This is a genomic window from Streptococcus sp. A11 (genome assembly GCF_043674225.1).
Lineage (GTDB): Bacteria > Bacillota > Bacilli > Lactobacillales > Streptococcaceae > Streptococcus > Streptococcus suis_V.
The window spans coordinates 57672-160655 of the sequence record NZ_JBIMJS010000004.1; the positions used below are offsets into that span (position 1 = coordinate 57672).

General features: G+C 44.9%; 91 protein-coding genes, 1 tRNA gene and 3 pseudogenes (1 of these 95 cut by a window edge). 70 read left to right on the forward strand and 25 right to left on the reverse strand.

Features of this window, described 5'->3' with window-relative positions:
* A protein-coding gene (gene gshAB, locus ACHBIF_RS03515) for a bifunctional glutamate--cysteine ligase GshA/glutathione synthetase GshB (protein WP_394718674.1) crosses the window boundary here: on the reverse strand, positions 1-1858 show its 5' portion. The gene continues 380 nt to the left of window position 1, outside the view; 1858 of the gene's 2238 nt are visible here — the first part of the coding sequence; it begins with the start codon at positions 1856-1858; its stop codon lies off the left edge, out of view.
* 363 nt (positions 1859-2221) lie between these two features.
* On the opposite strand from gshAB, the gene ACHBIF_RS03520 reads away from it, so the two are divergent.
* A complete protein-coding gene (locus ACHBIF_RS03520) occupies positions 2222-3514 on the forward strand; it encodes an adenylosuccinate synthase (protein WP_029187714.1) in 1293 nt (430 codons plus the stop codon).
* A gap of 473 nt (positions 3515-3987) precedes the next feature.
* Positions 3988-4311: a preprotein translocase subunit YajC gene (yajC, locus tag ACHBIF_RS03525; protein WP_172009551.1), complete on the forward strand. Its 324-nt coding sequence runs from the start codon at positions 3988-3990 to the stop codon at positions 4309-4311.
* A 356-nt stretch (positions 4312-4667) separates the two neighbouring features.
* Here the strand turns inward: yajC and ACHBIF_RS03530 are convergent, their stop codons facing one another.
* Positions 4668-5786 (reverse strand): hypothetical protein, encoded by a 1119-nt coding sequence (locus ACHBIF_RS03530; RefSeq protein WP_394718677.1) that lies wholly within the window; start codon positions 5784-5786, stop codon positions 4668-4670.
* Positions 5787-5798: 12 nt separating this feature from the next.
* On the reverse strand, positions 5799-6563 hold the full coding sequence (locus tag ACHBIF_RS03535) for a YiiX/YebB-like N1pC/P60 family cysteine hydrolase (RefSeq protein WP_394718679.1): 765 nt from the start codon (positions 6561-6563) through the stop codon (positions 5799-5801).
* A 308-nt stretch (positions 6564-6871) separates the two neighbouring features.
* Between ACHBIF_RS03535 and ACHBIF_RS03540 the strand changes: the two genes are divergently transcribed.
* The 5 genes from ACHBIF_RS03540 to ACHBIF_RS03560 all read left to right on the forward strand — a co-directional run bounded on the left by ACHBIF_RS03540 (position 6872) and on the right by ACHBIF_RS03560 (position 12775).
* On the forward strand, positions 6872-7729 hold the full coding sequence (locus ACHBIF_RS03540) for a helix-turn-helix domain-containing protein (protein WP_172009548.1): 858 nt from the start codon (positions 6872-6874) through the stop codon (positions 7727-7729).
* Between the two features lie 157 nt (positions 7730-7886).
* Positions 7887-8642, forward strand: a complete 756-nt coding sequence (locus ACHBIF_RS03545) for an isoprenyl transferase (protein ID WP_105111706.1) — start codon at positions 7887-7889, stop codon at positions 8640-8642.
* A 9-nt stretch (positions 8643-8651) separates the two neighbouring features.
* Positions 8652-9458 carry a phosphatidate cytidylyltransferase gene (locus ACHBIF_RS03550; RefSeq protein ID WP_394718682.1) on the forward strand — a complete coding sequence of 269 codons (807 nt, stop codon included), beginning with the start codon at positions 8652-8654 and terminating at the stop codon, positions 9456-9458.
* A gap of 9 nt (positions 9459-9467) precedes the next feature.
* Positions 9468-10727, forward strand: coding sequence for an RIP metalloprotease RseP (gene rseP / locus ACHBIF_RS03555; protein ID WP_394718684.1), 1260 nt, complete (start codon positions 9468-9470; stop codon positions 10725-10727).
* A 194-nt stretch (positions 10728-10921) separates the two neighbouring features.
* Entirely contained in the window at positions 10922-12775 is a 1854-nt protein-coding gene (locus tag ACHBIF_RS03560) for a proline--tRNA ligase (protein ID WP_394718686.1), read from the forward strand.
* Between the two features lie 359 nt (positions 12776-13134).
* Here the strand turns inward: ACHBIF_RS03560 and dhaM are convergent, their stop codons facing one another.
* The 3 genes from dhaM to dhaK are packed head-to-tail and all read right to left on the reverse strand — an operon-like array spanning position 13135 to position 15084.
* Positions 13135-13509 (reverse strand): dihydroxyacetone kinase phosphoryl donor subunit DhaM, encoded by a 375-nt coding sequence (gene dhaM / locus ACHBIF_RS03565; protein ID WP_105111702.1) that lies wholly within the window; start codon positions 13507-13509, stop codon positions 13135-13137.
* Positions 13506-14084 carry a dihydroxyacetone kinase subunit DhaL gene (gene dhaL, locus ACHBIF_RS03570; RefSeq protein ID WP_172059185.1) on the reverse strand — a complete coding sequence of 193 codons (579 nt, stop codon included), beginning with the start codon at positions 14082-14084 and terminating at the stop codon, positions 13506-13508. Before dhaL ends, dhaM begins: the two co-directional genes overlap by 4 nt.
* Positions 14085-14094: 10 nt before the next feature.
* Positions 14095-15084 (reverse strand): dihydroxyacetone kinase subunit DhaK, encoded by a 990-nt coding sequence (dhaK, locus tag ACHBIF_RS03575; protein WP_394718689.1) that lies wholly within the window; start codon positions 15082-15084, stop codon positions 14095-14097.
* Positions 15085-15231: 147 nt separating this feature from the next.
* On the opposite strand from dhaK, the gene dhaS reads away from it, so the two are divergent.
* From dhaS to ACHBIF_RS03605, 6 genes are all read left to right on the forward strand, one after another.
* Entirely contained in the window at positions 15232-15786 is a 555-nt protein-coding gene (gene dhaS / locus ACHBIF_RS03580; protein WP_105122619.1) for a dihydroxyacetone kinase transcriptional activator DhaS, read from the forward strand.
* Complete coding sequence (dhaQ, locus tag ACHBIF_RS03585) at positions 15783-16778, forward strand: DhaKLM operon coactivator DhaQ (RefSeq protein ID WP_394718691.1); 996 nt, start codon at positions 15783-15785, stop codon at positions 16776-16778. The genes dhaS and dhaQ overlap by 4 nt, the downstream gene beginning before the upstream one ends.
* A gap of 96 nt (positions 16779-16874) precedes the next feature.
* Positions 16875-21269, forward strand: coding sequence for a PolC-type DNA polymerase III (locus tag ACHBIF_RS03590; RefSeq protein ID WP_394718693.1), 4395 nt, complete (start codon positions 16875-16877; stop codon positions 21267-21269).
* A gap of 145 nt (positions 21270-21414) precedes the next feature.
* The gene (locus ACHBIF_RS03595; RefSeq protein ID WP_394718695.1) at positions 21415-22017 is read left to right on the forward strand and encodes a nitroreductase family protein; all 603 of its coding nucleotides are present in this window, start codon (positions 21415-21417) and stop codon (positions 22015-22017) included.
* A 163-nt stretch (positions 22018-22180) separates the two neighbouring features.
* Positions 22181-23422: an aminopeptidase gene (locus tag ACHBIF_RS03600; RefSeq protein ID WP_394718697.1), complete on the forward strand. Its 1242-nt coding sequence runs from the start codon at positions 22181-22183 to the stop codon at positions 23420-23422.
* Between the two features lie 58 nt (positions 23423-23480).
* Positions 23481-23714 carry a GlsB/YeaQ/YmgE family stress response membrane protein gene (locus ACHBIF_RS03605; protein ID WP_105111300.1) on the forward strand — a complete coding sequence of 78 codons (234 nt, stop codon included), beginning with the start codon at positions 23481-23483 and terminating at the stop codon, positions 23712-23714.
* Positions 23715-23934: 220 nt separating this feature from the next.
* Here the strand turns inward: ACHBIF_RS03605 and ACHBIF_RS03610 are convergent, their stop codons facing one another.
* Positions 23935-24075 (reverse strand): putative holin-like toxin, encoded by a 141-nt coding sequence (locus ACHBIF_RS03610; RefSeq protein ID WP_105111299.1) that lies wholly within the window; start codon positions 24073-24075, stop codon positions 23935-23937.
* A gap of 129 nt (positions 24076-24204) precedes the next feature.
* Here ACHBIF_RS03610 and ACHBIF_RS03615 point away from each other — a divergent pair, with 129 nt between their 5' ends.
* The 12 genes from ACHBIF_RS03615 (at position 24205) to ACHBIF_RS03670 (ending at position 37296) form a co-directional block, all read left to right on the forward strand.
* Complete coding sequence (locus tag ACHBIF_RS03615; RefSeq protein WP_105111298.1) at positions 24205-24438, forward strand: GlsB/YeaQ/YmgE family stress response membrane protein; 234 nt, start codon at positions 24205-24207, stop codon at positions 24436-24438.
* A gap of 152 nt (positions 24439-24590) precedes the next feature.
* Positions 24591-25517, forward strand: a complete 927-nt coding sequence (locus ACHBIF_RS03620; protein ID WP_105111297.1) for a helix-turn-helix transcriptional regulator — start codon at positions 24591-24593, stop codon at positions 25515-25517.
* 348 nt (positions 25518-25865) lie between these two features.
* On the forward strand, positions 25866-26690 hold the full coding sequence (locus ACHBIF_RS03625; RefSeq protein WP_394718700.1) for a hypothetical protein: 825 nt from the start codon (positions 25866-25868) through the stop codon (positions 26688-26690).
* A gap of 30 nt (positions 26691-26720) precedes the next feature.
* Positions 26721-28415: an SEC10/PgrA surface exclusion domain-containing protein gene (locus tag ACHBIF_RS03630; protein WP_394718814.1), complete on the forward strand. Its 1695-nt coding sequence runs from the start codon at positions 26721-26723 to the stop codon at positions 28413-28415.
* A gap of 125 nt (positions 28416-28540) precedes the next feature.
* The gene (locus ACHBIF_RS03635; RefSeq protein WP_105206516.1) at positions 28541-28870 is read left to right on the forward strand and encodes a hypothetical protein; all 330 of its coding nucleotides are present in this window, start codon (positions 28541-28543) and stop codon (positions 28868-28870) included.
* Positions 28871-28894: 24 nt separating this feature from the next.
* A complete protein-coding gene (locus tag ACHBIF_RS03640) occupies positions 28895-29614 on the forward strand; it encodes a hypothetical protein (protein ID WP_394718703.1) in 720 nt (239 codons plus the stop codon).
* A gap of 148 nt (positions 29615-29762) precedes the next feature.
* Complete coding sequence (locus ACHBIF_RS03645; protein WP_394718705.1) at positions 29763-31511, forward strand: hypothetical protein; 1749 nt, start codon at positions 29763-29765, stop codon at positions 31509-31511.
* Positions 31512-31855: 344 nt separating this feature from the next.
* Positions 31856-33418 (forward strand): 2-isopropylmalate synthase, encoded by a 1563-nt coding sequence (locus ACHBIF_RS03650; protein WP_394718707.1) that lies wholly within the window; start codon positions 31856-31858, stop codon positions 33416-33418.
* Positions 33419-33426: 8 nt separating this feature from the next.
* Positions 33427-34479, forward strand: coding sequence for a 3-isopropylmalate dehydrogenase (leuB, locus tag ACHBIF_RS03655; protein WP_394718709.1), 1053 nt, complete (start codon positions 33427-33429; stop codon positions 34477-34479).
* Positions 34476-35855 carry a 3-isopropylmalate dehydratase large subunit gene (gene leuC, locus ACHBIF_RS03660; RefSeq protein ID WP_172099782.1) on the forward strand — a complete coding sequence of 460 codons (1380 nt, stop codon included), beginning with the start codon at positions 34476-34478 and terminating at the stop codon, positions 35853-35855. The genes leuB and leuC overlap by 4 nt, the downstream gene beginning before the upstream one ends.
* Entirely contained in the window at positions 35855-36448 is a 594-nt protein-coding gene (leuD, locus tag ACHBIF_RS03665; protein ID WP_394718711.1) for a 3-isopropylmalate dehydratase small subunit, read from the forward strand. Before leuC ends, leuD begins: the two co-directional genes overlap by 1 nt.
* Before the next feature lie 62 nt (positions 36449-36510).
* Positions 36511-37296: an L-threonylcarbamoyladenylate synthase gene (locus ACHBIF_RS03670; RefSeq protein ID WP_014638675.1), complete on the forward strand. Its 786-nt coding sequence runs from the start codon at positions 36511-36513 to the stop codon at positions 37294-37296.
* 60 nt (positions 37297-37356) lie between these two features.
* On the opposite strand, the gene ACHBIF_RS03675 is transcribed toward ACHBIF_RS03670, so the two are convergent.
* Positions 37357-38217, reverse strand: coding sequence for a helix-turn-helix domain-containing protein (locus ACHBIF_RS03675; RefSeq protein ID WP_394718714.1), 861 nt, complete (start codon positions 38215-38217; stop codon positions 37357-37359).
* Between the two features lie 161 nt (positions 38218-38378).
* Between ACHBIF_RS03675 and ACHBIF_RS03680 the strand changes: the two genes are divergently transcribed.
* On the forward strand, positions 38379-39263 hold the full coding sequence (locus tag ACHBIF_RS03680; RefSeq protein WP_394718716.1) for an ABC transporter ATP-binding protein: 885 nt from the start codon (positions 38379-38381) through the stop codon (positions 39261-39263).
* Positions 39260-41602, forward strand: coding sequence for a hypothetical protein (locus ACHBIF_RS03685; RefSeq protein WP_394718718.1), 2343 nt, complete (start codon positions 39260-39262; stop codon positions 41600-41602). The genes ACHBIF_RS03680 and ACHBIF_RS03685 overlap by 4 nt, the downstream gene beginning before the upstream one ends.
* A 43-nt stretch (positions 41603-41645) precedes the next feature.
* Here the strand turns inward: ACHBIF_RS03685 and def are convergent, their stop codons facing one another.
* The gene (gene def, locus ACHBIF_RS03690; RefSeq protein WP_172059196.1) at positions 41646-42260 is read right to left on the reverse strand and encodes a peptide deformylase; all 615 of its coding nucleotides are present in this window, start codon (positions 42258-42260) and stop codon (positions 41646-41648) included.
* 129 nt (positions 42261-42389) lie between these two features.
* Between def and ACHBIF_RS03695 the strand changes: the two genes are divergently transcribed.
* A complete protein-coding gene (locus ACHBIF_RS03695) occupies positions 42390-43553 on the forward strand; it encodes an MFS transporter (protein ID WP_394718721.1) in 1164 nt (387 codons plus the stop codon).
* Between the two features lie 14 nt (positions 43554-43567).
* Positions 43568-44296 carry a pseudouridine synthase gene (locus ACHBIF_RS03700; RefSeq protein WP_394718723.1) on the forward strand — a complete coding sequence of 243 codons (729 nt, stop codon included), beginning with the start codon at positions 43568-43570 and terminating at the stop codon, positions 44294-44296.
* A gap of 65 nt (positions 44297-44361) precedes the next feature.
* Here the strand turns inward: ACHBIF_RS03700 and ACHBIF_RS03705 are convergent, their stop codons facing one another.
* From ACHBIF_RS03705 to ACHBIF_RS03720, 4 genes are all read right to left on the reverse strand, one after another.
* Complete coding sequence (locus tag ACHBIF_RS03705; protein ID WP_394718725.1) at positions 44362-45735, reverse strand: DUF4153 domain-containing protein; 1374 nt, start codon at positions 45733-45735, stop codon at positions 44362-44364.
* Positions 45725-45949 (reverse strand): helix-turn-helix transcriptional regulator, encoded by a 225-nt coding sequence (locus tag ACHBIF_RS03710; protein ID WP_105111283.1) that lies wholly within the window; start codon positions 45947-45949, stop codon positions 45725-45727. The genes ACHBIF_RS03705 and ACHBIF_RS03710 overlap by 11 nt, the downstream gene beginning before the upstream one ends.
* Positions 45950-45958: 9 nt before the next feature.
* Positions 45959-46432 (reverse strand): DUF2975 domain-containing protein, encoded by a 474-nt coding sequence (locus tag ACHBIF_RS03715; protein ID WP_105111282.1) that lies wholly within the window; start codon positions 46430-46432, stop codon positions 45959-45961.
* A gap of 184 nt (positions 46433-46616) precedes the next feature.
* Positions 46617-47198, reverse strand: a complete 582-nt coding sequence (locus tag ACHBIF_RS03720) for a xanthine phosphoribosyltransferase (protein WP_394718728.1) — start codon at positions 47196-47198, stop codon at positions 46617-46619.
* A gap of 210 nt (positions 47199-47408) precedes the next feature.
* Between ACHBIF_RS03720 and ACHBIF_RS03725 the strand changes: the two genes are divergently transcribed.
* The 18 genes from ACHBIF_RS03725 to ACHBIF_RS03810 all read left to right on the forward strand — a co-directional run bounded on the left by ACHBIF_RS03725 (position 47409) and on the right by ACHBIF_RS03810 (position 64673).
* The gene (locus ACHBIF_RS03725; protein ID WP_394718731.1) at positions 47409-48716 is read left to right on the forward strand and encodes a nucleobase:cation symporter-2 family protein; all 1308 of its coding nucleotides are present in this window, start codon (positions 47409-47411) and stop codon (positions 48714-48716) included.
* A gap of 116 nt (positions 48717-48832) precedes the next feature.
* On the forward strand, positions 48833-50062 hold the full coding sequence (locus ACHBIF_RS03730) for an NAD/NADP-dependent octopine/nopaline dehydrogenase family protein (RefSeq protein WP_257117120.1): 1230 nt from the start codon (positions 48833-48835) through the stop codon (positions 50060-50062).
* Positions 50063-50827: an aspartate/glutamate racemase family protein gene (locus ACHBIF_RS03735; RefSeq protein ID WP_105160300.1), complete on the forward strand. Its 765-nt coding sequence runs from the start codon at positions 50063-50065 to the stop codon at positions 50825-50827. It abuts the gene before it with no gap.
* A gap of 87 nt (positions 50828-50914) precedes the next feature.
* Positions 50915-51364, forward strand: coding sequence for a MarR family winged helix-turn-helix transcriptional regulator (locus tag ACHBIF_RS03740; protein ID WP_394718734.1), 450 nt, complete (start codon positions 50915-50917; stop codon positions 51362-51364).
* Positions 51357-52088: an ABC transporter ATP-binding protein gene (locus ACHBIF_RS03745; protein ID WP_394718736.1), complete on the forward strand. Its 732-nt coding sequence runs from the start codon at positions 51357-51359 to the stop codon at positions 52086-52088. Before ACHBIF_RS03740 ends, ACHBIF_RS03745 begins: the two co-directional genes overlap by 8 nt.
* Positions 52088-53602: an ABC transporter permease/substrate-binding protein gene (locus ACHBIF_RS03750; protein WP_394718738.1), complete on the forward strand. Its 1515-nt coding sequence runs from the start codon at positions 52088-52090 to the stop codon at positions 53600-53602. Before ACHBIF_RS03745 ends, ACHBIF_RS03750 begins: the two co-directional genes overlap by 1 nt.
* Before the next feature lie 9 nt (positions 53603-53611).
* A complete protein-coding gene (locus tag ACHBIF_RS03755) occupies positions 53612-54373 on the forward strand; it encodes a nuclear transport factor 2 family protein (protein ID WP_394718740.1) in 762 nt (253 codons plus the stop codon).
* 82 nt (positions 54374-54455) lie between these two features.
* Positions 54456-54965 (forward strand): hypothetical protein, encoded by a 510-nt coding sequence (locus tag ACHBIF_RS03760; RefSeq protein ID WP_394718742.1) that lies wholly within the window; start codon positions 54456-54458, stop codon positions 54963-54965.
* A 141-nt stretch (positions 54966-55106) separates the two neighbouring features.
* Positions 55107-55325, forward strand: a complete 219-nt coding sequence (locus ACHBIF_RS03765; RefSeq protein ID WP_024378860.1) for a helix-turn-helix transcriptional regulator — start codon at positions 55107-55109, stop codon at positions 55323-55325.
* Complete coding sequence (locus tag ACHBIF_RS03770) at positions 55306-55779, forward strand: DUF6773 family protein (protein WP_394718744.1); 474 nt, start codon at positions 55306-55308, stop codon at positions 55777-55779. The genes ACHBIF_RS03765 and ACHBIF_RS03770 overlap by 20 nt, the downstream gene beginning before the upstream one ends.
* A 219-nt stretch (positions 55780-55998) precedes the next feature.
* Complete coding sequence (locus ACHBIF_RS03775) at positions 55999-57267, forward strand: uracil-xanthine permease family protein (RefSeq protein WP_394718746.1); 1269 nt, start codon at positions 55999-56001, stop codon at positions 57265-57267.
* Between the two features lie 195 nt (positions 57268-57462).
* Positions 57463-57732 carry a 30S ribosomal protein S15 gene (rpsO, locus tag ACHBIF_RS03780; protein ID WP_002938849.1) on the forward strand — a complete coding sequence of 90 codons (270 nt, stop codon included), beginning with the start codon at positions 57463-57465 and terminating at the stop codon, positions 57730-57732.
* Positions 57733-58187: 455 nt separating this feature from the next.
* On the forward strand, positions 58188-60407 hold the full coding sequence (gene pnp / locus ACHBIF_RS03785; protein ID WP_394718752.1) for a polyribonucleotide nucleotidyltransferase: 2220 nt from the start codon (positions 58188-58190) through the stop codon (positions 60405-60407).
* A gap of 53 nt (positions 60408-60460) precedes the next feature.
* Complete coding sequence (gene cysE / locus ACHBIF_RS03790; protein WP_394718754.1) at positions 60461-61078, forward strand: serine O-acetyltransferase; 618 nt, start codon at positions 60461-60463, stop codon at positions 61076-61078.
* 14 nt (positions 61079-61092) lie between these two features.
* A complete protein-coding gene (locus ACHBIF_RS03795) occupies positions 61093-61866 on the forward strand; it encodes a nucleoside phosphorylase (protein ID WP_394718756.1) in 774 nt (257 codons plus the stop codon).
* Positions 61867-62055: 189 nt separating this feature from the next.
* Positions 62056-63399 (forward strand): cysteine--tRNA ligase, encoded by a 1344-nt coding sequence (cysS, locus tag ACHBIF_RS03800; protein ID WP_394718758.1) that lies wholly within the window; start codon positions 62056-62058, stop codon positions 63397-63399.
* Positions 63392-63790 carry a Mini-ribonuclease 3 gene (locus tag ACHBIF_RS03805; protein WP_105111383.1) on the forward strand — a complete coding sequence of 133 codons (399 nt, stop codon included), beginning with the start codon at positions 63392-63394 and terminating at the stop codon, positions 63788-63790. The genes cysS and ACHBIF_RS03805 overlap by 8 nt, the downstream gene beginning before the upstream one ends.
* A 22-nt stretch (positions 63791-63812) precedes the next feature.
* Entirely contained in the window at positions 63813-64673 is an 861-nt protein-coding gene (locus tag ACHBIF_RS03810; RefSeq protein ID WP_172021123.1) for a helix-turn-helix domain-containing protein, read from the forward strand.
* 307 nt (positions 64674-64980) lie between these two features.
* On the opposite strand, the gene ACHBIF_RS03815 is transcribed toward ACHBIF_RS03810, so the two are convergent.
* Positions 64981-65051: transfer RNA gene (locus ACHBIF_RS03815), tRNA-Cys, on the reverse strand.
* Positions 65052-65224: 173 nt separating this feature from the next.
* On the opposite strand from ACHBIF_RS03815, the gene ACHBIF_RS03820 reads away from it, so the two are divergent.
* The 4 genes from ACHBIF_RS03820 to tsf all read left to right on the forward strand — a co-directional run bounded on the left by ACHBIF_RS03820 (position 65225) and on the right by tsf (position 69434).
* Positions 65225-66346 carry a DUF6287 domain-containing protein gene (locus ACHBIF_RS03820; RefSeq protein ID WP_394718761.1) on the forward strand — a complete coding sequence of 374 codons (1122 nt, stop codon included), beginning with the start codon at positions 65225-65227 and terminating at the stop codon, positions 66344-66346.
* A gap of 10 nt (positions 66347-66356) precedes the next feature.
* Entirely contained in the window at positions 66357-67361 is a 1005-nt protein-coding gene (locus tag ACHBIF_RS03825; RefSeq protein ID WP_394718763.1) for a DUF4767 domain-containing protein, read from the forward strand.
* 187 nt (positions 67362-67548) lie between these two features.
* A complete protein-coding gene (gene rpsB / locus ACHBIF_RS03830) occupies positions 67549-68325 on the forward strand; it encodes a 30S ribosomal protein S2 (protein ID WP_012775356.1) in 777 nt (258 codons plus the stop codon).
* A 68-nt stretch (positions 68326-68393) separates the two neighbouring features.
* Entirely contained in the window at positions 68394-69434 is a 1041-nt protein-coding gene (tsf, locus tag ACHBIF_RS03835) for a translation elongation factor Ts (protein WP_394718767.1), read from the forward strand.
* A 377-nt stretch (positions 69435-69811) separates the two neighbouring features.
* Here tsf and gdhA read toward each other — a convergent pair whose 3' ends face one another.
* Positions 69812-71158: an NADP-specific glutamate dehydrogenase gene (gene gdhA / locus ACHBIF_RS03840; RefSeq protein ID WP_394718769.1), complete on the reverse strand. Its 1347-nt coding sequence runs from the start codon at positions 71156-71158 to the stop codon at positions 69812-69814.
* Between the two features lie 222 nt (positions 71159-71380).
* Here gdhA and ACHBIF_RS03845 point away from each other — a divergent pair, with 222 nt between their 5' ends.
* Positions 71381-72325 (forward strand): dihydroorotate oxidase, encoded by a 945-nt coding sequence (locus ACHBIF_RS03845; protein ID WP_394718771.1) that lies wholly within the window; start codon positions 71381-71383, stop codon positions 72323-72325.
* A 39-nt stretch (positions 72326-72364) separates the two neighbouring features.
* Here the strand turns inward: ACHBIF_RS03845 and ACHBIF_RS03850 are convergent, their stop codons facing one another.
* Both ACHBIF_RS03850 and ACHBIF_RS03855 read right to left on the reverse strand, forming a co-directional pair.
* Positions 72365-72577 carry a hypothetical protein gene (locus tag ACHBIF_RS03850; protein WP_172079308.1) on the reverse strand — a complete coding sequence of 71 codons (213 nt, stop codon included), beginning with the start codon at positions 72575-72577 and terminating at the stop codon, positions 72365-72367.
* A gap of 97 nt (positions 72578-72674) precedes the next feature.
* On the reverse strand, positions 72675-73862 hold the full coding sequence (locus ACHBIF_RS03855) for a chromate transporter (RefSeq protein ID WP_394718773.1): 1188 nt from the start codon (positions 73860-73862) through the stop codon (positions 72675-72677).
* A 239-nt stretch (positions 73863-74101) separates the two neighbouring features.
* Between ACHBIF_RS03855 and ACHBIF_RS03860 the strand changes: the two genes are divergently transcribed.
* Both ACHBIF_RS03860 and ACHBIF_RS03865 read left to right on the forward strand, forming a co-directional pair.
* Positions 74102-75328 carry a CapA family protein gene (locus tag ACHBIF_RS03860; RefSeq protein ID WP_394718816.1) on the forward strand — a complete coding sequence of 409 codons (1227 nt, stop codon included), beginning with the start codon at positions 74102-74104 and terminating at the stop codon, positions 75326-75328.
* A gap of 129 nt (positions 75329-75457) precedes the next feature.
* Positions 75458-75832 (forward strand): hypothetical protein, encoded by a 375-nt coding sequence (locus tag ACHBIF_RS03865; RefSeq protein WP_394718775.1) that lies wholly within the window; start codon positions 75458-75460, stop codon positions 75830-75832.
* A 51-nt stretch (positions 75833-75883) separates the two neighbouring features.
* Here ACHBIF_RS03865 and ACHBIF_RS03870 read toward each other — a convergent pair.
* Positions 75884-76154, reverse strand: a pseudogene (locus ACHBIF_RS03870) (type II toxin-antitoxin system YafQ family toxin).
* Positions 76154-76429 (reverse strand): type II toxin-antitoxin system RelB/DinJ family antitoxin, encoded by a 276-nt coding sequence (locus ACHBIF_RS03875; RefSeq protein WP_394718777.1) that lies wholly within the window; start codon positions 76427-76429, stop codon positions 76154-76156. The pseudogene ACHBIF_RS03870 and the gene ACHBIF_RS03875 overlap by 1 nt, the downstream one beginning before the upstream one ends.
* Before the next feature lie 178 nt (positions 76430-76607).
* On the opposite strand from ACHBIF_RS03875, the gene ACHBIF_RS03880 reads away from it, so the two are divergent.
* A complete protein-coding gene (locus ACHBIF_RS03880; RefSeq protein WP_394718779.1) occupies positions 76608-77438 on the forward strand; it encodes a Cof-type HAD-IIB family hydrolase in 831 nt (276 codons plus the stop codon).
* Between the two features lie 27 nt (positions 77439-77465).
* On the opposite strand, the gene ACHBIF_RS03885 is transcribed toward ACHBIF_RS03880, so the two are convergent.
* Positions 77466-78005: a TetR/AcrR family transcriptional regulator gene (locus ACHBIF_RS03885; protein ID WP_394718781.1), complete on the reverse strand. Its 540-nt coding sequence runs from the start codon at positions 78003-78005 to the stop codon at positions 77466-77468.
* A 126-nt stretch (positions 78006-78131) separates the two neighbouring features.
* Here ACHBIF_RS03885 and ACHBIF_RS03890 point away from each other — a divergent pair, with 126 nt between their 5' ends.
* Positions 78132-80591, forward strand: coding sequence for a YhgE/Pip family protein (locus ACHBIF_RS03890; protein WP_394718783.1), 2460 nt, complete (start codon positions 78132-78134; stop codon positions 80589-80591).
* A 43-nt stretch (positions 80592-80634) separates the two neighbouring features.
* On the opposite strand, the gene ACHBIF_RS03895 is transcribed toward ACHBIF_RS03890, so the two are convergent.
* Positions 80635-81126: a phosphatidylglycerophosphatase A gene (locus ACHBIF_RS03895; protein ID WP_394718785.1), complete on the reverse strand. Its 492-nt coding sequence runs from the start codon at positions 81124-81126 to the stop codon at positions 80635-80637.
* Between the two features lie 286 nt (positions 81127-81412).
* Between ACHBIF_RS03895 and ACHBIF_RS03900 the strand changes: the two are divergent.
* The 9 genes and pseudogenes from ACHBIF_RS03900 to fni all read left to right on the forward strand — a co-directional run.
* Positions 81413-81838 (forward strand): annotated as a pseudogene (locus ACHBIF_RS03900) (thiamine pyrophosphate-dependent enzyme); the annotation flags it as partial.
* 284 nt (positions 81839-82122) lie between these two features.
* Positions 82123-84774 (forward strand): bifunctional acetaldehyde-CoA/alcohol dehydrogenase, encoded by a 2652-nt coding sequence (gene adhE, locus ACHBIF_RS03905; protein ID WP_394718787.1) that lies wholly within the window; start codon positions 82123-82125, stop codon positions 84772-84774.
* 336 nt (positions 84775-85110) lie between these two features.
* Positions 85111-85679 (forward strand): annotated as a pseudogene (locus ACHBIF_RS03910) (type I restriction endonuclease subunit R); the annotation flags it as partial.
* Positions 85680-85779: 100 nt separating this feature from the next.
* On the forward strand, positions 85780-87264 hold the full coding sequence (gene thrC, locus ACHBIF_RS03915) for a threonine synthase (RefSeq protein WP_394718789.1): 1485 nt from the start codon (positions 85780-85782) through the stop codon (positions 87262-87264).
* Between the two features lie 308 nt (positions 87265-87572).
* The gene (locus ACHBIF_RS03920; protein ID WP_394718791.1) at positions 87573-88832 is read left to right on the forward strand and encodes an MATE family efflux transporter; all 1260 of its coding nucleotides are present in this window, start codon (positions 87573-87575) and stop codon (positions 88830-88832) included.
* A gap of 160 nt (positions 88833-88992) precedes the next feature.
* Complete coding sequence (gene mvk, locus ACHBIF_RS03925) at positions 88993-89919, forward strand: mevalonate kinase (RefSeq protein WP_394718793.1); 927 nt, start codon at positions 88993-88995, stop codon at positions 89917-89919.
* A 1-nt stretch (position 89920) separates the two neighbouring features.
* On the forward strand, positions 89921-90946 hold the full coding sequence (gene mvaD / locus ACHBIF_RS03930) for a diphosphomevalonate decarboxylase (RefSeq protein WP_394718795.1): 1026 nt from the start codon (positions 89921-89923) through the stop codon (positions 90944-90946).
* 1 nt (position 90947) lies between these two features.
* Positions 90948-92027, forward strand: a complete 1080-nt coding sequence (locus ACHBIF_RS03935; RefSeq protein ID WP_394718797.1) for a phosphomevalonate kinase — start codon at positions 90948-90950, stop codon at positions 92025-92027.
* Positions 92028-92036: 9 nt separating this feature from the next.
* Positions 92037-93131, forward strand: a complete 1095-nt coding sequence (gene fni, locus ACHBIF_RS03940; RefSeq protein WP_125265955.1) for a type 2 isopentenyl-diphosphate Delta-isomerase — start codon at positions 92037-92039, stop codon at positions 93129-93131.
* Positions 93132-93267: 136 nt separating this feature from the next.
* Here fni and ACHBIF_RS03945 read toward each other — a convergent pair whose 3' ends face one another.
* A complete protein-coding gene (locus ACHBIF_RS03945) occupies positions 93268-95013 on the reverse strand; it encodes an ABC transporter ATP-binding protein (RefSeq protein WP_394718799.1) in 1746 nt (581 codons plus the stop codon).
* Positions 95003-96754, reverse strand: coding sequence for an ABC transporter ATP-binding protein (locus tag ACHBIF_RS03950; RefSeq protein WP_394718801.1), 1752 nt, complete (start codon positions 96752-96754; stop codon positions 95003-95005). Before ACHBIF_RS03950 ends, ACHBIF_RS03945 begins: the two co-directional genes overlap by 11 nt.
* Before the next feature lie 419 nt (positions 96755-97173).
* On the opposite strand from ACHBIF_RS03950, the gene ACHBIF_RS03955 reads away from it, so the two are divergent.
* From ACHBIF_RS03955 to ACHBIF_RS03965, 3 genes are all read left to right on the forward strand, one after another.
* The gene (locus ACHBIF_RS03955) at positions 97174-97440 is read left to right on the forward strand and encodes an ACT domain-containing protein (RefSeq protein WP_172095314.1); all 267 of its coding nucleotides are present in this window, start codon (positions 97174-97176) and stop codon (positions 97438-97440) included.
* 10 nt (positions 97441-97450) lie between these two features.
* Positions 97451-98788 carry a PFL family protein gene (locus tag ACHBIF_RS03960; RefSeq protein ID WP_394718804.1) on the forward strand — a complete coding sequence of 446 codons (1338 nt, stop codon included), beginning with the start codon at positions 97451-97453 and terminating at the stop codon, positions 98786-98788.
* 175 nt (positions 98789-98963) lie between these two features.
* Positions 98964-99659: a histidine phosphatase family protein gene (locus ACHBIF_RS03965; RefSeq protein WP_170239822.1), complete on the forward strand. Its 696-nt coding sequence runs from the start codon at positions 98964-98966 to the stop codon at positions 99657-99659.
* Positions 99660-99740: 81 nt separating this feature from the next.
* Here the strand turns inward: ACHBIF_RS03965 and ACHBIF_RS03970 are convergent, their stop codons facing one another.
* Together ACHBIF_RS03970 and ACHBIF_RS03975 are read right to left on the reverse strand one after the other, a co-directional pair.
* Positions 99741-100433: an ABC transporter permease gene (locus ACHBIF_RS03970; RefSeq protein WP_394718806.1), complete on the reverse strand. Its 693-nt coding sequence runs from the start codon at positions 100431-100433 to the stop codon at positions 99741-99743.
* Entirely contained in the window at positions 100417-101313 is an 897-nt protein-coding gene (locus ACHBIF_RS03975) for an ATP-binding cassette domain-containing protein (protein ID WP_394718808.1), read from the reverse strand. The genes ACHBIF_RS03970 and ACHBIF_RS03975 overlap by 17 nt, the downstream gene beginning before the upstream one ends.
* Positions 101314-101411: 98 nt before the next feature.
* Here ACHBIF_RS03975 and ACHBIF_RS03980 point away from each other — a divergent pair, with 98 nt between their 5' ends.
* A complete protein-coding gene (locus tag ACHBIF_RS03980) occupies positions 101412-102272 on the forward strand; it encodes an Rgg/GadR/MutR family transcriptional regulator (RefSeq protein WP_029187634.1) in 861 nt (286 codons plus the stop codon).
* A 254-nt stretch (positions 102273-102526) separates the two neighbouring features.
* Entirely contained in the window at positions 102527-102790 is a 264-nt protein-coding gene (locus ACHBIF_RS03985; RefSeq protein WP_105097124.1) for a hypothetical protein, read from the forward strand.
* The last annotated feature ends 194 nt before the right edge of the window (positions 102791-102984 follow it).

Here is a 102984-nt window from a genome sequence, read left to right on the forward strand (position 1 = left end):
GATTGATAATTTCCAGTGGTGATCGGTGGTCACGACCACGCAGAGGATCTTGGTTTTTTTGGTCCACTAATTCACGGATGGTTGACTGCCCATCCCCAACGACATTGGCTGCGACGCGGAGCAGGACAGCCTCGCATTTGCCGTCCAGGACGAAGAAGCGGTACTCGGTCCCCGCCACGAATTCCTCCACCAGCACATGGCTGTCTTCCGAAAAGGCGATGTCCAGGGCTTTTTCATAGTCCACAAGGCTTGCAGGCTCTTGGAAGATAGAGATGCCGAGGCCGAAGTTGGTGGATTTTGGTTTGACAACAATAGCAGAGCTAGCTACCTGTCCGTAATACCGCAGGGCCTCTTCCTTGTTTGCAAATTCAGCTCCCGCAGGTACTGGAAAACCAGCCTGGTCCAAAATCTTTTTGGTTACGACCTTGTTGGCCATGGCGAGAGGAATGACGTAGTTGTCCTTGGAGGTCATATTGCCATTTTTGATGTACTCGACATGGTCACCATGCCAGAGTTTGAGAAACTGGTCTTCCTCGTCTAAAATCTCCACATTCAAGCCCAGCTGAATGGCGTCAAAGAGAATCATCTGGGTGGAGAGTTCCATGTTTTCATAGCCCTTAAGGGCGTAAGGGGCTGTCCAAGCATAGTCATGGAAGGCACGGCCTTGCTGCTGGCCAAATCTTTCCAAAGATCCATCTTCAACCTGCTCTGCTATTTTTCCAGAGAGGGTCAAACGTGGGTCTTGAAGGGCAGCCTTCACTTGAGCGATGAGCTGGCTGTAGTAGTCGTCCAGTCCAAAGTGGGCGACAATCGCTGTCATGGCGGTCAGGATAGGGCTGGCGTCTGCCTCTGCTGGTAGGGGAGTGTGAGGGTGGCTGAGGGCGATGCGGTTGTTGAGGTCTGCCGCTTGAGCCAGCTCTTCGTCGACCTGCTCCATATCATCAAGCCAGAGCAGTGCCAAGGCAAAGAGGTGGGTGGTGTCCAGCGTTTCTTGGCTAATAGCCAGTGGCTCGAAGGGGTTGAGGTCGAAGTTGCGGAACTCCAGATAGGTGATACCCTTGGTCAAAAAGTCCCGACTGGTCTTAGCACCACGGAGGCGGACAGCGGAGTAAAATTCCTTTTCGGCAGACAGTTGACCGCTAGCAACCGCCTGCTCGATGTCGGTCACATATTGCTCCAAAGAAGAGAAGGAGATGTGGACATCGGGGGCGTTGACATAGCCGTAGTTGGAGTTGCGGATGGACCGCACGCAGCCAATTTCCTCTGTCAAAAATCCTTTTTCCGCCAGACTACTTGCTCCGTAGAGGTAGGTCAAGAGCCAACGGTAGCGTAAGAAATTCTGCGCCAGCTTGAGATAGAGGGTGTTTTTAAAGCAGATAAGGTCGTCATACCCACTGACTGCAAAGAGTTGTTGGGTCAGGTCTTTACCTAGCTCAAAATTGTAGTGAATGCCTGACATAGATTGAAGTAGCTTGCCGTAGCGTTCCGCCAATCCGACACGGTATTGGTACTCGAAGTCGCTCTCCAGCTGAGCAATCTGAATCTCATCTTCTGAGATCACAGGTGGCATAGACAGGGGCCAAAGGTACTCGCTCTTGTTCATGGACCGCACTGCTACATCGGTAATCGCTCCGAGGAAACGGCGGGCTTCCTTGGTCGAATGAGCCACAGGGGTAATCAGCTCCAGTTGTGGCTCGCTGTAATCCGTCTGGATATAAGGATGAAAACTGCGTGAGCCCAAGCTCTCAGGGTGGGGCGTTTGAGCTACGCGGTTGTCAGTGTTGATGCGTAAGGATTCCCGTTCCAAACCAAAGGTGGCTTGGAGGATGGGGCTATTTGGGGATAATTTCTGTAACATATGCAATCCGTCCAATTTCTGATAGTGTCTTACACCAATTTTATCTAGTTTATAAAACAAATACAAATTTCTGCTACGTTTTGAAAGAAAAAATGAAGTTGGTAAAAGGACAGGATGAGGAGGCTTCGGAAATTCCTTTCAAAAACAACTTTAAAAATGCGAGAGATGAGTGTTTGTTCGTATTTTGAGATTGAAAACAATGCGACAGGAAATAACATCCGATATAAACGAAAATATTGGAAATTCTTGAAAAAATGTTCGTTTTTTGATAGAATAGTGTGTAAAACGAAACTTGCAGGTGAGATTCCTGCCAGAAGTAGAAGAAAGGCTGGACTGGTCAGCCAGTTCAGAGAAAGAGTGAATATGACATCAGTAGTTGTTGTAGGAACCCAATGGGGCGACGAAGGTAAGGGTAAAATTACAGACTTCTTGTCTGCTAATGCTGAAGTAATCGCGCGCTATCAAGGTGGAGATAATGCAGGACATACTATCGTTATCGACGGCACCAAGTATAAGTTGCACTTGATTCCGTCTGGAATTTTCTTCCCAGAAAAGATTTCGGTTATCGGAAATGGTGTGGTTGTCAATCCAAAATCCTTGGTGAAGGAAATCAACTACCTCCATGATTCAGGTGTGACGACAGATAATTTGCGGATTTCAGACCGCGCACACGTCATCTTGCCTTATCACATCAAATTGGACCAGTTGCAGGAAGAATCCAAAGGTGAGAACAAGATTGGTACAACCAACAAGGGTATCGGTCCAGCTTACATGGACAAGGCTGCGCGTGTTGGTATCCGTATCGCAGACCTCTTGGACAAGGAGATTTTTGCGGAGCGTTTGAAAACAAACTTGGCTGAGAAAAACCGTTTGTTTGAGAAAATGTATGAGTCAACTCCGATTGAGTTTGACGAAATCTTTGAAGAATACTATGCTTACGGTCAAGAAATCAAAAAGTATGTAACAGATACCTCTGTTATCTTGAACGATGCCCTCGACCAAGGCAAACGTGTCTTGTTTGAAGGTGCCCAAGGGGTTATGTTGGATATTGACCAAGGTACCTATCCATTCGTTACTTCTTCAAACCCAGTTGCTGGTGGTGTGACCATCGGTAGCGGTGTCGGCCCAAGCAAGATTGACAAGGTTGTTGGTGTATGTAAGGCCTACACTAGCCGTGTTGGTGACGGACCATTCCCAACTGAATTGCACGATGAAATCGGAGACCGTATCCGCGAAATCGGTAAGGAATACGGTACGACAACTGGGCGTCCACGCCGTGTCGGTTGGTTTGACTCAGTGGTGATGCGCCATAGTCGCCGTGTGTCAGGTATTACCAACTTGTCCCTCAACTCGATTGACGTCTTGTCAGGTCTTGAGACCTTGAAAATCTGCGTGGCTTATGACTTGGATGGTGAGCGTATTGACCACTACCCAGCAAGTTTGGAGCAACTCAAACGTTGCAAACCAATCTACGAAGAAATGCCAGGTTGGTCTGAAGACATCACAGGTGTACGTAGCCTGGATGAATTGCCAGAAGCGGCTCGCAACTATGTTCGTCGTATCAGCGAATTGGTAGGCGTTCGTATCTCAACTTTCTCGGTAGGACCAGGTCGTGAACAGACCAACATCCTTGAGAGTGTATGGAGTTCTAAATAGGATATTGAGCGGGAAATCAGTGGAGTTAGGAGGAGAAAAATAGTATGTTCCTCATATTGGGTGTTACTGGAGTCCTGTTCTTATTCAGCATATTGGTGGGCTACCTGGTTTTCGTGGTTGCTTGGAGTTTGCCACGTATGGAGGATAAACAGCAACATCGTTACTATTTGATAGGCTCCTTTCTAAGTCTGCTCCTATTTCCCTTTATTGGACCCTTGGTTTTTCCTATATTTGGCTTTAGCCTTGGTTATGGAATTTCTGCTCCACTGTCAAAGGGATGGAGAACCTTCTTGATAATAGTAGGGGTGGTATTGCTGTTTTGTTCAGGTCTAGCTCTTTTTTGGATTGCCGAAACTGTGTTGGATCTATATTCAAATTAAAGATTGAAGGGCAAGTTCTATCTGAACTTGTTCTTTTTTGATATTCTGCTATAATAGATTTTACTAGATTCTATAAAATAAAGAGGTTTACAAATGGAAGGTTTATTTTTACCCCTAATCATGGTGGCTATGGTTGGTTTCATGTTTTATTCACAGCGTAAGCAACAGAAACAGCGTCAAGACGCCCTTAGTCAAATCAAAAAAGGTGACGAAATCGTGACCATCGGAGGCTTGTTTGGTATCGTTGATGAAATCGACGACAAGAAGGTCGTTCTGGATGTGGACGGTGTCTATTTGACTTTTGAACGCGGAGCCATTCGCAATCGTGTGACGCCGGCTGCAACGACAACAGTAGTGGCAGAAGAACCAGCTGTAGAAGTCGCTGCACCTGTTCAAGAATCAGTCATTGAAGAGTGAAGAAAAGAGAGTTATTGACTGCCCAGCTAATTTTGGGAGTCAATAACTCTTTTTGTGTATAGGTAGGTATAGAGATAGATGATGGGTTGCATGAGAGTGTTACGTTCTGTAAGTGAGAAATTTCACTCTTGGAGAATCATCTTATCCACTCTCAACTCTTATCAATGAACCTAAGTTCTATCGTCAACTTCGTTTCCTAGGCTCAGCTACTTTTGATTTTCTTTGAGTATTAGCAGGAATTTACTAAGATTCGTTATTGCTAATTGTTTAGTTTTTCAACTGCTTCCTGTGGTAGCGGTACCTCTCCGCAGCGGTAAATATTGTATATTTTTGAAAAGTATACTTACAAACAAACTTTATCTAAATTTTGACCAAATGTGAAACGAGTTTTCTTCGATAGAGTCCATAGAAGTAACAGCTTCGTTTGCGTCTGTATTGTATGCAATTAATTGATTTCCAGCTAGTATGAGAATTGTGTCAGAATTAATTCTTTTTACATCTTTTATGTAAGCTTGATTACTAGAAAGACCATATTGAGAAAGGTCTACGAATTGAGTAGAATAATCACGGGTATTGAAAAGGCTAAAGCAGACCTTGCCAGAGTCATTTCGTTCGTGTTCTATTGCCAATATATCTTGACCAAGGTCGTAGATGTTGGTTGGTGAAATTTCAGGTAAATCAATAAATTCACTTTGCTTAGAGTCTAAGTCATAGTGGAGAATTTTACCAATGGGTACCCATGACGCATAGGGAGAATCTCGGCGCCCATTCACAACAGCAAATAGACTGTTGTTTTTTATAATAGTGTCTTCAAAAGAATAGGTGGTATCTGAGTTTTCAAAAAGAGTCTCCTTGCTTTCCAAACGTATTTCACCATTATTGATAGACAATTTATATAGATCTGTAGGAAAAGTTCCTTGTCCATGTACCTTTGTGCCCAGAAAGTAGATATAGTCTCCATCTGCTTTAAAATCATTTCCTAGTAGGGGTTCTTCAAAAATATATTTGTTTTTTTTGTTTAGATTCGAATCAAATGAGGCGATGAAGGTTTCTACTGTATTGGCTTCAGATGTGAAGTAAAGATTTTGATATTGACCCGAGGAGGTGTAGGCATACTCAGGTGTTTTGTTATATCGAATTTTCCCATCTTCAAAATCAATGGAAATAATCCGTCCGACAACCCCTAACGGAGGACCTTCTTCTGAAAAAACCAAATAACGATTTTCCAATTCTGCACGATGGACAGTAGGGTTTATTTGCCCTTTTACAAGCTCAATTGAGTTTGTAGAGACGGGAATAAATTCCTTGTTTTCAAAGCGGTATCCAGTGATATTGTTATTGCTGATGATATAGAAATCTGCCTCAGAGTTAATATCTATTGTCGGATTGGATAGAATTTTGGTTGCAATTAAATAAATACTTATGGCTATCATCAATCCGACAATTAATAAAAGTATTTTCTTTAACCTTTTCATAAACCACCTCCATTATCGGTTCCTATAGACAATGGTTGTTTTGGGGTTGTTTACAAACTCACCAGGATGGATAGCAATAGCTGCTCCAGCATCGTTATCGCTTTTATTTAAGTCAACACCAGCAGTATAATAGTAAGCTGCCCAAACTAATTGAGAGCAGTAAAAACTTCCTGTTTGTCTGGCATTCCAGAAGTTGATGTTATAAGGTTTCCCAACTTGCTGTCCTGCCCAATGTCCGGCGTTCCAATCCTGTTGCACACTAGTTGCATTCACACCTACTTGCCAGATTGTGTGGGAACTGCTAGTCCATTCTCCGCTTTTAAGTCTAATATTTTCGCCTTTTCTAGGAGCTTCAGCTACAACATGAACATCTTGAGGGGCAACAATAGCGGCATGCCATGTATTAATACTTTTGGTTCCGAAGCCTTGGGTGGTAACACAGATTAGTCCATCACGCCAACTCCAAGTTCCGATGCGGGCACGGGTGCGATCTTTGACATCGGCCTGTACAGGTGCTGTTAAACCATATTCTAAATATTCCTGCTCTAAATTAGGCATATTTTCCAGAATAGACTCTTGCTCAGGAGTTAGTTGTACATCATTTCCGACAGAAGTATTAGCATCACGATATAAGTCAGTGCTATCTTCAGCATTTATTGTAGCTACAGGTAAAGCCAAGGATAGACAGAGGACAGAGAAAGCTGTCAATAATTTTTTATTTTTTATTTTGAATTCCTCCTTATTGGAAGCAAAGAAAATTGAAATAGCTAGCGTCATCTTTTGAATTTGCTCAGATAAAGATGACGGTCTTTTCTGGGGGAAATTAGAGATGTGGTTGAAACTTTAGTACATGGGAATCACCTAGACTTTCTAAAGTATAAATATCTATAGCCACCAAAACCAAGGGAAATCGCTAGCTGAAAGCGTAGTGATAACCATTGATAAGGCTAGTATAAAGTAATGAAATTGAAACTTTTTCATAACATACCTCCGGTATTGTTGTATTTTATGTTATAATTTTAACATAAATAAAAAGAGCTTATATAAAATGTAAACTTTAGTTACAAAGTATAGAGAGGATTACTATGAGATGGGATGTTGGCAAAGTTTATAGAGATATTAGAAAGTCTAAGGGTTTGAGTCAGGAGGATGTTTGTGGTAATGAGATTTCACGTGTCTCCTTATCTAAGTTCGAAAATTGTAAATCAATTCCTAGCTTTGAACACATGCTATACTTACTGGACCAAATAGATATGACTGTCGAAGAGTTTGTATATATTTGTAATCTTTATCATCCATCGGAACGCCAAAAAATTTTGGACAAAATGCAAGATATTCCAGCGTTGCTTGGAACTAATGGAATCCGTGATATACTGGAGGACTGTGAGCGGTATTTGAAAAGGAGTCATGATATTACCATCCAAAATATTTTTTTACGCTTGCGACTTGTTAATCATATTCGAGAAAATGGTTTGACTGAGAAGGTGGAGGAGCGCCAAGAATTTGTTGATCAAATTCTTACTTATTTGGAAAAACATGATACTTGGTATTTGAGTGATTTGAAATTTTTGACAGCAGTGTTATTTTCTTTATCATTTGAGTCGTTGGAGTATTTGACAGATAAAATTTTACTAACACTTGATAAGTATGACGGCTTTATAGAGGTGATTGATAAAAAGTTTGGTATTTATGCTAACCTATCGACGGTTTATCTAGCTAACGGACGAATAAAACAGGCAACTGAGTTTGCTGATAGAATGTTGGATGTTGCTCAAAAAACGAAACGTTACGATTTTTTAGGATTTGCATGGGTTCGACTAGGCATTTGCCAATCAAACCAATCTCTGATTGAAAAAGGTGTCGATTTACTTGAACTATGCGGTGATAATCTTGCCTTGCAGCAAATTAAAATGGAGATTGACCGTAGCTTTATGCAACATTAGTTTCTAATCCTGTCTCAAACTCAAAATATTCGGTTAGAACAATATGGACAGAAAAACCAGGGGAATCCTTGGTTTTTATCTTATCCTCATGATGTGCTTTTTGCTTAAAAACTAGAGACTGTGGTATAATAGACTGATTATAGCTTGAGGAAAAGTCATGTTTAAGTGGAATTTTAAGAAAAAAGAGAAGTTTGAGACGCCTGTGGAGGTGCCCAAACATATTGCCATCATTATGGATGGGAATGGGCGCTGGGCCAAAAAACGGATGCAGCCTCGGATTATGGGTCATAAGGCCGGTATGGATGCCCTGCAAAAGGTAACAAAAACAGCGTCTAAACTAGGGGTCAAGGTCCTGACAGTCTATGCCTTCTCAACGGAAAATTGGTCCCGCCCTGAGAAGGAAGTCAAATTTATCATGAATTTGCCGGTTGAATTTTACGATAAATACGTGCCGGAGCTTCATGCCAACAATGTGAAAATTCAGATGATTGGTGACCATTCTCGCCTGCCAGAAGCGACCTTGAAGGCACTGCGGATGGCAGAAGAAAAGACCAGGAGAAATACCGGCCTCATCCTCAATTTTGCCTTGAATTATGGCGGTCGTGATGAGCTGTCTCGTGCGATTAAGGCGATCTCGCAGGATATTTTGGATGCTAAGTTCAATCCAGGGGATATTGATGACAAGCTGATTGCTGATTATCTGTATACAGGTAGTTTGCCGGTTTCCCTGCGAGACCCTGATTTGGTCATTCGGACCAGTGGTGAACTCCGTCTCAGTAATTTTTTGCCCTGGCAGATAGCCTACAGTGAGCTCTACTTCACTGACGTGGCCTGGCCGGACTTTGATGGAGAAGCTCTGCTATTAGCCATAAAAGAATACAATCGTCGCCACAGAAGATTTGGTGGTGTGTAAGGAGAAATGATGACAAAGGAACTAAGAACACGGGTGATATCGGCGGTCGTTGCACTGACCCTCTTTATCCCTGTTATATATATTGGTGGGGTGACCTTCCAGTTGGTGCTGGGGCTCTTGGCCATGCTGGCTACTGCGGAATTGATGCGGATGTACAAGCTGGCGCCTAATTCCATTGAGGGTATCCTGTCCATGCTGGGAAGTTTTGTCTTGACCCTTCCGCTTGAGAACTATCTGCCATTTTTGCCGACGGATGGGAACTATGTGGCCTTTACGGTCATTGTCTTTATTCTGATGGGTTCGATCGTTTTCCATACAGGCACCTATACTTACTCAGAAGTGGTCTATCCTATTGCCAGCAGTTTTTATATCGGGGTTGGTTTCCACAATCTGGCCCTGGCGCGTATGGATAGTCTCAACAAGCTATTCTTTGCCCTGCTGCTTGTCTGGGCGACGGATATTGGTGCCTATATGCTTGGTCGTCAGTTTGGCAAACGCAAGCTGGCTCCTCTGGTATCACCCAATAAATCTATTGAAGGTTTTCTCGGTGGGATTGCTTCGGCAGTTGTAGTGGCAGCCATCTATCTCATCTTCTCCAAGGAAATTCGTGACGTCTATTCAATTCCCTTGATGCTGGTCTTGGCGGCTGTATTTTCTGTCGTGGCCCAGTTTGGAGATCTGGTTGAGAGTGCTATCAAGCGCCGTTTTGGTGTCAAGGATTCTGGTAATTTGATTCCAGGGCATGGCGGTATCTTGGATCGTTTTGACAGTGTCATTTTTGTCTTTCCAATCATGCACTTCTTCGGCTTATTTTAAGGAGGTTCCATGAAGGGAATTTTAGCATTTATTTTTATCTTTGGCGTGATTGTGGTTATCCATGAATTTGGTCACTTCTATTTCGCCAAAAAAGCAGGCATCCTGGTTCGGGAATTTGCCATTGGTATGGGTCCGAAAATTTTCGCTCATACGGGCAAGGACGGGACGACCTATACGATTCGTATTCTTCCGCTTGGCGGCTATGTTCGTATGGCTGGCTGGGGCGAGGACAAGACGGAGATTAAGACCGGGACACCGGCCAGTTTGACCCTCAATTCAGACGGCATTGTGACTCGAATCAACCTATCGGGTAAGGGCTTTGATGTCAACAGTCTGCCCATGAATGTGACCGGCTTTGACTTTGAAGATAGGCTGGAAATCACTGGTCTGGTCCTGGATGAGACCAAGACCTATAAGGTGGACCACGACGCGACCATTGTCGAGGAAGATGGGACGGAAGTCCGCATTGCACCGCTGGATGTCCAGTATCAAAATGCGACGATCTGGGGTCGGCTCATGACTAACTTTGCGGGTCCCATGAACAACTTTATCCTCGGTGTTTTGGCCTTCATCCTGCTTATGTTCATGCAGGGCGGTGTGGCCGACACGTCTAGCAATCAGGTGACAGTTGTAGAGGGTAGTGCCCTTGCAGCTGCTGGATTAGAGACTGGAGATAAGATTCTCTCGGTCAATGGTCAGGTAACAGATTCTTACGCCGATATTTCTAAGGTGATTGGACAGGCAGTGCAGGATGCTAGCAGTGCTCCTAAGTTTGACTTGCTTGTGGAGCAGGATGGGACTGAGAAGAATGTGTCTGTGACTGCCAAGCAGGAAGATGGCGCCTACAGACTAGGTGTTTCCCCTATTTTGAAGACGGGTGTCTTGGACAAGATTATTGGTGGTATCCAGCAGGCCGGAGCGACAGCTCTCATGATTGTCACAGCCCTGAAAAACCTGATTGCTAATTTTGATGTTAAACAGTTGGGTGGACCTGTTGCGATATACAGCGTTAGTGCCCAGGCTGCCGAAAGTGGGTGGGCAAACGTCCTGCAATTGATGGCTGCCCTGTCCATTAACCTCGGAATCTTTAACCTTATTCCTATTCCAGCCCTAGATGGCGGTAAGATTGTGATGAATATCCTAGAAGCCATTCGCAAAAAACCGCTCAAACAAGAGACAGAATCTTACATCACTCTAGCAGGAGTTGCCATTATGGTTGTTCTTATGCTAGTTGTGACCTGGAATGATATTATGCGTGTCTTCTTCTAAAATCTAGCTAAGAAAGGAATTGAATGTGTGCGATATGCAGGAAGTTCTGAAAACTACGAAAAAGAAAGGAACAGAGGAGGTTCGTAATTGAACTCGGTCTAAAAACTCGAAAAATAGATAAACTGACTGATGTGCAAGCACATTGCGCCAGTTTCCTAATTTTCAGTCGTTTTTTACGACCTCCGTATCTTAATATGAAACAGTCTAAAATGATTATCCCTACTTTGCGGGAGATGCCTTCGGATGCGTCGGTGATTAGCCACGCTTTGATGTTGCGTGCGGGTTATGTCCGTCAGATTTCTGCTGGTATTTACAGCTACTTGCCATTGGCTAACCGTGTGATTGAAAAAGCAAAAAATATCATGCGTGAGGAGTTTGACAAGATTGATGCCATTGAATTTTTGGCACCAGCCCTCTTGTCAGCGGACATTTGGCGCGAGTCTGGCCGTTATGAAACCTACGGTGATGACCTCTACAAGCTCAAAAACCGTGAGGGTTCTGACTTTATCTTGGGTCCAACTCACGAAGAAACGGTGACACTATTGGCGCGTGATGCGGTGCAATCTTACAAGCAGTTGCCACTCAACATTTACCAAATCCAGCCAAAATACCGTGATGAAAAACGTCCTCGTAACGGGCTTCTCCGTGGTCGTGAGTTTATCATGAAAGACGGTTACAGCTTCCACGCTAGCTATGATAGTTTAGACCAGACCTACGATGACTATAAGGCAGCTTACGAGGCTATTTTCACTCGTGCAGGATTGGAGTTCAAGGCTATCATCGGTGACGGTGGTGCCATGGGTGGTAAGGATAGCCAGGAGTTTATGGCTATTACCCCAGACCGTACTGATCTGGACCGTTGGGTTGTCTTGGATAAGTCGGTTGCTTCTTTTGAGGAAATACCAGAGGATGTTCTTGAAGCGATCAAGGCAGAACTCTTGGCTTGGTCTGTGTCTGGTGAAGATACCATCGCCTACTCTAGCGAGTCAGGCTATGCTGCCAACCTGGAAATGGCAACCAGCGAGTACAAACCAAGTACAGCAGTTGTCGTCGAAGAAGACTTGGTTAAAGTTGCTACACCAGATGCTAAAACCATCGACGAAGTGGCAGCCTTCTTGAATGTCGCTGAAGAGCAAACCATCAAAACCATGCTCTTTATGGCAGATGGTGAGCCAGTTGTTGCCCTCCTTGTCGGCAATGACCAGGTCAACGATGTCAAATTGAAAAACTACCTCGGCGCAGATTTCTTTGATGCGGCTAGTCCAGCAGATGCAGAAAAAGTCTTCGGTGCAGGCTTTGGTTCTCTTGGCCCAGTTGGTTTACCAGAAAATATCAAGATTATCGCCGACCGCAAAGTGCAAGATGTGAAGAACGCTGTAGTTGGTGCTAACGAAGATGGTTTCCACTATACAGGTGCCAATGCAGGGCGTGATTTCCAAGTGACTGAGTATGTGGATATTCGTGAAGTCAAGGAAGGGGAGCCTTCTCCAGATGGACACGGAGTTCTCAACTTTGCTCGCGGTATTGAGATCGGTCATATCTTCAAACTGGGTACCCGTTATTCAGATAGCATGAATGCCAACATCTTGGATGAGAATGGTCGTTCTATGCCGATTATCATGGGATGCTACGGAATCGGTGTTAGTCGTCTCTTGTCAGCAGTTCTTGAGCAACACGCTCGTCTCTTTGTTAACAAGACACCAAAAGGTGAATACCGTTATGCTTGGGGCATCAACTTCCCTAAAGAATTGGCACCGTTTGATGTACATTTGATCCCAGTCAATGTTAAGGACGAAGAAGCTATGGCATTAACTCAGTCAATCGAAGCTAGCTTAATCGGTGCTGGTTATGAAGTCTTGACCGATGACCGCAATGAACGCGTCGGAGTGAAATTCTCAGACAGCGACCTGATCGGTTTGCCAATCCGTGTGACCGTCGGTAAGAAAGCTGCCGACGGCGTGGTCGAAGTCAAAATCAAGGGCACTGGTGACACTGTCGAAGTCCATGTCGACCAGCTCTTGGAAACTTTGAAAATTTTGAATAAGTAACAAATAAAGGAGAGGTTGGGCATAAAGTCCAGCCTCTAACTATTTTATTATGTGATTTTTAGTTCGGGAGCGAGAAAGAACTCGATAGATGAAAAGAGAGTTCATTTTCCCCGCACAGCTTCAACTGTTTGGGAGACAGTTGAAGGTTGGAAATTGAGCGAACTCAGTTCGCATCATAACGTAAAGGTCTGGTTCGGAGCGTAAAACGCGAAGTGCTGAGGATTGTTTCACAATCCCAATTTCCCACCTTTCACAGTTCCCCAAACTGTGAAACCCCAATCAACCCCTGAGCTGAGATGGTGACACAAACTAAAGAAAACGAGCCTAGGCTTTTTGCCCAGGCTCGTTTAATAATGAATCTATTTTTTGATTTCAAGCTCCTGTAATTGGTGCAAAATGGTTTCTAAATCAGCTCCTGCCTGCAGGAGAGCGGCAGCTGTATAGCAGCCTTCAACGACGGGAACAGTCTGAATCAGGACTTCTTTTTCTGAAAAATCAGCAACCATTTCGATATTCATCCGAGCGCTTCCTAGGTCGAAAAAGGCTAAGATGGTGTCTGCATCATTTTCTTCTAACTTTGCCTGGACGGTCTCAAAGCTAGTGCCGATTGAACCATCCTCCAAGCCACCGCAGTAGGTCAAAGAAACGTCCTGAGTTACTTCCGAGACTAAATCGATAATCCCCTGGGCAAGATTTTTGGAATGGGAGACTAGTAAAATGCCAGTTTTTGTCATGAACCTGTCACCTCCAGGAGGGATTCAAAGAGTAGGCCAGATGAGTAAGAACCAGGATCGATGTGGCCGACAGAACGTTCGCCAACATAGGAAGCACGTCCCTTAGTCGCAAGTGTATCAGCAGTAGCTTGGACAATTTCCTGAATCAGATTAGGAGTGAGTTTGTCTTCCCTAATGGCAGAGATGACAGGGGTCCAGACGTCGACCATGGTTTTTTCGCCCAGATCCGCCTTGCCGCGTTTTTGAATCATATCCAGGCCTTCTTGTAACATAGAAGCCAGTTCAGCACCAGCTTGGCTAGCCTTGGACAAACCCATAAAGGCCGAACCGTAGAGGGGACCAGAGGCACCACCTACCTTACTGAGCAGTTGCATGGCTACAATTTTGAAAATCTGGTCCGCACTGGCAAATTCCTTGCCATCCAGTTCAGTCATAACAGCAGCCATCCCACGGGCCATATTGCCTCCATGGTCACCATCACCAATAGGGGTGTCCAGCTCGCTTAGGTAATCCTTGTTTGCTTGAATTTTTTCGTTGAATCGTGTCATCCAAGCCAATGCTGTTCTTACATCCATAGTTTTTCTCCTACCAGCCGGCTACTTGTACAGGGGCGTTTAGAGCCTCTAGCCAGCTTGGTTCTTCTAATTTTATAAGGGTCAATGATAGGCCAGCCATATCAATTGATGTCATGTAATCGCCGATTTTCTTGTAGTCTACCTCAATGCCTTTTTCCAGCAATAGTTTAGCTACGTCGTTGGCAAAGACATACTGCTCCATGAGTGGGGTTGCGCCTAGACCATTGATGAGAAGACCGTAATGTTCGCCTTCTTTGAGCTCAAAGCCTTTGGCTAATTTTTCAACCAATTCGGCTGCCAATGTTGCGGACGGTTGCAATTTTTCCTTCTTATAGCCAGGTTCGCCGTGGATGCCGACCCCATATTCAAACTCATCTTCTTCTAAAACGAAGCCAGGTTTTCCTACTTCAGGAACGGTTGCACCAGATAGGGCCAGACCAATTGTCTTAATCTGTGGAACTAATTTGTCGGCCAACTCTTTGATGGCAGCGAGAGACTGGCATTGTTCAGCAGCATGTCCGAGAATTTTATGAACTAGGATGGTTCCAGCAACCCCGCGTCGACCTTGGGTATAGAGGCTATTTTCCACGGCAATATCATCGTCGACAACTACACTTGCGACCTCGATACCTTCCATTTCTGCCAATTCTTGGGCCATTTCAAAGTTCATGATGTCACCAGAGTAGTTCTTAATGACCATGAAGACCCCGGCACCTTCATCGGCTGCCTTGATTGCCTCTAGGATTTGGTCCGGTGTTGGGGAGGTAAATACTGCGCCACAGACAGCAGCAGACAGCATACCTTTACCGACAAAGCCTGCATGAGATGGTTCGTGGCCAGAGCCTCCTCCAGAGATGATACCGACCTTGCCAGTCTTTTCTGCCTTGCGGACAATGACTTCAAAGCCCTCTATACGTTCTACCAGGTCATTGTGCATAAAGACCAGGCCATTGAGCATTTCGTCAACAACATTTTCAGGTTGATTGATAATTTTTTTCATGAGAAAACCTCCGTGATATAATACTAAGATTATTATATTGTATTGTGTAGGCAAATTAAAGGGACAATTGGTCAATTTTGTCCCTTTTTTTACATAAGTGTATCTGATAATGTATAATAAGATAGGAGAGACCAGAAGGGAGGCAGCATGGGCACTTCATTGCTGACCAAAAAGCGCATCGCAAAGGCATTTAAAAAGCAGTTGATTGAAAAGGGATTTGAGAAGGTGTCTGTGGTAGAGGTTATGCAGGAGGCTGCTATCCGTCGCCAGACCTTCTACAATCATTTCCTAGACAAGTATGAGCTCTTAGATTGGATTTTTAAGACGGAGCTGGAAGAGCAGATTACGGATAATTTGAATTATATTAGTGGATGGAAGTTGTTGGATGAGTTACTTTACTATTTCGACAGCAACCAGTCTTTTTATGCACGGATTTTTTCAGTCAATGAGCAGAATGACTTCAGGAGCTATTTATCTGACTATGTTAGGCTTTTGTTGGAAAAAATCATAGATGAGTGGTCTGTTAAGCAAGAGGTAGAAGTAGTAGGGTCGTTAAGGCTCTTCCTATTAGCCTACCATACCAAGGGTTTGGTGGGCTTTATTGAGGCGGGGGTGGTTGACCCCAATCACCAGCTACATACTTCCTATCGGAACCTAGTTTCCGTCTTGTTGCAATCACTTGAAGGAGGGAGAGGACAATGAGTCAATTGCCATTATTTTATCAGGAGGAAGACTTGCTACAATCCTATATAGATGGGCTCTTGCTGGCTCATCCTCATTTGGAGCAACTGGAGAATTATCCCATTATTGTGGATAAACATCAGGCCGAGGACTGGGTGCCGATTTTGTCGGGTGGTGGTTCCGGGCATGAACCGGCCCATATTGGTTTTGTCGGCCAGGGTATGCTGACTGCCGCTGTCTATGGGAAAATATTTATTCCACCGACTCCAGAGCAGATTTTAAGAGCTATCCGCCATATCAATAGAGGCCAGGGTGTCTTTGTCATTGTCAAGAATTTCGAGGCTGATTTAGCAGGCTTCGGCCAGGCCATTAAACAGGCGCGTCAGGAAGGAATCGATGTCCGCTATATTGTTTCCCACGATGATATTTCTGTCGAACCCAAAAAGCAATTTCAGATGCGGCATCGGGGGCTGGCGGGTACTATTTTCTTGCATAAAATATTAGGTGCTGCGGCTCAGGCTGGGGCCAGTTTGGCTGAACTGGAGGCCCTTGGCCTAGAATTGGCGACGGAGATTGCTACCATTGGCTTTGCGACCAGCTCTGCTCATTTTCCTGGGCATGACCAACCCCTCTTTCAGCTGGAAAAGGGCAAGATTTCCTACGGCATGGGGATTCACGGGGAGGAAGGTTACCGGACGGTCACTTTTGAATCGGCTGAGCAGTTGGCCAATGAAATCGTCAACAAATTAAAGATAAAATTCCACTGGCGAGAGGGTGAAGATTATATCCTTTTGGTCAACAATTTGGGTACCGTTTCAGAGTTGGAATTGGGAATCTTCACGAATGCTATCTGCCAATTTCTAGATTTGCAGGGCCTGCAGCTTCCTTTTATCAAGCAGGGAAGATTGATGACCAGCTTAGACATGGCTGGGATTTCGGTGACCCTCTGTCGCTTGAAAGACCGTAAGTGGCTGGATTATCTGCTAGCGGATACGGATGCGGCTGCCTGGTAGAAAGGTGAATGCAGTCAGGACTTGCCATAGTCTTCCCCTCGAAAATTGGGCTGGATTGTGGTAAAATAATCCTAACAACATTCAAAGGAAATCAACATGTCAGATAAGTTTCAACTCTTGCTCCAACAGATCAATATGCCTCTTGATGCTCGGCAATCAGAGGCTTTTTCATCTGGAAAGATTGAGAAGGTTGTCCTGCATAAGGTCAGCAAGCTCTGGGAATTTACCTTCCGCTTGCCTGCTCCCTTGACCCTCCTGGATTATCAGCTTTTCAAGGCAAGGCTAGCTACTGAGTTTGAAAAGATGGGCAATAGGGTCCGTTTTGCCATTGTGACGGATTTGGAAGCCTACGACGGTGACTTGCTGGTGGCCTACTATCCGGAGGCCTTTACGGAGGAGCTCTGCCAGAGTGCTGGTTTCAAGGCCCTCTTTCAGCCGCTGGAAGTCGTCTATCGGGATGGTGTTCTCTGGATCAAGGGACCTGAAACCATTGACACGGTTCATTTTCGCAAGAATCATCTGCCAAATCTAGTCGAGCAATACGCCCGTTTTGGCTTTGCAAATCTCAAGGTGGACATCGAAGTTTGTCAAACCATGACCGAGCAACAGGCTGCGGACTTCCAGAATCAGAATGAGCAAATTTACCAGCAGGCCAATGAGGAAAATCTGGCTGCTCTGGAACAACTAGCACAGATGGCGCCACCACCAGAGGCAGCTCAGCCATTTGTCCCAGAATATAAGAAGACCAACCGGCCTGCCAAGGTAGCCATCGATAAGGCGGAGATTACGCCTATGATTGAGGTCGACAGTGAGGAAAACCGCGTGGTCTTTGAGGGGCTAGTCTTTGAGGCGGAGCACAAGACAACCAAGACGGGACGGGTCATTATCAACTTCAAGATGACCGACTACACCTCTTCGTTTACCCTGCAAAAATGGGCTAAAAATGAGGAAGAGGCCCAGAAATTTAGCATGATAAAGAAGGGGCAATGGCTCCGGGTGCGGGGAAATGTGGAGACCAACAATTTTACCCGTGATCTGACCATGAATGTCCAGGAAATCCAAGAAGTCAAGAAGGAAATCCGCAAGGACCTGATGCCAGAAGGTGAGAAACGGGTCGAATTTCATGCCCATACCAACATGTCAACCATGGATGCCCTTCCTGCCGTTGAGGACTTGGTGGCACGGGCTGCAGCCTGGGGGCACAAGGCGGTTGCTATTACCGACCACGGCAATGTCCAGTCCTTCCCTCATGGTTACCATGCAGCCCGCAAGGCAGGGATTAAGGCTATTTTTGGTATGGAAGCCAATATCGTTGAGGACTCGGTGCCTATTGTCTACAATGAGACGGATTTGGTCTTGTCAGATGCGACTTATGTAGTCTTTGACGTGGAGACGACCGGACTTTCTGCGGTCAACAATGCCCTCATTCAGATAGCGGCCTCTAAGATGCACAAGGGCAATATCATTGCGGAATTTGATGAATTTATTGACCCAGGTCACCCGCTCAGTAAATTTACGACTGAACTGACAGGGATTACGGATGAGCATGTGCGTGGTTCCAAGCCCTTGGAGCAAGTTCTGCGGGAGTTTCAGGACTTCTGCCAGGATTCCATCATGGTTGCCCACAATGCCACCTTTGACATTGGTTTCATGAATGTCAACTACGAGCGAGCTGGCATGCCTATCATCAGCCAACCGGTTATCGATACGCTAGAATTTGCCCGAAACCTTTATCCAGACTACAAGCGGCACGGTTTGGCAGCCTTGACCAAGCGATTTGGTGTTGCTCTTGAGCATCACCACATGGCCAATTATGATGCGGAGGCCACTGGTCGCCTACTCTTTATCTTCTTAAAAGAAGCCTTGGAGAAACACAATCTGACCAATCTCAACCAGCTCAATACAGAATTGGTGGCGGAGGATTCTTATAAGAAGGCCCGCGTCAAACACGCTACGCTCTATGTGGTCAATCAGGTTGGGCTGAAAAATATCTTCAAGCTGGTTTCCCTGTCCAATACCCAGTATTTTGAGGGTGTTCCTCGGATTCCGCGGACGGTGCTGGATGCTCATCGAGAAGGCTTGATTTTGGGAACGGCCTGCCAAGAGGGTGAAGTCTTCGACGAACTCTTGTCCAAGGGCATTGACGATGCGGTTAAGAAGGCTACCTACTATGACTTTATCGAGGTCATGCCTCCAGCCCTCTACGCGCCCATGATTGCCAAGGAGCAATTCAAGAACATGGGCGAGATTGAGGAGACCATCAAGCAGTTGATTGAGGTCGGTCGCAGGGCTAATCTGCCTGTTCTTGCGACGGGTAATGTCCACTATATTGACCCCGAGGAAGAAATTTATCGTGAAATTATTGTGCGGGCCTTGGGCCAAAGTTCGCCGATTAACTGGACTATCGGCAATGGTGAGAATGCCCAGCCTGCTCCCCTGCCCAAGGCGCATTTCCGTACTACCAGTGAAATGCTGGATGAATTTGCCTTCCTAGGCGAGGCGCAGGCGCGTGAGATTGTCATCACTAATCCAAATGCCATGCTGGACCGTTTCGAGGATGTGGAAGTGGTCAAGACTGACCTCTACACGCCCTATATTGAAAAGGCAGAAGAGACAGTGGCGGAGTTGACCTACCAGAAGGCTTTCGAGATTTATGGCAATCCTCTGCCAGATATTATCGATCTGCGGATTGAGAAGGAGTTGACGTCCATTCTGGGTAATGGCTTCGCCGTGATTTACCTGGCATCGCAGATGTTGGTGCAACGGTCAAATGAACGAGGCTATCTGGTTGGTTCACGGGGGTCTGTCGGCTCCAGTTTCGTTGCCACCATGATTGGGATTACGGAAGTAAACCCTATGCCTCCTCACTATGTCTGCCCAAATTGTCAACACAGTGAATTTATCACAGACGGTTCCTATGGTTCAGGTTTTGACCTGCCAGATAAGGACTGTGAAGAATGTGGCACCAAGTATAAAAAAGATGGTCAGGACATTCCTTTCGAGACCTTCCTTGGTTTCGATGGTGACAAGGTTCCCGATATTGACTTGAACTTCTCAGGGGATGACCAACCGTCTGCCCATTTGGATGTTCGGGATATTTTTGGTGAAGAAAATGCTTTCCGTGCAGGAACGGTTGGTACGGTGGCCGCTAAGACTGCCTATGGTTTTGTTCGAGGCTATGAGCGGGATTATGGCAAATTCTATCGAGATGTGGAAGTAGAACGCTTGGCTGCTGGAGCGGCAGGTGTCAAACGGACGACAGGTCAGCACCCAGGGGGAATTATCGTGTTCCCTGATTACATGGATGTCTATGACTTTACGCCTGTTCAGTACCCGGCCGATGATGTGACCGCCAACTGGCAGACTACTCACTTCAACTTCCACGATATTGACGAGAACGTTCTCAAGCTCGATGTCCTAGGGCACGATGACCCGACCATGGTTCGTAAATTGCAGGACTTGTCTGGCATCGATCCACAGACTATTCCGGCGGATGACCCAGGTGTCATGGCCCTCTTTTCTGGCACGGAAATTCTGGGAGTTACCCCAGAGCAGATTGGCACACCGACCGGTATGTTGGGGATTCCCGAGTTTGGGACCAACTTTGTACGGGGGATGGTGGAGGAAACCAAACCGACCACCTTTGCAGAACTATTACAGCTGTCTGGACTATCTCACGGTACGGACGTATGGTTGGGCAATGCCCAGGATTTGATCAAGGCGGGAATTGCCGACCTATCTACCGTTATCGGTTGTCGGGATGACATCATGGTTTATCTCATGCACGCAGGTTTGCCACCTAAGATGGCCTTTAACATCATGGAACGGGTGCGGAAGGGCATGTGGCTCAAGATTTCCGAGGAAGAGCGAAATGGCTATATCCAAGCTATGAAGGATAACAAGGTGCCAGACTGGTACATAGAATCCTGTGGAAAAATCAAGTACATGTTCCCTAAAGCCCACGCGGCTGCCTACGTTATGATGGCCTTGCGGGTTGCTTATTTCAAGGTTCACTATCCTATTTACTACTATTGTGCTTATTTCTCTATTCGGGCCAAGGCCTTTGATTTGGCGACCATGTCTGGTGGTTTAGATAAAGTCAAGGCTAAGATGGAAGAAATTGCCCTTAAGAAGAAAAACAATGAAGCCTCAAACGTTGAACAGGACCTCTACACCACGCTTGAATTGGTCAATGAGATGCTGGAACGTGGTTTCAAGTTCGGTAAGCTGGACCTTTACAAGTCTCATGCGACTGACTTCTTGATTGAAGAAGACACCCTCATCCCCCCATTCGTCGCTATGGATGGTCTGGGAGAAAACGTAGCCAAGCAGGTTGTGGCGGCGCGTGCCGAGGGAGAATTCCTCTCCAAGACAGAACTCCGTAAACGGGGAGGTCTATCTAGCACGCTTGTTGAAAAAATGGATGAGATGGGCATCCTCGGCAAAATGCCAGAAGATAACCAGCTCAGTCTCTTTGATGATTTGTTTTAAACACCTGTTCACTGTTTCTTTTGGAAGCAGTGAATTTTTTTAAAAAATGAAGTCAAACCTCTTGACTAATGTTGTTAATAGGTATATAATCTCTACATAGTGATAAAAACTACTATGTAGTAACAATAAGAAAAGAGGAAACTATATGTCAAACTTTGCAAAACTTCAAGAAACTCGTCGTTCTATCTATGCACTTGGTAAAGAATTGCCAGTATCAAATGAAGAAGTAGTAGCACTCGTAGAGAAAGCCATGAAAGAATCTCCATCAGCTTTCAACTCACAATCAAGCCTTGCAGTTGTACTTTTCGGTGCTGAATCAGATGCTTTCTGGAACGAAATTGCCTACAGCGAATTGGAAAAAGTAACACCAGCAGAGGCTTTTGAAGCAACAAAAGGTCGCTTGGCTAGCTTTGCGTCAGGTGCTGGTACTATCTTGTTCTTCGAAGACCAAGATGTTGTCAAAGGCTTGCAAGAAAGCTTCCCACTTTATGCTGAAAACTTCCCAATCTGGTCTGAACAAGCTCACGGTATCAACTTGTACGCAGTATGGTTGGCTTTCGCTGAGAAAAATATCGGTATGAATGTACAACACTACAACCCATTGGTTGATGCACAAGTTGCTGAAAAATACGGTATCCCAGCTAACTGGAAACTCCGTGCCCAAGCACCATTCGGTAGCATTGCAGCTCCAGCAGCAGACAAAGACTACATGGCGGATGCTGACCGTGTAAAAGTTTTTGGTAACTAATACTCTGCGAAAATTGGAAATATCCGTTGTCAGTCTGTCCAGGTGAGTGTAAGACTGTCGGATAGAATCTGAGACTTCCTGTATCAGCAGGAAGTTTTTTTGTCAGTCTAGCTTCAAAATATGATACAATAATAGGGTATTTCAAAGTACAAAGGAGAAAAAAATGGTACTACCAAATTTTAAAGAAAATCTTGCAAAATACGCTAAACTCTTAGTTTCAACAGGTATCAATGTCCAACCTGGTCACACGGTTCAATTGACTATCGGTGTAGAACAGGCTGAGTTGGCTCGTTTGATTGTCAAAGAAGCTTACGCTCACGGTGCTAAGGAAGTCTTGGTCAACTGGTTGGACGATGTGATTGCGCGTGAACGTTTGGTTAATGTCGATGTGGAACTCTTGGAACAAGTTCATCCACAACGTATCACAGAAATGAACTACCTCTTGGAGCGCAAGGCAAGCCGTTTGGTGGTCTTGTCTGATGACCCAGGTGCTTACGATGGCGTTGATCCAGAGAAATTGTCTCGCAACGCACGCGCACTTAGCCAGGCCTTGAACCCAATGCGGCAAGCATCCCAAGCTAACAAAATCAGCTGGACACTCGGTGCAGCCTCTGGTTTGGAATGGGCCAAAAAAGTCTTTCCGAATGCAGCGTCTGACGAAGAGGCAGTGGACCTCCTGTGGGACCAAATCTTCAAGACCTGCCGTATCTACGAGGAAGATCCAATCAAGGCTTGGGAAGAGCACGAAGCACGCTTGGTGGCTAAGGCTAAGGTGCTTAACGACGAGCAGTTTGTCAAATTGCACTACACAGCACCAGGAACTGACCTCGTTCTCGGTATGCCGAAGAATCACTTGTGGGAAGCGGCTGGTTCGGTCAATGCCCAAGGTGAACACTTTATTGCCAACATGCCAACAGAAGAGGTCTTCACAGCACCTGACTACCGTGTGGCAGATGGCTATGTAACATCAACAAAACCACTCAGCTACAACGGTAACATCATCGAAGGAATCAAAGTAACCTTCAAAGATGGTGAAATCGTGGATGTAACGGCTGAAAAAGGCGACGAAGTCATGAAGAAATTGGTCTTTGACAACGCTGGAGCACGCGGTCTTGGTGAAGTTGCCCTTGTACCAGACAAGAGCCCAATCTCTCAATCAGGTGTGACTTTCTTCAACACCCTCTTTGATGAAAATGCCTCAAACCACTTGGCGATTGGCCAAGCCTATGCCTTTTCTATCGAAGGTGGTACAGAAATGAGCCAAGAAGAGCTCAAAGAAGCAGGCCTTAACCGTTCAGATGTCCATGTGGACTTCATGATTGGTTCTAACAAGATGAACATTGACGGTATCCGTGAAGACGGCACTCGTGTGCCAATCTTCCGTGACGGTGAGTGGGCTATCTAATGATATGATATAAGACTGGGCAACCAGTCTTATTTTATAAGAATAGGAGGAATACAGAATGTTATCAAGTATTATCGCAGGTGCTATTATTGGCTTAATTGCTGGGGCTTTGACCTCATCAGATGACCGTCGTGGCTGTATAGGAAATATCATCCTTGGACTTGCAGGTTCATGGATTGGACAGTTGCTCTTTGGTGATTGGGGTCCACAGTTTGCTGGTATGGCCCTGGTACCGTCAGTCTTTGGAGCAGTATTGCTGGTGGCGATTTTTTCTAGTTCTAGACGGAATTAACTAAAATAATTCTATTATCCGATTTTTTCTGAAAAAGTCGGATAAATTTACTGGTATGCCGATATTATTAAAAGTTGCTTTTCATAGCTTTCGTGTTATAATAGAAATAGAAAAAGGTAGTTGCGATAACAACCACCTGACGTAGAACCGTTAAAAAGACGGTGACTCGTTTATATTAGACTATAACTCGTCCAACAACTCGGTCAAAAGTGGGGACGGGTTATTTTTTGTCATTTTCTTTGAAGATTTTATAGCACAAGCTGATTAAAGCAATGGTAAAGCCACCAAAAGCTAGAATCGTTTGTACAACTTCAAAAGCTGTCAAAAGAATGCTCCTCCTTTCTGTTAGATTTTGATGAATTGCCCATAGGCATCACCTCACTTTCAGAAACTCAAGAGCCACCGTCTTCACTTTTCTACTAAATAATTATATCATAAAATGCAAATATGTATTATATTTCTGGTATGCTGAAAACATTCTGGATAGAAGATGTTATCAAGTATTATCGCAGGAGCCATTATTGGCTTGCTTGCAGGTGCTCTTACTTCGTCAGATGACCGTCGTGGCTGTCTTGGAAATATCATCCTTGGACTTGCAGGTTCATGGATTGGGCAACTGCTCTTTGGTGACTGGGGTCCACAGTTTGCTGGTATGGCTTTGGTACCGTCAGTCTTTGGAGCAGTATTGCTGGTGGCGATTTTTTCTAGTAGTCGAAAAAGCTAGATAGGAAGTAAACTATAGTTTCATGAAGGTTTAAAAAATGAATAAATGGCATTTTATGAAAGAAAAAAGAAACTATTAGTTAAACCACCTCCCAAAAGATAGCAAAGTCGGTTATAATAGATGACATAGATATACAGAAAGGGAGGAATCCTATGTCAGATTTGCATCCATTTGGCCGTACTTTTAAAGAATTGAGAGAAAAGCGAGGATTATCTCTAAAGGAAGCGGCTGGAAGTATTGTGAGTCCACAATTTCTCAGCCAGTTTGAAAAAGAGGAGAAGGGAATCAGTGTTGAGAACTTCAGTCGTCTCCTGATTTCGATCGGTGTCACCTGGGAGGATTTTGCCTTTCGTTATCAAGGGGATAGTATCGATTATTATTTGCAAGTTTGGGCAGAAAATAGACGACAACAGGTCAACAGTCTTGATTTTCGTCAACAGTTTAATGAACAAATGGGGGATTATGTTAAGGATAATCCCGAACTCAAGCAATTAATGTTGGACTTGGTTGCATACATGTTTACAGACTATAGTAAGGGTAGCAATCTGGATAGGAAGAAGGAGATAGAAGAAAGGATGATTCATCATCTAAAAAAAATCACCTTCCTCAATGTCCTAGAACATGACTTGCATGTGCAAATTTTTCAACATTGTTCCTATGAACTCAATGAAAAAATGACACAGTTCTATCTGGACACCTATAAAACGACCAAGAGTTTTGATACAGCTATTCAGTCCCTATTGAATCTGGGGTTTATGATCGACTACTTTTCCGAAAAAGGCTACTATCTCAAGGCTGGAACCTTGGCTGAAGAAATCAAGAATTTCCCCCACCCTGCCAAGCATTTTTTGGTGAGAGAACTCTGTCGCATCGAAATGCGGGCCGTTTACAATCTTCTACGGCAAAATGATAAGTCCGCCATCCCTCGTGCCCGAAACATCATTACCTATCTTGAAGCAGATACCAATCTCATACCCACCGAGGCTAATATGCGCCGGTTAATCGAATTTCGGGAAATCTTTAATAAACTCAATAAAACCGGAATAGATTTGACCGATTCAGTCGGTCATCGATATTAGTAAGGAGCAGCCGTGGCTGCTTTTTTCATTTTCAGAATGAGAACTAGATGAAACTATAGTTACCTGTATTGAAAAAATCAGAAGAAATTTCCGCTTTACAAGTTAAATTGAAACAATAGTTTGCTTGGCTATTTTTAAGAAAAAAAATTTGATAGACTATTGGGGAGATCCTGTCTCATTCGTGCATTGTTCCCCCTCCAGAGATAGTGGATGTCTATCCATCAAGCAAAAGAAAAAAAGGCATTGAAAAGCAACTAAAAATATACAAAAAATCAAGCAAAACCGCTTGACAAAAGGCTTCGGGGGGGGGGGGTACAATAGTAGTGATACAATATAAAAGGAGCTTATATGAATAAGAAAGACTTGTTAAAGACAGTGACCCTTGCCTCAGCCGTTCTTGCAACAGGAGTGGTTAGTTTCTCAGGTGTGGAAGCAAGTGCCGATACGCTGGACACGACACCAACAACAGCTAACGAAACTGCAACACCGACGACCAATCAAGTGACGGAAGAACAAGTAGCAGCTGCTAAGGCAGAAGCTAGCACTATTGGAGATGCGGTCAAACATCAAGAAACGGTGGTTGCAGATGCACTAACGACCAAGCAGGCAGCACAAACCGCTGAAGCAGCAGCACAAGAAGCACTTGTAGCAGCTCAAGCAACAGCAGAAACAGCAACACCAGAAGCCATTCAAGCCGTAGAAGCTGAAATTGTTGAAGCAGAAACTACAGTATCAGAAACTGAAGCCTTGCTTGAATCAACAAAACAAGAAGCATCAACAGCACAAACCCAAGCTGACCAAGCACAAGTAGTAGCTGACACAGCAAACACAGCTTATACAGAAGCTCAAGCACAAGCAGACGCAGCTCAAGAAACTGTTTCACAATTGGAAAACCAAACAGTAAATGTTGAGCAAGCCCAAGCTAGTGTAGATACAGCAAAACAAGACGTAGCTACAGCAGAAGCAAATGTAGCTGAAGCTGAACAAGCCTTGGTTGAAGCTGAAGCAAAAGACCAAACCTTGGCACAAGAAATTTCAGAAGCTAAATCAGCCCTTGACACAGCTAAAGAAGTTGAAAGCAATGCTCAAACTACAGTCGTTGGCTTGGAAGCACAAGTCGCAGACACAGCAAACAAGGTAACAGAAGCGCAAGAAGTTGTAGATTCTCTTTAGAACGAAGTATCTTATACGGTTGATATCAATCTGCCACAAAACGTAAAAGATGCCGTTACGAAATTCCTTTCAGAAATACCAACACTAGAAACTGTAGCTGAGTTGAAACAGGTTATTGAATCAGCACAAATTAGAGAAAATCTAGAACAACATTGGAAACTTAACATTACAGGTGGCGATGAGCTTGTAGATTTTGATAATTTGACAACCAAACAAATCGAACAATTAAACCAGTTCGCAGTAGATGTTTATAACACCTTAGCTGAAACCATTGGATTGACAAAAGTTACAGCCAACACAAAAATGATTGAATTGGCGAAAGTCCGAAGCGAAATGTATGATGCGAAAGATTCAGAATTTGAACATGACTTCACAATCTTACGTGAAAGTGAAAGAGTAGTATTCCCAAATACTGCGGTTTCAGCTGGCGAAAATCTAGCATACACCACATATCGAACAACACCAACATTGCGTGAATTGATGGAAGAACTCAACACTTCAATGGTGTACATGACATTAATTGATGCAAACAGCAACTATGGTCATTGGAATAATTTCGACAAAGCTAAAAGTATTGGCTTATACGTTCACAATGAAGAAACAATGAATCTCGGTGGATATCTAAACGATGATTTGAAACCATGGTACGTTTTCGCAACATATAGAGACCAATTCACAGGTGAAGGCCTCATCACAAGTGCTGTTGAAGCTAATGAGTTAGTACACGCGGCAGACGTAACCTTCACAAGCGACACCAGCGCCCTAACCACAGCGAAAACACAATTGGCAATCGCTAATGTGGCACATAACCGTGCTAAAGCTGATTTGGCTCAAGCTGTAACGGCTTTAAATGACGCGAAAGCCGATGTTGTATCAGCAACAAATGCTTACAACGATTTGTTGTCTACCGAAAGTGAAACAACAAAAGCTCAAGCGAACTTGGATGAAGCTAAAACCAAATTGTCAGAAGCTAAAGTGAAATATGACCAAGCTGTGGATGCCCTAGATGCTCTAACAGCCCAAAAAGCTGAACAAGCTCAAAAACTGGCTACTGCTAAATCAGTTCTTAACCAGGCTCAAGCTAAGGCTGCTGACTTGTATTCAGACTATCTAGCCAAACAAGCCCAAGCTGATGAGTTGAAAACAAAAGTAAACCAACTCAACCAAGAAGTTCAAAATTTGGAAACGGACTTAGCAAACGCGAAACAAGCAGTGGTAGATGCCAAGGCAAAACTCTTAGGTTTACAAGAAGCTGAAGAAAACTTGGTCAAAGCACAAGAAGCCTATGACAAGGCTGTGAAAGCCAGAGAGGAAGCATGTGCAGTATATCAACAAGAATCTGCTAAGTTGACCGAATTACAGGATAACTACTCCCTTGCTGTCAAACACTACCTAAATCTCCTGAACCTTTACAATCTCCAAGAACAAGTGAAGGCTCCGACAGAAGAAACTGGTGATGACCAAGGAACAGTGAAAAACACAGGTACCCCAGCACCGATTGGTACAAATACACCATCAAATGTATCAACTATAAAGACAACCGGAATGGCGCCTACTTCTAAAGAGCAAACTCGATTCCTTGATGTAGAAAAAGCTCCAGTTCAGGCAGCTAGCCTACCACAAACAGGAAGTAATGAAAGTATCTTGTCTAGTTTAGCTGGTTTCACGGTACTAGGTTTAGGGTTATCCCTCGCAATCAAGCGTCGGAAGGCTATAAATGAATAGAATATGGGTATCATACTCTTCGCCCCTACCAAACAATAGGTTTGGAAGAGTATGCTATCTTTGTATGAAAAGGAATATGACCCCGATGGTTTTAACTTGAAGGGTAAAGTAAAAAGGAGAAATTTATGAAAAAGATTTTACAATTAGTATTTTTGACAATCGTTGCAGTCGTTTTAACAGCTTGTGCCCCATCTGTTGATGGTACATATAAGGGTCAAGCTGACGGAGCAGAGTATGTCCTTGTAGTGGATGGTAAAGATGTTTCTATGGATGTGACAGCTATGATTTTTAATATGGAACTAGAAGGGACTATCGATACCTCTAAGAAAACGATGGACTTGTCTGGTTCAATGATGGGACAAGAAATCAATGAAACAGCAACCTATACTCTTAAAGATGATACAATAACACTCGAAATTCAAGACAATACAATCACGCTAGAAAAAGAAAAATAAGTTTCTTGTATTAGGAGTGAAACAATGAAAAAGTATCTAACACTGGGGCTTGCACTAGCCAATTTATTCTTACTCAGTGGCTGCCAGTTAGAAATCGTTCAGCAACTGACGGGTGGTAACACAAGTTCATCAACTAGCAATTCAAGTACTGTCGAAACAAGCTCATCTACCACTTCTTCGACTAGTTTGGAAAGCAGTTCGTCAACCAGCTCAAAAGCGAGCACTAGTTCAACTTCTAGTTCCACGACTAGTAGTAGCCAACAAGAGACAGTGACGAGCTCAGCTGAAAGAGACTATGAGAGTCTGTATGCAGAAACGCTCACAAAAGTTGCTGAGGATCCAGAAGGGACAGTTACCCACTATGCCTTTTATGACATTGATGGCAATGGAACCAAGGAATTGTTTACAGGAGTGCAGGACAGTACTGGTGCTATGTACGGAGCAGCAGTTTACTATCTGAATCAATCTGTTTCTACCTATCTGGCTCACTCTGAAGTTGCGCCAGTAGGTGGCTATCGGGCTAGTTTTACTATCAATTCAGACAGAACTGTGACCCAGTATGAATGGACTTCCTTTAGAGGAGAAGGGATTAAAAAAACTTATCAATTAGCGGCAGATGATAGCGCAGCTATCTTGCTGGAAGAAAAAGAAATCATCATGGGAAGCGCAGAACAACAGGCTGAGGCAGACCCCTATCCTCTGGATTTGGCTATACTAAATTGGCAGGTTTTGGAAGGTCGGTAATTAAAGGATCAAGGATTAGTTTTGATTGGTATTGAAGTTGATAAAGTAGAGTATCAATGGATTTATTCCTATGTTTGGCATCTTAGAATAACCCTCATTTTACATTTGAATTAGAGGGTGGTGGGAGTGAAAAGAGAAAGGGGTTAGGATGGTAACAGAAATTAGAGTAGGAACAAGTGAAGGCTGCCTGAGCTTTCGTGATGCAGTATTGAATCACTCTGGTGATGTCAGAATATATCTAGAACCAGGTCACTATGAGTTTGACAATGGTTTTATCCTGCGAAGTAATTATGAGTTTATTGCAGAAGGTGATGAACTCGGATCGGTCGTAATTCAAGGTACATTTAGGATTGAAAACAAGAGAAATCTTATCCTTCGTAATATTCTCCTAGTTGGAGATTTTAAAAATAACATCATTAAAGTTACTTCAGGCTGTTCACTGACTTTGGACAATTGTGAGGTACATCGAACAGAATTGGTTCAAGATTATCCTGATTATCCTAACTCTACCTACTATCCGCTTGTTTCAGTTAATGGTGGAACAGCAACCTTAGAACAGACCAATCTTTTTGATGATCATTTTCAATATCCTATTCAAGTTCTCAATAATGGGATAATCCGTCTTAATCAGTCCAATTTAGATGCCCTTCATCTAACAAACCAATCACGGGCCGAGGCTATCGACTCGACGATTTATCGAATCTTGTCGGTTGAAGGTCAGTCTACCTTCCAAGCAAGTGGTTTTTTATCTATTTTCCAAGAGGATGATCGGTGGGTAGGTTTGCATGCAACAGGTCAAAGTAATATTCAGATTGAACATCTTTACTGTGGAAGCCATCATCAGCTTGAAGCGAAAATTTTTGATAGTCAGTTACAGATAGATGAGTTAGAACTTCAAGAAGAACAAACTTTTCTCCTCAATCGAACGGAGACCTCAGCAGTTTTTGCGGATTTTGAGCCGGTTCAATGGGGCATTTTGCCCCCTACGCAACCAGTGGTTAAGGAAACCTTACCTCCACAACCTAAGAAACCTGCAATTGAAGGAGAGTTAGTTGAAATTGATGTCCGTCCTATCAACCAATATGAACGAACTGAGCTAATGGATGTTTTTGTTTTCTTGGAACACCATTTGGCGAATGTCCAGGCTCTTCGAAACCGAAATCAAGAGATAAGAAATTGGTATGCAAATCAAATTGAGATTGCGGGAACAGAAGTGTTGTCTGAGAAAGTAACCTCAGGAATCAACGGTGCTACCTTCATTATATCTGCACTTCTCTTCATATCTGGCTTCTTTACAGGAGTAGGTGCTTTCGGTTTAATTCTATATTTGGTTTTTCTTGGAGGTGTGATTTACGTCGTCTCAGAGTATATTGCTCCGATAATTGGCGGAATTGTTAGAATGATTGATCCTACGAAGAGAGCCCGTGAAAATGAAATGAATCGATTGCGTGACGAGTTGAATCAGAGTGCAGAAATTGCAGCTAATAATAGAGAAATCTCAGAAATACTAAATGAAAATGCCTATCAATTCTACATTAAAAAAATCCCTCAAAGTTTTCAGAATCTGAATGACATTATTGGGATTTGGGTTTTGTTGAGAGATTTGAGGGCGGATAATTTTAAAGAGGCTGCCAATCTTGTACGTGAAGAACAATTTAGAAATAAGATGCTGGCCTCACTCAATGTCTTTCAGCAGCAATTGGCAAATATTTCTGTTCAACTGGGTGAAGTTAACGAAAATATTACTGAGTTGAATCGTTTAAATAAAGCTCAACTTGCAATGTTGGCGAAAGTTGATGCTTCAATTTCGGCTGGTAATCACCTTGCTAAAGAAAATAATAGAATTGCCGAGGAAAGAAATAGATTATTAGAGCAAGGGATTACTCTTAAGTGGTAGTTTACTAATCTAACGATATATTCGTTGTAACCAAGTCTCTGAAGGGGCTTGGTTTTATCTGTAACGTGATTTTTTTGAATTGCCGTATTGTTCGGATTTTTCAGAAAATTTCCATTTTTCTGTTGACAAGTGAAAATAAGTAGGGTATCATAGTAAACAATTAAAACACTGAAAGGAAAAGTCAAATGAACGCTGTCACTACAAAATTCTTTGCTTTGTTGTTGCGACGGTCGGGCTAGTGCTGAAAGAATGCATTAGTCCTGTTTGGCTTACCAGGCGGGCGCTGTTGACAACATCTCGCGGGTCTTCGAGGTGTTTTTCTTTTAACTTAGAAAGGTATGTTTATGCGAGTTATTGAATTTCTAGATACCAGTCTGCGGGACGGTGAGCAGACGCCGGGGGTCAATTTTTCCATTAAGGAAAAGGTTACCATCGCCAAGCAATTGGAGAAATGGGGCATTTCAGCCATTGAGGCGGGGTTCCCGGCGGCCAGTCCTGATTCATTTGAAGCGGTTCGTCAGATTGCGGCGGCGATGACCAAGACAGCGGTGACAGGTTTGGCTCGGTCAGTCAAATCAGACATTGATGCTTGTTATGAGGCTCTTAGAGATGCCAAGTATCCGCAGATCCATGTTTTCATTGCTACCAGTCCGATTCACCGTGAATTTAAACTTCAAAAGTCCAAAGAAGAAATTTTGGAGCAGATTACAGAGCATGTTTCCTACGCTCGTCAGTTTTTCGATGTGGTTGAATTTTCACCAGAAGATGCGACGCGGACGGAGTTGGATTATTTGCTAGAAGTTGTGCAGACAGCGGTAGATGCTGGTGCGACCTACATCAACATTCCAGATACAGTTGGCTTTACAACACCTCAGCACTACGGAGAAATTTTCCGTTACTTGACAACAAACATCAAGTCAGACCGCGAGATTATCTTTAGTCCTCATTGCCACAATGACCTAGGAATGGCTGTTGCCAACACGCTGGCGGCCATCAAAAATGGTGCGGGTCGTGTGGAAGGAACTATCAACGGGATTGGTGAGCGGGCGGGGAATGCGGCGCTGGAAGAAGTGGCCGTTGCCCTTGAAATTCGCAAGGATTTCTACAACGTGACTAGTCCAATCGTCCTTGCCGAGACGCTCAATACGTCTGAGCTAATATCACGCTTTTCAGGAATTGCCATTCCGCGCAACAAGGCTGTGGTCGGTGGCAATGCCTTCTCTCATGAGTCCGGCATCCACCAGGATGGTGTCTTGAAAAATCCATTGACCTATGAAATCATTACACCGGAGTTGGTAGGGGTCAAGAAAAATTCTCTGCCATTGGGTAAACTTTCTGGACGTCACGCCTTTGTAGAAAAGCTAAAAGAACTAGACCTGTATTTTGATGAAGGAGATGTAGCTAACTTGTTTGCTCGTTTCAAAAGTCTGGCAGACAAGAAGGAAAAAATTACGGATGCGGATATTCGTGCCTTGGTAGCAGGGACAGAAATTAGCAATCGTGATGGTTTCCAATTTAAAGATTTACGTTTGGATAGTCAATCTGACGGCAGCATCCAGGCTCAGGTCATCTTCGTCAATCAGGATGAGGAAGAAGTGGTGGTTGCTGAGACTGGTAAGGGTTCGGTTGAAGCTGTCTTTAATGCCATTGACCAATTCTTCCAGCAGGACATCAGCTTGGAACGCTACCACATTGACGCCATTACAGATGGAATTGATGCCCAGGCGCGTGTGTTGGTAGCCGTAGAAAATCAGGCAACGGAGACAGTCTTTAACGCCTCTGGTATTGACTTTGACGTGCTCAAGGCTTCAGCTATTGCCTATATCCATGCCAACGTTATGGTGCAGAAGGAAAATAGCGGTCAGATGGACAAGAAATTGTCTGAGAAAGAGTTGCCACAGATTTAGGAGGAATTATGCCTAAGAAAATTGTAGCCCTAGCTGGTGATGGCATCGGTCCAGAAATCATGGGTGCAGGTCTAGAGGTCTTAGCGACAGTTGCCAAGAAGGTCGGCTTTGACTACGTGGTTGAGGAGCATGCCTTTGGTGGAGCGGCCATTGACCAGGTCGGTCATCCCTTGCCAGACCAAACCTTAGTAGCCTGTCGGACGGCCGATGCGATTTTACTAGCGGCCATTGGAGCCCCTCAGTATGACAATGCGGCTGTCCGTCCAGAACAAGGCCTGCTTCAACTTCGTAAGGAATTGGGGCTCTTTGCTAATATCCGTCCTGTTAAGATTTTTGATAGTTTGAAAGACTATTCTCCTCTGAAAGCGGAGCGCTTGGATGGTGTGGATTTGGTCATGGTACGGGAGTTGACAGGTGGGATTTACTTCGGAGACCATATCTTGGAAGAGGACCAAGCCAGCGACAGCAATACCTATCAGAAAGAAGAAATCGAGCGAGTGGTTCGAGCAGCCTTTGAACTAGCTCGTAAGCGCAGCAAGAAAGTGACTTCCATTGATAAACAAAATGTTCTTGCCACCTCAAAACTTTGGCGCCAGGTCGCTGATGAAGTTGCGGTAGATTATCCAGATGTGACCTTGGAACACCAGTTGGTCGACAGCGCAGCCATGCTCTTGATTACCAATCCTAGTCGCTTTGATGTTCTGGTAACGGAAAATCTCTTCGGCGATATTTTGTCGGATGAGGCCAGTGTACTGACAGGAACGCTAGGTGTTCTTCCTTCTGCTAGTCATGCGGTGGCAGGTCCTAGTCTTTATGAACCTATCCACGGTTCGGCTCCAGATATTGCTGGCCAAGGCATTGCCAATCCCGTCAGCATGATTCTCTCGGTTGCCATGATGTTGGAGGAAAGTTTTGATTTGGTCCAAGCAGGTCAGACCATTCGCCAAGCTGTCGAAGCGGTCTTTGCACAGGGCATTTTCACTAAAGATCTAGGTGGGACCGCCTCTACCAAAGAAATGACGGAAGCTATTATTTCCCAGATTGAAAGGAGAATGCCATGAGTGGAAAATCTATTTTCGATAAGCTCTGGGACCGCCATGTGATTACAGGGCAGGAAGGTCAGCCCCAGCTCCTTTATGTGGACCAACACTATATCCATGAGGTGACCAGTCCCCAGGCTTTTGATGGTCTGCGAGAGGCTGGACGTCAGGTCCGTCGGCCAGAATTGACATTTGGTACATTTGACCATAATGTTCCAACGGTTAATATTTATGATATTCGTGATGCTATATCGAAGGCTCAGATGGATGCCTTAGCCCGCAATGTGGTGGAATTCGGTATTCCACATGCGCCACATGGGTCTGCCAACCAAGGCATTGTCCATATGGTGGGGCCAGAGACTGGCTTGACTCAGCCAGGGAAATTCATCGTCTGTGGAGATAGCCATACGGCAACCCACGGAGCATTCGGCGCCATTGCCTTTGGGATTGGGACAACAGAAGTAGAGCATGTCTTTGCAACTCAAACCCTGTGGCAGGTCAAACCCAAAAAGCTCTTAGTACGGTTTACAGGTAAGCCAAAAAAGGGGATATACTCCAAGGATTATGTCTTAGCATTGATTGCTAAGTATGGTGTGGCACTGGGGGTTGGTTATGTAGTCGAGTATGTGGGTGAGGCTATTGATGCTCTGACCATGGAAGAACGGATGACGATTTGTAACATGTCTATCGAGTTCGGATCCAAGATGGGGATTATGAACCCAGATCAAACCACTTTTGATTATCTAGCAGACAAGGAAAAACGCCCCAAAGACTTTGAGGCGGCGGTTGCTGATTGGAAAACATTGGTATCCGATTCAGATGCAGTTTATGACAAGGTCATTGAGATGGATGTTTCAAATCTGGCACCGATGGTAACATGGGGAACCAACCCTTCCATGGGGGTATCCTTTGATGAGACCTTTCCTGAAGTTCGCGATATGAACGATGAACGAGCGTATAAGTACATGAACTTACAGCCTGGACAAAGTCCAAAGGATATCGAAATTGGCTATGTTTTCCTGGGGTCCTGTACCAATGCCCGTCTTTCTGACTTGCAGGTGGCCGCCAAGATTGTTGAAGGCAAACGTGTGGCAGATCATGTGACTGCAATTGTGGTTCCAGGTTCGAGGCCGGTTAAGTCAGCTGCAGAAGCACTAGGCTTAGACAAAATTTTCTTGGAAGCTGGCTTTGAATGGCGGGATCCGGGTTGCTCCATGTGTCTGGGGATGAACCCAGACAAGGTGCCGACAGGTGTCCACTGTGCATCGACCAGCAACCGAAATTTTGAGGATCGACAGGGTGTTGGATCACGAACCCACCTTTGTAGCCCAGCCATGGCAGCAGCGGCAGCTATTGCAGGACGCTTTGTAGATGTTCGTGAATTGGAGGTGGTCTGATGGAAAAGTTTACAATCTACTCTGGGACGACCGTTCCGCTCATGAATGACAACATTGATACCGACCAAATTTTGCCCAAGCAGTTTCTCAAGCTGATTGACAAGAAGGGGTTTGGCAAGTACCTCATGTATGAGTGGCGTTATCTGGATAACAAATATACTGAGGATCCTGATTTTATCTTTAATACGGCCCCATATCGTCAGGCAACGATCTTGATTACAGGGGATAACTTTGGGGCAGGTTCCTCTAGGGAGCACGCCGCTTGGGCCCTTGCTGACTACGGCTTCAAGGTTATCATTGCAGGCTCCTTCGGGGATATTCATTATAACAATGACCTCAACAATGGCATCTTACCAATCGTTCAGCCCCGGGAGGTTCGGGAGAAATTAGCTACGCTGGCAGCAACTGATGAGGTGACTGTGAATCTCTACCAGCAAAAGATTATCTCACCAGTCGGAGAATTTGATTTTGAGATCGATGCAGATTGGAAACACAAATTACTCAACGGTCTAGATGATATTGGGATTACCCTTCAGTATCAGGATTTGATTGAGGAGTATGAGAGGAATCGGCCAAGCTACTGGCAGGAATAAAATAAAGATTAGAAAACAAGCAGATCGCTCTGCTATGAAACAAAAGAAAAGAGGAAACTATTATGACGAAACAAATTCACTGGGATGGCGCACTTTCACAAGAAGGTTTTGACATTATTAAGGGCGAGGGAGGCGTGATTGTCTGCCCGACTAAGGTTGGTTATATTATCATGACTGCCGACAAGGCTGGTTTGGAGCGGAAGTTTGATGCCAAAGAGCGCAAGCGTAATAAGCCGGGTGTTGTCCTATGTGGTAGCATGGAGGAGCTTCGTGAGTTGGCTCAGTTGACTCCTGAGATTGATGCCTTCTACCAAAAACATTGGGATGAGGACATTTTGTTGGGTTGTATCCTGCCGTGGAAACCAGAGGCTTACGCTAAATTGCAAGCCTATGGCGATGGTCGTGAAGAGTTGATGACTGACGTGCGCGGTACTTCTTGTTTTGTTATCAAGTTTGGTGTGGCTGGCGAGCAGATTGCTAAGGAAATGTGGGAAAAAGAAGGCCGTATGGTCTACGCTTCATCTGCTAACCCATCAGGTAAGGGAAATCGTGGCAAGGTAGAAGGTATCGGTGAGCGTATCGCGTCTAAGGTAGACTTGATTATCGAGGCGGATGATTATGTAGCATCTATCCAGCCAGACAAGACCATTGAAACCCGCTATGAACAAGGGGTTATGGTGTCTATGGTAGACAAAGATGGTAAACTCATTCCAGAACAAGGTGCAGATAGCCGTTCTATCAGCCCATGCCCAGTTGTCATCCGTAAAGGTTTGGACATCGATAAAATCATGATGCACTTGTCTGACCATTTCAACTCTTGGGATTATAGACAAGGGGAATACTATTAAGATAATTGAGAACGATCCGAAAGGGTCGTTTTTTCTACCAGAAAAAAACTGACCAAGATTTCAGTCAGTTTGGTGCTGTTTGATAAGAAATTGGAGGTTGTCGACTAGCCTTTTCTCGTCTGTCAGTTCTAAGATTTGAAGTCCTTTGTCAATCAATCCCTGTTTGTTTTGGGCTATACCTAGATAGACATAGGCACGGGCTAGTTGGTCATAGCGTTTTTCTTTCTTGGCTAGGTCCATGAGTTTGGTGGCAAAAAAAGTAGACTTGCTGTACTGTCTTTGTTCCAAGAAAAAATAAGAAAGTGAACGATAATGTGACAGTATAGTGGGTTGAATTTTCTTGTAATCTTTGTATTTTTCCAATCGTTTAAGAAGAAGATTGGCAGTTTCTTCAAGGCTATCAGGTGAAGAAATCTTAGACAGAAGAGTGCCTACTAAGATAATATCATTATGATACCAGTTGTCGTATTCTTCTAGTTGGGACCAGAGGAGTTTGGACAGGGTTTCAGCCTCGTCGGAAAGTTGATTGACAGAAGTACTGTTTCGAACGGCTACTACAGTTTCTAAAAGTTGACATTTTCGACGGATAGGAACATCATCTGGTTCTTTTTTCAAGTGGTCCTGGCAACGGTTTATCAAATCCTCCATGGACTTAGTGGTCGGATTTCTGAGATTATCTATATCATAGAGCAGTTGTTGGCGTTGGCTGGGCTGGTAGTAGTTACAGAGGTATTCAAACTCCTCGAAGGTCATATCCACTTGCTTGAGCAAGAACCGCATGAGCTCGTAGCTAGGAATGGTTTGATTTTTCTCGAAGCGAACCAAGGTCGTCCGATTGATAAAATCCCCACAAATCTGCTCCTGACTTAAATGCTTACTTTTCCGAATGCTCTTATACACACTTCCGTAATCCCACCGCATAACTTACTCCTTGAAAAAATGTGATTATTTGCAACAAAACGAATTAACTTTATAAAAATAGTATATCATAATAATATTGAAATATTGTTTTTTGTATATAGAAAATAAGCTGATGAAAGTCTGCTGTACCGCTCTGCCATTTCCCTAAGAAAGGAGTTTCTATGTTAAAAGTTCGTGATATCTGTAAACGCTATGGTGCCCACCAGGTCTTGTCCTATGTGTCCTTTGAGCTGCAAGCGGGGGACTTGGTTGCCCTAGTCGGTCCCAATGGTGTGGGGAAATCCACCCTCCTGAATATCATCAGCAATACAGAAACCGCTGATCGTGGGTCGGTAACCATCAATGGTCGTCCCAATAGTGACCGCGCGATTTTTCAAGATATGTCTGTCATGTTGGATGCCCAAGCCCTTTATCAACAGTTGACGGGTTACGACCATCTGACCTATGTGGCTGCCACCCACAAGCTGGGGAAAAAGGAAGTGGATGCATTGGTGGAAGAATTGGGGATGGGCTACTATGTCAAAAAGCGGGTGGCTGGCTATTCCATGGGCATGAAGCAGAAGTTGCTCTTTGCCATGGCTGTCCTTCCCAAGCCCAAGCTCTTGTTGCTGGATGAACCCCATATCGGCTTGGACCCGACCAATATCATCCAGCAGCGGGAATTTCTTCTAAACCTACAAGCAGAAGGGGTTGCCATTTTGCTTTCTTCCCACCATTTGTCGGAGATTGAGAAGCTGACTAATCAGGTTTATTTCCTCAAGGCCAGCAAGTTGATTGCCACAGAAGTGGAGTTGACGGCGGATTATGATTACCATCTTGCTGTGGAAAACTCCAAGCAGGTTCAGGAATTTTTACGGGATTATCCTCAACTCTTGTGGAAAAAGGCAGAGCAGGGTCTGGTGGAAATCTTCTTGCCTGAGCGAGATTTACTGGATTGTTTGGATCGTATTCCAATCCAGCAGTTGGTAGGTCTTACAAAAGCCAGCGACTATATGGAGTCCCTCTATCGTGATCTCTACGTGGAGGAAGGTGGTGAGGAGACATGAGGCTGAACTTTGAAATCAAGAAAATCCTCAGGTCGCCTCTTTACTGCCTGCTCGTGCTGGGTTTTCTGGGTCTGGCTTACCTTCCTATTTCTCAGCGCCAAGTCCACCAAGCGACCTATGTGGAAACCTATAAAAAAGAACTGAGTGAATTGGCCAGTGTCTTGGCAGATATAAAAATTGAGGAGGGCTCAGAAGAAGCACAGCGGATGGTGGGCTTGAAATCCGATATAGAAAGTGTCGGTCAGGCCTTGGATGAGGGAAAGTTTGAAGCTATCCCCAACTACCGCAAACTCATGTATCAGGATTTGGACTATTTTATCAGCCGCAATCGACAGCTTTTTCAAACGCGGCAATCCTTGACGCTTAGTGAAGTCGAGCGTTTGGCCAGATGGAATGATTGGTTGCTTGCCTACCAATTGCCTGATGGTCCTGAAAATCAAGCTTGGTCAACAGGGCGTATTGTTCAAGCTTACTTAGAAAGTTTGTTTGGTTTTCTTCCTGTGTTTTTGGTGCTTGGTTTTCTACTTGCCAATCAACTGTCAGAAAAGACAATGGCGCATCAAGTTTGGCAGTTGCGGCAATGGGATAGTCTGAGTTTGCAGGGGATGAGGCGTTTGGTTGCTTCCTTGCTTTCGCTTTTGCTGGCTGTGGGGATAGGTTTGCTCTTTATCCTAGTCTATGATGGGCTGACAGGTCAGTTGGCTGTATCTAGTTTTCAAGCTCCTCTTGAGATGTTGGGTCAGAGTCAGTTGATAGGCTCTTGGCTTTACGGCCTTATCTTGCTTGGTTTTTGGCTAATCTTACTCCTAGCTGTTCGCCTGTTATTTGGATTTTTGGACCACTTGTTAGCCAGTCGGCTAACTTTTGTGGTGACGGGGTTAATGTTGGCTCTGGGGCTTTCCTATCAGGCTGGTGCAGTAGCTGGTTGGTCAGGTCAAGTATTTCCCTTGCTGGCCTTTCCGAGTTTTTTAGACACAGCTGCATTTTCACAGGTCTTTGTAGAGGTGGATGTCTTTCTCCTGCTGACTATTGGACTTTTCGTTGCTTATTATGTGCTGACAGAAAAGAAAAGGCTGGTCTTGCTAGTTGGTCATCAGAAGGAGTTAGACACAGGGCGTTTGGACAAGGTTTGGTCTTTTGATGTTCTCATCCTTAGTCGGCTTAATTCTTGGAAAGGGCTCGTCTTAGGCAACTTGCTCCTAGCTCTGCTATTTTCCCTAGTAACAGGCCTACAAAAGCAAGAGGTTGCCCAGGAGGAGAGGGTTTCGATGGAGTTGGTTGCCCAGTCCTATGAGCAAGATGGGGCATATGTGGAGGTTTTGCAGTCGGAAATCAACCGTCTGAGGCAGTTGGTCAAAGAGGATGTGAGCTATCAGGAGGAGTTGGAGCTGAGGCTTGGTCTCTTGCAAGAATATCGTGTCTATAAAGACCTATATGTCAAGCAGTGGCAGGTTTATCAGGAAAAACCTAAGGCTCTGCCGGCTAGTCACCTTGCTATGCTGGAGTCAGAGCAGGTCTATCTATGGGCTAGAGAGGAGAAAGCTTTTGCCAATGGTGATATTGGGGCCAGCCAGACGATGGACAATCTTCGCCGTTACCAGACCCGCAATCAGGTCAGTCAGTATTACTGGCAGCAGCTGATGGAGGCTGGGGTGCCTGCAACTAAGCGGGGCAAGGATGTCATTTTGACTAGCTTGGAAAATCGTTTTGATACTAATGATGCCTTGGTTCCAGCAGATGATCCCACATGGGACCGTTCCAGAGATTTGTCAGGTATCGGCAGTCTGCGCTCTCTCTTTGATGGTCCGGCCTATTTGGTGGTGCTCTTGCTGGCGGTTTGGCTTGGCAGTCGGGGCAAGGCGGTAGAAGTTGCTGGAAAAAACTGGCGTCTTTATCAGACCCAGCCTGTGGATTTGCGCAAGGTTCTGCTTACCAAGTGGTTGTTGGGACTGGGCCAGGCACTAGGTTTTACAATGCTCTTTCTAGTTAGTCTTTTCCTAGTCAATAGTCTAGTCGGAGGAATCGGTTATCTGGAAGATGGCCTTATCTTGCTTTCGCATTCGGAAAGAGGGATTTTTCTTGAATTTTTGAGAGGGCAAGAACTCTGGGCTTACTTCCTTCCCAATGCTCCTTATCTCTTGTGGATGGTGCTTGGCTTGCTTGTCTTGGAAATTGTTCTAGTCAGTCTCAATCATCTTTTGCAAGTTCGGTTTTCAAATCGCCTAGTGGTTTTCATCCTACTAGCTGGTTTGCTGGCTCTGCTGGACTACCTCCTCTTTCAAGATCTGATTTTGGATGGGCAGGAGGTCTTTAGGCAGTTAGCTCTGCTATTTTCGTGAAAAAGAAAAACTGGCTGAAAAAGATTCAGTCAGTTTCTTATCTTTATTCAATCACCAGCATGCCTTCTTTAACGGCAAATGGGTGTTCCGGATCAATGCGGTCGTAGAACATGACACCGTTGAGGTGGTCGATTTCGTGTTGGACCACGATGGCATTAAAGCCTTTGAGTTTGATACGGTGTGTTTCTCCATTTTTGTCCATGTAGTCAACAGTCACGCGCGCGTGGCGGACTACGTAACCTTGGACTTCGCGGTCAACGGATAAGCAGCCTTCGCCCCCTTCCATCGCAGCTTCTTGGACAGAATGTGCCACGATTTTAGGGTTGTACATGACCTCTTGGAGGGAGTAGGCTTGGGCAGGGGGGGTGCCTTCCTCATCTTCTGGATTTGGGACTAAGACAGCAATGATGCGTTTGGAAACGTCAATCTGAGGTGCTGCTAGACCAACTCCGCCCCGGAGTTTCATTTTTTCAGCCATGACTGGATCCTGCGAATGTTTGAGGAATTGCATCATTTTTTCGCCTAAAATAATTTCCTGATCAGATAGAGGAAATGCAACTTCTTCAGCGACCTGGCGTAGGGTTGGGTGCCCTTCACGGATGATGTCATCCATGTCAATCAAATGGGCAGCTTTTGTCAATCGTTCAATAACAGACATGATTCTCTCCTTTGGATATCGATAAATTAAGTATAGCATGAAATCTAGGAGAATAAAAGTCTCAGTCACCTATCTATTCTGTCTCGAATTTGCTATACTAGTAAAAGACGAACGTTGAAAGGGAGAAAAATGAAAAGAATTTTAGAAAAAGCCAGTTTGCTGGCCCTATCCACCATGCTGGTTTCGACATTTGCAGTTTCCCCAGCCATTCCGCAGATGATTGAGCATTTTGCTCAGGAAGGAATAGCGGCTGGTCAGGTGGAAAATTTAATTACGGTGACATCATTTGCTATTATGGTAGCCCTCTTGATGAATGGCTTGGTTGTCCGTTTCTTATCGGAACGCAACATTATCATTGCAGGGCTCTTGTTAATGGCAATTGGAGGTGCTTTACCGGTGTTTCTAACTGCCTTTCCTCTGATTTTGTTGGCTCGTATCTTGCTTGGTTTGGGGATTGGCTTGATCAATGCGCGTGCGATTAATATCATCGGTAATTTTTTCACCGGTCAGGAACGGGTCAAAATGATGGGCTTGCGTGGTTCAGCAGAGGTTTTGGGAAGCGCAGGCTTAACTCTTCTTGTCGGTTGGTTGACTCAATTTGGTTGGCAACCTGCCTTCTTGGTCTACCTTTTTGCCTTGGTCATCTTGGCTCTCTTCCTTCTCTTTGTTCCCAAGGAAGAATTACTTGCTCGCATGGAGGTAAAGGTTGAGGAGAACGCGCCCAAGGTCAAGCTGGATAAGACCATGTGGATGATGGGAATTTATCTGGCATTCTTAGCCTTCTTTGTTATCAATGTCAATACCTTTCTGGCCATTCGTATTCCTCAGATTGTTTTAGCCAAGGGCATTGGTACTGCTCAGCAAGCCAGTCTCATTCTCAGTCTTATGCAGGTCATGGGGATTGTAGCAGGGACGGTCTTTAGTAGCTTAGTTGGTCGTTTGAAGGGCTGGCTTTTAGCTGTTTCCTACGTGGTCTTTGGACTCGCGGTTGTCGGCATTGCCTTTGCGGATAATCTCTGGATGCTGGGGCTCGGTGGTATGGTGTCAGGATTTTTCTACAGCATCATTCTAACCATTGTCTTTAGTCAGGTAACAGACCGTGCACCCAAGGCCTTGCTCAATGCTGTTATGACCATTGTCCTCATGGGCTGCAATATCGGCGGTGCGACATCTGCTATCTTGCCGACTTATCTGGAAAGGCTCAATCCTACCCCAACAGGAGCCTTTGGGATTTACGCTATTGGCTGTGCCTTGATCAGCTCAGGCTTGATTTATAAACAAATTCGTAAATAGAAATAGGAAATGTCATGCGATTAGATAAATTTTTGGTGGACTGCGGTGTCGGCAGTCGGACCGAGGTCAAAAAAATCTTGAAAAGCAAGCAAGTCACGGTCAACGGACAAGTGGAGACGTCGCCCAAGGCTCAGATCGATGAGCAGGCTGACCAGATAGCAGTTGCAGGTCAAGGATTGACGCATGAAAAATATGTCTACTATCTACTCAACAAGCCCAAGGGCGTCATTTCGGCGACAGAGGACGACAGGCATCGGACGGTTTTGGATTTGCTGGATGACACGGATCGTTACAAGGAAGTTTTTCCAGTTGGGCGACTAGACATTGACACCCACGGACTCCTGCTCTTGACCAATAATGGTCCTTTGGCTCATGTCATGCTGTCGCCCAAGAAACACGTGGATAAGATCTATCAAGCTCAGATTGACGGAATCATGGATGAGGCAGATAGGCTTGCTTTTGAAAATGGGATTGAGCTGAAAGATTTTGCCTGTCAACCAGCCAAGCTGGAGATTCTTGCCCTAGATGAGGAAAAAAATCAATCTACCGTCCGCATCACGATTCGAGAGGGCAAATTTCACCAGGTCAAACGTATGGTGCAGGCGCGTGGTAAGACGGTTACGGATTTACAACGCTTGTCCATGGGACCCTTGCGCTTGGATTCGCAATTGGCTCTGGGAGATTACAGAAGGTTGACAGTGGAGGAGTTGACCAGTTTGGAAGGATTCGGAGTGGAGCTGTAAATTCTGTGGCTTCTATGCCTACTTTGAAGTAAATGAAAAAAATCTGCTCACTGGCAGATTTTTCTTTATCCCAAAATAATGGGATGGAGATAGGTCAAGAGGGTAAAACTGATGAGGGCATAGAAGATGGCGTAGCGGATGGCTTGGATAGGTTTGTGGAAACGGATGAGAGCCAAAGCGCACCAAACAATCAGAACGGTAATGAACCAACCTGATAGGAGTCGCAGGGGTGTTGGTCCGTAGAGGTAGATATAGATGCCAAACAATTTCCAAGCGGCTAATAGGGCAAAGAGACTGGCGCTGATAAAGACCAAGGTCAGGAGCAAGCGGGTGCTTTTTCGCTCCCAGAGTGGTTTGTCCGCAAAGATATAGGCCCCTGCTAAGACTGCAAAGTTGACCAAGCAGACCCGGACCAATTGCCAAAAACCTGTAACGGCAACTGTCGAGGCAGTCTGAGGAGAAATGCCATTGAGTGCCAGCAAATCCCCAATTTCGGTCAAACTGGTGACGAAAAAGAGCAGGTAGATGGTCAATAAACTGCCCAGTAGGAGATAGACAGACAGGGTAGGAAAGATACGTAGCGGTTTCAGTTGGTCCTGAAATTGCGAATAGGTCAGTGATTTTTTCGGATAATAGAGCAAGCTGCCAGCTACCAAGCCGAATAACCAAGCACCGACAGGTAGAGAGAAGATAAAGCGTCCGAAAAGGAGATTGAAATCCCAGCCAGAAAGCAAACCTTGAATGAAATTGTCAATCCATTTCCCGAGGTCGCCAGTTGCTAGAGAGAAGGTTTGTGATACCTGCGACAGCTGCTGCCAAACAAAGTAAACAAGGAAAAAGGTGAGAATGGAGCTGACAGTTAAGAGAAGGATAAAGCGGAAGCGGGCAAGTGATTGTCCGGTCTGTTCTGGTTTATCTTCTTTAAAAGTCGCAAAATGCAGGCGAAGTAAGAAGTGTTTGAAGGGCAAGAGTATAAAACCTTGTAGCACATCATACCAGAAGAGAACACCAATTCGTCCTTGTGCCAGCCAACCATTTCGTGCGAGAACATAACAGACGAAACCGGTGTGGAGAGCTAGCAGTTGTAACATCTCAATCGATTCGCGAAAGTCCCAAATCGATAGGGCTAAGGCTTGCAGCAGGCAGGAGGTGGCAAAGATGATACTTTCTAAGTTAGGCTTGTTTAATCTTTTTTCCGTGGATAAAAATTGTCCGAGCTCCACCAGCGCTATCATTCCCAAGCTAAAGAGAAGGAGAAGTCGAGGCTGGTAATCGAAGAAAATATAGATATAGAGATAGGCCAGTAGGTAGCTGAGCCAGCGTCCAGTGTTAAAGACCTGTCTTTCAGCCGGAGTCAGCTGGGCAATCCGGTTCTTTGTCGGGGAAAGAGCGGGATTGATTGGGGAAATGGTCTGGTCAGAAATGCTTTTAACCTTCATGTTCATCCTCCTCATCGGGGACATATTCTAAAATATCCCCCGGTTGGCAGCCCAATTCACGGCAGAGGGCATTTAAGGTTGAAAAACGGATGGCCTTGGCCTTGTTATTTTTCAAAATCGACAGGTTGGCAGGCGTCAGCTCAATCAATTCTGCCAGACGACCGGCGCTAATCCGCTTTTGAGCCATAATAATATCTAAATTGATTTGTATCATAAGCCCTCCTTAAATCGTATAGTCGACTTCATCTTGCAGTTCGACGGCTTTACCAAAGGCATTGCGAACAACGCGAATGACCAAGGTCAAGGCGAGACCAGCAACTGTAATTAAGAGCATGGGCACGTAGCAAGTGACCCCCAGACCGAATGAAATCAGGGTAGCAAGCGCCATTTCCCAGCCCAAGACTTGTAAACTGCGGACATTTTCTGCGACAAATACTTGATTTTTCCCGATGCGCGCCACCAATTGGTAGAGATGGAAGAGGAAAATCAGCGCCAAAAAGCCCAAAAGATAACCGAAAATCAGCAGGGTCAGGTAGCGCGTGTCTCCTTGGAGCAAAGGAGAAGGGTAGATGATAACCAAATCAACTACCCATGTACCCGTGCACATGAGCAGGATGGAGGCCAAGAAAAGAAGGATTAAACAAGTTTTGGTCAGACTGATACTCCAGTCTTCATAGGTCGGATGTGGTTGTGACATAAAAACTCCTTTGTGATTTTTCTCTAGCATACCACAGAATTTATCGAATTTCAATAAAAAAATAATGAAAAATGATATATTTTTATTAAAAAAGGATAAAAAATAAACAGAGCAAGTCGTCTAGGAAGCTCTGCCATTTGCCAAAACAAAAGAAAAAAATCGGTCAGAACAACCGATTTCTAGTTTAAATATCTGCTGGTGCAAAGACGACCTGTCCATTTTCAAAACGGTCAATTCTAGCCAGAGATGTGACAGGAACGCCGGCATCAATGAGCAGTTGACGCCCGTCTTGGAAGGATTTTTCGATGACAATGCCGACACCGACCACGGTAGCGCCCGCTTGCTGGATAATGTCAATCAAGCCCTTGGCTGCCTGTCCGTTGGCCAAGAAATCATCGACAATCAGCACCTTGTCCTCTGGACTGAGGAATTTGCTGGTGATGGAGACGGTCGAAGTGACTTGTTTGGTGAAGGAATAGACCTCTGCCGTCAAAATGCCCTCGGTCATAGTAATATTTTTATGCTTTTTAGCAAAAATCATCGGAACTTCTAAACTTTCAGCAACATAAACAGCTGGAGCAATGCCTGAAGCTTCAATGGTGACGACCTTTGTAATGTCCTTGGAGCGATAGGCATCTGCCAAGACCTGCCCCATTTCCTTCATCAAGCCAAAATCAACCTGATGGGTCAAAAATGAGTCAACTTTTAAGATATTTTCTCCTAATACCTGACCATCTTTTAAAATGCGTTCTTCCAATGCTTTCATTTACAATTTTCCTCCAGAATTTTCTTATTATCAGTATAGCATAAAATCAGCAATTATCGGAAAAAAGAACATGATGTTTGTAAAATGATGTTGAAATCCACTGATTTACAATAAAAAACGAATGTTTCTTATTTATTTTTTATAATTGTATTGATTTGGAGTGTTCTTTTTGTTGAACTGAGGATAAGAATTGAACACAAAGGAGAAATCATGTCTCAGAAAATAACAAATGAACATTCTTCCGAAATGCTATACGGAATTGATCAACAACCACCAAAAGGGATGGCTGTTTTGCTTGCTTTTCAGCATATTTTAGCAGCTTTTGCAGGAATCATCGCAGTGCCTCTTGTCGTTGCAAGTGCCTTGGGATTATCGGTAGAAGATACGTCTATTATGGTATCGGCTTCAATCTTTGTTGCTGGTATTGCCACCATTTTGCAATCGAAAGGTATTGGCCCAGTAGGTTCACGTGTCTCTGGTATGATGGGGACGGACTTTACCTTTGCCAATCCAGCTATCAGCGTTGGTAGTCAGTTGGGAATTGCTGGTATCGTGGGTGCAACCATTGCTGGTTCATTTGTAGAGATTGCTCTCAGTCGTTTTGTCAAACCCTTGATGCGCTTCTTTCCGCCATTGATTACAGGAACTGTTGTATCCCTCATCGGTATTACTCTCATGCCAGTCAGTATGGACTGGGCAGCTGGTGGAGTTGGTGCAGCAGACTATGCTTCTGTTGAAAATATCAGCATTGCCTTTATCGTCTTGGTTTTCACTTTAGCCTTAAATCACTATGGCAAAGGCATGCTAAAAACAGCCTCTGTCTTCTTTGGGATGTTTTTTGGTTACATCTTGTGTATTTTTCTTGGGAAAGTTGATTTATCGGCTGTTGGAGAAGCAGCCTGGTTTGCTCTTCCTAAAATTTTCCATTACGGTGTAAAGTTTGACCTATCTTCTATTCTAGCCTTCATTCCAGCCTATGTCGTATCTTTGATTGGAACGGTGGGAATTATGATGGCCATTGGAGAAGCGTCAAATCAAAAGATTTCTTCTGATCGGGCAGCAAATGGTGTGCTAGCCGATGGTGTTGGTTCCTTGATTGCCGGTGTTTTTGGGGCTGGTCCAAATACAGCCTTCTCACAGAACGTTGGCCTCATTACTCTGACAAAAGTTGCTAGTCGTCATGTTATGATTCTTGCGGGTATTATTCTTACTTTACTTGGTGTCTTTCCAAAATTATCTGCCTTGATTTCCATCATGCCCCAACCTGTTCTTGGTGGTGTTGGCATTATCATGTTTGGTTTGGTAGCTGCCCAAGGAATTAAGACTCTTGCAACGATTAAAATTGGGGACCGTGAGCTCTTGATTATTTCCATTGCCTTTGCGCTTGGGATTGGAGTGACCGTTCGTCCAGAATTATTGAGTCATCTGCCATCAGCTCTTCAAATGGTCTTCTCATCTGGTATTTCAACAGGAACCTTGGCAGCTCTCTTACTTAATGTTGTTTTGAAAGAAAAATAAGATGAAATAGGCTATCCTCGTGATAGTCTATTCTTATAGATAGTTATAATTTTTTGCTATTGGCCGAGAGAATTTGGTTTTGGTATACTAGGAAGAAACGACTATTGGAGGAATTTATGTCAGTAGAAGAATGGAAACAAGCACCGATTGCGATTTTGGGAGCAGGTGCGGTTGGAAAGGCTGTAGGAGCGGATTCTAAATTGGCTGGGAATCGTGTGCATTTATTTGACTTGCCGGAATTTGCAAAAGATACACTAAAGAATATAGAAAAAACAGGGATTACCTTGACAGGAGGACAAAATAGTCTTTACGGTTTTGAACGTAGCGGCCGTGCCTTTTTTGATCTGGTGACAGACCGCATTGAAGAGGCTGTTGCGGGAGCTAAAATTGTCATTGTGGCGGTGCCGTCCATTGCCCATGACCAATTTTTTGAAGCCTTGGTGCCTGTCTTAGAAGATGGGATGATTGTTCATATCATTCCAGATAATTTTGGCAGTTTGAAACTTCGTAAGAAGATGAGAGAGTTGGGTTGTCAGAAGCAGGTGATTGTCGGTGGCTGGACCAGTGCCCCTTATGGAGCCCGAATTGTCAGGGAGGGCGGGGTCATGACGCCTAAAATCGAGTTAAAATATCGGGCCATTACGCTTCGGGGTGCAGCTCTGCCCATGACCGACCAAGAACTCTTCCTAGAAAGTTCGCAGGCGATTGGAGCTTTTGATGCCATTACGGAAGGGGATGGTGTGACGGGCGGACAGACCGTTTTGGATGTTGGTTTTAGCAATGTCAATCCAGTCCTGCATTGTCCTGGTACGATTTTGGGAGCTAGCGTGATGGAGAATTTTGGTCGGATTTTCGGTGGAAATGATCCGCTCCAGTACTCGATCTATTCGCACGCTTACAGTGAATCCGTGGCAGAAGTGCAATATGCCTTCTATCTAGAACAGGTGCAGCTGGCGGAGGCGATTGGTGTTGATTTGCTTCGTTATCCCAAGGAGAATTTTTTGTCGCGGACCAGTATTTTGGGTCCAGAGTATATGGGTGATGACTGCATTGTTCCCTTCGACCAGCAGTTTCCGATGGCTTATGGGACTGGCCCCTTCACCATTCAGGACCGCTATGTGACAGAGGATGTGCCTGTTGGTTGCCATATCTATCATGAATTAGGTAAGAAATACGGGGTGGCCACTCCAGTTATTGATAGTATGATTGTCTTGGGCTCCGTCATGACAGGTCGAAAATTTTTTGAAGAAGGCTTGACCTTGGAAGACTTGGATTTGGCCCATTTGAGTAAGGAAGAGACCTTGGCTTACTTGGAAACAGGACTCTTTCGAGAGCGGGAGGTATAAATGACACATTTCAGAGCGAGTATTGAGAATGCAGGGCAGCTGGACCAGTTTTATCAGGTGCAGGATGCTTCTGTGGCAGGATTTTCCATTGGAATTATTACCATTGACTTTAACTATGTCAAATTACCGGGCAATGTTGCCAATGCGACCACCTTCTCCTTCCCGGTCGTCTATGAGGACATTGTTTTGGAAATAGAAGACCTCTTCAATGGTGAGGAGAAATTGTTGGACATGGTCATTGAGGCTGCTAAGAAGCTGGAGAAAAAGGGTGTGCGGGCTATTGTCGGTGCCTGTGGCTATTTCAATCATTTTCAGGAGCAGGTGCGGGATGCGGTAGCGGTTCCTGTCTATCTGTCCAGCGTTCTTCAGATTCCCTTGATTAAAATGGGGCTCAAGCCAGACCAGAAGATTGCGGTTCTGGTAGCAGACGGAGAGGGGGCCAATGCAGATTTCTTCGCCAAGGCCAATGCCTCTATTTCAGACTGTATTGTCAAGGAAATTGGTAGCTTGGAGAGCTTTGCTCCTATCCGCTACAACAAGCCTTATCTGGACAACGGTCGCTTGAAGGCGGATCTAATCGCAGTTGTGCAGGAATTACGTGCCAATCATCCAGAAATTGGGGCGATTTTGCTGGAATGTAGTGACCTGCCTCCCTATGCGGCGGCTCTCCACCGAGCAACTGGCCTGCCAGTCTTCGATTTCACCACCTTGATTAACTGGGTGCATTCGGCAGTGGTCCGCAGGGAATTTTACGGGTATATGTGAGGAGAAAAGATGGTCAATAATATTGACTATCTTACTTTTTCTGGTAAAATAGTAAAAAAAATGACTAATTACAGGAGCAGAGCGACGATGACAGAATTGAGACCGCGGAGTAAAGACTTGGCCCGTATCTTTGACCAGCAGGTCGGGCTCTACGAGGGTTATGCACGGCGACAGGGGCTAAACGGCAAGTGCCTATCGATCCTTATGTGGCTCTATTATCATCCCGGAGGTGTGACACAGAATTTGGTCAGTAAGAAGACTTACTCTAGTAAGCAGGTGGTCAATGCCACCATTAAGAAATTTCTGGATAAGGGCTATGTTTTTTTTGAGGAAAATCCAGCAGACAAACGGCATAAGAAGGTCAAATTGACCGAGGCTGGCCGTGTCTATGCCTGTCGGATTTTGGACCCCTTGGAAGAAGCGGAAAAAACAGCCCTGTCCCAGTTCAGCTTGGAAGAACAGGAGCAGTTACTGGACCTCTTTGGTCGCTATGGACAGGTCTTGACGGAAATCTTAGGAGGAGAAACCAATGATTGAGTACCAAAATGTGTCCTTGACCTATCAGGTCAACGGACCAATCTTGAAGAATTTGACCTTTGACATTCAAGAGGGAGAATTCTTTGTCCTGATTGGACCAAGCGGGAGCGGAAAAACAACGACGCTGAAACTGATCAACCGCCTGATTGAGCAGACAGATGGAGATATTCGGATTCAGGGCAAGCGGCTGAAAGACTTTGACCTGCGTGAGCTACGCTTGGAAACTGGCTACGTCCTGCAACAGATTGCTTTATTTCCAAATATGACAGTGGCTGAAAATATTGCTCTTATTCCTGAGATGAAGGGTTTGAACAAGGAAGAAACCTTGAAAAAATCTAGAGAGCTCTTGACCAAGGTAGGTTTGGATCCAGACAGTTATCTGGACCGTCTGCCCAAGGACTTGTCTGGGGGAGAAAAGCAGCGGATTGGGATTTTGCGGGCTATTATTGCCAATCCCAAGGTCTTGCTTATGGATGAGCCATTCTCAGCCTTGGACCCGATCAGCAAGGGGCAGTTGCAGGACTTGATCAAGGACTTGCATGAGGAATTCAAGATGACAACGGTTTTCGTCACGCATGATATGGACGAGGCGGTTAAGCTGGCAGACCGTATTTGCTTGATGAGGGCAGGTGAGGTAGTCCAGTTGGGCACGCCTGATGAACTCCGCAACCAACCTGCTAATGACTTTGTTGTTGAATTTATGAAAAATCGGGGAGGTGCCTAATGGATCAGTTGATAACAACCTTTCTGGAACGCAAGGCGGACTGGCTGACAGCCCTCTTCGAGCACCTGCGGATTTCCCTTCTGGCCTTAATTATTGCTATTGCCATTGCGGTGCCACTGGGCTTGGTCTTGTCTAACAAGAAAAAGCTGACCGAGTGGAGTTTGCAGGTCACAGGCGTTTTCCAGACCATTCCGTCCTTGGCACTGCTGGGGCTCTTCATTCCTTTTATGGGTATCGGAACGCTGCCTGCGGTGGTGGCCCTGGTTATTTATGCCATCTTCCCCATTTTGCAGGGGACTTTGACCGGACTTTCGGAAATCGATCCCTCGCTGGAAGAGGCTGCGACAGCCTTTGGGATGACCAAGCTAGAAAAACTGCGTAAGTTTCAGTTGGCTCTGGCCATGCCTATTCTCATGTCTGGTATTCGGACGGCGTCCATTATGATTATTGGAACGGCAACGCTTGCTGCCTTGGTCGGTGCAGGCGGTTTGGGCTCTTTTATCCTCTTGGGAATTGACCGTAATGACTCAGCCCTGATTTTGATTGGGGCGGTGTCGTCGGCCGTCTTGGCAATCCTCTTTGGCTCGGTCATCAAGTTCTTGCAGGATAAGAAGCCACGGACCATTCTGGCGGCTCTCTTGGTGACTCTCTTGGCTGTCGGAGTCAGCTATGTGCCGTTTAATCAATCGTCATCGAAAAAGCTGGTCATCGCTGGGAAATTGGGTGCCGAGCCTGAAATCCTCATCAATATGTACAAACTCTTAATTGAAGACAAGACGGATATCGAGGTAGAGCTGGAGCCAAACTTTGGCAAGACCAGCTTCCTCTATGAAGCCCTCAAGTCTGGCTCGATTGATGTTTATCCAGAGTACACTGGTACCATTACGACCACTCTTTTGACTAGTCCACCGTCTGACCTGTCCAACAATCCTGAGGAGGTTTATACCTATGCAAAAGAAGCGATTTTGGAACAGGATGGCTTGGTTTACCTAGCACCGACGGATTTTCAAAATACCTATGCTGTGGCAGTGACGGAAGACTACGCTCAAGATCATGGTCTTGAAAAGATTTCGGATTTGGCAAAAGTGCAGCAGACTGCTGTCGCAGGCTTCTCTTTGGAGTTTAATGACCGTGAGGACGGGAATATCGGTCTGACCAATCTTTATGGGCTCAATCTCAATGTCAAAACCATGGAGCCTGCCCTTCGCTACCAAGCCATTAAAAATGGAGATGTGCAGCTAGTTGATGCCTACTCAACGGATAGCAAGATTGTTTCTTACAAGCTGAAAATCCTGGAAGACGACAAACAGCTTTTCCCACCTTATCAGGCCGCTCCGATATTGACCAAAGAAACCCTAGACAAATACCCTGAGTTGGAGCAAGTTTTTGGGGTTCTTTCGGGCAAAATATCGACCGAGGAAATGACCCAGATGAACTATGCGGTCGATGTGGAAGGCAAGTCGGCAGAGCAAGTGGCGAGGGAATACCTCGAGAAAGAAAATCTACTGAAATAGGAGAAAATCATGTCACATCAACTAGAAAATGCTAAAAATCTTTACCTCCGTGGCATTCGCGACGGGGAAATCAAGGAAGTTCATGAGCACTATATGGGTGCTACTTACACCCAGCATAGTACAGGTGTGCCGGATGAAAAAGAGGGCTTTGCGGCTTTCTTTGAGGACTTTTTCAAACGCAATCCCAAGCGGGAAATAAATATTGTTCGTGCCATTGAAGACGGAAATTTTGTCTTTGTCCATGTCCACCAGAAACTCAATGACGGTGAGGATGAGTGGGTGACGGCGGACATTTTCCGTTCAGATGAAAACGGCCGTATCGTCGAGCATTGGGATGTCATCGATGCCTATCCAAAAACCATTGGTGAAACAGACCCTTTTTATGCAGACTTTGAGTTGACTGACCTAGATAAGACCGAGGATAACAAGAAAACCGTCCGTCGTTTCTTGGTCGATGTCCTTCAAAATGGTGAAATCGAGAAGTTTAACGACTATGTGGCAGCGGACCTGATTCAGCACAACCAAGAGATCGCCCAAGGCGGTGCGGCCTATAAGGACTATCTTGTCGACAATCAAGTCAACTACGACTTTGTCTTCAAGGTGATGGGACAGGGTGACTATGTGGTGGCTTACTCGAAAGTCTGGATTGCGGGTCAGGACTACGCCCACTTTGACATCTACCGCCTCAAAGACGGAAAAATTGTCGAGCATTGGGACAACAAGGAAGTTATGCCAGACAAAAAAGACTTGACCAATCTAGGGAAGTTTTAAGAGGGGGATGTCTCCTTCTTTTTTCTTGACTTGTTTGGTTTCTTGGTTGATAATAGAAAAAAAGATAGTGGAGTAGTTGCTCATGCTTAAATACCTTCGTGCTCTTCCCTTGCTTGTTGTAGCAAGTGCTGTTGTATATCTCTCGATTTGGATGTGGATTGATAATGGGGATTGGACTTACATCATTGCCAGAGTGTCTGGTATGACTGAAAAACATGCTAACAATCTGGCGCTTATTGCTATCGCCATTCAGTCCCTCTTTTTTACGTCCGACTGGTTTTATAGTCGTATCCGTTCCTTTCTAAATCGTCGTTTGGAACGCTCCAGGGGGCTTAATCGGCAGATTTATCTGGGCTATAAGGCTGGAGTTGAACTTCTGATGGCTCTACCCAAACGGACCATCTTGTTTAGCTTTTACTTGATCTTGACCATTTTGGAAAACTTGGGTGTGATTGATAGTGCCAAAGACTATGCGGTGGTCATTGTGTTTATTATTGCCGTGGACCGTGTGACTAAAATCTGGCCAGAAGAAAAGCGGAGGATGATTGAGTTTAGTCAGAAGATTAAGAAACGGATTAAGAGTGCGGGATAAGTCAAGATTAAATATTTTAAGAAGGCAAGGCTGCCTTCTTTTTTGTTAAAAAAACCAAACAAAATGTAATATATATGTTGCAAAATAGAAAATATAGTATATAATATAACTATATAAATACGAAAGGAGGAAGGCTATGATATGAAGAACATACGGCTTAAGCTGGCTCGTGTAGAAAAAGATATGACCCAAGGGGACTTAGCGGAGGCTATCGGAGTGACCCGCCAGACCATCGGTCTGATTGAGGCGGGGAAATACAATCCCAGTCTTAGTCTCTGTCTATCGATTTGCCACTGTTTAGGGAAAAGTTTAGATCAATTATTTTGGGAGGAACCAACTAATGAAAAAAATTGTGACTGATGAACGTGTTCGACAAGAAGAAAACCAAGTCTTTGCTTGGGTGGGCAGGGCCATGAATATTCTTTTGCCTCTCTCATTTCTTCTCAAGAGTGTGGTTTTAAAGTGGTCTTTTGAGACCTATGTTTTTGAACTGGTTGCCATGTTGGTTGTTTCGGTCTATCTCTTTTACGGTTATTGGAGGAAGGGGCTTGATATGGAGCATGGGTCAGCTTGGAAAGGTTACCTTTATCTAGGAGGGGGAATTGGTGGCACAACAATTGTAATGGCTTGGACCAATTACCAGACCTATGGTCATCATTATACTGGTATTTGGGATGGACATTTTTGGGTAGTCGTTTTAACATTCTTTATTTCTATGACCTGTCTTGTTCTGCTATTGCTGAACATAGTATCTTGGGTAAATAGCTACCGTCAGAAGCAGGTGGAAAAAGAATTGGAAGAAGAGTTTGAATAGACAATTGAGTTCGCCTTTTCTGCTCTGCTATTTTCCTAAAAAATAAAATTTTATAAAATTTCTTGCCAAAATCCGAACTTTTGTGTTACAATACCAAAAGCGTAGGTTTTTAAACTCATCCCGTGAGGTGAGAAAGACAACAGGATAATTCATTAAGGGCCTATGACTATGTATATTTAGAAAGTCTGGGTCTTTTTGTGTGCCCAGAATGGGAGATTTATGAGTACAAAAGCCAATCTTTTGTTTGATGTCCATGAGAAACCAGCCCCTCTTCAAGGGATTTTGTTGAGTTTCCAGCACGTATTCGCCATGTTTGGTGCGACAATCTTGGTGCCCTTGATTCTCGGTATGCCAGTTTCGGTTGCCCTTTTCGCATCAGGTGTCGGAACTCTGATTTACCAAGTGGCAACCCAGTTCAAGGTGCCGGTTTACTTGGGTTCATCCTTTGCCTACATTTCTGCTATGGCACTTGCTATTAAAGAAATGGGTGGCGATGTGTCAGCTGCTCAGACAGGTATTCTCTTCGTTGGTTTGATTTACGTCTTAATCGCTGCACTTGTCAAAGTAATCGGGACTAAGTGGATTGATAGCCTCTTGCCACCGATTGTCATCGGTCCTATGATTATCGTGATTGGACTTGGTCTTGCCAACTCTGCTGTGACTTCGGCAGGCTTTGTCGCAGACGGTGACTGGAGAAATGTCGTAGCGGCGATCGCGACCTTCTTGATTGCTGCTTTTGTCAATACCAAAGGGAAAGGCTTCGCCAAGATTGTTCCTTTCTTGATTGCCATCGTCGGTGGTTATGTGATTGCCATCTTCCTTGGACTAGTTGATTTCACACCTGTTCTGGAAGCGGCTTGGTTTGAATTACCAGGTTTCTACCTACCATTTGAAACAGGTACTTTCAAATCCTACAATTTCTACTTTGGTCCAGAAATGATTGCCATCTTGCCAATCGCAGTGGTGACCATCGCAGAACATATCGGAGACCACACGGTTCTCAGCCAAATCTGTGGCCGCCAGTTCTTGAAAGATCCAGGTCTCAGCCGTACCTTGATTGGTGACGGTGTGGCGACTGCCGTATCAGCCTTTATCGGTGGACCTGCCAACACGACCTACGGTGAAAACACAGGGGTTATCGGTATGACCCGCATCGCATCAGTATCTGTTATCCGTAACGCAGCCCTGATTGCCATTGCCTTCTCATTCTTGGGTAAATTTACAGCCCTTATCTCAACCATTCCAAGTGCCGTTCTTGGTGGTATGTCTATCTTACTTTACGGGGTTATCGCCTCAAACGGTTTGAAAGTTTTGATTGAGAGCCGTGTTGATTTCGGTCAAGTCCGCAACCTGATTATCGCAAGTTCGATGCTGGTATTGGGTCTTGGTGGAGCAGTTCTTAACATCGGTGCCATTACCCTTTCAGGAACAGCCCTCTCAGCCATTGTAGGTATCGTCCTCAACCTCATCTTGCCAAAAGCAGAATAAGTTAAAGTAACAGTCAGCGAAAGCTGGCTTTTTTTGAAAATAGCAGAGCTACTCAGCTAGTTTTCAAATCAGTTGACAAAAAGGACAATCCTTGATAGAATAAATGAGGTCCAAAAGGACAAATCTAGCTTTTTCTTGGTTACAGGTCGCCAACCTGTCACTCGGTTTAGGCTCAAAAACAAAGGAGAACATATCATGGCAATCTCAAAAGAGAAAAAAAATGAAATCATGGCACAATATGCTCGTCATGAAGGCGACACAGGTTCAGTTGAAGTTCAAGTAGCAGTACTTACTTGGGAAATCAACCACCTTAACGACCACATCAAACAACACAAAAAAGACCACGCAACTTACCGTGGTTTGATGAAAAAAATCGGTCGCCGTCGTAACTTGTTGGCATACCTACGCCGCACAGACGTAAACCGTTACCGTGAATTGATTCACTCACTCGGACTCCGTCGTTAAGATAGGATACAAAAGCCGTCAAAAACGGCTGAAAAATAGGAAACTGCCATGTCTTCGGACATTGGCAGTTTTTCTTCTTCGCTAGGATTTTAGCTCGCTCCAACAGTCTGGGGATAGACTGTTGGAGGTTGGAGATGAAGCGAACGTAGTTCGTGTCAACAATTCAGAAAGAGCCTGTTTTTCAGGTTCTTTTTTGTTTTTCCCTTTTCTTTTTTCCGAGTTTTTAGGTTGTGTAAGGTATTGATTTCTACTTCAATTTCTCGTTTTTGAGTTACTCATTCGTTTTTCATCTTATTTTAGCAGAAATTACTTTCTCAATTTCCCACATTTTCCTTCAAATATGATAAAATATGAGGTATGCGTGGTTTTGTGCAAAAGAGAGTGAAACAAGTTTGTTTGATTGTCTTTTGTAGAAAACACGCAAGAAAAATTTCAGAAAAAATAGGAGACAATTCATGTCAAAACAAGTATTTGAAACGGTTTTTGCTGGCAAAAAATTGGTCGTTGAAACAGGTCAAGTTGCCAAACAAGCCAACGGTGCGGTGGTCGTTCGCTATGGCGACTCCACAGTCTTGACTGCAGCAGTCATGTCCAAAAAAATGGCGACGGGCGATTTCTTCCCGCTCCAAGTCAACTATGAAGAGAAAATGTACGCCGCAGGGAAATTCCCAGGTGGCTGGATGAAGCGTGAAGGCCGTCCATCAACTGATGCGACCTTGACAGCTCGTTTGATTGACCGTCCGATCCGCCCTATGTTTGCGGAAGGATTCCGTAACGAAGTCCAAGTCATCAACACAGTGCTTTCTTACGATCCAGATGCTTCTGCTCCAATGGCAGCCATGTTTGGTTCTTCATTGGCATTGGCAATCTCAGACATTCCTTTCAACGGTCCAATCGCAGGTGTGCAGGTCGGCTATGTCAATGGTGAACTCATCATCAACCCTGACAAGGCTCAGATGGAAGAGTCACTGCTCGACTTGACAGTGGCTGGTAACAAAGACGCCATCAACATGGTAGAATCTGGTGCCAAAGAATTGTCAGAAGACATCATGTTGGAAGCTCTTTTGAAAGGTCATGCGGCCATTCAAGAACTCCTTGACTTCCAAAACCAAATCGTGGCAGCAGTCGGCAAGGAAAAAGCAGAAGTGGAACTTCTTCAAGTTGATCCGGAATTGCAGGCTGAGATTGTTGCAGCTTACAATGATGATTTGAAAAAAGCGGTGCAGGTTGAAGAGAAATTGGCCCGTGAAGATGCGACCAATGCGGTGCGTGAAACGGTCATCGCAGCCTACCAAGAAAAATACGCTGAACACGAAGAATTTGACCGCATCATGCGTGACGTTCATGAAATCTTGGAGCTCATGGAGCACGCAGAGGTTCGTCGTTTGATTACAGAGGACAAGGTCCGCCCAGACGGTCGCCGTGTCGATGAAATTCGTCCGCTAGATGCAGAAGTGGACTTCTTGCCAAACGTTCACGGCTCAGGCCTCTTTACCCGTGGTCAAACGCAAGCTCTTTCTGTCTTGACCTTGGCTCCAATGGGTGAAACACAAATCATCGACGGTTTGGATGATGAGTACAAGAAACGCTTCTTGCACCACTACAATTTCCCACAATATTCAGTCGGCTCAACTGGTCGTTATGGAGCACCAGGTCGTCGTGAAATTGGTCACGGAGCCCTTGGTGAGCGTGCCCTTGAGCAAGTATTGCCTAGCTTGGAAGACTTCCCTTACGCGATTCGCTTGGTAGCAGAAGTTTTAGAATCAAACGGCTCTTCTTCACAGGCTTCTATCACAGCTGGTACCCTTGCCCTCATGGCAGGAGGTGTGCCAATCAAGGCACCAGTTGCAGGGATTGCCATGGGTCTGATTTCAGACGGTACCAACTACACCGTCTTGACCGATATTCAAGGTCTTGAGGATCACTTCGGCGACATGGACTTCAAGGTAGCTGGTACCCGTGATGGTATCACAGCTCTTCAGATGGACATCAAGATTGACGGGATCACACCGCAAATCTTGGAAGAAGCCTTGGCACAGGCTAAGAAGGCACGCTTTGAAATCCTTGATGTCATCGAAGCAACTATCCCAGAAGTTCGTCCTGACTTGGCACCAACTGCACCGAAGATTGACACGATTAAGATTGATGTAGATAAGATCAAGATTGTCATCGGTAAGGGTGGCGAAACTATTGATAAGATTATTGCAGAAACTGGCGTGAAAATCGATATTGACGAAGACGGTCTTGTGGCTATCTTCTCACCAGATCGTGATGCGATTGAGCGGACCAAAGAAATCATCGCAGGTCTTGTTCGCGAGGCAAAAGTGGACGAAGTCTTCCAAGCAAAAGTCGTTCGTTTGGAGAAATTCGGTGCCTTTGTCAACCTCTTTGACAAGACAGATGCCTTGGTTCACGTTTCTGAAATGGCTTGGACCCGTGTCAATAAACCAGAAGATTTGGTTGAAATTGGTGATATTGTTGATGTCAAAGTTATCAAGATTGATGATAAAGGACGTATTGACGCTTCTATGAAGGCTCTTCTTCCAAAACCAGAAGGTTATGTGGAGCCAGAAAAACGCGAGCGTTCTGACAAACCTCGCCGTCCAAGAGACCACAAAGAGAAAAAAGACAACAACTTTGGCGAATTCAAATTCCACAAGGTTGAAAAGAAATAAGCTGAGTAGACAAGTTCGGTAGCGGGCTTGTCTTCTCGCTAGAAGGAGTGACTATGGGTTGGTGGAAGGACACCATTGAGATTGTAAAAGAAAAAGATCCGGCAGCACGGACGACCTTGGAAGTTCTTTTGACCTACCCAGGTGTCAAGGCCTTGGCTGCCCACCGTCTGTCCCACTGGATGTGGAAAAAAGGCTTTAAATTACTAGCTAGGATGCACAGCCAATTTTGGCGTTTTTGGACCAATATTGAAATTCATCCAGGTGCTGAGATTGCTTCAGGGGTCTTCATTGACCACGGAGCTGGTTTGGTTATCGGAGAGACCGCCATTATTGAATCAGGTGTCATGCTTTACCACGGGGTGACGCTTGGTGGTACGGGTAAGGATTGTGGCAAACGCCATCCGACTGTGCGAAAAGGGGCTCTGGTTTCTGCCCACGCCCAAGTCATTGGCCCTATTGAGATTGGGGAAAATGCTAAAGTGGGTGCAGCTGCCGTTGTCCTAGCCGATGTTCCAGCAGATGTGACAGTGGTCGGTATGCCGGCTAAAATCGTCCGTGTTCATGGTCAAAAAGATGAGAAGGTCATTCATGACATGGAAGGTGGTCGTGAACACTACACGATTAAGCTTGCAGAATTACGAGAAGCTAGCCACCGTTCGTCGCATTTGTAGGAAAGAAGGTTGAGATGCTACTAGAAGAATTTGAAAATACCTCTGCAGTTATTGAACCGACGGACAAGGCCATTCGTGGTGGTGGGGAGGTATGTGAGACCATGATTTTCTCTTTCAATGGGGAAATCGTAGACCGTGTCCGTCAGTTACCTGAGAGCAGAGAAGGTGGCTACTTAGAAAGCATTAATGGTCGCCATCCTTGGTATATCTTGGAAAGAGATGGACTACGGGTTGCGGTCATGTTAGCAGTCATCGGTGCTCCCATGGCGGTTGGTCACTTGGAGGAACTGAAAGCTTGTGGCTTTGAGAATTTTATTGTTCTGGGTTCTTGTGGGGTGCTGGATAAGTCGCTTGCTACGGATAAGATTATCCTTCCTAGCTCTGCTCTTCGGGACGAGGGAACTGGTTACCACTACGCTCCTGCCAGCGATGAAATCAGCTATGATTCTGCTCTGCTATTAACCATGGAAAAGGCCTTGGATCAAGCAGGAATCGAGCACGTGCGGACCAAGACTTGGACCACGGATGCTTTTTATCGGGAAACAGCTGCCAAGGTCAAGCGTCGCCTAGCCGCTGGTGCCATGGTGGTCGATATGGAGGCCTCTGCTATCATGGCTTGGGCAAACTTTCGTCAGGCCAAGGTCTATCAATTTTTCTACACGGCAGACTATGTGGACCACCACAAGAATGAATGGGATACCCGTCGGGAAGAACGGACGGCTGATAGTATGACCTTCTTTGAAGTGGCCATGGCGATTGCAAGAAAATTAGAAAGTAGATCATGTTAAAAAAATTAGTAAGACAAAACTGGCCTTATGTGTTGACCGCCATTGCTGGGATAATCATGTCTATCCTTAAATTTTCCCAAGGAAGCTGGCAGGTAGGGATGATTTGGTTGGCCGCGACAGCTTATTGGCTAGTAAAATTGTATCAAAAGTATCAAGTCCTAAAGAATACTCAGAAGTAATGGAGAAACTATGATTAAAATTTACGATACCATGACTCGCAGTCTGCGTGACTTTGTGCCCTTGGAAGAGGGTAAGGTCAAGATGTATGTTTGCGGTCCGACGGTTTACAACTATATCCATATCGGTAATGCCCGTAGTGTCGTGGCTTTTGACACCATCCGTCGCTATTTTGAATACCGTGGCTATGATGTGACCTACATTTCAAACTTTACGGATGTGGATGACAAGATTATCAAAGCTGCTAATGAAGCTGGTATGACAACCAAGGAACTGTCTGATAAATTTATCGCAGCCTTCAAGGAAGATGTGGCAAAGTTAGGTGTCAAGCGAGCTACCAAAAACCCTCGGGTAATCGACTATATGGATGAAATCATTGCTTTTGTGCAGGTCTTGATTGATAAGGGTTACGCCTATGAAGCTTCTGGAGATGTTTATTTCCGTGTGGAAAAGGCTGAAAACTATGCTCGTTTGGCCAACAAAACCCTGTCTGACTTGGAGGCTGGGGCTTCTGGCCGGGTTGAGGGAGAAGGTCAGCTGAAAGAACATCCTTTCGACTTTGCCCTGTGGAAAACTGCCAAGCCAGGTGAAGTATCTTGGGAAAGTCCTTGGGGAGCAGGCCGTCCAGGTTGGCATATTGAGTGCTCGGTCATGGCGACAGAGATTTTGGGAGCTACCATTGATATTCACGGTGGTGGTGCGGACTTGGAATTTCCTCACCATACCAATGAGATTGCCCAGTCAGAGTGCAAGACAGGTCAAACCTTTTCCAACTACTGGATGCACAATGCCATGCTCAACATCAATGATGAGAAGATGTCCAAGTCCTTGGGCAATTTCCTGACAGCACATGATATGTTGGAACAAATTGATGGTCAGGTCTTGCGATTCTTCCTATCTACCCAGCACTACCGTCGTCCGCTTAACTATACAGAAAAGGCGATTTCAGATGCGGAAATCAATCTCAAATATCTGAAAAATACTTATACACAACCTGTGCAAAACTCTGTGGATAAGTCAGCTCTTGAATTACATCTGGCGGCCTTTGAAGCGGCAATGGATGATGATTTCAATGCGGCAAATGGGATTACGGCTATCTTTGACTTTGCCAAATGGATCAACTCAGGCAATTACGATGAAGCTGTAAAAGAAGCCTTTGGCAAGATGCTCGCCGTCTTTGGTATTGTCTTTGAAGAAGAAGTCTTGGACAGCGAGATTGAAGCCTTGATAGAAGAGCGTCAAGCAGCGCGTGCCAATCGGGACTTTGCGACGGCTGACCGTATTCGTGATGAACTGGCATCCCAGGGAATCAAGCTCTTGGATACCAAGGATGGTGTGAGGTGGACACGTGACTAAGGCAGTAGATGTCAATCTCATCAACGGCATTGCCCTGGCATTTGAAGGGGATGCTGTCTATTCCATGTATATCAGACGGCACTTGATTTTCAAGGGGCTGACCAAACCCAACAAACTGCACGGAGAGGCCAACAAATATGTCTCGGCCAAGGCTCAGGCAAGTCTGATCTCTGCCCTCTTAGAAGCTCAGCTATTGACCGAAAAAGAGGAAGAAATCTACAAGCGAGGCCGCAATGCCAATAGCCACACCAAGGCCAAGAACGCAGATGTGGTCACTTATCGAATGTCCACAGGTTTCGAGGCGGTTTTGGGATACCTGCACATGACCGATCAGTTGGAGCGCCTGGAGGAGCTGGTGGCTTGGTGTATCGCGCAGGTGGAGAGTGACTAGGGACTATTTCATGGAGGCAAGTGTGGATAAGAATAAGTTAAAGCAATATTTTCCGACGGCATCACTTGCTGATTCTCCTCAAAAAAGGGAGGGGATGGCTAGTTTGAGCTTGGGAGAACGATTTTTCTTGAATCTAGAATTAAACAGTCTGACAGATAGAGAGCGCTATTTGTTGGAACTTCTGCAGGAAAATCAGGACAATATTCCTCGCGCTCCGTGGCAAGATTTTTTTGATGGACAAGGTCCGATGCCGACTTCGGTTGGGCAGTTGCAGGTCCTTCAAATAAAGTTATGGTCCAATCCCAGCGAGGAGGTTGTGCAGGCCTGGTTAGAATTCATGGAAACCTTGTTACCGAATTTGGTTAGTCACTATGCCTCAGCATCGGATTATTTTGTATTTATCATGGACCAGCGTCCTTTTATTGACTATCAGGAGATTCTCAGAGATACAATTGGAGTCATGGAATATGACTTTGGCATAAAGATGACTGCTTTTCTGGGGCAAATTTGGCCGGGTCAGGTTCAAGAATGGTGGCCAGATGCCATAAGGGCTGAAATGGATTTATTCCGTAGTTGGATGCAAAAGAATCTTTCTACTAGCTTTTTAACCTTTAGTCAATTGTTCTTTTTGGATGAGGCTAAGGACAAGGCGGTCATGCGCATTTTATCGGATATGATTGTGAAACATGAGATGGAAGATGTGATTCGTGCACTTTGGGACAATGGTGCAGTGTTGACCAAGGCGGCGCAAAGTTTGTTTGTTCATAGGAATACCTTGCTGTACCGATTGGACAAATGGTTCGAATTGACAGGCTTGCAGCTGAGGGAATTGACGGATTTGGCGCTCCTATACTATATAGTGGAGAGCCAGGTATTGGGATGATGACGAGGTCAGAAAGGATCCTGACGCACCTGTGAGGGTACCTGAGATGTTGGATGCGCCGCCCAACCGCTATCATTGTATGTTGAATTGAGCCTTCTGGAGAAATCCGAGGGCTTTTTGTGTATAAGTCGATTGGGGATAAATGGCACGAGTAAATAGAGTCATTTTAATAAATCAAAGAAAAATTTGCCCACCATTTGCCCACCAACTTTACCAAACTTAACCGAATTTAACCGAATAAAAAATCAAAAAAGCCCGAAAAATCGAACTTTTGACTTGTATAAATTCGGATAAAATCCTATAATAAAGGCGGTAGACGGATTTGAACCGACGATCAAGCTTTTGCAGAGCCGTGCCTTACCACTTGGCTATACCGCCATAACAAAGAATATTGTACCTTAAATAGCGAAAAGGGTCAAGTGGAAAAATAAATATTTAGATATTATTGAAAAAGAAATTGGCCTTTGGAAGAATGTCGTATGTAGAGAGTCCGAGAGTTTAACAAAAGATTTTGATCTTTTATCGGTGCATATTTTATTTTGGGGGTTAGAATGAAAAAACATTTTTTACTAGGTCTGGTGTGCTTGATGACTTTATCGGCTTGTACTCAATCCAACATTCCGGCTGAAATAGCGAACTCTTCTTCGACCAGTCAGGAAAGTTCGACCAGTTCGAGTGAGCTTAAGGTGGATGATAAAGAGTTATATCAGTCGGTCTTTGCGGACTATCAGAAGATTGTGGACTTTGCAGCTACAGCTGATCCAAGTAATGTAGATGGGATGCTTACGGTATTGAATGAACTTCAGTTTCCGATGAATTCATGGGTGGTGGAAAGTGCAATAAATTCGTCGGATTCTATCAGATATGCCTTTTATGATTTCAATAAGGATGGTCAAAATGAACTGTTTTTCGGGTCAGAAAATCCAGACGGCTCAATGTTTGTGACGGGTTTTTATGGGATAATTGCTGACCAAGTGTCATTGTTAGCAGAAGGTTTTGTGGCTGGACACGGTGGTGCAAGAAGTGCCATGGTTCTTTTCCAGGGTGGGGAATATGTCAGCTACGGTTGGTACTCAGGAACTGGTGATGCTGTCGGCACATTGAATCGGATTGATGAAATGGGGCAATTGGTTGAAGGTACCCCGATAGATTTTCATATGAGAGATGAACTTGTTTCTGTTTTTGGAAAGACAGAAACAGACATTTTGGATCCCAACCAATTTGACTGGGAGGATTTTGAGATAGAGACGACAGAGACAGAAACGAGCACTTCCGAACAGGGAAATGCAAGTTCGTCTATGGATTTGAAGCAAATACAAGCTGGAAATTTTGCTAGCTTGGAAGGTGAATGGGTCAACGCTCGTGGGGATAGAATGGAGATTGATAGTCAGGGAAATGTCTCTTATAATGATGACCAATACACCAGATATGTTGATTTAAATAATCTCAAAGTAGAAGGCTCAATTCTTGTCGTAAGTATTACCAATCCCGATGCCATGGTTTCTCCAAATGTTCCAACCTTACTGATTCCAAAAGGAGTAAAGAATACCTATGGATTTTTAGAAGGGCATAGCGATCAGACGGATACCAGCAAGGATAGAATATTCAGTACGCAAAGTGTTACGACGACAGAAGACTTTGGTCAAGGTGTCTATTATCGAGTAGATGATTAGGAGAGATGGGATGAAAAAGAATAGACTCATTTTGGGCTTGCTTTTGGGAGCTAGTGTTGGCTTGTTGGTGGCATGTGGTAGTCAGAAACAGGAGGCTGCCTCAACCTCTTCATCGACATCCTCCTCTAGCCCTAGCACGACAAGTACTAGTTCCAGTACATCAACTACAAGCTCCACAACTTCTACGACTAGTAGTTCAAGTAGCCAGGTTGGTCCCTGGGATGCTGATAAGACAGAGGCATTGAGGAGTTTTGTGATTGAGCAATGGGGGCCGTCCTTTTCGCCACCTCAGTACTATTTATCCTATCATCCTAGAAATGAAGGAAGTTTTTTTGGGGTAAGCTTGCCATCAGGGGTTCTAAGCGGTCCAGGCCAGCAAATGACACCTGATTTTCAAGGGGAAACTCCTGAACTTGTTTGGAGTGAAAATGGTCAAGTTGGAGCAGGGCAGACAGCTGTAGTCGGGATTTATTCAGATATTGAAGCGTCAAAATCACAATTAGCTCACCTCTACCTCTTTACGATCAAAGATGGCCAGGTCATTGCTTGGATTACCGAGCAAAACCAGGGCAACCCAGAAAATCGATTGTATTTCCGACCAACCAAAAACCAGGAATTGCAAGCTTTCTTTGAAAATTTGGTTCACAGTGGAGATTCAACTGCGACAACTGAAACCAGTTCAGTGGCTACTACGAATGCTTCGGTAGACACCAAGAATTTGACGGTTGAGCAGGTCGCTAATTGGGCCAAGTCACATCGGGCTTCAGAATATGGCAGTCCATTTACCAAAGAGGATTTTATTTCACAAGTTACGACCAACAATCAGTCGTCGGATGGATTAGCCTATGTCGAAGTGAGGGAAAATCATAATAGTGCAAATATGAAGGCAGCTGGTGCAGATAGTGGGGTATCATCAGGTGCTGCATTCTATCGCGTAAATGCCCAAGGTCAGTTAGAAAAAATGGATGTTGTTGCAGGGTCTTATTCAGTAGTAGCTGAAACCTACTTTGAATAGAAAAAAGTACCGATTTTTGACGAATTTATCTACTATTTTGCTTGAAAATAGGCAGGTATTCTGATATACTGATAGAGTTGCTGTAGCAACAAATACTCATCTCGAACCAATTGTGACCCTGTTGCCGAAAGGTTGGGCTGCAAGTCGAAGTTCGGGAGAGGAGAAAAAACAAAAAGGAGAAATACTCATGGCAGTAATTTCAATGAAACAACTTCTTGAGGCTGGTGTACACTTCGGTCACCAAACTCGTCGCTGGAATCCTAAGATGGCTAAGTACATCTTCACAGAGCGTAACGGTATCCACGTTATCGACTTGCAACAAACTGTAAAATTGGCTGACCAAGCTTACGAATTCATTCGTGATGCTGCAGCAAACGACGCAGTTATCTTGTTCGTAGGTACTAAAAAACAAGCTGCTGAAGCTGTTAAAGACGAAGCTATCCGCGCTGGTCAATACTTCATCAACCACCGTTGGTTGGGTGGAACTCTTACAAACTGGGGTACAATCCAAAAACGTATCGCTCGTTTGAAAGAGATCAACCGTATGGAAGAAGATGGAACTTTCGAAGTGCTTCCTAAGAAAGAAGTAGCATTGTTGAACAAACAACGTGCTCGTCTTGAAAAATTCTTGGGCGGTATCGCTGATATGCCACGCATTCCAGACGTAATGTTCGTCGTTGACCCACACAAAGAGCAAATCGCTGTTAAAGAAGCTAAGAAATTGGGTATCCCAGTTGTAGCGATGGTTGACACAAACACTGATCCAGATGATATCGATGTTATTATCCCAGCTAACGATGACGCTATCCGCGCTGTTAAATTGATCACAGCTAAAATGGCTGACGCTATCATCGAAGGTAACCAAGGTGAAGACAGCGTAGCAGCAGTTGAAGCTGAATTGGCAGCTGAGCCAGCATCTACAGAATCAATCGAAGAATTGGTTGAAGTTGTAGAAGGTAAATAAGTAAAAACCTAGAGGGGCAGGGCTGAGCCCGCTCCTCTATTTTATAAATACAAACAAGGAGAATAGACATGGCAGAAATTACAGCAGCTCTCGTTAAAGAATTGCGTGAAAAATCAGGTGCTGGCGTTATGGACGCGAAAAAAGCATTGGTAGAAACTGACGGTGATATCGAAAAAGCGATTGAATTGCTTCGCGAAAAAGGTATGGCTAAGGCAGCTAAGAAAGCTGACCGTGTAGCAGCTGAAGGTTTGACAGGTGTTTACGTTGATGGTAACGTAGCAGCAGTTGTTGAAGTGAATGCTGAAACTGACTTTGTTGCGAAAAACGCTCAATTCGTTGAATTAGTAAACACTACTGCTAAAGTAATTGCAGAAGGTAAACCAGCTGACAACGAAGCAGCTCTTAAATTGACAATGCCTTCAGGTGAAACCCTTGAAGAAGCATACGTAAATGCAACTGCAACAATCGGTGAGAAAATCTCATTCCGTCGCTTTGCTTTGGTTGAAAAAACAGATGCTCAAGCATTTGGTGCATACCAACATAACGGCGGCCGTATCGGTGTTATCTCAGTTGTTGAAGGTGGCGACGAAACTCTTGCAAAACAAATCTCAATGCACATCGCTGCGATGAAACCAACTGTTCTTTCTTACACTGAATTGGATGAGCAATTCATCAAAGACGAATTGGCACAAATCAACCACAAGATCGAGCAAGACAACGAAAGCCGTGCAATGGTTGACAAACCAGCATTGCCATTGTTGAAATACGGTTCAAAAGCTCAATTGACTGACGAAGTGATTGCAGCAGCTGAAGAAGCAATCAAGGCTGAATTGGCAGCAGAAGGTAAACCAGAAAAAATCTGGGACAAAATCATCCCAGGTAAAATGGACCGCTTCATGCTTGACAACACTCAAGTTGACCAAGCATACACACTTCTTGCTCAAGTTTACATCATGGACGACAGCAAAACAGTTGAAGCTTACTTGAACTCAGTCAACGCTTCAGTTGTAGAATTTGCTCGTTTCGAAGTGGGTGAAGGTATCGAGAAAGCTTCAAACGACTTTGAAGCAGAAGTTGCAGCGACGATGGCAGCAGCTCTTGGTAAATAAGAATAAAGATTACAAAGCAGGTTAGTTGAACTAGCCTGCTTTTCTTATCCTTTGCATCTCTGGTCCATGCTTGTCCATTCTTGATAAGAGAAATGCGGCTCTTAATGGAAATTTATCACAGTCTGGGGACTGGGAGGTTGGAAGAAATATGGTAATCCTGTTGGCTACAACAAGTCGATAATTGAATTCAGTTATTGGCTTGTTTGCAAGTCAATAGGCAGATAATCTTCGCGGAAGCTTTTCACCCGTCAAGATAAGTTGATAATCTATAATATGATTTTTGGAGGTTTTCCATGTCTGGAAGTCTCTTAGAAGAAAAGAACACCACAATTGACACGTCAATTGTGGTGTGTTTTTATCATGAAATATGTGTGTGATTATACCAAACCTTGGGCAATCATCGTATCAGCGATTTGCTCAAAGGCTGCGATGTTAGCACCTGCAAGGTAGTCTGTACCAAGGTCGTATTTTTCAGCAGTTTCTTTGGCTGTGTTAAAGATGTTTGCCATGATGTCCTTGAGACGACCATCCACTTCCTCACGAGTCCATGAAAGACGAAGGCTGTTTTGGCTCATTTCAAGGGCAGATACGGCTACACCACCAGCATTGGCAGCTTTAGCAAGACCGTAGAGGACACCATTTTCCTTGTAAACTTTGATGGCATCAAGGTCAGATGGCATATTGGCACCTTCAGCTACACAGTAAACACCGTTTTTCACAAGGGCAGCAGCTTGCTCACCGTTGATTTCATTTTGAGTCGCACATGGAAGGGCAATGTCAGCCTTGCCATCGTAGTTCCATACAGAACCTTCGAAGTACTTGGCAGTTGCTTTTTCTGCAGCGTATTCTGTCAAACGAGCACGGCGTTTTTCTTTGATGTCCACCAAGAGGTCGAAGTCGATTCCTGTTTCGTCAATGATGTAACCATTTGAGTCTGAAACAGAGATAACTTTTGCACCGAGTTCAGTTGCTTTTTGAACAGCGAACTGTGCAACGTTACCAGAACCTGAGATAAGGACTGTTTGATCTTTGAAGGACTTGCCGTTGGCAGCCAACATGTTATCAGTGAAGTAAACCAAACCGTAACCTGTTGCTTCTGGGCGGATAAGAGAGCCACCGAAGCCGAGAGGTTTACCAGTCAAGACACCAGCGTCAAATTGGCGAAGGCGTTTGTACTGACCGTACATGTAGCCGATCTCACGGCCACCAACACCGATGTCGCCTGCAGGGACGTCAAGAGAAGGGCCGATGTGTTTTTGCAATTCAGTCATGAAGCTTTGGCAGAAACGCATGATTTCAGCGTCTGTTTTGCCTTTCGGATCGAAGTCAGATCCACCTTTACCACCGCCGATTGGAAGACCAGTCAAGACGTTTTTGAAGATTTGCTCAAATCCGAGGAACTTCAAGATGGATTGGTTTACAGTTGGGTGGAAGCGAAGTCCACCCTTGTAAGGACCTACAGCTGAGTTGAACTGAACACGGTAGCCACGGTTGACTTGAACATTTCCATCCTTGTCTGTCCATGGAACACGGAAGCTGATGATACGCTCAGGCTCAACGATACGAGCCAGGATATTTTCTTCGATGTATTCTGGATGTGCTTCAAAAACAGGCTCAAGTGTAGAGAAGAGCTCTTCTACAGCTTGGAGGAATTCTGTTTCGTGAGGGTTGCGGGCTTTGACTGCTTCAAAAGAAGCTTGAATATAAGCTTGTGCATTTGACATAGGGTCACCTGATTTCTTTATTTATTATTAAATTGTCTGACAATTTAATTTATCTGAAAATTATTATAGCACTATGATTTTTAAATGTAAAGAAGAAAATGCAAAATTTTTTAAAAATTTTCAAAATTCCCTGATAAAAGCCGAACAATGGCAGTAAATAGGGAAAATCCGTATGTTTTCTATGGTATAATCAAGCTAGAAAACGCAAAAAGGAGTTATAGAATGGTTTCAACAGCGACGACATTGGGTGGATTTTCTTTTGACAATTGTTTGATGAATGCGGCAGGTGTCTGGTGCATGACCAAGGAAGAGTTGGATGGTGTGAAAAACTCAGCAGCAGGAACCTTTGTCACCAAGACCGCTACACTGGAATACCGGGAGGGGAATCCAGAGCCGCGCTACAAAAATATACCGCTGGGGTCTATTAATTCCATGGGCTTGCCCAATCAAGGCCTAGATTATTATTTAGATTATCTTTTGGAGTTACAGGAAGAAGAACCAGAACGTACCTTTGTTCTTTCATTAGTAGGCATGTCGCCAGATGAGACCCACACCATCCTCAAAAAAGTACAGGATAGCGCCTTTAAAGGGTTAGTTGAACTCAATCTTTCTTGTCCGAATGTTCCGGGGAAACCGCAGATTGCCTATGATTTTGAAACGACTGAAACCATCTTGCGGGAAGTCTTTGCCTATTTCACCAAACCGCTGGGCATCAAGTTACCACCTTATTTTGATATTGTACATTTTGACCAGGCTGCTGCGATTTTCAATCAATTTCCACTCAAGTTTGTCAACTGTGTGAATTCGATTGGCAACGGTCTTTATATAGAAGATGAGAGCGTGATTATCAAGCCTAAAAATGGATTTGGTGGTATCGGTGGCGAATACATCAAGCCGACTGCTTTGGCAAACGTCCATGCCTTTTACCAACGCCTTAAGCCAGAAATTCAAATTGTGGGAACGGGTGGTGTCTTGACAGGACGCGATGCCTTTGAACACATTCTCTGCGGTGCCAGCATGGTTCAAATCGGGACAACTCTGCAAAAAGAAGGGCTAGCAGCCTTTGACCGCATTACCCAAGAACTCCGAGACATTATGGCTGAAAAAGGCTATGAAACCATTGAAGATTTCCGTGGGAAATTGCACCATTTGGATGACCTTACGTAAAAAAGAAACAGTAAAAGAGTTTGGGGCTTCCAAACTCTTTTACTTACGGTTAAAATAATTAAACAAATCACCGATGGTTTTTTGGTGCATATTCACTAGCTCCTGGCCATCAAGGGTGACACTTTCAATCACGAAGAAATCCTGTAGTTGCGGAACTTCCCGAGATTGGAGCATCAGAAATTCTTCTGGACTTTCATACTGCTTCTCTGATGGATGGGCAATTTGTGATTGATAATACCGAATGTGTAACATAATAGACCTCCGTTCGTGACTGCTTGGGACTCATGCACCTCCAGTCGAGTTTTATCTATCTCTTATCATATCACTAATTAGTTGTTGTTCAACACTTTTAACCGATGAAAAATCCTAATAGCATAACGGCGATAACTAGTAGTGGAGACGGGATGCGTTTGGATAGGAGGAGTAGGGTTGCCAGAATACAGATGAAGCACTCCCCTCCTGATGATAGGCCCTGCAACTGATTCAAAGCTGTCCAGCTGATGATGGCAGCGACCGCCCAGGAGATGCCCTTTAAGAATGAGGAAACATAATGTAACTGACGATAGACCTGCCAAAGGGGGGGTGCGAAATAGACAAGCAGGATTCCAGGAAGGAAAATGAGTCCTCCACCCAATAGGCCAGCTAGGAATTTTACCACTATTCCTCCTGTCATAGAGCGGGCAGCGACAAAGGAAGCAAAGCTGAAGAGTGGCCCAGGAACTGCCTGATCCAAGCTATAGCCCGCTAGAAAATCAGCCTGGCTGAGAAAGCCTTCTTGTTTGACCAGGTCTTGAATCATTAGCGGAATCATGATTTGTCCACCGCCAATGATGGAATAGCCATAGCGATAAATAGATGCGAACAAGCGACTATCGCCACCAAAATAGTTTGCCATTGCAGAAAATAGAATAGCTAGGATGATAATGGTGGCTGGCAATTGCCATCTGACCTTGCTGGTTTTGGGGATATTTTGCAATTCTTGTCCGGCTTGCCCCCAGACGGGCACCAAGCCTACTAGACCTCCTGCAAGTAGAAGCAAGAGAATAGACCAGCTAGAAAGTGGAATAAGAACAAAACTCAGAAGACAGAAAGAGATGTATAGGATGAGGTCTTTTTTGGACCTGACGATCTTCCTGGTCAGTTGAATGGCTGCGTAGAGAATGAAGGAGACCGCTACGGCAGGTAAGAAAATCAGTAGCTTGTTCCAAGCCTGGTTTTGAGCTACCCATTCCAGACCGATTCCTAAGCTGGTCATGATGATTAAGGCAGGAAGAATCCAGATGAGAAAGCTAGCCAAGGCAATCCATGGCCCGCCTAGACGATAGCCGATAGCAGTAATTGTTTGTGTGCTGGAAGGTCCAGGCAAGAGCGAAAAAATTCCGATGAGTTCCGTCATCTCCTCCTGGCTGATATACTTCTTTTTGTCAATCAATTCCCTGCTAAAGACACCGTAGTGAGCTTCGGGTCCGCCGTAGGAGGCTAGTGAACAGAGAAAGATATCTTTTAAAAATTGTTTGTTTTGTATGTGTTGTGGCATAGTGTTCTCCAAATCTATTCTTATTTCAGTCTATCATAAATTGACAGATTAGCCAGGGAATCTAGGAGAAATATGTGTAAAATTCTTGTAAAAGTCTACAGGTATTGTCTGGATTTTTGAGGTAAAAAGGCGTATAATGAAAGGGATTATAGGAAAGAGAGAGGTCGACTTCTATGTCTAGAACATCATTACAGGAACGTCGGAAACTTGCTAGAAAAGCACGAAACAAGCGCCAATTTATGTTTATCTGCCTTTTGGCTGCGGTCATCCTGTCCATTATTCTCGTGCATGACCATGTTTTGCCCTTGTTTGGTAAGGCGGATAGGACCAGCCAGCAATCATCTGGGATAGGTTCTTGGTTTTCAGGCAAGCAGGATGAGGTGCAGACCGCCCGTATCATGGCTCATGGGGACTTGCTTTACCATGATCTCCTCTATTGGAGTGCTCTCCAGGCGGATGGGACCTATGATTTTTCTGAGAATTTTACCTATGTGAAACCCTGGATTGAGCAGGCTGATTTGGCTATTGCGGACTTTGAGGGGACTATTTCTCCTGATTTTCCTTTGGCTGGCTATCCTTTGTTTAATGCGCCGGCCCAGGTGGCAAAGGATATTCGTGATGCAGGCTATGATGTGGTGGATTTGGCCCATAATCATATTCTGGATTCGCAGTTGTCGGGCCTCATTTCCACAGTGGAGACCTTTGAGGATGTCAATGTAGATGCAGTTGGTGTCTATGCGGAGGGCAATCGAGCGACAGCTCCCATTTATATTCGTGATGTCAATGGTATCAAGGTAGCAATTCTTGCCTATGCATATGGATTCAATGGGATGGAGGCATCATTGACCCAGGAAGAATACAATGCCTATCTGTCGGATTTTGACCGCAAGAAGATGAAGGCTGAGATTGAACTGGCTGAGAAAGAGGCGGACATTACTATCGTCATGCCTCAGACGGGTGTCGAATACCAGCTGGAGCCGACGGAGGAGCAGGTTAGTCTCTATCATGACATGATTAACTGGGGAGCAGACCTGGTGTTTGGCGGGCATCCCCATGTAGCGGAGCCTTCTGAGACGGTTGAAAAAGACGGTGAGAAGAAGTTAATCATCTACTCTATGGGGAATTTTATTTCTAACCAGCGGATTGAGACCATGGCGGGTGTTGCCAATGCCCAGTGGACCGAGCGTGGGGTGCTGATGGACGTGACGATAGAGAAGAAGGATGGCGTGACCCGCATCAAAACAGCCCAGGCCCATCCGACCTGGGTCAGCAAGGAACCTAAGGGACGTTTTTCACCGGAAGGCTACGAGCTCTATACCTATCAAACCCTGATTTTGGAAGATTTTGTCCAAGGTGGCAAGCATTATGGTCAATTGGATGCAGTAACCCAGGAGCGGGTAGATACAGCCTATGCTGAGATGAATGAATTTATGGCTTTGGATTGGATAACTGAGGAGAAGGAATAGTAGAGTCTATCTAAATTCTGAATGAAGAACATCTGCAGTTGACCAAGTAAGGTTCAGCAAAACGATGCCAGACAGTTATAAGATAAATAGGTATAGTCTGAAATCCCTGTAGATAAGAAGGAGTTAAACATGAGTAGGGGCTATCAAGATATACAATGTATGAGGGTTTGGATTGGAGGATATTTCGGTCCGATTAATTCTGTTGAAATGGATTTTGAAGATGAAGAAGTTATTTATACTTATATAGATGACCATGATTCAAGGAGTGAGCTAGAATTAAGTTTTTCAGCTTCTCAATTTAAACACGATTTAGAAAATTGTAGACTGCTTGAGTGGGACGAAGAATACGTAAATCCATACGTTCTAGATGGCACTCAATGGTATGTAGACATTCTATTTAAAAGAAATGCGCCGTTGAGAATTGAAGGTTCGAATGCTTATCCAAAAACATTTGACCAGCTTTGCAGTGCTATTTCAGAAATTATACAGGCTGATTTTATCTAGTCGACTAGTTGGAATGAGTTATAAAATAAAAACAGCCACTCTAGTGAGTGACTAAAATAAATCTGAGTGCGTGCCAGTATTAATCAAGGTCAAGCTTAGAATATCATTCTCTATTAAATAGATTAGGAGCCAATCTGGTTTAATATGGCACTCATAATATCCGGAAAAATTTCCTGTCAGCATATGATTTTTATGTTTGTCTTCAAGTGGATACCTTGGCTTAGTTTCGTAATAATTTCTTCCAACAAACCCAGATCGTATCCACGTTTCTTCATTAACTTGTAGCTTTTTTGAATTTGTTCGTGAACTTTATTTGATATATTATTCTTCATCCAATGCCTTAAATAAATCTTGGACAGTTGCATAACTTGGTACAGTTGGATCACGTGAAATCTTTCGTGCTTCTTCCATTGCCTCCCAGGTTTCTTGATTGTATTTTGGTAGCTCTACGGAAAATGGTAAACCGCCACGCAATACACATTGGCGTAAGAAGATATTCACTGCACTGGACATATCTAAGCCCAGTCTTGCAAACAAGGCATTAGCGTCTTCTTTAACGGTTGTTTCAATTCTGATTTGAGTTGGACTTGTGGCCATTTGATACACCTCTTTCTTATCATGTCTTACTACAAATGCATTACTTTGTAAACTTATTAAGCAACCCAAGAGAGTTTTCTGTATTATAATTGTATAGCGCAGATTAAGAACTGATATAATGAGGTAAGAATTGTGGGCCTTTGATTTGAAATTCCATTGAAAGTGAAAGGATTGATGTATGATAAAACTAATAGCAACAGATATGGATGGAACCCTCTTAGATGGGAATGGTCAGATTGACCGAGCGCGCTTTTCAGCAATCTTGGACCAGCTAGATGCGCGTGACATCCCCTTTGTCATCGCTAGCGGCAATGGTATGGACCGGCTCTTGAAATTGTGTCAGGGCTTTGAGGACCGCTTGATTTTTGTATCGGACAACGGGGCCCGTGTGGTTGAAAAAGGGGAAACCAGGGTGCGGCATATGTTGGACCGGGACCTGGTGGCAGCTATTCTGGACTACTTTAGAGGTAGTTGGGGAGAGGTGTGCTTGATGCTGACCAATGATCAGACCATTTTTATGCAGGAGGGGGCCAATCAGCCCTTCGCAGGTTCTGATTTGCCGATTGCTCCAGAGCAAATGCAGGCTTTCTTGGATAAGGTGACCTTCCTAGCGGATTTGAGTCAGTTGCCAGCTGAACAGCCTATCTACAAGGCTGGCATTTGGGTGGAGGAAGGTAAGGTCGAGGTTCTGACCTCAGCCTTTAATCGGGCATTTGAGGGTAGGTTGACGGCTGTGACCAGCGGTTATGGCTCTATTGACATCCTGCCAGTTGGTATTCACAAGGCTTGGGGCATCGAGCAGGTCATCCAACCGTTGGGCATTACAATGGCTCAGGTTATGGCTTTCGGCGATTCTGACAATGACCTTGAAATGCTGGCGCAGGCAGGTTATTCCTACGCTATGGAAAATGCGACGAATAGGGTCAAGGCCGTTGCCAAATACCGCGCTCCCAGCCATTTGGACAGTGGCGTCTTGCAGGTTATCGAAGAATTTTTACAAACACACTAAAAAGCCAGTCAAATGAGTGGCTTTTCTTCATTCTCGCGGTAGCATTTTCAAGAAAAAATCGGTCATATATTGCGGAGATTCTTGCTTCCCATTTTTTATCCATGCTTGTGTAATTCCGAAGAAGGCATGCGAAAAGTAAATACTACGGTACTCGTTTTCAAGTGGTGATAAATCTTCTTTCCCCATACGCTCGGACAAATCATTTGCGATAAGTAATCGGACTTTATTTATTAGAAAACTCTGTATTTCTTGAGTACCATTATGGGTCAATAAGGATGACAGTAATTCTTCACGGTAGAGTAGTTCAAAAATTTCTAAGCAAGAGGACTGTCGATTTCCATCATAGTGATCAAATATGGTCCCTAACTTGAGAAATAAGCCTTGTTGGTAGGAGTCAATCAATTCATATTTATCCTTATAATGGGTATAAAAACTAGAGCGACTAATTCCTGCTGTCTGAGCGAGATGGGTGGTTGTAATCTCATTAAATCCTTGAGTTTCTAGGCAAGTCACCATTGCTTCTAAAATGGCTTGACGAGTTCGTTCTTTCCGATTATCTGTTCCCATTTTGCTCCTTTTATACATTTTTAGACACATTGTCCAAAAAAACGATTCATATTACTTGATTTTGAAAATGATACTTGTATAATATATTTTATCAGTTTTTGGACAGGATGTCTAAAGGAGGTTCTTATGTCGGAAAAAGTAAAGAATTTTTTCAAAAAACCAATGACCTTGATCACCATTCTCGGTGTTTCCTGTGTCCCAGCCTTATATAACATTAGTTTCCTAACCTCTATGTGGGACCCTTACGGCCGACTAGACCAGTTGCCTGTGGCAGTTGTCAATCAAGACCAGTCGGCGAGCTTTCAAGATAAAACCCTCACCATTGGTGATGATATGGTGGATAATATGAAAGAGAGCAAGAGCCTGGATTTCCACTTTGTATCAGAAAAAGATGCGGAAAAAGGTTTGGAAGAAGGGGACTATTACATGGTCATTACCCTACCAGAAGATTTATCGGAAAAAGCATCCAGTCTCTTGACGGATCAGCCTGAACCACTAACCATTTCTTACCAAACCTCTAAAGGTCACAGCTTTGTCGCTTCTAAGATGGGCGAATCAGCCATGGAAAAATTGAAAGCGTCTGTTTCAGAGACGATTACTGAAACATACACCTCGGCTGTTTTTGACAGCATGGGAGAGATTCAAAACGGCATGGTTGAGGCAGCAGATGGAAGTCAACAATTAACAGATGGTGCTAGTCAATTAGAAACCGGAAGTCAGACTCTATCATCAGGCTTATCTACCTTATCGTCATCAGGCCAATCACTGGTGACAGGAGCAAACCAATTGGCTACTGGAGTTGTGTCTTATACAGATGGAGTCAATCAGGCTGCTTCAGGAAGTCAAACACTTTCCAGTGGCTTAACAACCTACACAAATGGGGTAGCGAGTCTTGCTTCAGGTGCAGAGCAATTAAATGCCAATTCCTCTCAGCTCATCGCTGGGGTGGGACAATTGCAATCAGGAGCAAGTCAGGTTGAACAACTGGTAACGGGTGCCAATCAATTGCAGGCAGGCTTGGAACAACTCGCTAGTTCAACTAGTTTGTCTGCGGAACAGTCTAGTCAGATACAGGCCTTATTGACAGGGCTTCCTCAGTTGCAAGCGGCCATCAACCAATTAAATGATAGCCTATCAAGTATGGGAGGAGTTGCAGTAGATACCACTACTCTATCTAGCCTCTTGACGGAGATGGGTGCTCAAGCCCAAGGATTGTTAACTGCAGCACAAGCCGATAAAACAGCCAGCATTGCAGCCTTACAAGCAACGGCTACCTATCAAAACTTGACAGCTGATCAGCAAGCTGAATTGGTTGGAGCCCTCCAAAACTCGCCTTCTACAACAGTGGCAGCAGCCCAAACGATTTTGGGGCAATTATCTCAACTGAGTCAAGCCTTATCTAGTCTACAAAGTCTTTCTGGTCTTGGAACGCAATTAGGTCAATTGCAATCAGCTGTCGGTCAGATCAACACAGCTGCCAATCAAGCATTGCCAGGTGCTACAACAGCCATTGAAAACCTATCAAGTGGCTTGAGTCAGGTCAACACCGCCTTGAACCAGCAAGTTCTACCAGGAACTCAAGCCTTGACGAGTGGTGTGAGTCAACTTCAAACGCAACTGTCAAGTGGAGCTAGTCAACTCATGTCAGGGGTGACAGCCTATACCGCAGGTGTTGCCCAACTAGCAGAGGGTGGAGCTCAGTTGGTTGCTAACAACAGTAGTATCCAATCTGGAGGTAGCCAGTTAACATCAGGATTGGCAACCTTAGCTGCTAACTCTAGTCAACTTGTCAGCGGTTCAGGACAACTGGCTTCTGGTAGTCAGCAATTGATTGCTGGTGCAGATCAATTAGCTAGTGGCGGTCAAACCTTGACAAGCGGTATTTCCAGTCTTCGTACAGGTAGTGAAACCCTAACAAATTCACTCAGCTCAGCCAGTCAACAACTATCAGTCATCTCTGTAGAAGACAAAAATGCACAAGCAGTTTCTCAACCAGTCACCTTGGAACACAGCGACCAAGATGATGTGAAGACCAACGGTGTCGGAATGGCTCCTTATATGGTATCAGTCGCACTGATGGTTGTAGCCTTATCAGCGAATGTTATTTTCGTTAAACATCTTGATAATCGTTCCTACAAGAATCGTTGGGATTGGGCTAAAGGGAAATTGTTACTGAATGGTACGATAGCCAGCCTAGCAGCAGTGATTCTGTACGGTGTTCTTCGCTTGATTGGAATCGATCCAGCTCATCCGATGGCAACCTTGGGATTAATCCTCTTAGCCTCTTGGACCTTCATGGCCCTCGTTACAGCCCTGGTGGGGTGGAACGATCGTTTCGGATCCTTTGCCAGCTTAATTCTCTTGTTACTAGAGCTTGGATCAAGCGCAGGTACCTACCCAATCGAACTTAGCCCACGATTCTTCCAAGTCATTCAGCCTTATCTTCCAATGACCTATTCTGTTTCAGGTCTTCGTCAAACCATTTCAATGGTTGGAAATAGCAGTCATCAAGTTTGGATGCTGAGCCTCTTCTTAGTAGGCTTCATGGGATTAGGTCTCTTGATTTATAATCAAAAAGATGAATAATGAGAAAACCAACTGCTCTATGTGTGGACAGTTGGTTTTTCAGTTAATTTTGATTGGTAATAGCACTTTTATCGGGGTCGTTGTGTGCGATTCGACTAGCAGCAGCGGCTGCAATTGCGCAAACGATATCGTCTAGAAAAGTATGGCAATGCTGGCCGTCTTTGCTATTGAGCTCAGAGATGATGCCGGGCTTGGACTTGTCCAGAAAGCCATAGTTGGTAAAACCGATAGTCCCGTAGAGATTGACGATGGAGAGACCGAGGATTTCATCAATTCCGTAGAGTCCTTCGTCATTCATGAGGATGGATTGAAGGGGTTGGGATACCAAGCCCTGTTCAGCCAATTTGTCTATTTCAATCCCCGTCACGATAGCATTTTGTACCTCGCGTTTTTCTAGGACGGCCTGAACATTTTCCAAACACTCCACAAATTCCAAGTCAGGAATGTATTTGTTTTGCAGGTGCATGACCAATTCTGCAATGCGCTCGAGTGGTACGCCACGTTCGTCTAGTAGGGTTAGTGCTTGTGTTTTCATCTTATTAACGTCATTTAGTTTTTCTTTTATTCCTTCGTTAGCTCGGTTTGCCTAACCCCAGTTATGCCTACACCTCGCTGCCTAGTACTAAAAGTAAACTAAAAGACTTTACCTCCTTTATTCATTAGGAAATTATTTTCTTTCCAAGATTGATTGTACCGTTTGTGGCGGTGATGGTCAATTTATTTTTGCTGTCTTTATTGCCAACGGTAAGGCTCTGCTTGTCATCAGTCACAGTCACCTTTTGGTCTTTGTAAACGTCCTCTGGGGAAATGCCGAATTCTTTGACGGAGCCTTCAACATGTCCTATCCAGATGTTGTGACCAATGTTCAGTACGACCTTCCGGTCATCAATATTGTCTTTGCTAATACAGAGTACGGATATATTAAGAATAAATACGAGGACACCAACAAACACCTCTTCGGTACAGACTTTATTGATGTTGATTATGCCAAAATTGGTGAGGCTCAAGGTGCCGTTGGTTACACTGTTCATCGCATTGAGGGGGTGGACGAAGTCATGCGCAAGGCGGTTGAGGACAATAAAAACGGTAAAACGGTCGTCATTGATGCCAAAATTACCAAAGAACGTCCAATACCTGTAGAGTCCATGAAGTTGGACCCAGCTCTCGCTTCTGAAGAAGAAATCGCAGCCTTCAAAGAACGCTACGAAGCAGAAGAATTGGTGCCATTCCGCATCTTCTTGGAATAAGAAGGCTTGGAAAGTCACACTGTTAAAAAATAAGAAGAACAAGACGGCTTTTAGCACGATTAAGAAAGATTTTAGATGAAGAGCTTGGCTTAGTTGCCTGGCTCTTTTTGTTGCTCAATTAAATGTCCAGCCAGAAATAATTTGTCCTTCTTTACTATTTCAAAAATTTTTTAAAAAACTTGTGAAAAATTTAACAAAAAGACTTTACAAAACAAAAAACTTAGTGTACAATAACATTGTGAAAAAGTTAACAAAATGATTAACGGAATTTTTGGAGGAATATCATGGCTGATAAAAAAGTAGTATCACCAGAAGAAAAATTGGCAGAAGCTCGTGCACACGTTGATGAGCTTGTACAAAAAGGGCTTGTGGCTCTGGAAGAATTTCGTCTTCTCAATCAAGAGCAGGTTGACTACATCGTTGCGAAAGCGTCAGTAGCTGCCTTGGATCAACACGGCGTCTTGGCTATGCATGCCCATGAAGAAACTGGTCGCGGTGTCTTTGAAGACAAGGCTACTAAAAACCTCTTCGCCTGCGAACACGTTGTGAACAACATGCGTGGTGTCAAAACTGTTGGCGTGATTGAAGACGACGAAGTAACTGGTTTGACCTTAATTGCAGAGCCAGTCGGTGTTATCTGTGGGGTTACTCCAACAACCAACCCAACTTCAACAGCCATCTTCAAATCATTGATTGCTCTTAAAACACGTAACCCAATCGTCTTTGCCTTCCACCCATCTGCACAAGAATCATCAGCACACGCAGCCCGCGTTGTCTATGAAGCAGCTGTAGCAGCAGGTGCACCTGAAAACTGTATCCAATGGATTACAAAACCATCTATGGAAGCAACTTCAGAGTTGATGAAGCACGATGGTATCGCAACAATTCTTGCGACAGGTGGTAACGCAATGGTGCGTGCAGCTTACTCTTGCGGTAAACCAGCTCTTGGGGTAGGTGCAGGTAACGTACCAGCTTATGTTGAGAAATCAGCAAACATTCGTCAAGCAGCTCATGATATCGTTATGTCTAAGTCATTTGACAATGGTATGGTCTGTGCCTCTGAGCAAGCGGTTATCGTAGACAAGGACATCTATGACGAATTTGTAGAAGAATTCAAGTCTTACCACACTTATTTTGTGAATAAGAAAGAAAAAGCTCTTCTTGAAGAATTCTGCTTCGGCGTGAAAGCCAACAGCAAAAACTGTGCAGAAGGTAAATTGAATGCTGATATCGTTGGTAAACCAGCAGCATGGATTGCGGAACAAGCTGGCTTCAAAGTACCAGAAGGCACCAACATCTTGGCAGCAGAAGTAGCTGAAATCGGTGAAAAAGAGCCTCTGACACGTGAAAAATTGTCACCAGTTATCGCTGTCTTGAAAGTAGAAGGCCGTGAAGAAGGTCTGGAAGCAGCACGTCAAATGGTTGAATTCCATGGTCTTGGACACTCAGCTGCTATCCACACAGCTGACGAAGATTTGGCTAAAGAATTCGGTACACGCGTAAAAGCTATCCGTGTTATCTGGAACTCACCATCAACCTTCGGTGGTATCGGTGACGTTTACAACGCCTTCCTTCCATCTCTTACTTTGGGATGTGGTTCTTACGGACGCAACTCAGTGAGTGACAACGTAAGTGCCCTTAACTTGCTCAACATCAAGAAAGTAGGAAGACGGAGAAATAATATGCAATGGTTTAAAGTTCCATCAAAAATTTACTTTGAACGTGACTCCATTCAATACTTGCAAGTAATGGCAAATGTTGAGAAAGTCATGATCGTAGCCGATGAAGTCGTTGTGAAACTTGGATTTGTTCAACGTGTAATTGAACAATTGCAACTTCGCTCAAACAAAGTGATGTACACCGTCTTCTCAGATATTGAACCAGATCCAGACATCACAACAGTTGAACGCGGTGCAGAAGCAATGAAAGCCTTCAAACCAGACACAATCATCGCAATCGGTGGTGGTTCTGTAATGGATGCTGCGAAAATCATGTGGCTCTTCTACGAGCAACCACAAGTTGACTTCCGTGACCTTGTTCAAAAATTCATGGACATCCGCAAACGTGCCTTCAAATTCCCAGAATTGGGTGAAAAAGCAAAATATGTTGGCATCCCAACTACATCTGGTACTGGTTCAGAAGTTACGCCATTTGCCGTTATTTCTGATAAGAAAAACAACCGTAAATACCCACTTGCTGACTACTCATTGACACCAACCATTGCCATCGTTGACCCAGCATTTGTTATGAGTGTGCCAGACTTTGTAGCAGCAGATACAGGTATGGACGTCTTGACCCACGCGACAGAAGCTTACGTTTCTACTGTTGCCAACGACTACACAGACGGTTTGGCGCTTCAAGCTATCAAGTTAGTCTTTGAAAACCTTGAAAAATCTGTAAAAGAAGCAGATTGGGAATCTCGTGAGAAAATGCATAACGCATCTACAATGGCAGGTATGGCCTTTGCCAATGCCTTCCTGGGTATTTCTCACTCAATGGCCCACAAACTTGGTGGACGTTTCCACACTGTTCACGGCCGTACCAACGCTATATTGCTTCCATACGTCATCCGTTACAATGGTACTCGTCCAGCTAAGACCGCTACATGGCCTAAGTACAACTACTACCGTGCAGATGAGAAGTATCAAGATATCGCGAAAATGCTTGGACTTCCAGCTTCAACACCAGAAGAAGGTGTAGCATCTTACGCGAAAGCAGTTTATGAACTCGGCGAACGCTTGGGTATCAAGATGAACTTGAAAGACCAAGGTGTTGATGAGAAAGAACTCAAAGCACACTCTCGTGAATTGGCACTTCTTGCTTATGAAGACCAATGTACACCTGCTAACCCTCGCCTCGCAATGGTTGACCATATGCAAGAAATCATCGAAGATGCTTACTATGGTTACAAAGAGCGTCCAGGTCGTATCAAATAATGTTTTTCGTCACGATTCGTCGTTAAAGCTCCTTGCTTAACTTCAGTTATGCCTGTGTCGCTTTGCCTAGACTCGTTTAGAAAATCATGACTTGCTAGCAACAGCTCAGAACGATGTTTCTTGGCAACAAGGTGCTCCCTTAGTTAGGGCTGGTTAGAAAAAATTGATGTCAAAACTGTTCAGTTGTTTTGGCTGGACTTGAGTAGTAAGTCTTATCGAGTTTAGCCGACAAATTTCAAAATGCCTCCAAAAGATTTGCATAGCATGACCCACTCTCATGAGTGGGTTGTGCTTTTGTTTTTATGTGATTCCGCGTGGCAAAAGTGAAATATGATATATCGTTCCGTTTACAATGATATTCGTGACTGGTATACTAACGAACGCCGCAATCAGGCTAAAAACGAATCGAAAATAGACTGGGATTCTGTAGTCTTCGAGGTTGAATTGCTCAAATCTCAAGAGATCAATCTGGATTACATCTTAGAATTGATTTTTGATACCAATAAGAAGGGAACGGATAAGGATACGTTGGTAGATGAGGTTGTGCGCACTATTCGAGCTAGTCTAGGTAATCGCGCCAAGGAAGATTTAATTGTTGCTTTTATTCATCAAAGTGATTTGGACAGCTTTGTGGATAGGTCTGACATTATTGAAAAGTTTTTCCTGTTTGCTCGCAAGGAGCAGAGCAAGGCTGTTGCTAATTTGATAGCTGAAGAATCCTTGCAGGAAGAGAATGCCCGTCGGTATATCCAAATCGCATTGCTAGCGAAAATGGCACGGAGTTGAACGAAACTCTGCCAAAAATGAGTCCTCTCAATCCAAACTATAGGACCAAGAAACAAACTGTTTTCGAGAAAATCAGTGCTCTTGTTGAAACATTTAAGGGAATTGGTGGGGAAATATAATGGAAAACCGAACCGCTGTTCGGTTTTTTCTCAAATCTTTCCAATTTTCTGTCAATTTATGGTAGAATAGGGGAAATAGATTTTTAGAGGATATTCGCCCATGACTTTAGTTTACCAATCCACCCGAGATGCTAACAACCGTGTTTCTGCCAGCCAGGCGATTTTGCAGGGCTTGGCGACAGACGGTGGTCTCTTTACACCGCTTTCTGCACCAGCAGTTGACTTGAATTTTGACCAGCTCAAGGACGCTTCCTACCAAGAAGTGGCTGAGCTGATTTTGTCGGCTTTCTTGGATGATTTTACCGCAGATGAGCTGGATTACTGTATCACCAATGCCTACGACAGCAAGTTTGACACACCAGCCATTGCCCCAGTGGTAAAACTAAAGGGCCAATACAACCTGGAGCTCTTCCGTGGTTCGACCATTGCCTTTAAGGATATGGCTCTGTCTATCCTGCCTTATCTGATGACGACGGCCGCCAAAAAGCATGGTCTGGAAAATGAAATTGTCATCCTGACCGCGACTTCTGGCGATACTGGGAAGGCGGCCATGGCAGGTTTTGCGGATGTGCCTGGCACCCGTATCGTGGTCTTTTATCCACGTGACGGTGTTTCCAAGGTGCAAGAGCTGCAGATGACGACCCAGACTGGTGATAATACTCATGTTGTAGCTATTGACGGTAATTTTGATGATGCCCAAACAGCGGTCAAATACATGTTCAACGATGTGGACTTGCGTGAAAAATTGGCAGCAAAGAAACTACAATTTTCATCAGCCAACTCTATGAACATCGGCCGTCTGGTGCCACAGATTGTCTACTATGTCTACGCCTACGCTCAGCTGGTCAAGACTGGCGAGATTGCGGCTGGCGACAAGGTCAACTTTACTGTACCGACTGGTAACTTCGGAAACATCCTGGCTGCCTACTATGCCCAGCAAATTGGCCTGCCGATTAACAAACTGATTTGTGCGTCCAACGACAACAATGTCCTGACTGATTTCTTCACGACCGGTGTTTACGACAAGAAACGCACCTTCCGCGTGACGACTAGCCCGTCCATGGACATCCTGGTATCGTCTAACTTGGAGCGCCTGATTTTCCATCTCTTTGGAAATGATGCAGCAAAAACAGCTGAGCTTATGGATCGTTTGGCTACAGATGGCCAGTATGACATCCAAAGGGCTGACGCGTCTATCCTATCTCTCTTTGATGCCGCCTTTGCGACGGAAGAGGAGACAGCGACGGAAATCAAGCGTGTTTATGAAGAGTCAGACTATATCGAGGACCCACACACGGCTGTTGCCTCCGCTGTCTATAAGAAGTATGTGGAGAAAACAGGCGACCAGACACCGACAGTTATCGCCTCTACAGCTAGTCCTTACAAGTTCCCAGTTGTGGCAGTCCAGTCTGTGACAGGGGAAACAGGTCTATCAGACTTTGAGGCGCTGGCTAAACTCCATGAAATTTCAGGTGTTGCCTTGCCACCGGCGGTGGACGGCTTAGAAATAGCTCCTGTCCGCCACACAACAATCGTTGCAGCAGCGGATATGCAGGTCGAAGTCGAGCGTTATTTGGGAGTATAATTGGAATATTCAAGGAGTGGGCAAAAGCCTAGACTCGATTTTTATAGTTCATGTCAACATCTCAGCGCAGTGGTTGATTGGCTTTCACAGTTTGGGGAACTGTGAAAGGTTGGAAATAAGGATTGCGTAGCAAACCTCATTTCGTTCGCGTTTTACGCTCCGGATCAGACCTAATGAATGATGCGAACTTTGTTCGCTCTATTTTCAACCTCCAAAGGTTCCCCAAACCGTTGGAGCTGTGCGGGGGTGGGCAGACGAACTCTTCTTAGCTTTGTCGAGTTCTTGCCCACTCCCTTTTTCTATGCCTTATGAAAAAAATTTATAAAGAAATAATCTCTATTGCCCTACCTGCCATGGGAGAAAATGTCCTGCAGATGCTGATGGGAATGGTAGATTCCTACCTGGTGGCAGGTCTGGGGATGGTTGCCCTGTCAGGTGTTTCCGTCGCCAACAATATTCTGGCTATTTACCAGGCCCTTTTCATCGCCCTGGCTGCTGCTATTTCTGCACGTCTGGCCCAATCCAGCAACCAAGGTGAGCAAGTGGTCGGAACCAGGATGACGGAAAGTCTCAAATTGACCCTACTTGTCAGCGGCATTTTGGGTTTAGTCGCTATTTTGGCAGGCCCTAGCTTGCTGGCTCTATTGGGAGCAGAGGCAGCGGTCGTAGAAACGGGCGGTCTCTATTTTACCCTAGTCGGCGGTGCTGTCGTTTTTCTAGGTCTTATGACCAGCCTCAGCGCCATTCTCAGGTCTCTTGGTAGGCCTGCCCTCCCCATGTATGTCAGCCTCTTGAGCAATCTCCTCAACATCCTGCTCTCCGCTTTCGCCGTTTTTGTGCTCCATGCTGGCGTGGCTGGAATTGCTGTCGGAACAGTTCTATCTCGTCTCATAGGTTGCCTGCTCCTTTGGTCGCAGTTGCCAGTTCCCTTGGCAGAATGGACCTGGTCCATGGATAAGGATTTGGTCAGACTTGCCCTCCCCGCTGCTGGAGAAAGGCTGATGATGCGGGCGGGGGATGTCATGGTGGTCAGCCTCATTGTCAGTCTGGGGACGGCTGTTCTAGCGGGAAATGCTATCGGGGAAACCCTGACCCAGTTTAACTACATGCCAGCCATGGGAGTGGCGACGGCCCTGGTCATCTTGACGGCTAGATACCGTAAGGATAAGACACAGGTTGCTCGATTGTTGCAAGCAGGTTTGTTCTTGTCCGTCGGCTGTATGGTTTTGGTTGCTGGATTAGCCTATTTATTTGGCCCGCAGCTTACTAGACTCTATACCGAAGACATTCTAGTGGGGAAAGCCAGTCAGACTGTTTTGTTTTATTCCCTGTTCGGTGTGCCGGTTACGGCGGCTACTCTGATTCTGACGGCTCTTTGGCAGGGATTGGGCAATGCCAAGCTCCCATTTTTCGCCACTAGTCTGGGCATGTGGCTGGTGCGGATACTTGGCGCCCTAATCTTGGTCAAGGTTTTCAAGCTAGGTTTGGATGCCATTTGGATTGCGACTATCCTGGACAATGCCTTTCGAGCTGGATTTTTGTATATTTGTTATAAAAAATGGCTTTAGCTTTCTTTAAGCTTGAAGGAGTATACTATAGTCAAGCTAGAAATAGCGAAATCTTTTTCATATAATCTCCTGGAAAACAGTCGGCGATGGTCGGCTGTTTTCACATTTTCTATTGATTTAAAAAAGTGGTATAATAGAGCTGATTGACAAGGAGACAGATATGACAGCAGTAGGAGCTTCGGCAGGAAAGATTATTTTAATGGGAGAGCATGCGGTGGTGTACGGTCAGCCGGCCATTGCCATGCCTTTTTCTGCTGTCCAGATTACTGCGACCGTTGCGGCCCAAGGGACTGCTCTAACCGTGACCTGTGATTTTTACCAGGGATTTGTCCACAAGATGCCCAAGATTTGGGAGAGTCTTAAGCACGCCATTCGCTTTTCCCTCTACCGCATCGGAGCACCGACCGACCCGGCCATTCATATCCAGATTAGTTCCACTATACCAGCAGAGCGGGGCATGGGCTCCAGTGCCGCAGTGGCAGTAGCGGTGGCACGCGCCCTCTTTGCCTACTACCAAAAGGAGTTGACCGACAGCGAGCTCTGGGACATCGTCCAGTCCTCGGAAAAGATTGCCCACGGCAACCCCTCAGGCATTGATGCAGCGACGACTAGCGGCAAGTCCCCCATTTATTTCGTCAAAAACCAGCCCATCCAACCTTTGGCCCTCAACCTCCAGGCCTATTTGGTCGTGGCTGACACCGGCGTCACCGGAAATACCCTTGAGGCTATCCTTGATGTTGCGACTCTTTTGGAAAATGAGCCAAAGGCCGTTCAGCTAGTGGAAGAACTAGGTTCTTTAACCCAGGCTGCTCGAGAGGATTTAGCCCATGATCAGGCAGAGCTTCTAGGTCAAAAGATGAGTCGAGCCCATGTCCTCTTACAAAAATTAGGCGTGTCAGACCCCAGCCTAGATAAACTGGTCAGCCTAGCCCAGACCCATGGAGCTCTAGGAGCCAAGCTGACCGGAGGCGGACGTGGCGGTTGTATGATTGCCCTTGTAAAAACAGAACAAAAAGCCCAGGAATTGGCCCGCATCCTCGCCCAAGCAGGCGCCAAGCAAACCTGGATCCAATACTTAGGAGAATAAGATGAGCCAGAAAATTGGCATTGCCCGTGCCCATACCAATATTGCCCTGATCAAATACTGGGGTAAGCGAGACAAGCAACTCTTCTTGCCAATGAACTCCAGCCTGTCACTGACCCTGGATGCCTTTTACACAGATACCAAGGTGATTTTTGACAGCGATTTAACGGCTGATGAGTTTTATTTAAATGGAATCATGCAAGATTCAAAAGAAATTTTAAAAATTTCGCGATTTTTGGATTTATTTTGCGAATATATAGGTAAGAGGACTTTTGCCCGAGTGGAAAGTCTCAATTTTGTTCCGACTGCGGCAGGATTAGCCAGCTCGGCCTCAGCCTTTGCGGCCCTGACCTTGGCTACCGCGACAGCTCTAGGTCTGAATTTGAGTCGAGAGGAATTGTCAACCCTTGCCCGTCGTGGTTCAGGCTCCAGCACCCGTAGCCTTTTCGGAGGTTTTGTTGAGTGGGATATGGGGACAGGTTCGGCAGATTCTATGGCCCATCCCATCGATGATGCGGACTGGGATATTGGCATGATTGTTCTTGCGGTCAATACAGGTCAGAAAAAGATTGCCAGCCGTGAAGGCATGGACCATACGGTCGCAACGTCCCCCTTTTACCAGGCCTGGGTGAACACCGCCAAGGAAGATTTGCAGGCTATTAAGCAGGCTATTGCGGACCGGGATTTTGAACAGGTCGGTCAGATTACCGAGCATAATGGCATGAAGATGCATGCTACCACCCTGTCTGCCAATCCGCCGTTTACCTATTGGTCGGCAGATAGTTTGCTGGCCCAGGAGGCTGTTCGTCAGGTCCGTGAGGAAAGCGGCCTATCAGCCTACATGACCATGGATGCGGGACCAAATGTCAAGGTTCTTTGCAGAGCCAGTCAAATGGCAGAGCTGGTCAATGCCCTATCTCAGTACCTCCCCAAAGAAAAAATCATTACCAGCCTACCAGGTCCTGCGGCCTATGTTTTGACAGAAGAGGACTGGCAAGGCTCCCAGCAGGCATTTGAAGAGAGGTCTTAGGATGCAGGTACAAGTACAAGCACCAGGCAAGCTCTTTCTGGCAGGGGAATATGCGGTGGTCGAGGCTGGTCAGCCAGCTGTCATTGCGGCAGTAGACCAGTATCTGACCGTGACCGCTCAAAAGTCAGACCAGGCCAGTATTCATTCTAGCCAGCAGTCAGACCTCTATCTGCCTTGGAGCCGTCAGGGAGCGACTATTGTTACCCATGGGGAAAATCCCTATCCACTGATTACGACAGCCATGCAGGTGACCGAGGCCTATCTGCGGACCAAGGGCTTGTCCTGTCAAGGAGCTTATGCCCTAGACATCCAGTCAGACCTGGACGACCAGGTATCAGGTACCAAGTACGGACTGGGTTCTTCAGGTGCGGTTACGGTGGCGACGGTCAGGGCGGTTTTGGTCTATTACCAACAGTCAGCTGAGCCCCTCTTGGTTTACAAGTTGGCTGCCCTGGCCCAGACCCAGCTGGGCATGACCGGTTCCTTTGGTGACCTGGCAGCTTCTAGCTTTGGGGGACTTGTGGCCTACCATTCTTTGGACCGGGCTTGGCTTTTGCAGGCAATGGCAGAGCAGTCCTTGGAGGACTTGTTAGTCTCTGATTGGCTGGGCCTGAAGATTGAATCTATCCAGCTACCCGCTCCCCTGCAACTCCTGGTTGGTTGGACGGGGTCGGCGGCCTCGACTGACAGTTTGGTCCAGCAGCTGGAAAGTCAGAAAAGCCAGGAGCAGAAGGATCGTATCCATAGCCAGTTTCTGGCCGACTCAAAGGCCTGTGTGGAGCAGTTTATCCTGGCCTGTCAGACAGGACAAGTGGCAGCGGTCAAGCAGGCTGTGGCAGAAAATCGCAGGCTCTTGCAGGATTTTTCAGCTGATATGGGCCTGGTCATCGAGACGCCTATACTGAGTCAACTGGCTAATCTGGCCCAGACTTATGGGGCGGTGGCCAAATCCTCAGGTGCAGGTGGAGGTGACTGCGGCATCTGCTTGGTAGACGGTAGGGAACAAAAAGAGATGATTGAGACGGCTTGGCGACAAGCCGGGATTCTTCCACTCCAACTAAACATCGCCATGCGTGAATAAGGAGATTTTATGTATTATTTTGGACAATTTGGCTTGGATCGTAAGGACCAGCATGTGGGGCTGGCCAACCAGCAGTATAGTAGTCAGTCGGCGTCGGACTTTGCCCAGACTCGTTTTGTGCACCATTCTTTGCCAGAGCTTAAGCTGGAGGATGTGTCCCTTGCGACCAGTGTGGCTGGTTTGGATTTTGCTCACCCATTTTTCATCAATGCCATGACGGGTGGAAGTGAAAAGACTGGGAAAATCAATCAGATGCTGGGGATTTTGGGGTGCTTTGGGAAGATTCCGCTGGCGTCGGGCTCTGTTAGTGCGGCCATTAAGGATCCTTCTGTGGCGGAGACCTTTTCTGTCATGCGTCGGGAAAATCCTCACGGAATTATTTTTGCTAACTTAGGTGCCCACCACGATGTGGACAATGCCAAGCGGGCTGTGGATTTGCTGGAGGCCAATGCCATTCAGATTCATGTCAATGCTCCTCAGGAGATTGTTATGCCAGAGGGGGACCGAGATTTCTCTATGTGGTTGAAGAATATCGAGATCCTGGTGCGAGAGCTGGATGTGCCTGTCATTGCCAAGGAAGTTGGCTTTGGTATGAGCCGGGAAACGGTGGCAAAATTGGCCTCGGTTGGTGTCCAGACAGTTGATATTTCGGGGACTGGTGGGACGGATTTTGCCAAGATTGAGAATGCCCGTCGGGCCTTTCATGATTACGACTACCTGGAGGGTTGGGGCCAATCAACGGTGGTATCTCTGGTGGAGGTCATGTCTCTGCCGGCTGACCGTCGTCCTCAGGTCATCGCCTCAGGTGGTATTAAAAATCCGCTAGATATTGTCAAAGCCCTAGCCCTTGGTGCTGACCTGGTCGGGATGTCCAATCACTTCCTGCAATTTGTAAAAGACGGCAAGGCAGACCGCCTGGAAGAGGCCATGCAGGCTATCGACCGCTACCAGACACAGATTGCGGAAATCATGACCATGCTGGGTGCTAAAACTGTGGCAGACTTGAGAAAGACCGACCTGATTCTAGCACCGGCTGTGCAGAATTGGTGTCAGGCACGTGGTATTGACTGGACGGCCTATGCAAGACGGTCAGCAGAAAAATAATACTCTTAGAAAATCACCTTATCCCTCGGAGCCTTGGTGACTGAAAGGCTCCGAGGGAGCTAGGCTAGATTGATTTTTATGGAATATAATAGAATAGAAAGAGGAGCACCTGGCTGAGGTGCTCCTTTTACAATCTTTACTCTGCCAATTGGCCTGCTTGCAATTGGTACATGCGTTGGTAGGTGCCTTTCATGGCCAAGAGTTGTTCGTGGTTGCCCGACTCGATAATCTTGCCCTTGTCCAAGACATAGATGCAATCGGCATCTTGGATGGTGGATAGGCGGTGGGCGATGGCAATGGTTGTCCGTCCTTGTCGCATTTTTTCCAGGGAATACTGGACAGTTTGCTCGGTTTCGGAGTCAATATTGGCTGTGGCCTCATCTAAAATCAGGATTTTAGGCTGGCTGGCCATGGTGCGAGCAAAGGCCAGCAATTGACGTTGTCCAGTTGAGAAGGCGGAACCTTTTTCGGTAACCAGGTGGTCATAGCCGTCTGGTAATTTTTCGATAAAGGGAGCAGCGTCCACAAAACGGGCTGCCTCCTCGACCTGCTCTCTACTGATATCCTGGTACATCTGGATATTGGAGGCAATGGTTCCGTGATAGAGGAAGGGGTCCTGCAAGACCAGACCGATATTTGACCGCAATTCCTGGGCAGGGAAGGTTCGGATATCCTGACCGTCAATCAGAACCCGCCCGGATTCAAATTCGTAAAAACGCATGAAGACGTTGATAATAGACGATTTTCCAGAACCGGTCGCGCCGACAAAGGCGATAGTCTGGCCTTTCTTGACCTGAAAAGAAACCTTGTCAAGGATTTTCCGTTTGCCGTCGTAGGAGAAGGAAACGTCCTCAAAAACGATATCTCCCTGGCTGATACAGGCTCCCTGGTCAACCTGCTGGGGTTCCTCAATGGTCTGGTCCATAAGGGTAAAGACACGACCGGCCGAAACCATGGAGGTTTGCAGGGTAGAGAAATGCTGGGTGACCTCCAAAAGCGGGTCGAAGAGGCGGTTAGCATATTGGATGAAGGCGTAAATCATCCCAGCAGATACAGTAGCGTCTGACCAGTCCAAGCCGAAGTAGCTAATCAGCAGGGCATAGGTCAAAATCTTAATCAGCGATAGGGCAGGACGGAGGAAGAGACTGTCCAGGGCCATAGACTTGCTAGCATAGGCCAGGTGTTCCTGGTTGATAGCCTCAAATTCCTCAGTTAGACGTTTTTCCTGAGAAAAGGCCTGAATAATCCGGATGCCCTCGATAGACTCTGCTAGCTTGCTGTTGATGTTGCTGAGGAGACTGCGTGTCTTAGCGACGACAGGAGCGGATTTTTTGCGGTAAAGATTGACCAGGATGAAGATGACGGGGAGGAAAAGTACCAGCATGGAGGTCAATTTCCAGTCCAGGGCAAACATGGTATAGAGAGTAACCACGATGACAAAGAGGGCTGAAATAAAGCTGGATAGGATTCCTGAGAACATCTCTGAGATACTTTCCGTGTCATTGGTCAGGCGAGACACGATAGAACCGCTCGGTGTTTGGTCGAAATAGGCCATGCCTAGAGATTGTACCTTGCCAAAGGCATCCCGACGAATATCTCGGACTACGCTATAGGAAACCTTGGCAAACCAAATATTGCCTAGATACTGAAAGAGCATCTGCACCAGATAAAGCCCAAAGTAGGCAGCCAGAATCATGGTCCCAGACTGGGAGATATGTCCGATATAATTGTCAATAAAGTGGGAGGCTAGAAGGGGAATGATGCTGCGAACAACAGTCGTCAGCAAGAGAAAGGTCAGGGCTGCAGCAGTTAGGAGCGAGTAGGGTTTGAGATAGGATAGGAGGCGCCAGAAAACGCCTTTTTCTTTTGATTTAGCTTGCATTTTCTTCCTCCATTTCCAGTTGTTGCATCATGTAGGTGTCGTAGTACCAGGCTTGATTTTCCAAGAGTTCCTGGTGGGTACCCCGCTCGGCGATTTTTCCGTCTTCCATAACCAAAATCAAGTCAGCATGGACTACAGCTGAGAGCCGGTGGGCTGTGATGATAGTGGTCTTGTCCAGACGGCTGCTCTTGATATTTTCGATAATAGCATGTTCTGTCTTGGCATCGACTGCTGATAGGGAATCATCCAAAATCAGGATGTCAGGGTTGAGAATCATGGCACGGGCCATGGCTAGACGTTGTTTCTGCCCACCAGATAGGGAAATCCCTTTCTCACCGACCATAGTCGCAAAGCCGTCAGGCATGTCTTCGATGTCTGCATAGACATGGACAGTTTTGGCCGCCTCTTTGATGTGCTGCAATTCCAAATCAGGGTCGCCAAAGCAGATATTGTCCGCAACACTGGCCGCAAAGAGAAATTGGTCCTGGGGAACATATCCCATAAGGGCACGCAGGTCTGCCAGGCGGTAGTTTTTGATATCCTGCCCGTTTAGGGAAATAGCGCCCTGGTCTACATCATATTCCCGTAGGAGGAGCTTGATGAGACTGGTCTTGCCAGAACCTGTTGGACCAACCAGGCCGATAGTCTGACCTTTTTCAATGCTGAAGTGAATATCTTCTAAAGTAGGCTGCTCAGAATCCTTATCGTAAGAAAAGCGGTCGACCTTGTAGGAGATTTGTCCATTTTCTGGCGCTGGCAGAGGCTTGCTGGCCTCTTTTACATCAGAATGAACATCCAGTAAACTCTGGATGCGGTCGTAGGAAACAGCACCACGCTGGGTAATATTAAAGAGGAAACCGATAGCCATGAGGGGCCAGACCAGCAGGTCCAGGTAAGTCATAAAGGTGACCAATTGCCCTAAGGTAACCTGGCCCTGGGCGATGAATTGGGAGCCAAAAATCAAGGTGAGAACATAGGAGAGTCCGACAAAGAAGAGGACAGCTGGGTCGAAGAGGGAATCGTAGCGCATGGTCTTGAGGTTTTGGAGGTAGGCTGTCTGGTTGACCTCTTGAAAGGCCTTGCTTTCCTGCTCTTGGTAGCCGAAGGACTTGGTGACTTTGATACCAGACACAGATTCCTGGACCTTATTGTTCAGCTCTGAAAAGGCAGCTTGAGAGGCCTTGAAATTTTCATGAGTGCGGCGGCCCAGATAGCTGGTCGTCATAGCCATGAAGGGCAGGGGCAGGATAGCTACCAGGGTCATTTGCCAAGAAATCAGAAAACTCATGGTTACCAGGGTCACCACAGCGGTCACGGTCGCATCGACGAAGGACATAACACCGCCTCCTGCGAGACGGGTCAAGGCATTGATATCATTGGTAGCATGGGCCATGAGGTCACCGGTCCTGTGATTTTGGAAAAACGAGGGCGACATATTCATAAAATGCTCAAAGAGGCGAGCCCGCATAATTTTTCCTAGACGAAAAGAGGTGGCCAGGATATTCATTCGCCAGACATAGCGGAGGGTGTACATGCCAAAGCCAGATAGGATAAGCCCCAGTACGCCCAAGAGGAGTCCCTGTCCTGTCAGTGCACGGCTGTCGATTTGGTCAATGATTTCTCCCATAATATAGGCCGGCAGCAGGTTGAGGAGACTGACCAGACACAGAGAGATAATGCCAAGGAGGTAGCGCTTTTTCTCTAGCTTAAAAAACCACCAGAGTTGTTTGACAATTTTCATAATCATCCTTTCTTTTATTTCATAGAGTTTGGGCAAAATAAAGGTTGGATATCTTTTCTAAGATTCCAACGGATAGTTCCTGTTTTTTGTTAGAGATTGAGGTAGCGTAGCAAACTCCGTTTATTCGCGTTATAGGCTCCGAACCAGTCATAACGAATGATACGGACTCTGTTCGCTCCCTCTCCAACTTCCAACAGTCTCTCCCCAGACTGTGGAGTCATACAGGTTATAAATGTACATTCCAGTGTAACATACTATTCAGAAAAAGGAAAGTAAGTAGCCATGAGGACTATTTTTTGAGATTGTCCTTGTCTTTCAGATAAACTGGAGAGGCGAACATTTCGAGGTCAATATGTCCTAGCAATTCCGTTTTCCTCTTATTTGTGGTAAAATAGGAAAAAATTTTATGAGGTAGAAACATGAAAGCTATTGTTACAGTTGTCGGAAAAGATAAGACAGGTATCGTGGCAGGTGTTGCAAGCAAACTTGCGGCCTTGGAGCTCAATATCGATGACATTTCACAGACCGTTTTGGATGAGTATTTTACCATGATGGCGGTGGTATCGGCTGATGGGAAGAAGGATTTCACAGCCTTGCGTGCAGAGCTTGAGGCCTACGGTCAGGAGCTCAATGTGAAAATCAACATTCAAAGTGCGGCCATTTTTGATGCTATGCACAACTTGTAAGAGGTAGACCATGGATATTAGACAAGTTACTGAAACCATTGAGATGATCGAGGAGCAGCACTTCGATATTCGAACCATTACTATGGGAATTTCCCTCCTAGACTGTATTGATTCGGATATTGATAAGGCTGCGGAGAAGATTTATACAAAAATTACGACCAAGGCCAAGAACTTGGTGGCTGTTGGTGATGAGATTGCGGCTGAGTTGGGGATTCCGATTGTCAACAAGCGCGTGTCTGTGACGCCGATTTCCCTGATTGGTGCGGCGACAGATGCGACGGATTATCTGCCTTTGGCTCGTGCCTTGGATAAGGCTGCCCATGAGATTGGTATTGACTTTATTGGTGGATTTTCAGCTTTGGTGCAAAAAGGCTATCAAAAAGGTGATGAAATTCTCATTAACTCGATTCCGCAGGCTCTGGCGCAGACATCCAAGGTTTGTTCGTCAGTCAATATCGGGTCTACCAAGTCTGGTATTAACATGACAGCGGTTCGCGATATGGGGCGGATCATCAAGGAGACGGCTGAGGCATCTGATATGGGTGCTGCCAAGTTGGTAGTCTTTGCCAATGCCGTTGAGGACAATCCTTTCATGGCGGGTGCCTTTCACGGTGTCGGTGAGGCAGACGTGGTCATCAACGTCGGCGTGTCTGGTCCTGGTGTGGTCAAGCGGGCCTTGGAAAAAGTTCGTGGCGAGAGTTTTGATGTGGTCGCAGAAACGGTTAAGAAAACAGCCTTCAAGATTACCCGTATCGGTCAGTTGGTCGGTAATATGGCCAGCGAACGTCTGGGTGTCAAGTTCGGTATCGTGGACCTGTCTCTTGCTCCGACGCCAGCTGTTGGCGACTCAGTGGCACGGGTTTTGGAGGAAATGGGCTTAGAAACCGTTGGTACGCACGGGACAACAGCTGCCCTTGCTCTTCTCAATGACGCTGTTAAAAAGGGCGGTGTTATGGCTTGTAACCAGGTCGGCGGTTTGTCTGGTGCTTTTATCCCTGTATCTGAGGATGAGGGCATGATTGCGGCGGTGCAAAATGGCTCGCTCAACCTTGAAAAACTAGAGGCCATGACAGCTATCTGTTCTGTTGGTTTGGACATGATTGCTATTCCAGAAACAACGCCAGCTGAAACTATTGCTGCCATGATTGCGGATGAGGCAGCTATTGGCGTTATCAATCAGAAAACCACTGCGGTCCGTATTATTCCACTTGGAAAAGAAGGGGACATGATTGAATTCGGTGGGCTTCTGGGAACAGCTCCTGTTATGAAGGTCAATCAGGCTTCGTCTGCTGACTTTATCAACCGTGGCGGACAAATTCCAGCTCCAATTCATAGTTTTAAGAACTAAAAACGTAAACCGATTGCGACAAGCAGTCGGTTTTTTGCTATACTATAGTCGAGTGAATTAGCTTTCAGACAAGGAACCGAGGTGCAGGTAGTACTAGAGTACAGCAAGCCGAAAGTGACGATGTATCAAAGCTAATTCAAATGACTATATAGTAAGAAAAGACAAGGAGAACACTATGGCAGACGTAAGATTATATATTTCTCGACATGGGAAAACCATGTTTAATACCATCGGGCGCGTGCAGGGTTGGTGTGATACACCGCTGACCAAGGCTGGTGAGGAAGGAATTCGTGAACTGGGCTTGGGGCTCAAGGATGCAGGCATTGATTTTAAACTAGCCGTATCCAGTGACCTGGGGCGGACCGTTCAGACCATGACCATCGCCCAGCGTGAGTTGGGAATTTTAGGAAAAATCCCATATTACCAAGACAAGCGTATCCGTGAATGGTGCTTTGGTAGTTTCGAGGGCATGTATGATGCCGAGCTTTTCCAAGGTGTCCTGCCTCGTTTGAAAGGGACAGTTGATGCGACAGGCATGTCCTTTGCGGAAATTGCAGCAGGTATCCAAGAAGCAGACACCGCTGGCTGGGCGGAATCATGGGAAGTTTTGAGCAATCGTATCTTGACAGGCTTTGAGGCTATCGCCCAAGACTTGGAAAAGCAAGGCGGCGGCAATGCCCTTGTGGTCAGTCACGGTATGACCATTGCAACCCTAGCCCATCTGTTGGAGCCAGAGCGTGGAGCCAATGTCTTCCTGGATAACGGCTCAATTACCGTCCTCAAATACGAAAATGGCAAGCTTTTAATTGAAGCAGTTGGCGACCTATCCTACCGTAAACGTGGAGCAGAATTGATCGCCCAAGGGGAATAGATGTGAAATGAAAACATGTATGTCATACGTTTTTTCTGATGTGTGACATACATGTTTTTTATATATGAAATCTAAGCTACATCATTTTAACTCTTTCCTACTAAAGATAAAGTAACTCAGATAAAGGTAGATGAGGGTAGCCATAAAGCTAACACCCATGGATAACCTTGAAATATGTTCCCCTTGTTGGAGGGAAAGGAATAGAAAATAATCTGTTGGTAATCTCATACGGAGTAGGTTACTGGTAATGAGGTTAGTGATATTGTCAAAAAGAAGGCTGATTAAACTAAAGATAAGATAGGCTTGATTGACCTTATTGGACTTGACAAATATCAGGATGGATAACAGAGAGATGCAGATAAATAAAGGTGTTTGAGCAATGAAACTTTGTATTATTACTGCAAAATCAACACGATCACCTAGAAGTAAGCCAACACTGCTGCTCAATAAATAGGCTAGAAGGATATAAGCGAGATCTAGTACAAGGGTTGCTAAGACTTTATAGAAAAACACCCTTTTTCTTGTTTGTTGCTTGATAATAATATTATTGATGGTACGGTAAGTAAAATCTTCTCCAAAGAATAGGTTGGCTGGAACGATAAAAAATAGTGTGATAAATTGAGAAAGCAATTGAATAAGAGAGCTAGTGAAGTCTTCGTTGCCATGTAGCAAAAAAGCGGATAAAAAGGACAGTAAAGCCAATATTCCCAATGAAATCGTTAATCTCTGTTCTTTTTGAATCTTAAATAAATCAGCTTTAAAGTAATGTATCATGCTCTTCTCCTTCTTGAATCAATGTCAGGTAATAATCTTCAAATGACATTTGTTGTTTAAAAATTTCTTTGACCTCAATCTCATGGTTTATCAAGAGATGAATGAGGCTCATAACATTCGTATTTGATGGCAGACTGATATAATCCTTATCTATTTTGTAAGCGATGCCCTGCTCTTCAAGGATAGTCAAGGTCTTAGGATGGTTGTTCGTTTGTAGATAGAGCTGTTCTTCTAGGGTTTGTTCAAGCTCTTGCTTTGAGAATTCTTTGACGATAAGACCCTTATGCATGATAATGTAGCGATCAACCACCATCTCAAGCTCTGATAGGATATGACTGGAGATAAGGATGGTCATCCCATATTGATTTCGAAGATTTAAAATAATACTTCTCATCTCTTTGATTCCAACAGGGTCAAGACCATTAATCGGTTCGTCTAGGATTAAAAAGTCAGGCTTATCTAGAATAGCTAAGGCAATAGCTAAACGTTGACGCATTCCCAGTGAAAAATCTTTGGATTTTTTCTTAGGATCCACATCCTCTAAACCAACAATTGCTAATGTCTCTAAGATTTTTTCATCCGCTTGCTTGAGATTTAATTGCAGAGACATGTAACGAAGATTATCAATCGCAGATAAATTAGGTTGTAGAGCAGGGGATTCAATTAAAGCTCCAATACGACAATCTTTTGAACTATTAATGGTACCTGAAGTTTGGGAAATGAGGCCCGATAACATTCTGAGAAGCGTTGTTTTCCCAGCACCATTTTCACCGACTAAGCCACAGATTTCTCCTTTATTAATAGTCAAGGAAACCTGCTGAACGGCCTTTTGTTTCCCATATTGCTTTGATAATTCTTGGGTAGATAAGAGAGATGACATAACTACCTGCCTTTCTATAAAAAAATGATAAATCTATGATATACTAGATTCAAAAGTTAGCAAATTTCGTTACATAAATGTAACTCGTGGAGAATATAATGGGAACTTACGGAAAAATTTTTAAACTCATTCGTGAATCAAAAAATATGTCTCTAAAAGAAGTGGCAGGGGATTTCGTGACACCTGCTCAGTTATCACGCTTTGAAAATGGAAAGAGTAATCTTTCTGTAGATACATTTTTTAATTGTTTGAGACGGATGAATGTGGTAGAGGGCGAATTTTCTACCCTCTACCAGTCCTACTTTCAGATAGATAATTTGTTTTCATCAGAGCGATTTGTCCGTGCAGTTTATAGTCACAATACTCAGTATATGGATGATAGAATTTTGTACCATCAAGCAGAGTATGATAGGGATGGACGTCCGTTTGATAGGGTGATGGTTGCAGCCTTTCATATTTTTAAGCAACAATGGTGTGATCCTGATTATGATGTTTCTGAGGATGAAAAAGCTATTCTATCGGACTATTTAATGTCCATAGATGATTGGGGGAAATTTGAACTCTGGATTTTCGGAAATTGTAGCAGAGGTCTTCCTAGCAAAATGTTGGAAGTTCTGGGAATGGAAGTTCTCAATCGAACAAAGTTTTATATGGACATCACAGAAAACAGAGATAATGTCTATAAGGTGCTCATCAATATTTCGAGTAGTTTGTTAGATAGGGGAGAGGAGATTGCTGCGATTCGCTTTCTCAAAATTCTTGACTCTGTCAATATCATGGAAAAGAATATGCGGGATCGCTTGCTGCTTAAGCTCCTAAAAGCACGCTTGTCCTACATGAATGGAAATGATGGTGGCCTAGAAATAATGAAGGAATGCCTGCATATTGCCAAATTTTTAGATTGCTATGATTTAATCCACCAGATCAATAAGGAAATTGAGAAAGTTACAGATATGTAATGAATTTTAAGTGGATCGTCATTTCCTGTAAGATAATACTTGTAAGTTTTACAACTTTACAAAACAATGTTTAGAAACTGTATTCACAAGAAAAGTGCTTTTAGAGAAGAGATGGTTTTTCGCTAATCAAGGCAGTTTTTTGAGGGAATACTAACTGTATTTTGAAAAAAACGAGCGGTGAGTAGCTGAAAAGCTAGCCTTAGCTAGAAGTGCTGAACTGTGAATACAGTTTCTCAATTATCTTGGAGGAAATAATGATGAAGAAATTACTTGTTTTAGGTGCTCTTGCAATGCTAGGTTTTGTAACTTTTGGGTTTCTAACAACTAATAGCAGTTCAGCAAGTGCTGAAACGGAGGGCAAGGTAGTTCTGTTTGGAAAAGTCGATTTTTCAGACGATGAAGAACAAGACACGGATGAGGAAAGGGAAGAAGTAGCGACGGAGAGCGATGATGTCAGCTGGCTTGAGAACTTTATCACGACACATAAAACACCATTTTCTAAAACAATCAAGAAATGAAATCAGGGATATTCTCTGATTTTTTTCTTGATTTATATATCGAGATGCGATACACTTTATGTATCGAAGTTCGATGTATCGTAGTGCGAAAGGAGTTTTATGAACGATAAGTTAAAAGGTTCTGTTGCAAAGTTTTAAATCTACTATCAAATAAGGTAGAATAATAGAAAAAGATAGCAGGAGGAATGACGATG

Coding starts and splice junctions, on each gene's coding strand:
- ACHBIF_RS03520 (WP_029187714.1), top strand. CDS start 2,222: ATGACATCAGTAGTTGTTGTAGGAACCCAATGGGGCGACGAAGGTAAG.
- yajC (WP_172009551.1), top strand. CDS start 3,988: ATGGAAGGTTTATTTTTACCCCTAATCATGGTGGCTATGGTTGGTTTC.
- ACHBIF_RS03530 (WP_394718677.1), bottom strand. CDS start 5,786: ATGAAAAGGTTAAAGAAAATACTTTTATTAATTGTCGGATTGATGATA.
- ACHBIF_RS03535 (WP_394718679.1), bottom strand. CDS start 6,563: ATGACGCTAGCTATTTCAATTTTCTTTGCTTCCAATAAGGAGGAATTC.
- ACHBIF_RS03540 (WP_172009548.1), top strand. CDS start 6,872: ATGAGATGGGATGTTGGCAAAGTTTATAGAGATATTAGAAAGTCTAAG.
- ACHBIF_RS03545 (WP_105111706.1), top strand. CDS start 7,887: ATGTTTAAGTGGAATTTTAAGAAAAAAGAGAAGTTTGAGACGCCTGTG.
- ACHBIF_RS03550 (WP_394718682.1), top strand. CDS start 8,652: ATGACAAAGGAACTAAGAACACGGGTGATATCGGCGGTCGTTGCACTG.
- rseP (WP_394718684.1), top strand. CDS start 9,468: ATGAAGGGAATTTTAGCATTTATTTTTATCTTTGGCGTGATTGTGGTT.
- ACHBIF_RS03560 (WP_394718686.1), top strand. CDS start 10,922: ATGAAACAGTCTAAAATGATTATCCCTACTTTGCGGGAGATGCCTTCG.
- dhaM (WP_105111702.1), bottom strand. CDS start 13,509: ATGACAAAAACTGGCATTTTACTAGTCTCCCATTCCAAAAATCTTGCC.
- dhaL (WP_172059185.1), bottom strand. CDS start 14,084: ATGGATGTAAGAACAGCATTGGCTTGGATGACACGATTCAACGAAAAA.
- dhaK (WP_394718689.1), bottom strand. CDS start 15,084: ATGAAAAAAATTATCAATCAACCTGAAAATGTTGTTGACGAAATGCTC.
- dhaS (WP_105122619.1), top strand. CDS start 15,232: ATGGGCACTTCATTGCTGACCAAAAAGCGCATCGCAAAGGCATTTAAA.
- dhaQ (WP_394718691.1), top strand. CDS start 15,783: ATGAGTCAATTGCCATTATTTTATCAGGAGGAAGACTTGCTACAATCC.
- ACHBIF_RS03590 (WP_394718693.1), top strand. CDS start 16,875: ATGTCAGATAAGTTTCAACTCTTGCTCCAACAGATCAATATGCCTCTT.
- ACHBIF_RS03595 (WP_394718695.1), top strand. CDS start 21,415: ATGTCAAACTTTGCAAAACTTCAAGAAACTCGTCGTTCTATCTATGCA.
- ACHBIF_RS03600 (WP_394718697.1), top strand. CDS start 22,181: ATGGTACTACCAAATTTTAAAGAAAATCTTGCAAAATACGCTAAACTC.
- ACHBIF_RS03605 (WP_105111300.1), top strand. CDS start 23,481: ATGTTATCAAGTATTATCGCAGGTGCTATTATTGGCTTAATTGCTGGG.
- ACHBIF_RS03615 (WP_105111298.1), top strand. CDS start 24,205: ATGTTATCAAGTATTATCGCAGGAGCCATTATTGGCTTGCTTGCAGGT.
- ACHBIF_RS03620 (WP_105111297.1), top strand. CDS start 24,591: ATGTCAGATTTGCATCCATTTGGCCGTACTTTTAAAGAATTGAGAGAA.
- ACHBIF_RS03625 (WP_394718700.1), top strand. CDS start 25,866: ATGAATAAGAAAGACTTGTTAAAGACAGTGACCCTTGCCTCAGCCGTT.
- ACHBIF_RS03635 (WP_105206516.1), top strand. CDS start 28,541: ATGAAAAAGATTTTACAATTAGTATTTTTGACAATCGTTGCAGTCGTT.
- ACHBIF_RS03640 (WP_394718703.1), top strand. CDS start 28,895: ATGAAAAAGTATCTAACACTGGGGCTTGCACTAGCCAATTTATTCTTA.
- ACHBIF_RS03645 (WP_394718705.1), top strand. CDS start 29,763: ATGGTAACAGAAATTAGAGTAGGAACAAGTGAAGGCTGCCTGAGCTTT.
- ACHBIF_RS03650 (WP_394718707.1), top strand. CDS start 31,856: ATGCGAGTTATTGAATTTCTAGATACCAGTCTGCGGGACGGTGAGCAG.
- leuB (WP_394718709.1), top strand. CDS start 33,427: ATGCCTAAGAAAATTGTAGCCCTAGCTGGTGATGGCATCGGTCCAGAA.
- leuC (WP_172099782.1), top strand. CDS start 34,476: ATGAGTGGAAAATCTATTTTCGATAAGCTCTGGGACCGCCATGTGATT.
- leuD (WP_394718711.1), top strand. CDS start 35,855: ATGGAAAAGTTTACAATCTACTCTGGGACGACCGTTCCGCTCATGAAT.
- ACHBIF_RS03670 (WP_014638675.1), top strand. CDS start 36,511: ATGACGAAACAAATTCACTGGGATGGCGCACTTTCACAAGAAGGTTTT.
- ACHBIF_RS03675 (WP_394718714.1), bottom strand. CDS start 38,217: ATGCGGTGGGATTACGGAAGTGTGTATAAGAGCATTCGGAAAAGTAAG.
- ACHBIF_RS03680 (WP_394718716.1), top strand. CDS start 38,379: ATGTTAAAAGTTCGTGATATCTGTAAACGCTATGGTGCCCACCAGGTC.
- ACHBIF_RS03685 (WP_394718718.1), top strand. CDS start 39,260: ATGAGGCTGAACTTTGAAATCAAGAAAATCCTCAGGTCGCCTCTTTAC.
- def (WP_172059196.1), bottom strand. CDS start 42,260: ATGTCTGTTATTGAACGATTGACAAAAGCTGCCCATTTGATTGACATG.
- ACHBIF_RS03695 (WP_394718721.1), top strand. CDS start 42,390: ATGAAAAGAATTTTAGAAAAAGCCAGTTTGCTGGCCCTATCCACCATG.
- ACHBIF_RS03700 (WP_394718723.1), top strand. CDS start 43,568: ATGCGATTAGATAAATTTTTGGTGGACTGCGGTGTCGGCAGTCGGACC.
- ACHBIF_RS03705 (WP_394718725.1), bottom strand. CDS start 45,735: ATGAAGGTTAAAAGCATTTCTGACCAGACCATTTCCCCAATCAATCCC.
- ACHBIF_RS03710 (WP_105111283.1), bottom strand. CDS start 45,949: ATGATACAAATCAATTTAGATATTATTATGGCTCAAAAGCGGATTAGC.
- ACHBIF_RS03715 (WP_105111282.1), bottom strand. CDS start 46,432: ATGTCACAACCACATCCGACCTATGAAGACTGGAGTATCAGTCTGACC.
- ACHBIF_RS03720 (WP_394718728.1), bottom strand. CDS start 47,198: ATGAAAGCATTGGAAGAACGCATTTTAAAAGATGGTCAGGTATTAGGA.
- ACHBIF_RS03725 (WP_394718731.1), top strand. CDS start 47,409: ATGTCTCAGAAAATAACAAATGAACATTCTTCCGAAATGCTATACGGA.
- ACHBIF_RS03730 (WP_257117120.1), top strand. CDS start 48,833: ATGTCAGTAGAAGAATGGAAACAAGCACCGATTGCGATTTTGGGAGCA.
- ACHBIF_RS03735 (WP_105160300.1), top strand. CDS start 50,063: ATGACACATTTCAGAGCGAGTATTGAGAATGCAGGGCAGCTGGACCAG.
- ACHBIF_RS03740 (WP_394718734.1), top strand. CDS start 50,915: ATGACAGAATTGAGACCGCGGAGTAAAGACTTGGCCCGTATCTTTGAC.
- ACHBIF_RS03745 (WP_394718736.1), top strand. CDS start 51,357: ATGATTGAGTACCAAAATGTGTCCTTGACCTATCAGGTCAACGGACCA.
- ACHBIF_RS03750 (WP_394718738.1), top strand. CDS start 52,088: ATGGATCAGTTGATAACAACCTTTCTGGAACGCAAGGCGGACTGGCTG.
- ACHBIF_RS03755 (WP_394718740.1), top strand. CDS start 53,612: ATGTCACATCAACTAGAAAATGCTAAAAATCTTTACCTCCGTGGCATT.
- ACHBIF_RS03760 (WP_394718742.1), top strand. CDS start 54,456: ATGCTTAAATACCTTCGTGCTCTTCCCTTGCTTGTTGTAGCAAGTGCT.
- ACHBIF_RS03765 (WP_024378860.1), top strand. CDS start 55,107: ATGAAGAACATACGGCTTAAGCTGGCTCGTGTAGAAAAAGATATGACC.
- ACHBIF_RS03770 (WP_394718744.1), top strand. CDS start 55,306: ATGAAAAAAATTGTGACTGATGAACGTGTTCGACAAGAAGAAAACCAA.
- ACHBIF_RS03775 (WP_394718746.1), top strand. CDS start 55,999: ATGAGTACAAAAGCCAATCTTTTGTTTGATGTCCATGAGAAACCAGCC.
- rpsO (WP_002938849.1), top strand. CDS start 57,463: ATGGCAATCTCAAAAGAGAAAAAAAATGAAATCATGGCACAATATGCT.
- pnp (WP_394718752.1), top strand. CDS start 58,188: ATGTCAAAACAAGTATTTGAAACGGTTTTTGCTGGCAAAAAATTGGTC.
- cysE (WP_394718754.1), top strand. CDS start 60,461: ATGGGTTGGTGGAAGGACACCATTGAGATTGTAAAAGAAAAAGATCCG.
- ACHBIF_RS03795 (WP_394718756.1), top strand. CDS start 61,093: ATGCTACTAGAAGAATTTGAAAATACCTCTGCAGTTATTGAACCGACG.
- cysS (WP_394718758.1), top strand. CDS start 62,056: ATGATTAAAATTTACGATACCATGACTCGCAGTCTGCGTGACTTTGTG.
- ACHBIF_RS03820 (WP_394718761.1), top strand. CDS start 65,225: ATGAAAAAACATTTTTTACTAGGTCTGGTGTGCTTGATGACTTTATCG.
- ACHBIF_RS03825 (WP_394718763.1), top strand. CDS start 66,357: ATGAAAAAGAATAGACTCATTTTGGGCTTGCTTTTGGGAGCTAGTGTT.
- rpsB (WP_012775356.1), top strand. CDS start 67,549: ATGGCAGTAATTTCAATGAAACAACTTCTTGAGGCTGGTGTACACTTC.
- tsf (WP_394718767.1), top strand. CDS start 68,394: ATGGCAGAAATTACAGCAGCTCTCGTTAAAGAATTGCGTGAAAAATCA.
- gdhA (WP_394718769.1), bottom strand. CDS start 71,158: ATGTCAAATGCACAAGCTTATATTCAAGCTTCTTTTGAAGCAGTCAAA.
- ACHBIF_RS03845 (WP_394718771.1), top strand. CDS start 71,381: ATGGTTTCAACAGCGACGACATTGGGTGGATTTTCTTTTGACAATTGT.
- ACHBIF_RS03850 (WP_172079308.1), bottom strand. CDS start 72,577: ATGTTACACATTCGGTATTATCAATCACAAATTGCCCATCCATCAGAG.
- ACHBIF_RS03855 (WP_394718773.1), bottom strand. CDS start 73,862: ATGCCACAACACATACAAAACAAACAATTTTTAAAAGATATCTTTCTC.
- ACHBIF_RS03860 (WP_394718816.1), top strand. CDS start 74,102: ATGTTTATCTGCCTTTTGGCTGCGGTCATCCTGTCCATTATTCTCGTG.
- ACHBIF_RS03865 (WP_394718775.1), top strand. CDS start 75,458: ATGAGTAGGGGCTATCAAGATATACAATGTATGAGGGTTTGGATTGGA.
- ACHBIF_RS03875 (WP_394718777.1), bottom strand. CDS start 76,429: ATGGCCACAAGTCCAACTCAAATCAGAATTGAAACAACCGTTAAAGAA.
- ACHBIF_RS03880 (WP_394718779.1), top strand. CDS start 76,608: ATGATAAAACTAATAGCAACAGATATGGATGGAACCCTCTTAGATGGG.
- ACHBIF_RS03885 (WP_394718781.1), bottom strand. CDS start 78,005: ATGGGAACAGATAATCGGAAAGAACGAACTCGTCAAGCCATTTTAGAA.
- ACHBIF_RS03890 (WP_394718783.1), top strand. CDS start 78,132: ATGTCGGAAAAAGTAAAGAATTTTTTCAAAAAACCAATGACCTTGATC.
- ACHBIF_RS03895 (WP_394718785.1), bottom strand. CDS start 81,126: ATGAAAACACAAGCACTAACCCTACTAGACGAACGTGGCGTACCACTC.
- adhE (WP_394718787.1), top strand. CDS start 82,123: ATGGCTGATAAAAAAGTAGTATCACCAGAAGAAAAATTGGCAGAAGCT.
- thrC (WP_394718789.1), top strand. CDS start 85,780: ATGACTTTAGTTTACCAATCCACCCGAGATGCTAACAACCGTGTTTCT.
- ACHBIF_RS03920 (WP_394718791.1), top strand. CDS start 87,573: ATGAAAAAAATTTATAAAGAAATAATCTCTATTGCCCTACCTGCCATG.
- mvk (WP_394718793.1), top strand. CDS start 88,993: ATGACAGCAGTAGGAGCTTCGGCAGGAAAGATTATTTTAATGGGAGAG.
- mvaD (WP_394718795.1), top strand. CDS start 89,921: ATGAGCCAGAAAATTGGCATTGCCCGTGCCCATACCAATATTGCCCTG.
- ACHBIF_RS03935 (WP_394718797.1), top strand. CDS start 90,948: ATGCAGGTACAAGTACAAGCACCAGGCAAGCTCTTTCTGGCAGGGGAA.
- fni (WP_125265955.1), top strand. CDS start 92,037: ATGTATTATTTTGGACAATTTGGCTTGGATCGTAAGGACCAGCATGTG.
- ACHBIF_RS03945 (WP_394718799.1), bottom strand. CDS start 95,013: ATGCAAGCTAAATCAAAAGAAAAAGGCGTTTTCTGGCGCCTCCTATCC.
- ACHBIF_RS03950 (WP_394718801.1), bottom strand. CDS start 96,754: ATGAAAATTGTCAAACAACTCTGGTGGTTTTTTAAGCTAGAGAAAAAG.
- ACHBIF_RS03955 (WP_172095314.1), top strand. CDS start 97,174: ATGAAAGCTATTGTTACAGTTGTCGGAAAAGATAAGACAGGTATCGTG.
- ACHBIF_RS03960 (WP_394718804.1), top strand. CDS start 97,451: ATGGATATTAGACAAGTTACTGAAACCATTGAGATGATCGAGGAGCAG.
- ACHBIF_RS03965 (WP_170239822.1), top strand. CDS start 98,964: ATGGCAGACGTAAGATTATATATTTCTCGACATGGGAAAACCATGTTT.
- ACHBIF_RS03970 (WP_394718806.1), bottom strand. CDS start 100,433: ATGATACATTACTTTAAAGCTGATTTATTTAAGATTCAAAAAGAACAG.
- ACHBIF_RS03975 (WP_394718808.1), bottom strand. CDS start 101,313: ATGTCATCTCTCTTATCTACCCAAGAATTATCAAAGCAATATGGGAAA.
- ACHBIF_RS03980 (WP_029187634.1), top strand. CDS start 101,412: ATGGGAACTTACGGAAAAATTTTTAAACTCATTCGTGAATCAAAAAAT.
- ACHBIF_RS03985 (WP_105097124.1), top strand. CDS start 102,527: ATGATGAAGAAATTACTTGTTTTAGGTGCTCTTGCAATGCTAGGTTTT.